The organism is Actinophytocola xanthii (assembly GCF_001921205.1).
GTDB lineage: Bacteria > Actinomycetota > Actinomycetes > Mycobacteriales > Pseudonocardiaceae > Actinophytocola > Actinophytocola xanthii.
The window spans coordinates 1-101,502 of the sequence record NZ_MSIE01000047.1 but is presented as its reverse complement, the minus strand read 5'-3'; the positions used below and the strand labels follow the sequence as shown (position 1 = coordinate 101,502).

Annotated in this window: 89 protein-coding genes, 1 tRNA gene and 1 pseudogene; 44 read left to right on the top strand and 47 right to left on the bottom strand. The window is 72.1% G+C overall.

All coding sequences use genetic code 11. From position 1 onward, the window contains the following. Window positions 1-629 (top strand): annotated as a pseudogene (locus BU204_RS40215) (hypothetical protein); the annotation flags it as partial. Between the two features lie 94 nt (window positions 630-723). Here the strand turns inward: BU204_RS40215 and BU204_RS24795 are convergent. Together BU204_RS24795 and BU204_RS24790 are read right to left on the bottom strand one after the other, a co-directional pair. Beyond that, window positions 724-1,839, bottom strand: coding sequence for a helix-turn-helix domain-containing protein (locus tag BU204_RS24795; protein WP_198942989.1), 1,116 nt, complete (start codon window positions 1,837-1,839; stop codon window positions 724-726). An 85-nt stretch (window positions 1,840-1,924) separates the two neighbouring features. After that, window positions 1,925-2,611, bottom strand: a complete 687-nt coding sequence (locus BU204_RS24790) for a hypothetical protein (RefSeq protein WP_075128145.1) — start codon at window positions 2,609-2,611, stop codon at window positions 1,925-1,927. Between the two features lie 234 nt (window positions 2,612-2,845). On the opposite strand from BU204_RS24790, the gene BU204_RS24785 reads away from it, so the two are divergent. From BU204_RS24785 to BU204_RS41480, 3 genes are read left to right on the top strand one after another with little or no spacing between them, the layout of a single operon-like run. Next, the gene (locus tag BU204_RS24785) at window positions 2,846-3,598 is read left to right on the top strand and encodes a hypothetical protein (RefSeq protein ID WP_075128144.1); all 753 of its coding nucleotides are present in this window, start codon (window positions 2,846-2,848) and stop codon (window positions 3,596-3,598) included. Between the two features lie 32 nt (window positions 3,599-3,630). Further along, window positions 3,631-4,338, top strand: coding sequence for a DUF6529 family protein (locus BU204_RS24780; protein WP_233160571.1), 708 nt, complete (start codon window positions 3,631-3,633; stop codon window positions 4,336-4,338). A 12-nt stretch (window positions 4,339-4,350) separates the two neighbouring features. Then, window positions 4,351-5,163 (top strand): Rieske (2Fe-2S) protein, encoded by an 813-nt coding sequence (locus BU204_RS41480; RefSeq protein ID WP_075128143.1) that lies wholly within the window; start codon window positions 4,351-4,353, stop codon window positions 5,161-5,163. 161 nt (window positions 5,164-5,324) lie between these two features. Here the strand turns inward: BU204_RS41480 and BU204_RS24770 are convergent, their stop codons facing one another. Next, window positions 5,325-6,392: a GDSL-type esterase/lipase family protein gene (locus BU204_RS24770; RefSeq protein ID WP_075128142.1), complete on the bottom strand. Its 1,068-nt coding sequence runs from the start codon at window positions 6,390-6,392 to the stop codon at window positions 5,325-5,327. Window positions 6,393-6,453: 61 nt separating this feature from the next. Here BU204_RS24770 and BU204_RS24765 point away from each other — a divergent pair, with 61 nt between their 5' ends. Beyond that, complete coding sequence (locus tag BU204_RS24765) at window positions 6,454-6,861, top strand: DUF6463 family protein (RefSeq protein WP_143229713.1); 408 nt, start codon at window positions 6,454-6,456, stop codon at window positions 6,859-6,861. Window positions 6,862-6,899: 38 nt separating this feature from the next. Here BU204_RS24765 and BU204_RS24760 read toward each other — a convergent pair whose 3' ends face one another. Next, window positions 6,900-8,303, bottom strand: coding sequence for a S28 family serine protease (locus BU204_RS24760; RefSeq protein ID WP_233160569.1), 1,404 nt, complete (start codon window positions 8,301-8,303; stop codon window positions 6,900-6,902). Between the two features lie 231 nt (window positions 8,304-8,534). Here BU204_RS24760 and BU204_RS24755 point away from each other — a divergent pair, with 231 nt between their 5' ends. Together BU204_RS24755 and BU204_RS24750 are read left to right on the top strand one after the other, a co-directional pair. Then, entirely contained in the window at window positions 8,535-9,359 is an 825-nt protein-coding gene (locus BU204_RS24755) for an aldo/keto reductase (protein WP_075128141.1), read from the top strand. A gap of 63 nt (window positions 9,360-9,422) precedes the next feature. Beyond that, the gene (locus tag BU204_RS24750; protein ID WP_075128140.1) at window positions 9,423-10,403 is read left to right on the top strand and encodes an LLM class flavin-dependent oxidoreductase; all 981 of its coding nucleotides are present in this window, start codon (window positions 9,423-9,425) and stop codon (window positions 10,401-10,403) included. 4 nt (window positions 10,404-10,407) lie between these two features. Here BU204_RS24750 and BU204_RS24745 read toward each other — a convergent pair whose 3' ends face one another. Continuing rightward, entirely contained in the window at window positions 10,408-11,073 is a 666-nt protein-coding gene (locus BU204_RS24745; protein WP_075128154.1) for a uracil-DNA glycosylase, read from the bottom strand. 35 nt (window positions 11,074-11,108) lie between these two features. Here BU204_RS24745 and BU204_RS24740 point away from each other — a divergent pair, with 35 nt between their 5' ends. Then, window positions 11,109-12,575 (top strand): protein adenylyltransferase SelO, encoded by a 1,467-nt coding sequence (locus BU204_RS24740; protein ID WP_075128139.1) that lies wholly within the window; start codon window positions 11,109-11,111, stop codon window positions 12,573-12,575. On the opposite strand, the gene BU204_RS24735 is transcribed toward BU204_RS24740, so the two are convergent. Next, on the bottom strand, window positions 12,551-13,462 hold the full coding sequence (locus tag BU204_RS24735) for a LysR family transcriptional regulator (RefSeq protein WP_075128138.1): 912 nt from the start codon (window positions 13,460-13,462) through the stop codon (window positions 12,551-12,553). The two genes, BU204_RS24740 and BU204_RS24735, sit on opposite strands and share 25 nt — an antisense overlap. 114 nt (window positions 13,463-13,576) lie before the next feature. Here BU204_RS24735 and BU204_RS24730 point away from each other — a divergent pair, with 114 nt between their 5' ends. The 3 genes from BU204_RS24730 to BU204_RS24720 all read left to right on the top strand — a co-directional run bounded on the left by BU204_RS24730 (window position 13,577) and on the right by BU204_RS24720 (window position 15,469). Beyond that, the gene (locus tag BU204_RS24730) at window positions 13,577-14,053 is read left to right on the top strand and encodes a nuclear transport factor 2 family protein (RefSeq protein ID WP_075128137.1); all 477 of its coding nucleotides are present in this window, start codon (window positions 13,577-13,579) and stop codon (window positions 14,051-14,053) included. 17 nt (window positions 14,054-14,070) lie between these two features. Then, complete coding sequence (locus BU204_RS24725; RefSeq protein ID WP_143229712.1) at window positions 14,071-14,637, top strand: hypothetical protein; 567 nt, start codon at window positions 14,071-14,073, stop codon at window positions 14,635-14,637. A 76-nt stretch (window positions 14,638-14,713) separates the two neighbouring features. Then, window positions 14,714-15,469: a ZIP family metal transporter gene (locus BU204_RS24720; RefSeq protein ID WP_075128135.1), complete on the top strand. Its 756-nt coding sequence runs from the start codon at window positions 14,714-14,716 to the stop codon at window positions 15,467-15,469. Between the two features lie 8 nt (window positions 15,470-15,477). On the opposite strand, the gene BU204_RS24715 is transcribed toward BU204_RS24720, so the two are convergent. Further along, a complete protein-coding gene (locus BU204_RS24715) occupies window positions 15,478-16,884 on the bottom strand; it encodes a KamA family radical SAM protein (protein WP_075128134.1) in 1,407 nt (468 codons plus the stop codon). 86 nt (window positions 16,885-16,970) lie between these two features. On the opposite strand from BU204_RS24715, the gene kdd reads away from it, so the two are divergent. The 5 genes from kdd to kal are packed head-to-tail and all read left to right on the top strand — an operon-like array spanning window position 16,971 to window position 22,129. Further along, on the top strand, window positions 16,971-17,999 hold the full coding sequence (kdd, locus tag BU204_RS24710; protein ID WP_075128133.1) for an L-erythro-3,5-diaminohexanoate dehydrogenase: 1,029 nt from the start codon (window positions 16,971-16,973) through the stop codon (window positions 17,997-17,999). Further along, window positions 17,996-19,444 carry an amidohydrolase gene (locus BU204_RS24705; RefSeq protein WP_075128132.1) on the top strand — a complete coding sequence of 483 codons (1,449 nt, stop codon included), beginning with the start codon at window positions 17,996-17,998 and terminating at the stop codon, window positions 19,442-19,444. Before kdd ends, BU204_RS24705 begins: the two co-directional genes overlap by 4 nt. Next, on the top strand, window positions 19,444-21,018 hold the full coding sequence (gene kamD, locus BU204_RS24700) for a lysine 5,6-aminomutase subunit alpha (RefSeq protein ID WP_075128131.1): 1,575 nt from the start codon (window positions 19,444-19,446) through the stop codon (window positions 21,016-21,018). The genes BU204_RS24705 and kamD overlap by 1 nt, the downstream gene beginning before the upstream one ends. After that, window positions 21,015-21,749: a lysine 5,6-aminomutase subunit beta gene (gene kamE, locus BU204_RS24695; protein WP_075128130.1), complete on the top strand. Its 735-nt coding sequence runs from the start codon at window positions 21,015-21,017 to the stop codon at window positions 21,747-21,749. Before kamD ends, kamE begins: the two co-directional genes overlap by 4 nt. After that, complete coding sequence (gene kal / locus BU204_RS24690) at window positions 21,746-22,129, top strand: 3-aminobutyryl-CoA ammonia lyase (protein ID WP_075128129.1); 384 nt, start codon at window positions 21,746-21,748, stop codon at window positions 22,127-22,129. Before kamE ends, kal begins: the two co-directional genes overlap by 4 nt. A gap of 1 nt (window position 22,130) precedes the next feature. On the opposite strand, the gene BU204_RS24685 is transcribed toward kal, so the two are convergent. Then, a complete protein-coding gene (locus BU204_RS24685; protein WP_233160567.1) occupies window positions 22,131-22,592 on the bottom strand; it encodes a MarR family winged helix-turn-helix transcriptional regulator in 462 nt (153 codons plus the stop codon). Window positions 22,593-22,637: 45 nt separating this feature from the next. Here BU204_RS24685 and BU204_RS24680 point away from each other — a divergent pair, with 45 nt between their 5' ends. Together BU204_RS24680 and BU204_RS24675 are read left to right on the top strand one after the other, a co-directional pair. Beyond that, a complete protein-coding gene (locus tag BU204_RS24680) occupies window positions 22,638-23,039 on the top strand; it encodes a DUF5313 family protein (protein ID WP_075128128.1) in 402 nt (133 codons plus the stop codon). Between the two features lie 335 nt (window positions 23,040-23,374). Continuing rightward, on the top strand, window positions 23,375-24,460 hold the full coding sequence (locus BU204_RS24675; protein WP_075128127.1) for a hypothetical protein: 1,086 nt from the start codon (window positions 23,375-23,377) through the stop codon (window positions 24,458-24,460). Here the strand turns inward: BU204_RS24675 and BU204_RS24670 are convergent. The 3 genes from BU204_RS24670 to BU204_RS24660 form a co-directional block, all read right to left on the bottom strand. After that, on the bottom strand, window positions 24,444-25,112 hold the full coding sequence (locus BU204_RS24670; protein WP_143229710.1) for a hypothetical protein: 669 nt from the start codon (window positions 25,110-25,112) through the stop codon (window positions 24,444-24,446). The genes BU204_RS24675 and BU204_RS24670 overlap by 17 nt on opposite strands. A 101-nt stretch (window positions 25,113-25,213) precedes the next feature. Beyond that, complete coding sequence (locus tag BU204_RS24665) at window positions 25,214-26,203, bottom strand: inorganic phosphate transporter (RefSeq protein WP_075128125.1); 990 nt, start codon at window positions 26,201-26,203, stop codon at window positions 25,214-25,216. Window positions 26,204-26,206: 3 nt separating this feature from the next. Continuing rightward, window positions 26,207-26,827 (bottom strand): DUF47 domain-containing protein, encoded by a 621-nt coding sequence (locus tag BU204_RS24660; protein ID WP_075128124.1) that lies wholly within the window; start codon window positions 26,825-26,827, stop codon window positions 26,207-26,209. Between the two features lie 118 nt (window positions 26,828-26,945). Between BU204_RS24660 and lnt the strand changes: the two genes are divergently transcribed. From lnt to BU204_RS24645, 3 genes are read left to right on the top strand one after another with little or no spacing between them, the layout of a single operon-like run. After that, complete coding sequence (gene lnt / locus BU204_RS24655) at window positions 26,946-28,535, top strand: apolipoprotein N-acyltransferase (RefSeq protein WP_233160565.1); 1,590 nt, start codon at window positions 26,946-26,948, stop codon at window positions 28,533-28,535. 49 nt (window positions 28,536-28,584) lie between these two features. Further along, entirely contained in the window at window positions 28,585-29,346 is a 762-nt protein-coding gene (locus BU204_RS24650; protein ID WP_075128123.1) for a polyprenol monophosphomannose synthase, read from the top strand. After that, on the top strand, window positions 29,343-29,705 hold the full coding sequence (locus BU204_RS24645) for a hypothetical protein (protein ID WP_075128122.1): 363 nt from the start codon (window positions 29,343-29,345) through the stop codon (window positions 29,703-29,705). The genes BU204_RS24650 and BU204_RS24645 overlap by 4 nt, the downstream gene beginning before the upstream one ends. A gap of 60 nt (window positions 29,706-29,765) precedes the next feature. On the opposite strand, the gene BU204_RS24640 is transcribed toward BU204_RS24645, so the two are convergent. The 4 genes from BU204_RS24640 to BU204_RS24625 all read right to left on the bottom strand — a co-directional run bounded on the left by BU204_RS24640 (window position 29,766) and on the right by BU204_RS24625 (window position 33,392). Continuing rightward, complete coding sequence (locus tag BU204_RS24640) at window positions 29,766-30,110, bottom strand: RNA polymerase-binding protein RbpA (RefSeq protein ID WP_075128121.1); 345 nt, start codon at window positions 30,108-30,110, stop codon at window positions 29,766-29,768. 242 nt (window positions 30,111-30,352) lie between these two features. Beyond that, window positions 30,353-31,087: a thymidine kinase gene (locus BU204_RS24635; protein WP_075128120.1), complete on the bottom strand. Its 735-nt coding sequence runs from the start codon at window positions 31,085-31,087 to the stop codon at window positions 30,353-30,355. Window positions 31,088-31,111: 24 nt separating this feature from the next. After that, the gene (locus BU204_RS24630) at window positions 31,112-32,539 is read right to left on the bottom strand and encodes an MFS transporter (protein ID WP_075128119.1); all 1,428 of its coding nucleotides are present in this window, start codon (window positions 32,537-32,539) and stop codon (window positions 31,112-31,114) included. Window positions 32,540-32,711: 172 nt separating this feature from the next. After that, window positions 32,712-33,392 (bottom strand): hypothetical protein, encoded by a 681-nt coding sequence (locus BU204_RS24625; protein WP_143229709.1) that lies wholly within the window; start codon window positions 33,390-33,392, stop codon window positions 32,712-32,714. 80 nt (window positions 33,393-33,472) lie between these two features. Between BU204_RS24625 and BU204_RS24620 the strand changes: the two genes are divergently transcribed. Together BU204_RS24620 and BU204_RS24615 are read left to right on the top strand one after the other, a co-directional pair. After that, on the top strand, window positions 33,473-34,069 hold the full coding sequence (locus tag BU204_RS24620) for an RNA polymerase sigma factor (protein ID WP_083661596.1): 597 nt from the start codon (window positions 33,473-33,475) through the stop codon (window positions 34,067-34,069). Further along, complete coding sequence (locus BU204_RS24615) at window positions 34,066-34,806, top strand: hypothetical protein (protein ID WP_083661595.1); 741 nt, start codon at window positions 34,066-34,068, stop codon at window positions 34,804-34,806. The genes BU204_RS24620 and BU204_RS24615 overlap by 4 nt, the downstream gene beginning before the upstream one ends. Window positions 34,807-34,861: 55 nt before the next feature. On the opposite strand, the gene BU204_RS24610 is transcribed toward BU204_RS24615, so the two are convergent. After that, entirely contained in the window at window positions 34,862-35,638 is a 777-nt protein-coding gene (locus BU204_RS24610; RefSeq protein WP_075128117.1) for a glycerophosphodiester phosphodiesterase family protein, read from the bottom strand. Window positions 35,639-35,742: 104 nt separating this feature from the next. Here BU204_RS24610 and BU204_RS24605 point away from each other — a divergent pair, with 104 nt between their 5' ends. The 4 genes from BU204_RS24605 (at window position 35,743) to BU204_RS24590 (ending at window position 38,574) form a co-directional block, all read left to right on the top strand. Then, window positions 35,743-36,096: a hypothetical protein gene (locus tag BU204_RS24605; protein ID WP_075128116.1), complete on the top strand. Its 354-nt coding sequence runs from the start codon at window positions 35,743-35,745 to the stop codon at window positions 36,094-36,096. A gap of 62 nt (window positions 36,097-36,158) precedes the next feature. Further along, a complete protein-coding gene (locus BU204_RS24600; protein WP_075128115.1) occupies window positions 36,159-37,835 on the top strand; it encodes a putative bifunctional diguanylate cyclase/phosphodiesterase in 1,677 nt (558 codons plus the stop codon). Between the two features lie 83 nt (window positions 37,836-37,918). Then, entirely contained in the window at window positions 37,919-38,104 is a 186-nt protein-coding gene (locus BU204_RS24595) for a hypothetical protein (RefSeq protein WP_143229708.1), read from the top strand. Between the two features lie 95 nt (window positions 38,105-38,199). Further along, the gene (locus tag BU204_RS24590) at window positions 38,200-38,574 is read left to right on the top strand and encodes a hypothetical protein (RefSeq protein WP_143229707.1); all 375 of its coding nucleotides are present in this window, start codon (window positions 38,200-38,202) and stop codon (window positions 38,572-38,574) included. 6 nt (window positions 38,575-38,580) lie between these two features. On the opposite strand, the gene BU204_RS24585 is transcribed toward BU204_RS24590, so the two are convergent. Then, a complete protein-coding gene (locus BU204_RS24585) occupies window positions 38,581-38,991 on the bottom strand; it encodes a VOC family protein (RefSeq protein WP_075128112.1) in 411 nt (136 codons plus the stop codon). A 62-nt stretch (window positions 38,992-39,053) separates the two neighbouring features. Here BU204_RS24585 and BU204_RS24580 point away from each other — a divergent pair, with 62 nt between their 5' ends. Beyond that, a complete protein-coding gene (locus tag BU204_RS24580; protein WP_075128111.1) occupies window positions 39,054-40,010 on the top strand; it encodes a helix-turn-helix transcriptional regulator in 957 nt (318 codons plus the stop codon). 26 nt (window positions 40,011-40,036) lie between these two features. On the opposite strand, the gene BU204_RS24575 is transcribed toward BU204_RS24580, so the two are convergent. Further along, window positions 40,037-41,098 carry a questin oxidase family protein gene (locus tag BU204_RS24575; RefSeq protein WP_075128110.1) on the bottom strand — a complete coding sequence of 354 codons (1,062 nt, stop codon included), beginning with the start codon at window positions 41,096-41,098 and terminating at the stop codon, window positions 40,037-40,039. A gap of 107 nt (window positions 41,099-41,205) precedes the next feature. Between BU204_RS24575 and BU204_RS24570 the strand changes: the two genes are divergently transcribed. Continuing rightward, a complete protein-coding gene (locus BU204_RS24570; RefSeq protein WP_075128109.1) occupies window positions 41,206-42,207 on the top strand; it encodes an ArsR/SmtB family transcription factor in 1,002 nt (333 codons plus the stop codon). A 12-nt stretch (window positions 42,208-42,219) separates the two neighbouring features. Here BU204_RS24570 and BU204_RS24565 read toward each other — a convergent pair whose 3' ends face one another. Then, the gene (locus tag BU204_RS24565; protein ID WP_075128108.1) at window positions 42,220-43,980 is read right to left on the bottom strand and encodes an ABC transporter ATP-binding protein; all 1,761 of its coding nucleotides are present in this window, start codon (window positions 43,978-43,980) and stop codon (window positions 42,220-42,222) included. Further along, window positions 43,977-45,713 carry an ABC transporter transmembrane domain-containing protein gene (locus BU204_RS24560; RefSeq protein WP_075128107.1) on the bottom strand — a complete coding sequence of 579 codons (1,737 nt, stop codon included), beginning with the start codon at window positions 45,711-45,713 and terminating at the stop codon, window positions 43,977-43,979. The genes BU204_RS24565 and BU204_RS24560 overlap by 4 nt, the downstream gene beginning before the upstream one ends. Window positions 45,714-45,854: 141 nt before the next feature. Here BU204_RS24560 and BU204_RS24555 point away from each other — a divergent pair, with 141 nt between their 5' ends. After that, window positions 45,855-46,763, top strand: a complete 909-nt coding sequence (locus BU204_RS24555; RefSeq protein WP_083661592.1) for a sucrase ferredoxin — start codon at window positions 45,855-45,857, stop codon at window positions 46,761-46,763. Between the two features lie 12 nt (window positions 46,764-46,775). Here BU204_RS24555 and BU204_RS24550 read toward each other — a convergent pair whose 3' ends face one another. The 4 genes from BU204_RS24550 to BU204_RS24535 form a co-directional block, all read right to left on the bottom strand. After that, window positions 46,776-47,600: an EamA family transporter gene (locus BU204_RS24550; protein ID WP_075128105.1), complete on the bottom strand. Its 825-nt coding sequence runs from the start codon at window positions 47,598-47,600 to the stop codon at window positions 46,776-46,778. A gap of 76 nt (window positions 47,601-47,676) precedes the next feature. After that, window positions 47,677-49,056 (bottom strand): SPFH domain-containing protein, encoded by a 1,380-nt coding sequence (locus tag BU204_RS24545; protein ID WP_075128149.1) that lies wholly within the window; start codon window positions 49,054-49,056, stop codon window positions 47,677-47,679. Window positions 49,057-49,191: 135 nt separating this feature from the next. Beyond that, the gene (locus BU204_RS24540; RefSeq protein WP_075128104.1) at window positions 49,192-49,617 is read right to left on the bottom strand and encodes an NfeD family protein; all 426 of its coding nucleotides are present in this window, start codon (window positions 49,615-49,617) and stop codon (window positions 49,192-49,194) included. 35 nt (window positions 49,618-49,652) lie between these two features. Then, a complete protein-coding gene (locus BU204_RS24535) occupies window positions 49,653-50,474 on the bottom strand; it encodes a DUF3097 domain-containing protein (protein ID WP_075128103.1) in 822 nt (273 codons plus the stop codon). 100 nt (window positions 50,475-50,574) lie between these two features. Between BU204_RS24535 and BU204_RS24530 the strand changes: the two genes are divergently transcribed. Continuing rightward, window positions 50,575-51,687 (top strand): winged helix DNA-binding domain-containing protein, encoded by a 1,113-nt coding sequence (locus tag BU204_RS24530; RefSeq protein WP_075128102.1) that lies wholly within the window; start codon window positions 50,575-50,577, stop codon window positions 51,685-51,687. A gap of 12 nt (window positions 51,688-51,699) precedes the next feature. Here BU204_RS24530 and BU204_RS24525 read toward each other — a convergent pair whose 3' ends face one another. Together BU204_RS24525 and BU204_RS24520 are read right to left on the bottom strand one after the other, a co-directional pair. After that, the gene (locus tag BU204_RS24525; protein ID WP_075128101.1) at window positions 51,700-52,494 is read right to left on the bottom strand and encodes an SCO1664 family protein; all 795 of its coding nucleotides are present in this window, start codon (window positions 52,492-52,494) and stop codon (window positions 51,700-51,702) included. Window position 52,495: 1 nt separating this feature from the next. Further along, complete coding sequence (locus BU204_RS24520) at window positions 52,496-53,068, bottom strand: DUF3090 domain-containing protein (RefSeq protein WP_075128100.1); 573 nt, start codon at window positions 53,066-53,068, stop codon at window positions 52,496-52,498. Window positions 53,069-53,188: 120 nt separating this feature from the next. Here BU204_RS24520 and BU204_RS24515 point away from each other — a divergent pair, with 120 nt between their 5' ends. After that, window positions 53,189-55,123 carry a prolyl oligopeptidase family serine peptidase gene (locus BU204_RS24515; RefSeq protein WP_075128099.1) on the top strand — a complete coding sequence of 645 codons (1,935 nt, stop codon included), beginning with the start codon at window positions 53,189-53,191 and terminating at the stop codon, window positions 55,121-55,123. Beyond that, window positions 55,120-56,031, top strand: coding sequence for a S66 peptidase family protein (locus BU204_RS24510; RefSeq protein ID WP_075128098.1), 912 nt, complete (start codon window positions 55,120-55,122; stop codon window positions 56,029-56,031). Before BU204_RS24515 ends, BU204_RS24510 begins: the two co-directional genes overlap by 4 nt. 343 nt (window positions 56,032-56,374) lie before the next feature. Here BU204_RS24510 and BU204_RS24505 read toward each other — a convergent pair whose 3' ends face one another. The 3 genes from BU204_RS24505 to mptB (BU204_RS24495) form a co-directional block, all read right to left on the bottom strand. Beyond that, window positions 56,375-57,175: an ArsR/SmtB family transcription factor gene (locus tag BU204_RS24505; protein ID WP_075128097.1), complete on the bottom strand. Its 801-nt coding sequence runs from the start codon at window positions 57,173-57,175 to the stop codon at window positions 56,375-56,377. Between the two features lie 78 nt (window positions 57,176-57,253). After that, complete coding sequence (gene mptB / locus BU204_RS24500) at window positions 57,254-58,717, bottom strand: polyprenol phosphomannose-dependent alpha 1,6 mannosyltransferase MptB (RefSeq protein ID WP_143229705.1); 1,464 nt, start codon at window positions 58,715-58,717, stop codon at window positions 57,254-57,256. 28 nt (window positions 58,718-58,745) lie between these two features. Beyond that, window positions 58,746-60,293: a polyprenol phosphomannose-dependent alpha 1,6 mannosyltransferase MptB gene (gene mptB / locus BU204_RS24495; protein WP_075128095.1), complete on the bottom strand. Its 1,548-nt coding sequence runs from the start codon at window positions 60,291-60,293 to the stop codon at window positions 58,746-58,748. Between the two features lie 176 nt (window positions 60,294-60,469). Between mptB (BU204_RS24495) and BU204_RS24490 the strand changes: the two genes are divergently transcribed. Beyond that, window positions 60,470-61,846: an MFS transporter gene (locus BU204_RS24490; RefSeq protein ID WP_075128094.1), complete on the top strand. Its 1,377-nt coding sequence runs from the start codon at window positions 60,470-60,472 to the stop codon at window positions 61,844-61,846. Window positions 61,847-61,864: 18 nt separating this feature from the next. On the opposite strand, the gene BU204_RS24485 is transcribed toward BU204_RS24490, so the two are convergent. Genes BU204_RS24485 through BU204_RS24470 form a run of 4 tightly spaced genes read right to left on the bottom strand, consistent with a single transcriptional unit; the run spans window position 61,865 to window position 67,227 of the window. Beyond that, window positions 61,865-63,499, bottom strand: a complete 1,635-nt coding sequence (locus BU204_RS24485) for a dipeptide ABC transporter ATP-binding protein (RefSeq protein WP_075128093.1) — start codon at window positions 63,497-63,499, stop codon at window positions 61,865-61,867. A gap of 3 nt (window positions 63,500-63,502) precedes the next feature. Next, window positions 63,503-64,408, bottom strand: a complete 906-nt coding sequence (locus tag BU204_RS24480; RefSeq protein WP_408608045.1) for an ABC transporter permease — start codon at window positions 64,406-64,408, stop codon at window positions 63,503-63,505. Further along, window positions 64,402-65,427, bottom strand: a complete 1,026-nt coding sequence (locus BU204_RS24475; protein ID WP_075128091.1) for an ABC transporter permease — start codon at window positions 65,425-65,427, stop codon at window positions 64,402-64,404. The genes BU204_RS24480 and BU204_RS24475 overlap by 7 nt, the downstream gene beginning before the upstream one ends. A gap of 24 nt (window positions 65,428-65,451) precedes the next feature. Beyond that, window positions 65,452-67,227, bottom strand: a complete 1,776-nt coding sequence (locus tag BU204_RS24470) for an ABC transporter substrate-binding protein (RefSeq protein WP_233160563.1) — start codon at window positions 67,225-67,227, stop codon at window positions 65,452-65,454. Window positions 67,228-67,425: 198 nt separating this feature from the next. On the opposite strand from BU204_RS24470, the gene BU204_RS24465 reads away from it, so the two are divergent. Both BU204_RS24465 and BU204_RS24460 read left to right on the top strand, forming a co-directional pair. Continuing rightward, on the top strand, window positions 67,426-68,256 hold the full coding sequence (locus BU204_RS24465) for a M55 family metallopeptidase (RefSeq protein ID WP_143229704.1): 831 nt from the start codon (window positions 67,426-67,428) through the stop codon (window positions 68,254-68,256). Next, on the top strand, window positions 68,249-69,565 hold the full coding sequence (locus tag BU204_RS24460; protein WP_075128089.1) for a M20/M25/M40 family metallo-hydrolase: 1,317 nt from the start codon (window positions 68,249-68,251) through the stop codon (window positions 69,563-69,565). The genes BU204_RS24465 and BU204_RS24460 overlap by 8 nt, the downstream gene beginning before the upstream one ends. 110 nt (window positions 69,566-69,675) lie before the next feature. On the opposite strand, the gene BU204_RS24455 is transcribed toward BU204_RS24460, so the two are convergent. Genes BU204_RS24455 through BU204_RS24445 form a run of 3 tightly spaced genes read right to left on the bottom strand, consistent with a single transcriptional unit; the run spans window position 69,676 to window position 73,202 of the window. After that, window positions 69,676-70,419 (bottom strand): GNAT family N-acetyltransferase, encoded by a 744-nt coding sequence (locus BU204_RS24455; RefSeq protein ID WP_198942988.1) that lies wholly within the window; start codon window positions 70,417-70,419, stop codon window positions 69,676-69,678. Between the two features lie 20 nt (window positions 70,420-70,439). Next, on the bottom strand, window positions 70,440-72,314 hold the full coding sequence (locus BU204_RS24450) for an ABC transporter ATP-binding protein (RefSeq protein ID WP_408608044.1): 1,875 nt from the start codon (window positions 72,312-72,314) through the stop codon (window positions 70,440-70,442). Between the two features lie 39 nt (window positions 72,315-72,353). Further along, entirely contained in the window at window positions 72,354-73,202 is an 849-nt protein-coding gene (locus BU204_RS24445) for an SCO6745 family protein (RefSeq protein ID WP_075128087.1), read from the bottom strand. A gap of 72 nt (window positions 73,203-73,274) precedes the next feature. Here BU204_RS24445 and BU204_RS24440 point away from each other — a divergent pair, with 72 nt between their 5' ends. Continuing rightward, window positions 73,275-76,574, top strand: a complete 3,300-nt coding sequence (locus tag BU204_RS24440) for a GH92 family glycosyl hydrolase (protein ID WP_143229703.1) — start codon at window positions 73,275-73,277, stop codon at window positions 76,572-76,574. Between the two features lie 10 nt (window positions 76,575-76,584). Here the strand turns inward: BU204_RS24440 and BU204_RS24435 are convergent, their stop codons facing one another. The 4 genes from BU204_RS24435 to BU204_RS24420 form a co-directional block, all read right to left on the bottom strand. Beyond that, the gene (locus tag BU204_RS24435) at window positions 76,585-77,133 is read right to left on the bottom strand and encodes a hypothetical protein (RefSeq protein WP_143229702.1); all 549 of its coding nucleotides are present in this window, start codon (window positions 77,131-77,133) and stop codon (window positions 76,585-76,587) included. Window positions 77,134-77,257: 124 nt separating this feature from the next. Further along, window positions 77,258-77,956 (bottom strand): histidine phosphatase family protein, encoded by a 699-nt coding sequence (locus tag BU204_RS24430; protein ID WP_075128085.1) that lies wholly within the window; start codon window positions 77,954-77,956, stop codon window positions 77,258-77,260. Window positions 77,957-77,968: 12 nt separating this feature from the next. Continuing rightward, a complete protein-coding gene (locus BU204_RS24425; protein ID WP_075128084.1) occupies window positions 77,969-78,808 on the bottom strand; it encodes an undecaprenyl-diphosphate phosphatase in 840 nt (279 codons plus the stop codon). Beyond that, window positions 78,809-79,855 carry an LLM class F420-dependent oxidoreductase gene (locus tag BU204_RS24420; protein WP_075128083.1) on the bottom strand — a complete coding sequence of 349 codons (1,047 nt, stop codon included), beginning with the start codon at window positions 79,853-79,855 and terminating at the stop codon, window positions 78,809-78,811. Between the two features lie 100 nt (window positions 79,856-79,955). On the opposite strand from BU204_RS24420, the gene BU204_RS24415 reads away from it, so the two are divergent. Next, complete coding sequence (locus tag BU204_RS24415) at window positions 79,956-80,933, top strand: aldo/keto reductase (RefSeq protein WP_075128082.1); 978 nt, start codon at window positions 79,956-79,958, stop codon at window positions 80,931-80,933. Here the strand turns inward: BU204_RS24415 and BU204_RS24410 are convergent. Further along, a complete protein-coding gene (locus BU204_RS24410; RefSeq protein ID WP_075128081.1) occupies window positions 80,909-83,092 on the bottom strand; it encodes a bifunctional SulP family inorganic anion transporter/carbonic anhydrase in 2,184 nt (727 codons plus the stop codon). The two genes, BU204_RS24415 and BU204_RS24410, sit on opposite strands and share 25 nt — an antisense overlap. Window positions 83,093-83,411: 319 nt before the next feature. Here BU204_RS24410 and BU204_RS24405 point away from each other — a divergent pair, with 319 nt between their 5' ends. The 3 genes from BU204_RS24405 (at window position 83,412) to BU204_RS24395 (ending at window position 85,501) form a co-directional block, all read left to right on the top strand. Beyond that, window positions 83,412-84,137, top strand: coding sequence for a carbonic anhydrase (locus tag BU204_RS24405; RefSeq protein WP_143229701.1), 726 nt, complete (start codon window positions 83,412-83,414; stop codon window positions 84,135-84,137). A gap of 141 nt (window positions 84,138-84,278) precedes the next feature. Next, complete coding sequence (locus BU204_RS24400) at window positions 84,279-85,289, top strand: YncE family protein (protein WP_143229700.1); 1,011 nt, start codon at window positions 84,279-84,281, stop codon at window positions 85,287-85,289. After that, a complete protein-coding gene (locus tag BU204_RS24395; protein ID WP_075128078.1) occupies window positions 85,286-85,501 on the top strand; it encodes a DUF5703 family protein in 216 nt (71 codons plus the stop codon). Before BU204_RS24400 ends, BU204_RS24395 begins: the two co-directional genes overlap by 4 nt. 7 nt (window positions 85,502-85,508) lie before the next feature. Here the strand turns inward: BU204_RS24395 and BU204_RS24390 are convergent, their stop codons facing one another. After that, a complete protein-coding gene (locus BU204_RS24390) occupies window positions 85,509-86,057 on the bottom strand; it encodes a DUF2231 domain-containing protein (protein ID WP_075128077.1) in 549 nt (182 codons plus the stop codon). A gap of 81 nt (window positions 86,058-86,138) precedes the next feature. Then, on the bottom strand, window positions 86,139-87,473 hold the full coding sequence (locus BU204_RS24385) for a M20/M25/M40 family metallo-hydrolase (protein ID WP_075128076.1): 1,335 nt from the start codon (window positions 87,471-87,473) through the stop codon (window positions 86,139-86,141). A gap of 73 nt (window positions 87,474-87,546) precedes the next feature. Between BU204_RS24385 and BU204_RS24380 the strand changes: the two genes are divergently transcribed. After that, a tRNA-Leu gene (locus tag BU204_RS24380) sits at window positions 87,547-87,630 on the top strand. A gap of 496 nt (window positions 87,631-88,126) precedes the next feature. Here the strand turns inward: BU204_RS24380 and BU204_RS39325 are convergent. Further along, window positions 88,127-88,369, bottom strand: coding sequence for a hypothetical protein (locus tag BU204_RS39325; protein WP_143229699.1), 243 nt, complete (start codon window positions 88,367-88,369; stop codon window positions 88,127-88,129). Between the two features lie 159 nt (window positions 88,370-88,528). Between BU204_RS39325 and BU204_RS24375 the strand changes: the two genes are divergently transcribed. Continuing rightward, window positions 88,529-89,497, top strand: a complete 969-nt coding sequence (locus tag BU204_RS24375) for a hypothetical protein (RefSeq protein ID WP_143229698.1) — start codon at window positions 88,529-88,531, stop codon at window positions 89,495-89,497. Window positions 89,498-89,500: 3 nt separating this feature from the next. Here the strand turns inward: BU204_RS24375 and BU204_RS24370 are convergent, their stop codons facing one another. The 3 genes from BU204_RS24370 to BU204_RS24360 are packed head-to-tail and all read right to left on the bottom strand — an operon-like array spanning window position 89,501 to window position 98,927. Further along, a complete protein-coding gene (locus BU204_RS24370; RefSeq protein ID WP_075128074.1) occupies window positions 89,501-92,068 on the bottom strand; it encodes a sensor histidine kinase in 2,568 nt (855 codons plus the stop codon). Continuing rightward, window positions 92,065-95,337: a phospholipase D-like domain-containing protein gene (locus tag BU204_RS24365; RefSeq protein ID WP_143229697.1), complete on the bottom strand. Its 3,273-nt coding sequence runs from the start codon at window positions 95,335-95,337 to the stop codon at window positions 92,065-92,067. Before BU204_RS24365 ends, BU204_RS24370 begins: the two co-directional genes overlap by 4 nt. Further along, window positions 95,334-98,927 carry an AAA domain-containing protein gene (locus BU204_RS24360; protein WP_143229696.1) on the bottom strand — a complete coding sequence of 1,198 codons (3,594 nt, stop codon included), beginning with the start codon at window positions 98,925-98,927 and terminating at the stop codon, window positions 95,334-95,336. The genes BU204_RS24365 and BU204_RS24360 overlap by 4 nt, the downstream gene beginning before the upstream one ends. Window positions 98,928-100,109: 1,182 nt before the next feature. Here BU204_RS24360 and BU204_RS24355 point away from each other — a divergent pair. Next, window positions 100,110-101,237, top strand: a complete 1,128-nt coding sequence (locus BU204_RS24355) for a hypothetical protein (RefSeq protein WP_143229695.1) — start codon at window positions 100,110-100,112, stop codon at window positions 101,235-101,237. Window positions 101,238-101,502: the final 265 nt, after the last annotated feature.

The following is a 101,502-nucleotide window of genomic DNA, read 5'->3' as shown; positions in this document are numbered from 1 at the left end:
CCGTCGCCGCCGCGACGGCGGCCCGCGAGGCCGCGGGTCGTTCCGACCTGGCCAGAGCTCGGGCCGAGGGCGTCGCCGCGGCCGAACGCGAACGCGCCGAGGACGCGCTGCGGCAGGCCGCTGAGGCCCGCGCCCAGGCGGCCGCCGAGCACGCCAGGGTCGAGGCGGCCCGCGCAGAGGCCCTGCGCGAACACCAACGCGCCGACGAGGCCCGCGCCCAGGTGGCGACCGAACAGGCCAGGGCGGCCGCGGCCCAGGACCGAGCCGAGGAGGCTTCCCGTCAGGTCGCGGAGCTGCGTGCCCAGGCCGAGGCGGCCCGGGCCGAGGTGGCGAGCGAGCACGACCGGGCCGAGGACGCCCTCCGTCAGGCAGCCGACTCCCGCACCCGAGCCGACGAGGAGCGGCGCCGTGCCGACGAAGCCGCTGCCGCGATCGCCGAGCTGACCACGACCCTCGCCACCCGCACCGCCGAACGCGACGCCGCTCGGGACAAGGGCTCAGCCCTGGCCGAGGACCTCGCCGAGACAGGCCGGCGAGCCGACCGGCAGGCGGCCGAGATCGCCCAGCTCAGCCGCGGTCTCGCCGACCTGAGCGCCGCACTTCTCCCGCCACGCGCCGAGCCGACGTAGCGGAACTGGCCGGGAGGGGTCGCGACCACGGACATCCGGACCGTCGGCCGAGCGCATCGAGGTCACCTACGCTCGTGCGGTCACGGATCGCCGGCTACTCGTCGAGCCCGCCGCCGCTGCCGTGGATCAGTCGCAGGCGCGGGCGGCTGTCGTGCATTCCGAGCAGGCCGCGCAGCCTCGGCAGACCGATGTGCAGGGTCGCGGCGAGGCGGGGGAGCGGCAGGCCGTGCGCCGCGGCGAGTTCGACGGCGCGTACCAGCAGCTCGGGCTCCTCACCCCGGTAGTCCGCGCGGACGGGCTCGCGGGTGGTCCAGCCCAGCCGGCCGAGGGTGGCCATCATTCGCCGGACCGCCGTGTCGTTGTACACGCCCAGGTCCTTGCCGCGGTACACGAGCGCGGCGACCGACACGCCGTAGCCGTCGGCGACCTCCTTGAGCGCGGGCACCTCCGCCCGCGCCGGCAGCCGGTCCCCGATCTCGGCGGCCGGCATCAGCAGCTCGGCGGCGAACGCGTTGGCCTCGCGCTCGTGGTGGCCGGAGCCCGGCGCGGGGTCGGGGTGCAGCAGCAGGTGGCCGAGCTCGTGAGCGACCGAGAACCGCTGGCGCATCGGGTTTCCCTTGCCGGACAGGGCGATGACCGGACGGCCGTGCGGCGCGGCGGAGAACGCGTCGATGGTCTCGGCGTCCACCGCGGGGATCCTGGTGACGACGATCCCGCGTGCCTCGAGGTTGCGCACCAGGTGCACCACCGGGCCGGTCGGCTGGTGCCAGGCCTTGCGGGTCGTGCGGGCCGCGGCGGCCGGGTCGCCGTGCGGCATGCCCAGCGGCAGACCGACGTCGACCGCGGGCAGCTCGATCACCCGCTCGAGCTGGTCGGTGACCTCCCAGAGCAGCTCCACGTGCGCGAGTGCCTGCTGACGCTGGACCGCCGTCGTCGCGCGCAGTGACCGGAAGTGGGCATGCGCGGTGTCCAGCCGCAGGTGCGGACGCCCCGAGGTGAAGAACCCGACCGGCAGGTCCAGGGCGCGCGCACACCGGCCCAGGGTCTCCGCGCTCGGCCGCGACTGGCCGAGCTCGTACTGCGACACCGCCGCCGCGGTGCGGTCGATCCGGTCGGCGAGCTCGCGCTTGCGCAGGCCCGCCAGCTCGCGGGCCATGGTCAGCCGGGCAGGGTCGAATGCCCGCGCGACGGCGAAGGCATCCGTGCTCACGAACAGGCTCCCTACAGGTACGGCGGAACGGCTGGACACTCCATGGTGGTCCAGTACGGAGAGTGGCACCCGGCGGGTGCGGGGGTCAGTCCGCTGACCCGGATGGTCGTTCCCGCCGCGGCCGCAGCGGCAGCACGGGCTCGGGAACGTCGAAGATCGTCGGGTCCAGTGGCCGGGCCGGCTCGGGCACCGCCACCGGGCCGAAGCGGCCGCTCTCGGCCACCTCGAGCAGGTTGACCAGCCAGTCCCAGTCGAGCCTGTTGTCGTAGAGCTCACCCTGTCCGACCCAGGCGCCGGTGAGACCGGCCTCCTCGTTGCCGGCCCAGCCCAGGAACAGCAGCTGCCGGTCGGCGAGCCAGATGTCGCGGCGGCTGAGCAGCCCGGGGTCGCCGTTGGTCGTCAGCAGATCCCGGCGCAGGTCGCTGGCGTCGCCGATCGAGCCGTGTGGGCCGGTGGGGAACTGCATCTGGTAGACGCCGAACCGCTCGAACTTCAGCAGCACCGACTGGAACGCGGAGTCCACGACCAGCCCGGGGAGCTCGTTGTCCAGCGAGCCGGCCGTGCCGAGCAGGTACTGGTAGCGGTCGGTGCCGAAGCTCGTGTTGTTGCTCCACCCGCCCCGGTGGTTGCCGCGCCGCTGGAGCTGCACCTCGGCCGCGGCCTCGTGCGCGTCCTGCAGCCACCGGCACAGCGAGCTCGCGAAGCCGGCGAGCGGAACGGGCCGGATGAGCTCGGTGAGGCGCTCGAGGTGGACCGAGCTGTTCTCCGCCACCGACGCCTCCCTGAATGCCCTGCACGACTGCCCTGGACAACGGCTATCTACTTGATTCTTGCACCCGATCTCGCGGCAGTGCTTGATTTGTACCGGCGTGTCGGACCTCGGGTCGGGCCGGATCGCTCGGAAATGTGGTTGAACCGATCTCGTTCCCCACCCGTGTATCTGCCGAGCAGGAGATCGGCTCATCTATCTGGTCGCACATGCGGGGACACGGACAGGAGAGGTGTCATGTCAGTTCGAGGGCCGCTGGTCACCGCGGCGGTCGTCGTCGCTGGTCTGGTCGGGTTCATGACGATCAACTCGGTCGGCGGGCTGGTCGTGGCCGGTGACAACACCGACGTCCCGCCCGCCAGCGAGGTCGCCAGCTCGGGTGAGATCGAGACGACCGACCCCGAGACCACCGAACCACCGACGTCGGAACCGCCCGCCTCGGACACGACCGAGTCGCAGCCGACGGAGTCCCCCGAGGACACCGACGGACCCGTCGAGGAGGAACCTCCGGCCGCGCCCCCGTTCCCGGCCGAGGCCGTGTACGCGGGCGAGGTCGACAAGGGGCCGATGACGATCGCCGTCGCGGTCAAGGGCGAGGAGGCCGCGGCCTACCTCTGCGACGGCGCGACCGTGGAGTCCTGGCTGCAGGGCAGCGCGGTCGACGGCCGCCTGGACCTGAAGTCCAAGGACGGCAAGAACCGGGTGGTCGGCTCGCTTCAGGGCAGGAACCTCACCGGAAAGGTCACGGTGGGGGGCCGGGAGCTCCCGTTCACCGCGCCGGTCGCCACGGCCCCGGCCGGCGTGTACCGCGGCGAGGGCGCCGAGGCCACCATCGGCTGGATCATCCTGCCGGACGGCAGCCAGGTCGGGATCGCGAAGAGCCGTGGCGGGTCGGAGCCCGCGCCGCGGCTGGACCCGGCCAAAGGTGCTGTCACGCTGGACGGCCAGCGGATCGAGGCGGACAAGGTCGCCGGGGACACCACGTTCTGAGAGCGACACGAGCGGGAGACAGGAGACGTGTGATGAGCACGCCGTCAGGACCACCACCGGAGTTCGGCCCGGCCGGGCCGATCCCGGACGCGGACGCGACCCAGCCGGTCCCGCAGCACTGGGCCAGACCTCCGGTCAGCCCGCCGCCGACCTGGAGCACCGGCGAGTGGGGGGCCCTGGACATCGAACGGGACCCACCCGAGCGCGGGAACTTCCGCGCGGTCATCTTCGCGTTGGCGGTCGGTTCGCTGGTCGCGGTGGCGATCGGGGTCTACGGCAAGCTGCACGACCCGGCCGACCTGGCGTTCAGCCTGGCCGGGTTCTCCAGCGGCCTGCACGCGAAGGCCTGGCTGGGCTCGATCGCGTTCCTGCTCGCCGTCGTGCAGCTGCTCTCCGCGCTCGCCATGTGGGGCAGGCTGCCCGGCGTGCGCGGCGACGGACGGGGCGTGGGCGTGCTGCACCGCTGGTCGGGCCGGATCGCGGTGCTGGTCTCGCTGCCGGTCGCCGCGCACTGCCTGTACGCGCTCGGGTTCCAGGGTTTCGACACCCGGGTGCTGCTGCACTCGCTGCTCGGCTGCTTCTTCTACGGGATCTTCGTCTGCAAGATGATCGTGCTCACGAAGGACGAGAAGCCCGGCTGGGTGCTCCCGGTCGTCGGCGGCGCCGTGTTCACCGCGCTGACCGGACTGTGGCTGACCTCGTCGGTCTGGTTCTTCACCAAGTTCGGCGTGACTTTCTGAGAGCAGGGATCGATGAACGAGAACACTCCGGTGCTGCCCCGGCGCAGCGCGGTGGCCGGCACCGTCGCGGTCTGCGGCCTGGCCGCGGGGTGCGCCCGCTACGGCGGCCCGACCGCCCCGCCGCCACCCGACGCGGGTGACGGCGGCGGTGGCGGCGAAACCGGGACCGGGTCGGCGCAGGCCCCCTCCGGCGAGGTCCTCGGGGCCGCGGCGGACATCCCGGTCGGCGGCGGGAAGGTCTTCAAGGACCAGGAGATCGTCGTGGTCCAGCCCGTCGAGGGCGAGTTCAAGGGCTTCTCCGCGGTCTGCACCCACCAGGGCTGCCTGGTCAACGCGGTCGCCGACGGCACGATCAACTGCGACTGCCACGGCAGCAAGTTCGCCGTCGCCGACGGCGCCGTGACGGCTGGTCCGGCCCCGGAGCCGTTGGGGGAGCAGCAGGTCAGCGTCACCCCCGACGGACAGATCGTCCTCGGCGAGGCCCCGCCCGCCGAGACAACCGAAGCGCCGGCGCAGGAGGAGACCACCGAGGCACCGCCGCCGGGGCTGGCCTCGACCGGCGACATCCCGGTGGGCGGCGGCAAGATCTTCGCCGACGAGGAGGTCGTGATCACGCAGCCGACCGCCGGCGAGTTCCGGGCGTTCTCCGCCGTGTGCACCCACCAGGGCTGCATGGTCACCAAGATCACCGGCGGCACGATCAACTGCGAGTGCCACGGCAGCAAGTTCGCCGTGGCCGACGGCGGGGTGACCGCCGGTCCCGCCTCCAAGCCACTGCCCGAGCGGACCGTCCGGGTCACCGGCGACCAGATCTCGCTGACTTAGGACGCGTCCTCGCCCCGACCAGGCGAGGACGGGTGCGCCCGCCACGGCCGGACCGCGCAGCCAGCGCGGCACGGCGAGGGCGCGGCTCGTCCTGACCGGGGTGCTCCGGGCCGGCCGCCCCGCCTCCCGCGGCCGGCCCGGTGCGCCCGACGGCGACGGGCTCAGGGGCCGACGCTGGTGGCCGCGTGCAGGTTGCCGTCCTCGCCGGCCAGGCAGGCGGCGGCGCGGTCGTCGGTGGCCAGGAACTCCCCGAGGCAGCGGCCGAACTGGGCGTGGCCGCGGGCGTTGGGGTGGAAGGACTCCTGCAGGGCGTGGGTCGCGCGGTCCTGGTGCCGCAGGTCGTCCCAGCGCACGGCGAGCCGCCGGAACCACTCCCGGTCCGGGTCGCTCCCCTGCGAGCAGGCCTCGCGGCCGGTGCCGGCGCGGGACAGGTCGAGGAACCGGGCGCCGACCTCGTCGGCGGCCTGCCGCACCCCGGCGGTGAGCGCCGGCACCGCGGTCTTCTCCACCCACCGCAGGTCCTCGGACAGGAACGGGCAGCCGGACAGGTCCTGCAGGCCGCGGGCCACCCGCTGGCCGACCGGGGCGGCATAGGACTGGACGACGAGCTGGTAGTCCCGGCGGCCGTAGCCGGCGTCGCGCATCACCTCGCGCACGTCGTGCAGGGCGTCGACCAGCTTGGGCACCATGTTCTCGACCCGGTCCTGCCACTGCCCGCCGACCTGGTCCCGGCACGGGCGCCCGTGCCCGGTCCAGGCCTCGACACAGTCGTTGAGCACGTGGGAGAAGCTGGGGTCGTCGTTGGCGCCGGAGGCGACCACGACCGCGACCACGCGTTCCCGGGCGGCGATGCGGGCCAGCCGAGCGGCCTGGGACGGCTCGGTGTACTGCTCGACCTCGCCCAGCCCCACCTGGCCGGACGGCGCACCCGAGCAGGCGAGGTTGTAGGCCCTGTCGATGCCCAGCAGCTCGGTGTGGTGGATCGAGGCGTGCGGCGAGCGGTGGCACCAGTTGCCGTTCTCGCCGTCGGTGCCTGGCTCGTAGTCGCCGGCGCCCTCACCGGAGATCGTGCTGTCGCCCAGGGCCACGATCACCCGCGGCGCGTCCTGCGGTGGTCCCGGTTGCGGCGTCGGCTCCTCGGCGGGATCGGACGCCACCAGGACGAACCCGGCGCAGAGCAGGACCACCAGCGCGAGCGCGAACCAGCCGCGCCATCCTGACCGTCGCATCGCGCTCAAGTCTAGAGAGTGCGGCGGTACCCCACCGCCACGAGCGGTGGATCATTGGCTGGTGAGCACGGATACTCTCAGTGGCCGGTCCCGCACCCTGACGATCTGGGCCGGCGGGTTGATCGCGGTCGTGTCGGCCATGCACCTGGCCTTCTTCCTCGTCCGCTCGCTGGATTTCGTCCCGGACTGGGTGGGCGGCGAGCTGTGGCGCGTCGTACCGGACGGCGATCCCATGCCGCAGGCGCAGGCGTACTTCTGGCAGCTGCTCGGCAGCTTCGCCGTACCGCTGCTGCTGGTGGGGCTGCTGCTGGTCCGGTTCGCGCGGGCGGGCCGGGCGCTGCCGCCGTTCGTCACCTGGACCGTGGCGGGCTGGACGCTGGTGTGTGCCCTGGTGCTGCTGCCCTCGGGGTTCCCGGTGCTGGTCGTCGCGTCGGTGCTGCTGGTGCTAGGGCGCGCCCGGCGCGGCTGAGGGGCGCCCTCGTCGTGGCGAGGGCGCCCCTCACCGCGTCACAGCGGCCGGCGGATGTCCCGCGGGTCGCGTGCGTCGAGCTCGGCGAGCGCCGCGGAGCGGGCCGTCGAGCCCGTCTCGACACCGGCCCAGCGGCGCAGGGTGGCCGTCGCCCTGGCCCGGTCGGCCGGGTTGAGCAGCTCGATGTCCGCGCCGTGGTTCGCGCCCGGCGCGGTGAAGGTGTAGGAGTCCTTCTCGCTCGGGTGGAACGGCTCGGCACCCCACGGGTCGTTGGAGCCGTAGACGAACAGCATCTGGCTCGCCTCGCGGCTGACCCACCGGTCCACGTCGGCCATCGGCGCCGGGTCGTGCCGGGAGCGCAGCTCCGGGGGCAGGCTCGAGTTGGCCACGTACAGGTTCGGGTAGCGCAGCAGGCCCTGGAGGTACCGGAACCGTGGCTGCGGCCAGCCGAGCTGGGTGGCCGCCTGGTAGTAGTACGGCGCGTAGGGCGTGATGCCCTCGTCGGCGTAGAAGGCGAAGCTCGCCACCCCGTCGATGAACTCGAAGATCTCCTCGGTGGTGGCGTCTACGCCGGGCACGGCGCCGCAGGCGCCCTCGCCCGAGTACTGCCAGAAGGCCCACTCGGTGTCGAGCACGGTCATCTCGAACGCCTTGTCGGTGGAGCCGAAGACGCTGTCGAAGGTGAGCCCGTTGGCGGCGGCGTACTCGTCGTACATGTTCACCAGCTCGGTGCGCCGGCGCAGCGCCTCCGCCTGCAGGGTCTTGAGCGCGGTGCGGCACGCCGGGGTGGACCCGACGCTGTCGAAGAACTCGTCGTAGGCCCGGTCGTCCTTGTTGTCCGCGTCGTTGGGGGCGACGTAGGCGACCACGCCGTCGACGTCGCGGGGGTAGTAGCGGCGGTGGTAGACCGAGGTCATGCCGCCCTTGCTGGCGCCGGTGGAGACCCACTTGCCGGCGTAGACCCGCTCCAGGGCGCCGACGATCCGGTGGTGGTCGGTCGCGGCCTGCCAGATCGTGAGCTTGCCCCAGTTGGCCGGCTGGGGCCGGGACGGGGTGAAGAAGCGCTGCTCGACCGAGATCTGGTTGGCGTCGAGGAGGGCCGTCGGCTCGGAGCGGAAGGCGTAGCCGGGCATGCCGTAGCCGGTGGTGTGCAGGACCATCGGCCGGTCCTCGGCCCGGTGCAGCAGCTGGAACCGTTGCTCGAAGGTGGGCCCGGCCGGGTTGGTGTGGTCGACCGGCTGGCGGTAGGTGAGGAAGAAGAACCGGTACCCGGGGGCGGGGGCCGACTCCTCGGACACGACGGTCACGCCGGGAAGCGCCTCGAGGCGGTCGGCGAGATCGGCCGGGGCGGCGTTCGCGGGGCCGGCCGCGCCGAGCCCGACCATGCCGGCCGCGAGCACCGGCACGACCGCGGCGGCGACCGCCCTTCTTCGGATGGACACGCCACAACTCCTTGGTCTTGGTTGGTCGCTCAGGGTGTCCGGGCGACCTGGCGCGAGTGTTCCCCACGGGAACCGCCGGGGGTAGACCCGAACAAGGGCACTTCGGTGCGCGTCCGACCGGTCACCCAGCGAAAGGGTGGCGTCGCCCTCACCTTGGGGCGCCCGCGCATGACGGGCGGAGCCGGGGGTACTGCGGTTCGGTACGCGCGGCACTCCCACGGAGAGGACAGCATGACGATCCCGAACGTCACCCTCAACAACGGCGTGAGCATGCCCCAGCTGGGCTTCGGCGTGTTCCAGGTGCCGGACGAGGAGACAGCGGCGGCGGTGTCGGAGGCGCTGCGGGCCGGGTACCGCAGCATCGACACGGCCAAGATCTACGGCAACGAAGGCGGCGTGGCGCAGGCCCTGCGGGAGTCCGGCATCCCGCGCGAGGAGCTGTTCGTCACGACCAAGGTCTGGAACGACGACCAGGGCTACGACGAGGCGCTGCGGGCGTTCGACGCGAGCGTCGGCAGGCTGGGCCTGGACTACCTCGACCTGTACCTGATCCACTGGCCGGCGCCGTCGGCCGGGCGGTACGTGGAGACGTGGAAGGCGCTGGAGAAGCTGCTAGCCGACGGCCGGGTCCGGTCGATCGGCGTGTCGAACTTCCAGCCGGCGCACCTGCGGCACCTGTTCGAGGAGACCGGCACGGTCCCCGCGGTCAACCAGATCGAGCTGCACCCGTACCTGCAGCAGGCCGAACTGCGGGCACTGCACGCCGAGCGCGGCATCGCCACCGAGGCGTGGAGCCCGCTGGCCAAGGGCGGGGACCTGCTGGCCGACCCGGTCGTGACGGCGCTGGCCGAACAGCACGGCCGCACGCCGGCGCAGGTCGTGCTGCGCTGGCACCTGCAGCTGGGCAACGTGGTGATCCCGAAGTCGGTGACCCCGGACCGGATCCGGGAGAACCTCGACCTGTTCGACTTCGAACTGACCGCCCAGGACCTGGCGGCGCTGGGCACGCTCGAGCGCGGTCACCGCACCGGTCCGGACCCCGACCGCTTCGGCTGACCCCGCGCCCGGTGCGGCCGGCGGTGGTGGACCGGCCGCCGCCGGCCCTGCCAGGGTGAGCCCATGCCCGCTCCCACCTTCGGTCTGCTGCACGACTTCCGCCGGCCCGAGGGCGGTCCCGGCTCGTCCTACGCGGACTACTACGCCGAGTGCCTCGAGGAGGTCGTGGTCGCCGAGCGGCTGGGGTTCACCGCCGTCTGGCTGTCCGAGCACCACCTCACCCGCGACGGGATGACGCCCTCGCCGCTGGTGCTCGCGGCCGGGGTCGCGACCCGCACCAGCCGGATCGGCATCGGCACCAGCGTGCTGGTGCTGCCGCTGCACCATCCGCTGCGGGTCGCCGAGGACGCCGCGGTGGCCGACCTGCTCTCCAACGGCCGGCTGCTGCTCGGGGTGGGTCAGGGCTACGCCGAGCACGAGTTCGCCGCGTTCGGTGTGGACCGGCGGCGGCGGGCGTCGCTGCTGGAGGAGGCGGTGCCGATCCTGAGCCAGGCGCTGGGCACCGGTCGCGTCACCGCCGCCGGAAGGCACTGGTCCTTCGACGACGTGCCGGTGACCCCGAGCCCGCTCCGAGCGGTGCCGATCTATGTGGGTGAGGTCACCGAGGCCGGTCTGCGCCGGGCGGCGCGCCTCGGCGACGCGGTGATCGTCTACTGCGCGACCCCGGCGGACCTGCGGGCGCGCCGTGCGCTGCTCGACTCGGTTCTCGCCGACTCCGCGCTCCCACCCGTGCCGCTGGTCTGCACGAGCGTCCTGCACGTCGCGCGGGATCCGGACCTCGCGTGGGCGGAGGCGGCGCGGGGGATCGCCTACCTCGAGGGCGAGCTGGCCGGCTACCGCGACCGTTCGAGCGGGCCGGCGCCGAACCGGGCGGACTACCTGGTGGGGACGCCCGAGGAGGTGGCCGACCGACTGGTCGCCCTGCACCGTGACGTCGGGTTCTCCCACTTCGCGCACTGGGCGCGGTTGCCGGGCCTGTCCCACGCGCGGGCCGTCGAGTCGCTGCGGCTGGTGGCCGAGGAGGTGGTGCCGGCGCTGCGGTGAGCCGTCAGGGCTCGGCGAGGGTGCGGGCCCGGTGGAGCACGGCGTCGAGCATGGGCTCGGTGAGCAGGCCCGTGTTGGTGTTCTGCTGGCTGGGGTGGTAGCTCGCCAGCAGCACCAGGCCGCTCTCCAGCCGGTGCTCGGCTCCATGGGCGAAGCGCGGTCTCGGCCGTGCCCCGGCCCAGTGCAGCGCGGTCGTCCAGGCGAACGCCCCGAGGCAGACCAGCACGCGCAGCCGCGGCAGCGCGGCGACCTCCGCGGTCAGGAACGGCAGGCAGGTGTCGCGCTCGGCCGGGGTCGGGCGGTTGCCGGGCGGGGCGCAGCGGACGGCGGAGCCCATCCACGCGCCGAGCAGCCGCAGGCCGTCACCGCGCCGCTCGGAGGTCGGCTGGCTGGCCAGGCCCGCCCGGTGCATCGAGCGCACCAGCCAAGCGGCGGTCGGGTTGCCGGTGAACGCCCGGCCGGTGCGGTTGCCGCCGTGGGCGGCGGTGGCCAGCCCGAGCACGTAGATGCGCGCCGCCGGGTCGCCGAACCCCGGCACGGGTCGGGCCCAGTACGGCTCGCCGGCGAAACGGGCGGGCGGGGTGCGCGCGGCCTCGGCTCGCCAGGCCACCAACCGGGGACACCGTGAGCACTCGGTGACGGCCCGGCCGACCGCCTCGATTCCGGTCACGGGGACCACTCCAGCACATCACGTACCGTTGATGCGTGAGCATCGCACCGCCACCTACCGTCACGCTGAGTCACGACTTCGCCAGCACGCTGCCAGAGTTGGCCCGGCCCTGGCAGGCCGAGGAGCCGCCCGAGCCGCGCCTGCTCGTGCTCAACGAGCCGCTGGCAGCGGACCTCGGCCTGGACGCCGCCTGGCTCCGCGGGCCCGAGGGGCTGGGCCTGCTCGTCGGGACGCACCTCCCCGAGGGGGCGGCCCCGGTCGCGCAGGCCTATGCCGGCCACCAGTTCGGGTACTACTCCCCGCGCCTGGGCGACGGCCGCGCGCTGCTGCTCGGCGAGCTCGACCACCCCGACGGCCACCCCCGCGACCTCCACCTCAAGGGCTCGGGCCGCACCCCGTTCGCCCGCGGCGGCGACGGGCTGGCCGCGGTCGGCCCGATGCTGCGCGAGTACGTGGTGAGCGAGGCGATGCACGCCCTGGGCATCCCCACGACCCGCTCGCTCGCGGTGGTGGCCACGGGGCGCACCGTGCACCGCGACACCCCGCTACCCGGAGCGGTCCTCGCCCGGGTCGCGCGCAGCCACCTGCGGGTCGGCACCTTCCAGTACACCCGCGCCACCGGCGACCTCGACCTGCTGCGCCGGCTCGCCGACCACGCGACAGCCCGCCACCACCCCCAGGCCGTCGAGGCCGAGCACCCCCACCTCGCGCTGTTCGAGGCGGTGGTCGCCGCCCAGGCGTCGCTGGTGGCCCGGTGGATGCTGGTCGGCTTCATCCACGGCGTGATGAACACCGACAACATGACGATCTCGGGGGAGACCATCGACTACGGGCCCTGCGCGTTCATGGACGCGGTCGACCCGCGTACGGTGTTCAGCTCGATCGACCACGGCGGGCGCTACGCCTACGGCAACCAACCGGTGGTGGCCGAGTGGAACCTCGCGCGGTTCGCCGAGGCTCTCCTGCCGCTGTTCGCCGACGACCAGGAGCGCGCGATCGCGCTGGCCGGCGAGGCGCTGGACACCTTCCGCGGGCACTACGACCATGCCTTCGCCGCGGGGATGCGGGCCAAGCTCGGCCTGCCCGAGGACGTCGCGGACGTCGCGACGGCGCCGCTGATCGAGGAGCTGCTCCGCATCCTGAGGGACAACCACGTCGACCACACCTCGTTCTTCCGCCGGCTCGGCGCGGCCGCGCGCGGCAACACCGAGCCGGCGCGGGAGATGGTGCTTGACCTGGCCGCGATCGACGGGTGGCTGGCGCGTTGGCGCACGCTCAACCCGGACGCCGCGGCGATGGACCGGGCGAACCCCGTCTACGTCCCGCGCAACCACCTCGTCGAGGAGGCCCTCGCCGCCGCGACCGACGGCGACCTGGGGCCGCTGGAGCAGCTCCTGGTCGCGGTGTCCGCCCCGTTCGACGAGCGCCCCGGTCTGGAGCGCTACGCCGAACCGGCCCCGGCGGACTTCGGCCGGACCTACCGGACCTTCTGCGGGACCTGAGCACGGGCGAGGTCGCCGGCGGCCGCGCCGAAGGCATGCACCGAAGCGGTGGCATCGGCGGCGAGCCAGGCCAGGCCCCAGCGCACGGGCGGGGCGTCGGGGAGGTGGACGTAGGCGACGTCGGGCCTGGCGTAGTAGCGGCGGGTGCTGGCGCCGACCGGCAGGACACCGTGTCCGGCGCCGACGAGCGTGAGCAGCTCCTGCAGGGTCGAGGCGCAACGGCCGGTGCGGACGGGACGCCCGGACGGGGTGGTGGCCGGAGCGTGGTCGGCGCGTAGGGACTCCGGCAGCGTGTCCGGCAGCCGCAGGACGGTCACCGCGGCGAGGTCCTCCACCGACAGCGCCGAGCGGGCGGCGAGGTCGTGCGCCGCCGGCACGGCCAGGAAGCGGGCCTCGGACACCAGGACCGGTCCGGTCGCGACGTCGGGTTCGTCGACCGGGAACGTGGTCAGGGCGAGGTCGACCTCGCCGGAGCGCAGCCACGGCATCAGGTCGGCGAACTGGACCTCGCGGATCCGCACGTCGCAGTCGGGGTGGCGGGTGTGGAACAGCTCGGCCACGCCGACCAGCAGCTGGCCGCCGGCGGCGCCGGTGAAGCCGACCCGCAGCGTGCCGGTGAACCCCCTGCCGGTCTCGACGGCCCTGGCCAGCGCCGCGTCGACCTGGGCCCAGGCCGGGCGGAGGTCGTCGAGGAGCTGGCGGCCCAGCGCGGAGAGCTCCACCCGGCGGCTGGTGCGGTGGAACAGCGGGGCGCCGACCCGCCGTTCGAGGGCGCGCACGGTCTGGCTGACCCTGGCCGTGGAGACCCGCAGCCGCTCGGCGGTGCGGCCGAAGTGCAGCTCCTCGGCGAGCGCGAGGAACGTTTCCGCCTCGTGCCGCTCAAGCATGCGCACCTCCCCGCGGCGTTAAGTGTGGCTTCACGATCGTGGCACAGATGGCCGTTGATCGCGGTGGCCCGGACGCGCAGATTCGAGGGCGACGACGACGTAAAGGGAGCCCCGATGCACCTCACCGACGACCCGACGCTGCGCGAGCTGCGCGACCGTTCCGAGATCGCCGACGCGCTGTACCGCTTCGCGCTCGGCCAGGACCTCAAGGACCGGGAGCTGTTCGCGTCCGCCTTCGCCGCCGAGGCCGAGCTCGACTTCCGGCCGGCTGCGGCCCGGTGGGGTGGGGAGGTGCCGCTGATGTCCGGCCGCGACACGATCGTCGACACGATCCTGGGCTCGTTCACCGGCCGGGTCGACACGACCCACCAGGTCACCAATCCCCGGGTGAGCGTCGACGGCGACACCGCCCGGATGACGGCCCTGGTGGAGGCCCAACACCTGTTGAGCGCCGACCACGCTACGTTCGCCCTGTTGAAGAACCACTACCAGGTAGCCCTGGTCCGCGAGGAGAGCCACTGGCTGGTCCACCGCATGCGCATCGAGAACGTCTGGTTCACCGGCGACCCCCGCGCCATCTTCACCGGCTGACCCGGGTGGGGGAGCGGGTGGCGGGGTTGGTCCGGCACGTCCGGCTGATGGTTCGGGCACTGGGGCTGGCCGTGCGGCGTCGGCGGGAGGTGCCCGAGGACGGCGCGGCCATCCCCTACGGCGGTCCGCTGCGGCCGATGATGTGGGTGTTCACCGCGCTCACCCCGCTGGAGGTCGTTCTCGTCGAGCTGGCCGTGCCGTGGCCGCCGGTGCGTGTGGTGCTCACCGCGCTCGGGGTGCTGAGCACCCTCTGGTTCCTCGCGCTGATCGCGACGATGTCCACCTACCCGCACTCGGTCGACCCCCGGGTGCTGCGCCTGCGCTACTGCTCGTTCACCGACCTGCGGGTGCCGGTCGCCGAGATCGACGGCGTCCGGACGATCCGGCGCGACCACGACGCGACGAGCTCGGGCAGGGTGGTCGAGGGCACCCTGGTCCTCGACGTGATGAGCTCGACCAACGTCGCGGTCACGCTGCGGGGCGATCACGAGGTCGGTCCGGGGCTGCTCGCCAGGGCGGTGGACTTCTGGGCGGACGATCCCGACCGCGCCGCGCGGCTCATCCGCGCCGAGCTGCGGGGGTAGGTTCGGGCGAGCCGGGCGGGGGTACGTGCAGGGCCGTGACGCACTCGAAGATCACCTGCCCGTGCGGGGTGGCGTGATGCCGCAGGTACTGGTCGCCGGCTTCTGGGGGCTGGTCGCCGGCGCCGCGCTCGTGGCGGGGGCGCTGGTGGGCTACCTGCTGCGGGTGCCGCGCCGGGTCGTCGCGAGCGTGATGGCGTTCGGCAGCGGTGTGCTGCTCTCCGCGGTGTCCTTCGAGCTGATCGCCGAGGCGCACGCGCAGGGCGGGCTGTTGCCCACCGCGCTCGGCGCCGCGTGCGGGGCGGCGGTGTACACGGGGGCGAACGTGCTGCTCGCCCGCCGGGGTGCCCGGCACCGGAAGCGGTCCGGGGACCACCAGCCCTCGGAGTCGGAGCAGGCCGGGTCCGGCACGGCGATCGCCCTCGGCGCGCTGCTCGACGGGGTGCCGGAGTCGATGGTGATCGGGACCAGCCTGCTCGGCGGGGGCGCGGTCAGCGTGGTGACGGTGGCCGCGGTGTTCATCAGCAACGTCCCAGAGGGGTTGTCCAGTGCGGCGGGGATGCGGCAGGCCGGGCGCGGCGCCCGGTACGTGTTCGGGCTCTGGGGTGGGATCGCGGTGGTCAGTGCGCTGGCGGCGATGTTCGGGTACGGGGTGCTCGGCGGCGCCCCGGCCGGGCTGATCGCCGGGATCACCGCGCTCGCCGCCGGCGCGATCCTCGCGATGGTCACCGACACGATGATCCCGGAGGCGTTCGAGGACGCCCACCTGCTGATCGGGCTGATCACGGTGGCGGGGTTCCTGGTGGCCTTCGGCCTCTCCCAGCTCGAGGGCTGAGGCGCCGCTCAGGCCCGGTGGTCGGCCCACCAGCGCTGTCCGGCCTCGGGCAGCGTGGAGATCGGGTCGTAGTACGGGTAGCGGCGTTCCAGCGCGTCGGGGTCGTCGCGCTCGATGCCCGTGCGGTAGTTCTTGGTCCAGTAGGAGATGCCGCGTTCCCGGTCGTACTCGGCGAGCTGGTGGACCCAGCGCTTCCCCACGTAGGGGACGTCGCAGATGATCCTGGGGGTGGCGTAGCCGGGCAGGTAACCCATGATCGCGTGCTGGAGCTGCTGGGCCTCCCAGACCGCCACCCGCCAGTGCTCGGCGTTGGGGATCATGTCGCACAGGTAGAAGTAGTACGGCAGGATGTTCGCCTCGCCCTGCAGCGCGAAGCACAGGTCCAGCAGGTCGTCCGGGGTGGCGTTGACGCCCCGCATCAGCACGCCCTGGTTGCGGACGTCGCGCACACCGACCTCGAGCGCGGTCCGCGCGGCCTCGGCGACCAGCGGGGTCACCGAGTTGGCGTGGTTGACGTGGGTGTGGATGGCGAGGTTGACCCCGCGCCGCGCGGCGGTCCGCGCGACCCGCTCCAGGCCCTCCACGACCTTGGGCTGCAGCCAGTGCTGCGGCAGTCCGGCCAGCGCCTTGGTGGCCAGCCGCACGTCGCGGACCGTCTCGATGTCCAGCAGCCGCATGAGGAACGACTCGAGCTGGTGCCACGGCACGTTCGCCACGTCGCCGCCGGAGACCACCACGTCCCGCACACCCGGGGTCCGCTTCAGGTAGTCGATCATCTGGTCCTGGCGGTCGACCGGCTTGAGCGCGAGCTTGTGCTTGTCGACCTGCGGCGTCGAGTTGCCGACCAGGTCCATCCGGGTGCAGTGCCCGCAGTACTGCGGGCAGGTGGCCAGCAGCTCGGCGAGCACCTTGGTCGGATAGCGGTGGGTGAGCCCCTCGACGACCCACATCTCGGCCTCGTGCAGCGAGTCCCGCGACGAGTGGGGGTGGTTCGGCCAGACCGGGTCGCGGTCGCCGGCCACCGGCAGCATGTAGCGCCGGACCGGATCGGCCAGGAAGGCCTCGGTGAACTCGGCGGGCGCCGCCGTGGCGGCCATCGTGTTGAGCATCTGCGGCGGGATCAGCATCGACATGGTCGCCAGGCGACGCTGGTCCTCGGCCAGGTCGTCGTAGAACGACTCCGCCAGCAGGTCGCCCATCAGCGCGCGGAGCTGGCGGACGTTGCGCACGCAGTGCACCCGCTGCCACTGGGCGTCGCGCCACTGCGCCTCGGTGACCTCCCGCCAGCCGGGGAAGCGCCGCCAGTCGGGCTCGACCAACTCTCGGCGGACGTACTCGTACGGTTGCCGGGAGGTCTCCTCGACCGCAGCGGAGACCGTCGTGGCGGCAGTGGCCACATCGTGCAACGCCGTCATAACTTCTCCTCGCCGCTAGGGTGACCTAAAGATATGCTGCCAGAACCTGATCGAAACGTAAATCCTGCGGAACTGGAGGGCTCAGGGTGTCTTCGTCGTACGGGTTGCACCGGGTGCTGGAACCGGTCGGGGTGCTCCCGCAGCAGGCCTGGCGGCTCCGCACGGACCCCCGCGCGTGGCCCGACGAGGTCGTGCTCGACGTCGCCCGGCTGAACCTCGACGCGGCGTCCTACCGCCAGCTCCGCGAACAACACGGCTCCCCGGAGGCGGTCCGCGAAGCGGTGCTCGAGATCATCGAGACGCGCGGCAAAATGCACAACCCGGTCACCGGCTCGGGCGGCATGCTGCTCGGCACCGTGCGCGAGGTCGGGCCGGAGTCCCCGCTGGGACTGCGCGTCGGGGACCGGGTGGCGACGCTGGTGTCGCTGACGCTGACCCCGCTGCGGATCGAGGACGGGCTCGCCGACTGGACCGGTGAGACCGAGCAGGTGCCCTGCCGCGGCACCGCGGTCCTGTTCGGCCGGTCGATCGCGGCGCGGTTGCCCGACGACCTGCCCGACGAGCTCGCGCTGTCGGTGCTGGACGTGTGCGGCGCACCGGCGCTGACCGACCGCGTGGTGCGCGAGGCGGGCCCGGGCGCGTCGGTGCTGGTCCTGGGCGGCGGCGGCAAGTCGGGCAGCCTCTCGCTGGTCGCCGCGCGCCGCGCCGGCGCCGGCCGGCTGGTGGCCCTCGTCCCCACCGAGGAGGAGGCGGCGAGCGTCCGCGCGGCCGGCCTGGCCGACGAGGTCGTGGTCGCCGACGCGCGGGACCCGGTCGGCGTGCTGGACGCCGTGGGCACGCCGGTCGCCGTGACCGTCGTCTGCGTGGACGTGCCGGGCTGCGAGCACGGCGCGGTGCTGGCGACCGCCGACGGCGGCACGATCGTGTTCTTCTCCATGGCGACCTCGTTCGCCGCGGCGGCGCTGGGCGCGGAGGGGCTCGCCGCCGATGTGCGGATGCTGATCGGGAACGGCTACGTCCCCGGTCATGCCGAGTTCGCCCTTGACCTCGTGCGCACCGAACCGGGTGTGCGTGCCCTGTTCGAGCGCCGCGAGCGGCACACTTCCCCGACATGACCACCCTGTTCACCGGCGGCCGCGTGCACGGCTCGCCGGCGACCGCCCTGGCCGTGGACGACGGCGTGATCACCTGGGTCGGCGTGGAGTTCCCCGGCGCGGCCACCGAGACCGTGGACCTGGCCGGCGCGCTGGTCGCCCCGGCGTTCGTGGACGCCCACGTCCACGCCACGGCCGCCGGCCTGCTGCGGACCGGCCTGGACCTCACCCGCGTCGACTGCCGCGGCGAGCTGCTGGACGCCGTGCGGGACCGGGTGCGCGCGCACCCCGACACACCGCTGTGGGGTCACGGCTGGGACGAGACCCGCTGGCCGGACCCGCGGCCGCCCACCCGCGCCGAGCTCGACGCCGCGGCCGGACAGACCCCGGTCTACCTGTCCCGGATCGACGTGCACTCCGCGCTCGCGACCACCGCCCTGGTCGACCGCGCGCCGGCGGCACGCGCCGCGTCCGGCTGGTCGGCGGGGGGTCCGCTCGCCCGCGACGCCCACCACCACGTCCGCCGCGCGGCCCTGGACGCGATCACCCCCGACCAGCGGCGCGCGGCGCAGCTGGCGTTCCTGGCCCACGCCGCCGCGATGGGCGTGGCGTGCGTGCACGAGTGCGCCGGGCCGGACATCTCCGACGAGGACGACTTCGCCGACCTGCTCGCGCTCCCTGGTCCGCTGCCGCGGGTGGTCGGCTACTGGGGCGCCACCGACAGCGCCCCACCCGGTGCGCACGGGCGGGCCGGCGACCTGTTCGTCGACGGCGCGCTCGGTTCGCGGACCGCGGCGCTCGCCAGTCCCTACACCGACGCCCCCGACACCAGCGGCGCCCGCTACCTGGACGCCGACCGCATCGCCGCCCACGTCGTGGCCTGCACCGAGCGGGGCGTGCAGGCGGGGTTCCACGTGATCGGCGACGCCGCGGTGGCCGAGGTCGTCGCCGGCTTCCGGCTCGCCGAGCGCGCCGTGGGGGAGCGGGCCCTCGCCGCGGCGGCGCACCGCCTGGAGCACCTGGAGATGGTCACCCCGGAGCAGGCCGACGAGCTCGCCCGGTTCGGCGTCGTCGCCTCGGTGCAGCCGCTGTTCGACGCGACCTGGGGTGGCCGGGACGGCATGTACGCCCAGCGGCTCGGGGAGCGCGCCGCGGCGCTGAACCCGTTCGCGATGCTCGCCCGCGCGGGGCTGACGCTCGCGTTCGGGTCCGACGCCCCGGTCACCCCGGTCGACCCGTGGGCGACCGTGCGGGCGGCGGTGCACCACCGGACGCCGGGTTCCGGGCTGGACGAGGCCGCGGCCTTCGCCGCGCACACCGTCGGCGGTTGGGCGGCGGCCGGCGAGACCGGCGGGCTGCTCGAGGTGGGGGCGCCGGCCACGTTCGCGGTGTGGGACGGGGAGACCTGTCTGCGCACCGTCCTTGACGGAACCACGATTCACGAGCGATCCGCGGAGGTAGCGTGATGGCGTTGCTCGGCCTGGACCCCGAGGTCGTCGCGGCGGCGCGGGCGCTGGCCGCCCGCGCCGCCGAGCCCGTGGTGGAGATCGCCAGGGCGCACACGACGGTCGCGGTGGAGCGCGCCACGCTGCGACTGGCCGGCATCACCGGGGCCGACACCGGTCACCGCGCCGGCGACGTTCCCTGGGTGAACCGCGTCGTCGACACGGTCCGCGAGCACTGCGGCCTGGAGCACGGCGTGGTGCTGCCCGCCTTCCACGCCCTGCGTGAGCACGACCTCGCCACGCTCACCGAGCTGGCCGAGGCCACCGCCGCCGGACAGGTCCGGTACACGGTGCCGACCGGGCGCGACGCCCAGCGGGCCGCACGCGCCGGCCGGGTCGCCGTGGCGAAGGGACTGCGCACGATCGACCGCAACCGGGCCCAGCGCGAGAAGCTGGTCGCCCGCCTCGGCGACCCGCCGCGCCGGCCGTGGATCTACCTGATCGTCGCGACCGGTGACATCGACGAGGACGTCGTGCAGGCCGCCAACGCGGCCCGGGCCGGTGCCGACGTGATCGCGGTGATCCGCTCGACGGGACAGTCCCTGCTGGACTACGTGCCCGAGGGCGCCACCCACCACGGCTTCGCCGGCACCTACGCCACCCAGGAGAACTTCCGGATCATGCGGGCGGCCATGGACGAGGTGTCCAGGGAGGTCGGCCGCTATGTGCGGGTCACCAACTACGCCTCGGGCCTGTGCATGCCGGAGATCGCCGTGCTCGGCGGGCTCCAGCGGCTGGACATGATGCTCAACGACTCGATGTACGGAATCCTGTTCCGCGACATCAACCCGATCCGCACCTTCGTCGACCAGCGGTTCTCCCGCCAGGTGCACGCGCGGGCGGGGATCATCATCAACACCGGTGAGGACAACTACCTCACCACCGCCGACGCCGTCGAGGCCGCGCACACCGTGACGGTCTCCCAGCTGCTCAACGAGCACTTCGCGCACGAGGCGGGCCTGCCCGACGAGCTGCTCGGCCTCGGCCACGCCTTCGAGATCAACCCGTCGCTGCCCGAGTCGTTCCGCCTGGAGCTCGCGCACGCCCTGCTGGCTCGTGAGCTGTTCCCGGACGCGCCGCTGAAGTGGATGCCGCCGACCAAGCACATGACCGGCAACGTGTTCGACGGCTACCTGCTCGACGGGTTCTTCAACCTGGCCGGTGTCCTGACCGGCCAGTCGATCCTGCTGGTCGGGATGATGACCGAGGCGGTGGTGACCCCGTTCCTGTCCGACCGGGACCTCGCCCTGCGCAACGTGCGCTACGTGCTGGACGCGGCGGCCGGGCTGCGCGAGGACTTCCGCCCGGCCCCGGACGGGTTCATCGTCAAGCGCGCCCACCAGGTCCTCGGCGAGGCCGTCGACCTGCTCGGCCGGATCGTCCGCGACGGCCTGCTCGACGCGATCGCGGACGGCACCTTCGGCCTGATGAAACGTCCGCCCGACGGCGGCAAGGGGGCCGACGGCGTGGTCGAGAAGGCTCCCGGCTACGTCAACCCCGCCGCCGACCTCCTCGACGAGGGAGCGACCCGGTGACCAATGTCCGTCCGTACGGCGACACCACCGGTGACGGGATGGTGCAGGTGTCGTTCACGCTGCCGGTGCCGCCCGGGCCGCGCGCCGACGGCGCGGCCATGCAGCTGGCCGCGAAGATGGGCCTGGAGCCGGCGATGGTCGTGCACTCCCACGGGATCGGCACCGAGTTCACGTTCTTCGTCGTCTACGGCTCGGCTCGGCACATCGTCGACCTGGACGAGGTCACGGTGGTCGAGCGGGAGTACCCGCTGCTGTCCCCGGCCGAGGTCAACGGCGCGGTGCGCAAGCTGCTGCGGCGCAAGCTCGTGGTGGTCGGCGGCTGCATCGGCACCGACGCGCACACGGTGGGCATCGACGCGATCCTCAACATCAAGGGCTTCGCCGGCGAGAAGGGCCTGGAGTACTACCGGGAGCTGCGGGTGCTCAACCTCGGCGCGCAGGTGACGGTGCCGGAGCTGGTCAAGCGGGCCCGCGCGGAGAAGGCCGACGCGGTGCTGGTCTCCCAGGTGGTCACCCAGCGCGACGCGCACATCCTCAACACCCAGGAGATGTCGGCGGCGTTCCGGGAGGCCATGGGCGAGCGCCGCCCGGTGCTGGTGGCCGGCGGGCCCCGGTTCGACCCGCTGATGGCGGCCGAGTTGGGGGTGGACCGGGTGTTCGGCCGGGGCACCACGCCCGGGGAGGTCGCCAGCTACCTCGTGCACGCGATCAGGGAAGGCAGGGCCGCATGAGTCCGACCGTGGGGTTCTCGGTGACCCACCGCCGCTACGTGCCGTACGCGCACGCCCACTACGGCGGCAACCTCGTCGACGGCGCCTACAGCCTGGCGCTGTTCGGCGACGTCGCGACCGACCTCGCCATCCACACCGACGGCGACGAGAGCCTGCTGGCGGGCTACTCCTCGGTCGAGTTCCTCGCCCCGGTGCAGGCCGGGGACGTCCTCGAGGTCACCGCCACCCTGACCCGCGTCGGCACCCGCTCCCGGGACGTCTCGTTCGAGGCGCGGGTCCTGTGCCGGGCCGCTCCCGAGCGCGGTCCGTCCGCCGCGGACGTGCTCGACCCGCCCATCGTCGCCACCCGCGCCACGGCGACGATCGTCGTGCCCGGCTGACTCAGCGGGTGGCCTCCAGCACGCGGGTGAGTGCGGCATGCAGCGCCTCCAGCTCGCCGAGCTCCATCCCGAGCCGCTCCACGACGCGGTAGGGGATCTTCTCCGCCTCCGCCCGCAGCGCCCGGCCGGCCTCGGTGAGCTCCACCGCGAGCTGCCGTTCGTCGGTCGCGTCCCGGCGCCGGGTGAGGTAGCCGAGCGCCTCGAGCCGCTTGAGCATGGGGGAGAGGGTCGCCGGTTCGTGCCGCAGCGTCTCCGCGAGGTCGCGCACCGAGCGGGGGGAGGACTGCCAGAGGGCCAGCAGCACGAGGTACTGCGGGTGGGTCAGCCCGTGCGGCTCGAGCAGCGGCCGGTAGATCGCGATGACGCTGCGCGAGGCGACCGACAGCGCGAAGCAGACCTGCCGGTCCAGCGCCAGCGGATCCTTGCCGAGGTCGATCGGCGGCCGGGCGGTCTCCTGTGTCACGGGGCTCACCCTATCAGTTAGCGTGCTAAGTGTTAGTGTGCATACATGAGCGCGACGCGACCCAACCCGTTCCAGTGGCTCTGGTACGCCGTCGGCGGCCGCCTCCCCGAGGCCCTGCGCGACTGGGTCCTGGCCGACGTGACGGCACGCAGCTGGGTGTGGCGCCACGTGGCCCGGATGGCCGTGATCGTGGTGCCGCTGGCCGCGCTCTGCCTGCTGGTCCCCGGCCCGCTGGGCCTCCGGCTCGCGATGGCGGGCCTGCTGGTCATCGTCGGCACGTACTTCTCGCTGTCCTACGTCGAGGAGGGCTCGGACATGCGTGCCGTCCGCCACGGCCACGCCCCCGGCACCGCCAAGGCCATCCGCGAGGCTCGCACCGAGCACACCCGCGCCGCCACCCGCGCCCGCTACGAGACCACCTACCGCAACTCCGCCGACGAGAACTAGTCACCCTCGCGTCGGTCACCACTCCCGGTTGCAGGGCGAAAGGGCCATACTGGAGCGTCTCGACGAGGGGGTGGGAGACATGGCGTTCGAGGTGGGACTGCGCCGCACCGCCGTGCTCGTCGCACTCCTCCTCGCGAAGCCGACCGGCGACCCCGACATGGGGAGACACCGGCCTCAGCCGAATCGATCAGGGACGTTCGTCTACACGTGCCCGGTCGTCGGCTGCCCAGAACGGAAGAGCCTCCCGCGAAGACGGCCGGCGGGGCCACGGTGCCCGATACACCAGGACAAGCGAATGCGGCTCGAAGAGTAGGGCGGCGGCGGATGGGGGCGACATGCTGGACGGGATAGCCAGCGCCGGCGCGAAGGCCCTGGGCGGCGCGCGGTTCAGCCTCGTCAACTTCCTGCCGGCGGCGTTGGTGGCGGCCTTCGTCATCTTCCTGTTCGCCTCGGGTGTCTACACCGACGCCGCGCCCAGACCCGGCGAGGCCATCTCCGTCTTCCGCAACGCCGGCTTCGCGGTGCTGGCCGTGTTCGGGGTGTTCGTGCTGGCAATCCTGCTCCGTCCGTTCCAGGCGGCCCTGGTGCATCTGCTCGAGGGCTACTGGGTGGCATGGCCGACGAGGTTGCTGGCCGGGGCGGCGACCGAACGGCATCGCCGCATCCTGCACACGGCGACCGTCATCCGCGGCGCCGAGCTCCGGGCCGAGGATCCTCCGGACACGTCACTGCGGGCGGCGGCGGCGCACCGGCGGGCCGAGCGGGAGATCCGGGTGATCAACGACCGGGCGGTGGGGCGGGTCGAGCGCTATCCGGCTTCCGTGTTCCCCGACAGGGAGGACTTCGGCCCCGACGAGTACGACAACCGCCTGATGCCGACCCTGCTGGGGAACATCCTCCGAGACGGCGAGGACCGGGCAGGCGGCCGGTACGGACTCGACTTCACCGCGATCGCTCCGCGTCTCTACGCGGCTCTGTCGCCGAAGTTCGACGCCGTGATCAGGCAGAGCCTGGATCTCCTGGACGTGATGGCGGCCATGTGCGTCTCGTTCGCGGTGGGTGCGGCGATCTCACTTCCGCTGGTGGGCCGGTGGGACGTGTGGAGCCTCGTGCCGCTGGTTCTCGCGCTGCTGTCGGTGTTCGCGTACCGGGGCGCGATCAGGGTCGCGACCTCCCACGGCCGGTACCTGGCCGCCGCGGTGGACCTGCACCGTTTCGACATGATCGCGGCACTGCACTACGAGCTGCCCGCCGACCCGGAGCGGGAGCGATCGTTCAACGTGCGGCTGTCCGAGTTCCTGAACGGACGAAACACCGCCAGTCGGATGATGCGCGGTGATCCCTACGTGCACCCCACCGACGTCGAACCGCGCGCCGAGGATGGCGCGGCGGACGAGCAGGCGTCTAGCGCGCCCTCGTGAGGACCACCCGCCCCAGCCAACCCTGGATGTTCAGCACGACCAGGTTCGGTTCGTCGCTACTGACCACCTCGTCGATCGCGGGAACGCGCGACGACAGCTCGCCGACAAGGGCCATCGGGTGGCCCAGCACCAGCCGTCCGGCGCGGACCGGCCACTCGGCCGGGAGGCGGACCTCGGTCCATCCGCCGAGGACGGTGAGGTCGATCGTGAGCCGGTCGGCGAGAACACCGCTCGGTTCTTTCGGGAACGTCGCCTTCTCCAGGTCGAGGACCAGATCGCCGAACAGGCACCGCGCGATCAGCTTCTGCGGTGCCGGCCCCGTCACGACGAGCCGGCGCGGCAGGAACAACGAGGTCCGGCGGCGGACGATCGACGCCAACGGGTCCTCGCGCCGCCGCTCGGTCATGGCCACGAGTATGCCGCCCGCGACCAGCGCCAGCGGCGCGATCTCCACCGCCCTACCGAGCGGGAACAGGTCGAGCTGGACCGACAGCCAGAGCAGGCCCGCACCGACCAGGATCAGCGGCCCGAGCACGGGCCGGCTCGGCGTCAGCGCCCGTACCAGCAGGAGGAGCCCGACCGCCGCCAGGAGTACCGGGGCGACCCGCAGCGCCGCGGCGCCGGCCGCGCCGACGGCTGCCAACCCGCCCACGGCCCACGCCGTACCGGCGGCGACAGCCGCGAGACCCACCCCGATGCGCGTCCGGCTCAGTTCCGTTCTCCTTCGTGTCCGCGACCACGCTAGGGGACCGGTCAGAACAGGGAGATCACCCCGTAGGCCAGGGCGGCGACGGTCGCCGCGGCCGGTGCGGTCAGGACCCAGCCGACCGCGATGTCACCGGCCACCGACCACCGCACGGCCGAACGCCGCCGGGTCGCCCCGACGCCCATCACCGCCGAGGTCATCACGTGCGTCGTCGACACCGGCGCGGCGAACACGAACGCGGTCATGTACAGCACCGACGCGGCCGAGATCTCCGCGGCGAAACCGTGCGCCGGGGTGAGGTTGAAGATGCGCCGGCCCAGCGTGCGCATGATCCGCAGGCCGCCCGACCAGGTCCCTGCCGCCAGCGCGGTCGCGCACAGCAGGATCACCCAGAACGGCACCGTGTAGTCCTCCTGGTGCCCGGTGATCACCAGGGCCAGCACTATCACGCCCATGCTCTTCTGCGCGTCCTGCAGACCGTGGCCCAACGCCAGGCTGGACGCGGACACGATCTGCGCCCGCCGCAACCATCGGTGCGCCTGGTGCGCGTTCGCCCGGCGCAGCAGCCACATGAGCCCGATCATCACCAGGTACCCCAGGGTCAGTCCCACCAGTGGTGAGACCACCATCGGGATGGCGACCTTGGTCAGCACCCCGGACCAGTGGACCTGGGTCGCCGACGCCAGGGCGGCGCCGACGAGCCCGCCGATCAGCGCATGCGACGAGGACGAGGGCAACCCGAAGTACCAGGTCGTGATGTTCCACAGGATCGCCCCGACCAGCGCCGCGCCGACGACGGTCAGGCCGCCGCCGCCCTGCGGGGTGGCGATCACGCCGCTGGCCACGGTGACCGCGACCCCGGTGCCGGCGAGCGCGCCGACCAGGTTCATCACCGCCGCGAGGCCAAGCGCGCCGCGCAGCGACAGGGCCCTGGTCGACACCGCGCTGGCGATCGCGTTGGCGGCGTCGTGGAAACCGTTGGTGTAGTCGAAGCCGGTAACCAGCACAACCACGAGCACGAGCGCGAGGAGCTCCACCGCTCAGGACTCTTTCACCGCGATGCTGTGCACCACGTCGGCCACGTGCTCGAAGGCGTCGGCCGCCGACTCGAGCTGGTCGATGATCTCCTTGAGCTTCATCACCGTCAGCGGGTCCAGCTCACCGCCGAACAGGTAGGACAGCAGGCGCCGGTACACCGTGTCCGCCTCGTTCTCCAGCTCGTTGATAGTGATCCAGTACTCGGTCAGCTCGCGCAGCGTCGCCAGCCGCGGCATGGCCTCGGCGGTCAACTTCGCCATCCGGTCGAGCAGGTCCACCTGCGCGCCCACGCCCTCGGGCAGCGCGTCGACGTTGTACAGAGCGGCCAAGTCGACCGCGGCGTCCATGAAGTCGATCACGTCGTCGAGCCGGACCGCGAGCCGGTAGATGTCCTCGCGGTCGAACGGCGTGATGAACGAGCGGTCCAGCTGCTCGACGATCGCGTGCGTCGCCTCGTCGCCGGCGTGCTCCGCCTCGTGCATCCGCCGCGCCAGCTCCTCCCGCGCCTGCGCGGGCGCCGAGACGAACTCCCGCAGCACCGTCACCGCCGAGACGATGTTGGTGCCGGCCACGGCGAACAGCTCGAAGAACCGGGTGTCCCGTGGCTTGAGTCGCAGTCGCATGAGGCCTCTCTCCGCCGAACGTGCCGTGGAGTATGGCCGACGGTTCACCGAGTCGACACCTCCCGTCCACCTTCCACTCGTGACATGGGGTGAACAGGCCAGGCCGTACCCTGACGTGGTGGTCGCACCCGCCGTCTCGCCGACACCGCCGCAGCTGCCCGACGACACGGGTGGGCCGCGCGTGCACCGGCACGTCCTGGTCCCCGTGCTGGCCCGGGTGCTGGTCTCCACCGCCGCCGGCGGGCTGCTGTACCTCTCGGCACCCCCGCGCACGCTCTGGTGGCTCGCCCCGATCGCGTTCGCCGCGCTCGGCTCGGTTGTGTACGGCCGGCGCGCACGTGCCGGGTTCGGCTACTCGCTGTGCTTCGGGCTCGGGTACCTCGTGCCGCTGCTGGCCTGGACCGGCGTGTTCGTCGGCCCGGTCGCCTGGCTCCCGCTGAGCGCGGCCGAGGCGCTGCTCGTCGCGCTGTCCGGGGCCGCGATCGCGGTGGTCTCGACGCTGCCCGCCTGGCCGGTCTGGGCCGCGCTGCTCTGGGTGGCGGGGGAGGCGCTGCGCTCGGTCTTCCCGTTCGGCGGGTTCCCCTGGGGCAACATCGCGTTCACCCAGCCCGAGGGGATCTACCTGCCGCTCGCCGCGGTCGCCGGTACGCCGCTGATCGCGCTGGCCGTCGCGCTGACCGGCTTCGGCGCCGCCGAGGCGGGCCGTCGGCTGGTGCTCGAGCGCCGCCGCTCGCCGCGTGCCCTGCTCGCGCCGGCCCTGGCGGCCGTGCTGCCGATCGCCGCGGCGTTCGCGGCGGTCCCCCTGGTCGGCACCGACGCGAACGACGGCACGGCGGTGGTCGCGATCGTGCAGGGCAACGTCCCCCGGGCCGGCCTGGACTTCAACGCCCAGCGCCGCGCCGTCCTGGACAACCACGTCGAACGCACCCAGCAGCTCGCCGCCGACGTCGCCGCCGGCCGCGCCGAGCAACCCGACCTGGTGATCTGGCCGGAGAACGCCTCCGACATCGACCCCTACCGCAACCCCGACGCCTGGGCCCGCATCGAGGCGGCCGCTCGGGACATCGACGCGCCGATCGCCATCGGGTCGGTGCTGGTCGGCGACGACGACCAGCCGCGCAACACCGTGCTGCTCTGGGACCCCGACCGCGGCCCGATCGACCAGTACACCAAGCGCCAGCTCCAGCCCTTCGGCGAGACCATGCCGTGGCGCTCGTTCTTCCGGCTGTTCACCTCGGCCGTCGACCGCGCCAACAACTTCGTGCCGGGCGACGAGCCGGTCGTGTTCGAGATGGCCAACGCGCGCGTGGGCATCGCGACCTGCTACGAGGTCGCCTTCGACGGGGTGGTGCGGGAGTCGGTGGCCGGCTCCAACCTGCTCGCGGTGCCGACCAACAACGCCACGTTCGGCCACTCCGAGATGACCTACCAGCAGCTCGCGATGGACCGGGTCCGAGCCGTCGAGCACGGCCGTGGCGTCGTGGTGTCGGCCACGAGCGGGGTGAGCGCGTTCGTCCGCCCGGACGGCTCGGTCAGCCAGCAGACCGGCCTGTTCACCGATGCGGCCCTGGTCGAGCGGGTGGCTCTCCGGTCGACGACTACGCTGTCCGATCGACTCGGCTCGAGCCCGGAGTGGGGCATGACGCTCGCGGGGCTCGCGGCACTGGCCACCGCGATACTCGTGCGTCGCCGCGCCCGTCCGAGCTAGCCCGACCACACCGCGGCGCACAGGGCGCCGCCGAGGAGGAGAACGACGCATGGCAGACCAGCTCGAGCCGGTGCTGGTGGTGATCCCGACCTACAACGAACGGGACAACCTGGAACCGATCGTCACCCGGCTGCAGGCGGCACTGCCGAAGGCGCATGTCCTGGTCGTCGACGACGGCAGCCCGGACGGCACCGGTGACCTCGCCGACGAGTTGGCCGCGGCGGACGGCGAGGGGCGGGTGCACGTCCTGCACCGCACCGAGAAGAACGGGCTCGGCGCGGCCTACGTCGCCGGGTTCCACTGGGGCCTGGAGCGGGACTACGCGGTGCTCGTCGAGATGGACGCCGACGGCTCGCACGCCCCCGAGGACCTGCCCCGGATGCTCGACGCGCTCACCGACGCCGACCTGGTCATCGGCTCCCGGTACGTGCCGGGCGGCCGCGTGGTCAACTGGCCGGCGCGGCGCGAGTTCTTCTCCCGGGGCGCCAACCTCTACTCGCGGCTGGCGCTGGGGGCGAAGGTCAAGGACATCACCGCGGGCTTCCGGGCCTACCGCCGCGCCGCCCTGGAGAAGATCCGCATCGACAACGTCGCCTCCCAGGGCTACTGCTTCCAGATCGACCTGGCCTGGCGCACGATCGAGGCCGGCTTCACCGTCGTCGAGGTGCCGATCACGTTCACCGAGCGGGAGCGCGGCCAGTCCAAGATGACCGGCGACGTCATCCGGGAGGCCCTCGTCCGGGTCACCAAGTGGGGCCTGCGCCGGCGCGGCAACCAGGTCCGCTCGCTGTTCGTGGGAAGGCAGCAGTGACCCACTCGGTCGACGCGTCCGACTGGCGCTGGGGCGATGAGCTGGACGCGGTGGCGGCCGCGCCGAACTCCCACCGCGTGATCTTCGAGAACGAGCACGTCCGCGTGCTCGAGGTCACCCTCGAGCCGGGCGCGCACGAGCCGGAGCACACCCACCGCTGGCCGAGCGTGATGTGGGCGGACCAACCGGCCCGCATCCGCTACCGCATCGGCGACGAGGTCACCTTCGAGTCGGCCGACCCGATGCCGGCGCGCGGCGAGCTGACCGGCGACTGGAACAAGCCGGAGGGACCGCACTCGGTCGAGAACATCGACACCGTGCCGCTGCACGCCATCCGGGTGGAGCTCAAGAACGTCTGAGACGCCGAGTGCCACGTCCCCAGCAGGGACGTGGCACTCGGTATCAGCGGTCGGGACCGGTCAGGCGCTGCGGCTCCGGCGAACCTTCAGCTCCTGCAGCCGCTCGTCCAGGAGATCCTCCAGCTCCGGAATGGTCCGGCGCTCGAGCAGCATGTCCCAGTGCGTGCGCGGCGGCTTGACCTTCTTGGCCTCCGGCTCGTTGCCGTCGATCAGCTTGGACACCGTGCCGTGCAGTCGGCACTCCCACATCGGCGGGACCTCGGCGTCGTCGGAGAACGGGACCTCGAACTCGTGGTCCTTCGGGCAGGCGTACCGGATGGTGCGCCGGGGGGCGAGGTCGTGGTTGCGGTCGGTCTCGTAGCTGACCGCGCCGAGTCGGCTCCCACGAAGTACACGGTCGGCCATCGCGACGTCCTTTCGTTCGGCTCCCGCTCCCAGCTGGAGCCAGGGTGGTGCTCACCAAGAGCAACGCCTGAGCGCGTCGAAACGTTCCCACCCGCCGCGACGGGTTGCTCTGGGTGAACGACAGAATCCCTCGAACACAGTTTCGACCGTATAGACGCGTCTTAAACCGTTTTGTGACGGCAACCGCCGAGAATTGCCTGGTGACGTCGCCCACTTGGCCCATCGCGTTGAGCGAGATGGCCTCAGGTCAGTTGCAGCTGCCCGTGCGAGGCCACCGAAGGGCCCAGGTCGCCGAGGCGGAAGTGCCGGCGACACAGCACTTGGTAACGCACAGTAGTAGAACCGAGCGCTGAGGACAGATCACGTTCCGTGTCCGAGGTGTCGGCGACGAGCACGGTGTCCCCGGCCCGGACCACCTCGCCGTCACGCACCCGGGCGTTGAACCGCGCCGGCAGGCCGCACCAGCACAACACGTCCACCTGGACCGGCTCCAGCTCGTCGGCCAGCTCGAACAGCCGCCGCGACCCCGGGAACAGCCGGCTGCGGAAGTCCGTGGCGATCCCAAAGCAGTACACGTCCACCTGGACGTCGTCGGCCAGCTCGGCCAGCTGGTCCACCTGCTCGGGGGTGAGGAACTGCGCCTCGTCGACGATCACGTAGTCGACGCGGGTGCCGCAGGCCCAGCGCTGCCGCACGAGGTCACGCAGGTCGACCCCGGCGTGCACCTCGATCGCGGTCCGGGTGATGCCGATCCGGCTGGTGATCTGCGGCTTGCCGGAGCGGTCCAGGTGCACCAGCAGCAGCCCCCGACGCCCCTGCCTGGCCTGGTTGTGGTCGACCTGCAGCGCGAGCGTGGACTTCCCGCAGTCCATGGGGCCGTAGTAGAAGCGCAGGTGCCCGACCACCGGCACGGCCCGCCGCGACCCGGCGGCGGGCACCGAGGACAGCGCGTCGGTCGGGTCGGCGGCGTTCGGCATGGGCTCCACGAGCAGGCACCCTATCTACAGGACCGCCGGCTCCGGGTTCCCCACCGCACGGATGGCCCGGCGGACCGGCACGAAGAACATCAGCACCAGGCCGACGGCGAAGAACACCACCAGCGAGATGATCGCCGGCCGGTAGGAGCCGGTGGCCCCCGCGACCGCCGCGAACAGCAGCGGGCCCATCCACGACGTGGCCCGCTCACCGATCTCGTAGATCGAGAAGTACTGCGCCTCCTTGCCGGCCGGCACCATCTGGCTGAACAGCGACCGGGACAGCGCGTTCGTCCCGCCCAGCACCAGGCCGATACCGGCCGCGAGCAGGTAGAACTGCACGGCCTGCCCGGCCTGGACGAAGTACGCCGCGCTGATCACGGCCAGCCACACCCCGAGGCTCACCATGATCGTCCGCTTGGCGCCGAGGCGGCGGGCGACCCGGCCGTGCAGGACCCCGCCGAGGAACGCGACGAACTGCACGATGAGGATCGTCGTGATCAGCGTGGTCTGCTCCAGCCCCAGCTCCTCGCTGCCGTACTGGGCCGACACGTTAGCCACCGTCGCGATGCCGTCGGTGTAGATCAGGTAGGTGCCGAGGAACGCCAACGTCAACGGGTAGGACCTGGCCAACCGGAGCGTGTCGCGCAGCTCCCGCAGGCCGCCGCGCAGCACCCCGGCCCCGTGCTCGGCCCCGTGCGGGCGCTGGTGGTCGCGCAGCCGCCGCAACGGGATCAGCGTGAACCCCGCCCACCACAGGCCCGACATCAGGAAGGCGATCTGCGCGGCGTTGCCCTCGGTCAGCCCGAGCGGCTCGTGGGCCAGGTACACCGCGAGCTGCAACGCGAGCGCCACCCCACCGCCCAGGTACCCGAACGCCCAGCCGCGCGTGGACAGCCCGTCACGCTCGTCGGCCGTCGCGATCTCCGGGATGAACGCGTAGTACACCGCGACCGAGGTGCCGTAGCCGATGTTGCCGAGGATGAACAGCACCACGCCCAGCTGCCAGTTCGTGCCGCTGACCAGCGCCATCAACGTCGTCGCGATCGCCCCGCCGAACGCCGAGAACGCCAGCACGCGGCGCTTGTTCTGTGTCCGGTCGGCGATCGCGCTCAGCAGCGGCACGATCAGCACCTGGACCACCGTCGCGGCGGCCAGCAGGTACCCCCACAGCGACCCGGCCTGGATGTGCCAGCCCAGCACGTCGATCTGGCAGTCGACGAGCTTGTTGGTGCTCCCGTCGGCCTTCTCCGGGCACGGCCGCGGCCCGTTGGTCGCGGTGTCCAGCCGCGCCGCCTCCCCGGCGACCGCCGTGAGGTAAAGCGCGCCGAACACGGTGATGACCGAGGTAGGGAAGACCGAGTTGGCCCAGTCGTAGAAGACCCAACCGCGCTGCTCACGGCGTCGGTCCGGGGCACGGCCCGCCGTATCGGCGCCTTCGTCAACGACACTCATCGATCCTCCAACCGGGGTGGCAGCCGGACCCTATCTGGCGGGCACGGGTGCGTGATCGGCACGCACCGCGGTGATGCCGAACAGTGCCCTGTCCACCCGACGGGTGAGGAAACGCTCGATGAATGTCGCGGTCGGTGATGTGGCGGTCGGTGACAGCTGCGGTGCGCGGGCGCTACCCGGCGCGGTTGGCGCGCCGGTGGCGCCGGACGAGCCAACCGGCCAGGGCCAGCGTCGCCAGCCCCGCCCCGACCACCAGCGCCACCGGCAGCGCCGCGGGGTCCTCGCGCTCGGCCGCCTGCTCGGCCGTCTGCTCGGCCGGCTCCTCGCGCCGCGGCTCGACCAGCGCACCGACGGTCTCCACCGGCTCACCCGACGGGGCGGCCACCTGCGCGCCGGGGCGGCTCGGCGGGAAGCTCGGCCGCACCGCACCCCAGGCGTGCTCAGCGCGGGTCGCGAGTTCGCTGGGGGAGATCTCGAACGCACCCGGCACGGTCACGATCGCCACGTCCTCGTCGAAGGCCAGCTCCCCGTGGCGCGTCCCGAACAGCCAGACCCCGTCCCGCGGGAACACCACCTCCGCCGAGTAGTGGCCCGGCGTCGCCGCCCGCGTCGCCGGGAACTCCAGGAACTCGCCCTCGGTCCGCGCGGTCAGCACGACCGGGCCCAGGTCGCCCTGGTACGGGTACGAGCCGTGCTGGAGCACCCAGAACCCCAGGGTGTAGGTCACCCGCGCCTGGACCCGCGCCGGCGTCGGGTCGAGCACGGTCTCCGCCCACCCGCCGGCCTCGGCGGCGGGCGAGAGGAGCAGGCAGGGGAGCAGGGCGGTAGCCACCGCGGTCAGCACACGTCTCATGCCACCGGTACACCGCAAGCCCGCCGGAGGTTCCCGCCAACCGAGGTGGAACCCATCGGGCCCCCGCGGTGTATGAACGGGTGGCCGAGGAGGACAGCACGGACGACCAGACCGCGGAGGACACCCGCGCCCGGGACCACGAGGAGGTGGCCCGGGCCCGCGCAGGTGACCGGGACGCCTACGCGCGCCTGGTCGCCCGGTACGGCGCGCTCGCCCACCGCACCGCCTACCTGCTCGGCGCCGGCGACGAGGCCGAGGACGTGGTTCAGGAGGCGTTCGTGAAGGCCTACCGGGCGCTCGGCTCGTTCCGCGAGGGGGCGGCGTTCCGGCCCTGGCTGCTGCGGATCGTCGCCAACGAGACCAGCAACCTGCACCGGACCTCCCGCCGTCGCCGCACGCTCGAGCTGCGCCTGGCCGAACCCGACGTCGACCCGGTCGAGCCCGAGCACGCCGTACTCACCGCCGCCGCCCGCACCACGCTCCTCGCCGCGGTCAACGCCATGCCGCACCGCGACCGCCAGGTGCTGACCTGCCGCTACTTCCTCGACCTGTCCGAGGCGGAGACCGCGGAGGTGCTCGCCTGGCCCCGCGGCTCGGTCAAGTCCCGCCTGTCCCGGGCCATCGCCAAGCTGCGCCGGGAGCTGCCGGCCGGACTCGCCGGGGAGGTGCTGCCATGACCGACCCCCGCCCCGAGGACGCCCTGCGCGAGCTGGGCGAGCACCTGCACGTGCCGACACCGCCGAGCGGCCCCGCCCTGACCACCGCCGTGCTGTCCCGCCTCGACGACCGCCCCCGGCGCACCCGCCCCGCCCTCGCGGTCCGACTGGTCGCCGCCGCCGTCGCCCTGCTCGCCGCGCTCGGCGTCGCGATGGCCGTCTCGCCCCAGGTCCGCGCCGCCGTGTTCGACCTCCTCCGGGTCGGCGGCGTCGAGCTCAACCAGGGCCCGCCGCCCCCGCTGCGCACCACCGCCCCCGACGCCGCCCTCCCCGGCGAGCGCCCGGTGGCCCTCGACCAGGCCCGCGCCGCGGCCGCGTTCCCCGTCGCCGTGCCGCGCTCGCTCGGCGACCCCGACAGCGTCCTGCTGGCCGGAGGTGACCCGCCCCGCGTCGTCTCGCTGCGCTACACCGGCGCGGGGGAGACCAGGATCGACCAGTTCGACGGCGTCCTCGGCCCCGTGTTCCAGAAGTTCGCCGGCGCCCCCGACGCCGTGCCCAGCGTCGTCGACGGGCATCGCGGCATCTGGGTGCCCCGGCCGCACCTGGTCCTCTACCTCGACCGCGACGGACGACTGGTCGAGGAGGCCGCCCGCCTCGCCGGCACCACGCTCATCTGGGAGGCCGACGGCGTCACCTACCGGATCGAGGGCCCGCTCAGCCACGAGCAGGCCCTCGAGATCGCCGAGTCGCTGCGCTAGGGCACGTCCGCACAGCCCATCGACCGGGACTGTGCGGACGCGCCCTGGCGACGCCTCAGGCCGCCCACAGCCCCCGCGCCCGCAGCACGTCGCGCAGCACCCCGGGCCGGTCGGTCATCAGCCCGTCCACGCCCAGGTCGATCAGCCGGTTCATCTGGTCGGCCTCGTCCACCGTCCACACGTGGACCTCGATCCCGCGCCGGCGCGCCGCCGCCACCAGGCGCTCGTCGGTCACCGCGAGCCGGCCCTGCCGCAACGGCACCTGCGCCACCTTCGCGAAGACGCCGCGACGCAGCACCCACTGCGGAAGCCGTCCCGAGGCCCACAGCCTGGCCACCGCCCGCACCCCCATCGACGTCAGCACGCCCTCCCCGGCGCTGCGCCGCACCCGGGCCAGCCGCGCCTCGGAGAACGACGCCAGGCACACCCGGCGCAGGCTGTTCGTCCGCCGCAGCGTCGCCACCAGCGGCTCGATCGCCGACTCGACCTTCACGTCGATGTTCAGCAGCGCCTTCGGCACCTCCTCCAGCAGCTCCTCCAGGCGTGCCACCGGCTCCCGGCCGCCGATCCTGGCCTGCCGGACCACCGACCAGGGCAGCCGGGCCACCGGACCGCTGGCGTCGGTCGTGCGGTCCAGCAGCGCGTCGTGGTGCACCACGACCACCCCGTCGCTGGTCGTACGGACGTCGGTCTCCAGGTAGTGGTAGCCCTCCTGGACCGCACGCCGGAACGCCGAGAGCGAGTTCTCCATCCCGGTCAGGTCCCCGTAGTGCCAGCCGCGGTGGACGAACGCCCGCGGGTAGGGACCGGCGAAGAAGGCATGATCCTGCACGTGGCCAGTCTGCCTCAGCGGCGTGGCGGACGAGTGCACTCACCGTGGCGAGATAGCGTCGGGAACATGGCATCGCCCCGCCCCCTCCTGCCCGCGACGGCACGATGACCGCACCCGAACGACTCCGGCCGCGCACCGAACCACGGCACTGCGGCTGGTGCGGCCTGCGCCTGCCCGAGGACAGCACCAAGGTGGGCCGGCCCCGGCGGTACTGCAGCCAGTCCTGCCGCCAGCGCGCCTACGAGCGGCGCTCGGCCGTCCAACGCGGCGGCCTGCCCGAGGACGCCGTCGTACTCTCCGCCGCCGAGCTCGCTGACCTGCAAGATCGCCTGTTCCAGCTGCGCTGCGCGGCCGAGGACGTAGTGACCGCCGCAGACGACGGCGCCGCACCGACCGAGCTGAAGGACCTCGCCGCCCAGGTCGTCCGGAACGCCCATGGGCTGGAGCGGCTGCGCTGACGTGAGCGGGTGGGCTAGCCTTCCAGCTCAGTTCACCTCAACCAACAACGGGGCGTTTCGCGATGAGCACCGACGGTATCTCCTCCGAGGAGGTGCTCGACGCAGCCGACGTGGCGCTCGCCGTCACCGACCAGCGAGGGCGCATCGCCTGGGCCAACCGGCTCATGGCCGTGCTGCTCGACCTCACCCCCGACCAGTGCGTCGGGCGCTCGCTGCCGGCGCTGCTGTCGGGCGCGCCGGAGGGGCCCCACCAGGGCGTGGTGATCTCCGATGCCGGCGGGAACGGGCACCGCTGGCTGGAGGTGAGCTGCACCGCACTTCCCGAGGGCCGGCTGTTGTACCGGGCGGCGGACGTGAGCCGCTGGCGCGCCGACGGCGTGGACTCCGTCCAGCGCACCGAATGGGAGGCCGAGCTCGTCCGCCTCGCCGACGAGGACCCGCTGACCGGGCTGCTCAACCGGCGGGCGCTGACCCGCGAACTCGAGCGGCGGCTGGCCCAGGGCGGGCCTGGTGCGTTGCTGCTGCTCGACCTGGACAACTTCAAGGACATCAACGACCTGCGTGGGCACCCCACCGGTGACCGCGTGATGCGTGAGCTGGCGAACGTGCTGCGCGCCCGGCTGGGGGAGGGGCACGCCCTCGGCCGGCTCGGCGGCGACGAGTTCGCCGTCGTGCTGGACGGCATGGGGGAGGGGGCCGCGGTCGAGGTCGCCGACCGGCTGCGCGGCGCCGTCGCGGCACTGCCGGTACCTGGCAGTGTCGGCACCACGCGGATCACGGTCAGCGCCGGCGTCGCCGGCTTCGGTTCCGGCGACAGCTGGCAGGCCGTGCTGGCCAACGCCGACCTGGCGCTCTACGCGTCCAAGGCCGCCGGCCGCAACCGGGCGACGGTCTACGAGCCCGGCCACTACACCGACACCGCGCTGCGGGTCTCCGTGCTCGACCGCATCCGCGACGCCCTGGCCAACGGCGGGCTCGCCCTGCACGCGATGCCCATGGTCAAGCTGGGCACGAACCGCGTCGTCGGGCACGAGCTGCTGCTGCGCCTGGAGGACGGCCGGGAGCCGGCACTGAGCCCGGGGGAGTTCCTGCCGACAGCCGAGCGCAGCGACCTCGTGCTCGAGATCGACCGCTGGGTGATCGGCACCGCGATCGACGCGCTGGTCGCGCACCCGTACCCGGGCCTGCGGTTCAACGTCAACGTCTCCGGGCGGACGCTGGAGGACGAGGACTTCGGCGACTTCGTGGTCCGCCGACTGGCCGCGGCCGGTGTCGCCCCGGGCCGGCTCGGCTTCGAGATCACCGAGACCGCGGCCGTGACCAACCTCACCGCCGCCCGCAACCTGGCCCAGCACCTGCGCACTCGCGGCTGCCGCATCTCGCTGGACGACTTCGGCGCCGGCTTCGGCTCCTTCGTCCACCTCAAACAGCTGCCGATCACCGGAATCAAGATCGACGGTGAGTTCGTCCGCGGGATCGACTACGGCAGCAGGGACACCGTGCTGGTGCACGGCATCGTCGACATCGCCCGTGGCCTGGGCATCTCGGTCGTGGCCGAGTGGGTGGAGCGCGCGACCCAGGTGGAGGCGCTGTCCCGGTTGGGGGTGCGGGTCGCCCAGGGATTCCACCTCGGCAGGCCGGAACCGCTGCGGGAGCTGCTGGCCCGCCCGCACGGGGCCTGGATGCGCCGGCCGCGCGCCCTCAGCGACGTTCCAGCGTCGCTCGAGACGCCTGGGTGACGATGGAAGGGCGGCGGGTCCCGAATCCGCCGCACCCGTTGCCCGACACCCAGCCAGTGGCGGTGGTCGCGATGAGCCGAGCGATGTCCAGGTCCGACAGCAGCGCCGAGATCAGCGGACTACAGGTCTGCATCATGAACACGACCGCGCAGATCGACGCCGCGCTCGATGCGGACGACCGTCGCGCGTTCCGGGTCTGGTGTCTGCGGCGGGCCTCGCTGATCGCGCGCGTGGAACGCGTCCTCGTCGAGGCGGCGACCGCGGCCTGAGCGGTACGGGAACACCTCTCCTTTTTCGTCACGTGACGAAAAAGGAGAGGTGTTCCTGGCCCTCGGGGAGTGGTGTCGGAGGTAGGCTCGGACCGGTGAACGAGCCAACGCGCGCCGTGGTGGCCGACCCGGTCGGCGTGCTGCGCGAGGCGCTCGACGCCGCGTTGCCGCCGCTCCAGCTCCTCGACGACGCGCAGGACAGGGCCGACACCAGGGCCGACACCAGGGCCGACACCAGCGTCCACGACGTCCTGAGCGTCTTCGCGCGGTCTGTCTCGCCGGTCCTGGACGAGCTGGCCGCGCTGGCGGCGGCCGAGCCCGGCGGGCCGGTCGACGCGGCTCTCCGGCAGCTGCGGCGCGCGGTCAACCACCGCGGCGGCGGCACCGTCTCACCGACCTGCCACTGGCAGCTGCGCCGCGCCCGGGCCGCCCTGGACCGTGCGACCCACCTCGTTCGCGAAGTTCGATAATCTACATTATGTCAACTTGTCGTCCCGGACGGCGACGTAGTGCGGGTTGGACATCACCCCCAGGATGTTGCCGAACGGGTCGATGACCGAGGCCGTCACGAACCCGTCACCTCGCGGCGTCCTCGGCTCGTGTGTCCTCGCGCCCATCTCGTGCAGGGTCGCCAGCGCCGCGTCGAGGTCCTCGACGTGCCAGAAGCAGACGACGCCGCCGGGCTGGGTGTCGCGGTGCGGTGCCCAGTCGCGGTCGATGATGCCGAGCTCGTGCTGGTAGTCCCCGATGCGGAACTCGACGTAGGCCGGCGGCCCCTCGAGCGGTCGCACGAAGTACGGCTCGACGCCCAGCAGCGTCGTGTACCAGGCGGTCGCCGCGGCGAGATCGTCGGCGAAGTAGCTGATCGTTGCCATTCCCTTCAACATGGAACCGAGTCTCGCCGTCAAAGTGCTCATCTCATGACCACTTTTTGCGGCAGACTTCGGCCATGCGTGCGGACCGGTTGGTGGCGACCCTCCTGCTCATGCAGGACCGGGGTCGGGTGACGGCGGCCGAGGTGGCGCGGGAACTGGAGGTCTCGGTGGCCACCGCGCGCCGCGACCTCGAGGCGCTCTCCGCCGCGGGCGTCCCCGTGTATCCCCAGCCCGGCCGCGGCGGTGGCTGGTCGCTGGTCGGCGGTGCCCGGACCGACCTCAGCGGCATGACCGCCACCGAGGCGCAGGCGCTGTTCCTGCTGCTCGGCCCGGCCGGTGCGGACACGCCCGAGGCTCAGGCGGCGCTGCGCAAGCTGCTGGCGGCACTCCCCCGCCCCTTCCGGGCCGAGGCCAGGGCCGCGGCGGGCGCCGTCGTCGTCGATCCCGCCGGCTGGGGCGATCCGCTGCCCGAGCGGCCGGAGCTGGTGGCGGCGCTGCGGGACGCGGTCGTGCGCGGGCGGCGTGTGCGCCTGGACTACGCCGGGCGGACGCGGGAGCGGACGAGCCGGCTGATCGACCCGTGGGGCCTGGTGGACAAGGACGGCATCTGGTACCTCGTGGCCGGCACCGCCGAGGGCCGGCGGACCTTCCGGGTGGACCGGATCGCCTCCGCCGAGGTCACCGACGAGGAGGCGGCCCGGCCGGCGGAGCTGGACCTGTCAGCCGAGTGGGACGAGGTCGTCGAGGAGGTCGAGCGGCGCCGGTCGCTGGTCAGCGCGGTGGTCCTGGTGGACGCTCGGCTCGTGCGGGTGCTGCGCGGCCAGTTCGGCCGGCACTGCGTGGTGCTCGCCGAGCGGGACGGACAGGCCCGCGTGCAGGTCGCTGCCCCTACCCCGCTGATGATCGCCCAGCACCTGGCCGGCTGGGGTGCGGGGCTGAGCGTTGTGGAGTCGACGGCGGTGCGGGCGGAGCTGGCGCGCATCGGACGTGAGCTGGTCGGCCACTACTGTGACGACATTGAGTCGACATAGCGCTTTGTCGTCCGCTCGTGGATCGCTCACGGCGACGGGATGAGTCGGGAGGCGAGCAGAGCGGCGGCGAGGACGTCGGGGTCACCGTTGTGCTCGAAGACGTCGAGCACGGTGTCGGCGAACTTGATGACGTGCTCGTCGCCGTGCCGGGCTGCCTGGTCGAGCACCGTGACCGCCGGATCGCCCCCGATCGTCGGTGCCGACAGCGGTTCCGCTCGCGTAGGGGCGTAGGCGGCGGTGATGGCCGCGCTGGCGTGCCAGACCGCGGCGAAGCTGGGCGTCCACATCGGGACGGGCAGCACGGGCAGGATGTGTCGCACGGCGTTGGGGGCGGTCGCGGTGTGCACCAGCAGCACCGGGCTCGCCCGACCGTGGCGGAGATACCCGAGCACGGCGGCCCGGACCAGGTCGGCCAGGCGGTCCGGTACGTCGGCGGCTCTGGCCACCGGCCGCAGGGCGGCCAGCGCCGCCGGCCATCCGGGCAGCTCGGCGAGTCGGTTCAGGCGGTGCGCGATGACACCGCTCTGCTCGGCCAACCGGGGCACGCCGGCCAGCGCGGCTCGCGCGGGTAGGACGCCGGCCGGCGCGGCGATGCCGGGCAGGGCACGCCATCGGGCCGCCCAGAAGGCAAGACCGTGGGCCAGCTCGGCGGCCGCGACGTGGTCCTGATCCACAGCGCGCAGGGCACGAACCGCGTGCCCGACCCGGATCACCCCGTGGGTCGAGCCGGCGACGATGCCGGCCAGCAGCCGGGGCCACCATGTGGTGAGCACCTGCCGCCATGGTCGCTCCGCGACCTGCTGGAGGAAGTAGGCCGTCCAGTCACCGATGCGCCGGGGATCGCCGAGAGCGGCGCGCCAGGTGTCCGCGGTGATCCGCTGGACCCCGTCGGGCAGCTCGGTCAGGCGGTCGAGGTAGCGGTCCAGCCAGCGGTGCACGTCCAGATCAAGGCCGCGGCGCACCATCACCTCGACCGCCATCGGGCCATGGTTGGTCAGGCCGTGGTTGCCTTCCTCGTCCCCGCCGAACTCCGGCCCCTTGCCGTGCAGCCGCTGATACGCCTCGTCGAGAACCGCGTTGAATGTCATCACTCGCCTCACCGGACTGCTCGTCGCCGTGGCACGAGCATGCGCGGAGGACGACCAGGCGGTCCAGGATTAGGGTGGGGCCTAATCTCCTCGCTAACCTTCCCAGGGTGATTCGACTGCGGTTCGGCGTCGAGGACCTCAGCCAGGTTCGGTTCGCCGTCTCCCCGCTCTGGGAGGCCGTGGCCAGCCTGCGGACACTGACCACCGGTTCACCTACCGGCCCACACGCGCCCTGGCTCGCGCAGGTTCGGTGCCGCCGTAGTGACCACGACGACCTGAGCCTGCTCACCGCGGTGGTACGTCCCACCGGCTACCTCCCGGACTTCCTGCTCCCGATCCCGACGCGCCGGGCACCCACCTTCGACACCGGTCTGGAGTCGCTGGCCGCCACCGATCCCCGTCTGGTCGCCACCGAGCTGGCACACCTCGCCCAGCATCCGATCGCCATGCGCGGACCGGGGGTTATCCACCGCCGCTCGGTGCTGGAGGATCTGATCGCCGACCCCCGGTCCGGACTCGCCCGAATCGTCGCCGCCCTCGAGCGCTACTGGCGGGTGAGCATCGCGCCCGACTGGCCGCGCATGCTGGCGCTGCTGCAAGCCGATCTCGCCCACCGCTTGCGGGAACTCGCCGCCGGCGGCGTACGCCAGCTGTTCCGGACCCTGCACCCGGCGGTCAGCTTCGACCGCGACACCCTCAGCGTCGTCAAGTACTACGACGGAACGGCCGACCTGCGTCAACACGGCCTTCTGCTGGTTCCCTGCGTCTTCGCCTGGCCCGACGTCATCGTCCGCACCGCCGACCCGCAACCGGCGGTGAACTACTCACCGCGTGGACTCGGCCGGCTCCAGGAAGCCCGTCCCGCCCCACCCGACTCGGCGCTGGCCGGTGTGCTGGGCGTCAGCCGTGCCGCGATCCTCGCCCAACTCGACCTGCCGATGTCCACCAGTCTCCTGGCCAGCCGGCTCGGCCTGGCCGCCCCCACGGTCAGCGCGCACCTCAAGGCGCTCCGCCGAGCCGGCATCGTGGCCTCCCACCGCGACGGACACTCCGTGCTCTACCACCGCACCTCCCTCGGCGACGAGCTCATCGCGGCTCGGCGGCCGTAGGCGACACCCGGCTCACCCCGCTCCGTGCCAGGAGCGCCAGAGGGCGGCGTAGGCGCCGTCGGCGGCCACGAGCTCGTCGTGGCTGCCCAGCTCGGTGATCCTTCCGGCGGCCATCACCGCGACCCGGTCGGCGTAGTGGGCGGTGTGCAGGCGGTGGGCGATCGCGATCACCGTGCGTCCGGCGAGCACGGCCGCCATCGCGCGCTCGGCGTGCCGGGCGGTGGTGGGGTCGAGCAGGGCCGTGGCCTCGTCGAGCACGACCGTGTGCGGGTCGGCCAGCAGCACCCTGGCGAGTGCGAGCTGCTGGGCCTGGGCCGCGTCGAGCTCGGCGTTGCCCGCGCCGAGCGGCGTGTCCAGGCCCTCGGGCAGGGCCCGTGCCCAGGCGGCGTCGACCGCGTCGAGGGCATCGAGGATCCGTGCGTCGGGCGCGTCGGGCGCGGCGATCGCGAGGTTGTCGCGGAGGGTCCCGATGAACACGTGGTGCTCCTGGGTGACCAGGACGATCCGCCGGCGCAGCTCGTCGGGCGCGAGGTCGGCGACCGGCACCCCGCCGACGGTGACCGAGCCCACGCGGGGTGCGTCGACGCCGGCGAGCAGCCGGCCGAGGGTCGACTTGCCGGCACCGGAGGGACCGACGATCGCCAGCCGCTCCCCTGGCCGCACGGCCAGGTCGACGTCCTCGAGCACGTCGCGGACGGCGTCGCTCCCCTCGCGGCCGGGGTAGGCGTAGCGCACGCTGCGGACCTCGATGCGGTCGTCGCCGGGCGTGCCGCCGGGCGGAGGGTCGCCGCCGGCGTTGCCGACGCCCTTGACCCGCGCCATCGAGGCGGTGCTGCGCTGGATGCTCTCCATCCACATGAGCAGCCGGGCGAGCGGCTCGACGACCTGCAGGGTGTAGAGGCTCGCCGACACCACGACGCCGAGCGTGACCGAGCCGTTGACGTGCAGCAGCCCGCCGACCATCAGCACGAGCCCGAGAGCGAGGACGTAGGAGAAGTCCATCTGCGGGAACAGCACGTTGCGCAGGAACAGGGTGTGTACCCGGGTGCGGTGCGCCTCGCGCACCCGCAGGTCGCCGTCGCGGACCCGGCGCTCGCCCAGGGCGAACGCCTCGACCGTGCGCGCCCCCTCGACGGTGGCGGCGAGGCTCTCGGACATCTCGGAGGTGGCGGCGCCCTCGGCCAGGTAGGCCGTCCGGGCTCGGCGCAGGTACCAGCGCGCCGCCCACCAGAGGCTGGCGATCCCCGCGAGCGCGCACAGCCCGAGCAGCGGGTCGAGCAGGGTGATCGCGACGAGGATGAGCAGGGTCTGCAGCACGCCGACGAACACCTCGGGTGCGGCGTCGCGCAGGGCGCCGCCGATCGTGGCGATGTCGGCGGTGGTCCTGGCCATGAGGTCACCGCTGCCGGCCCGCTCGACGACGGTCGTGGGCAGGGCGAGGGTGCGGTCGACGAACTCCTCGCGCAGCTCGGCCAGGGCCCGTTCGGCGAAGCGGTGGGCGAGATAGCGGGACTGGCGGGTGAGCAGGACGCCGGCCGCGGCGGAGGTGAGGATCCCGACGGCGAGCAGGTCGACGCTGCCGGTGCTCGCCGTCCCGGACTCGACGAGGTTGACGATGCGCCCGATCAGCCAGGGCGGGACGAGGGCCGCGGTGGCGGCGAGACAGGTGGTCAGCAGGACCAGGGCGGTGCCGCGGCGGTCGGTGCGGGCGAGGTCGAGGTAGGCGCGGCGGACCGCGGCGCGGTCGGCGACCGGCAGCCGGGCGGCGGTCACGGGACGAGTTCCTCGCCGCGGTGGGCCAGGGCGCGGTAGCCCGGCTCGGTGGCGAGCAGCTCGGCGTGGGTGCCGGTGGCCGCGACCCGGCCGTCGAGGAGGTAGGCGACCCGGTCGGCGCGGGCGAGCAGCAACGGCGAGGTGGCGACGACGACGGTGGTCCGGTCGCGTCGGTGGGTGCGCAGGCCCGCGGCTGCGGCCGCCTCGGTGTGGGCGTCCACAGCGGAGGTCGGCTCGACGAGGATGAGCACCTCGGGGTCGGCGAGCAGGGCGCGGACCAGCCGGACGCGCTGGCGCTGTCCGCCGGAGAGGTTGCGGCCCTGGGCCTCGACGGGTGAGCCGAGCCCGGCCGGGAGGCCGGTGAGGACGTCCTCGGCGGCCGCGCTGCGGATGGCGTGGGCGATGGCCTCGTCGGTGTGGTCGTGCTCGCTCGCGACGACCTCGCGCAGCGGCCCGGCGAACAGGTGGGCGTCGTTGTCGGCGACGAGGATGCGTCGGCGTACCTCGGCGAGCGGCATGGCGGCCAGCGGCGCCCCGTCCCAGGTGGCGTCGGAGTCGACGAAGCGGCCGAGGCGGTCGACCACGGCGAGTGCGTCGGCGGGTTGGGCGGGGGCGAGCACGAGCAGCTCGCCCGGTCGGACGGTGAGCCCGGAGACGGGGTCGTGCAGTTCGGCCGGCCCCTGCGGGCAGGGCACGGTGCCTCTCTCGGTACCTCTGTCGGTGCCTCTGTCGGTCACGGCCGGGCGCAGCGCGAGGACCCGGACGACCCGGCGGGCGGCGACCAGGCCGCGGTTGATGTCGAGTGCTCCCTCGATGATGAAGAAGACGGGGGTGGCGAGCACGGCGACGTAGCCGTAGACGGCGACCATCTCGCCGACGGTGATCTCCCCCGCCGCGCTCATGCGAGCGGCGAGCCAGGTGACGGCGGCGAGGAAGAGGCTGGGCAGGCCGACGGAGATGCCCTCGACCCAGCTCGCCGTGGCACCGACCCGGTAGCCCTGCTCGCGCAGTGCCGCGGAGTCGCGGCGGTAGCGGTGGGCGAAGCGGTCCTTGCCGCCGATGCCGCACAGGACGCGCAGGCCGGCGACGATGTCGCCGGCGCGGGCGGCGAGCGCACCCTGCTGCTCCCGGTAGGCGGTCTCGGTCTCCCGTACCCGCCGGAGCAGGGAGGCCAGCGACAGCATCAGCGCCGGCACGCCCAGCAGCACGACGAGCGCGAGCACGGGCGAGATGTCGACCAGCAGGACCGCGACCACGGCGTAGGTGATGACGGCGCCGATGCCCGGGCCGGTGCTGGTCATCGTCCGCATGATCCGGTCGAGGTCGGCGGCGCCGATGCTGACCACCTCCCCCGAGCTGGTCCGGCGCGGCAGCTCGGCGCCGACGGCCGCCGCATGACGCACGACCACCTGGACGGTGCGGAAGCCGGCGTCGAGCCGGATGAAGGTCATCGTGCGGTGGCGGAGCACGCCGAGGCCGGCGTTGGCCGCGCCCGCGGCCAGCAGGGCCGCGGTCCAGAGCAGGATGCTGGCCAGGTCGCGCGTGCGCAGCCCGTCGTCGATGGCGCGGGCGAGCAGCAGCGGCTGGACGACCAGGCCCACGAGCCAGGCGCTGGCGAGCAGCGAGCCAAGCAGCACCCGGGCCGGTTGTCTGCGCACCAACCACAGCAGGTAGCGCCCGGGTCCCCGGCTGTCCGGCGTGCCCGGATCGGCGTAGGGGACCGTGAGGCGCACGCCTGTCACCCTAGGTGGTGGACGTGGTCGCGGGTCGACCGATCGAGCGGAGCTGAGGTTCGGCTTGACCGGCTGGGGTATCACTCGAACCGTCGGTGAGCGGGCGCACGGCCAGCCCCGGGGCGTGAGAGTCTGGTGTGGATGGAAGGCATGCGCTGCTCGGCGGTGGCCGAGGGGATAGGTGAGCCGCTGGCGGGCACGGCCGCCACGGCCCAGACCTGGCTGTGTCTCGAGCAGCCCGGCCCGTGGGGCCGGGACGCGCTGGCGGCGAGCCATCTCGACGAGGGCGTGGCGCGCGAGCTGACCCGGCTCTCCGCGGGTACCGGGGTGCGTGTCGTGCTGATCCGCCGGCCGGGCAGCCATCCCGACCGCCACCGCCCAGTCCCCCGCCACGTCTACCTGGCGCACACCGCGCCCGGGCGGACGTGGCTGGAGCGCACGACGGTTCAGGACCCCAAGGAACTGCTCGACCTCGACTTCGTCCAGGCCGGCGCCGGGGTGCCGGGCGGGCTGGGCACGCCGTCGGCCGAGCGGCTGCTGCTGGTGTGCACGAACGGTCGGCGTGACGTGTGCTGTGCGCTGCTGGGCCGGCCGGTCGCGGCGGCGCTGGCGGGCACGCACGGCGAGGCGGTGTGGGAGTGCACCCACATCGGCGGGCACCGCTTCTCCCCCACCGCTGTCCTGCTGCCGACCGGCTACGCCTACGGCCGACTCGACGTTGCCGCCGCGGCCCGCCTGCTCGACGGCGGACCAGGCGTGGTGACCGAGGGCTGCCGGGGCCGGTCCACCTGGCCGCTGCCCGGGCAGGCGGCGGAGCTGGCGGTGCGGGAGCAGGAGCGGGTGAGCGATCCGGACGCGCTGGCGGTGGAGGTCGTTGCGAACCCCGCCGAGGGGTGGCTCACGACGGTCAGCCACGTCGACGGCCGGGTCTGGCAGGTGAACGTGGTGGAGCGGGAGATCGCCCCGCCGCGGGCGGCGAGCTGCACAGCCGGGCTCACCCCCGCCGTGGGGCTGGCGGCGACATCGGTGCGGCTGCGGGTGGCCGCCTGAGCGGGCGCGGGGTCACCGAGTCCGTTCGGCCCGTGCCCCGGCCAACCAGGTGACGGCCGCGCCGGACAGGACGACGAGCACGACGCCCAGTGCGACGGCGGGCGTGAGGCGCTCGTCGAGCACCAGCGCGCCGACCAGCGCGCCCATGGCCGGGTCCACGGCCAGCAGGGTGCCGGTTACCCGCGGAGAGGTCAGCCGGGTCGCGGTGTAGGTGAGGCTGAACGCGAGGGCCACCCCCACCACGCCCGACGCGGCGAGCAGCAGCCAGCCCTCCGCGCCCGGCACCCGGGGCGCGCCCGTGACCGAGAACGGCGCCAGCAGCAGCGCGCCGACGGTGACCGACAGCGCGAGCCCCGAGAAGCCGGTCGAGGCACGGCCGACGACACCGGCGAGCAGGGTGTAGCCGCCGAAGGCCACGGCGGCGCCGAGCCCCCAGGCGAGGCCGGACCCGGTCAGGCCGCCGGTGGGGTCGCTGATCAGCGCGACACCGGTCAGGGCCGCCAGCGGGAACACCACCTGCCACCGGGTCCGCGTGCCGAGGACGGCGACGGCGAACGGGCCGAGGAACTCCAGGGTCACCGCGATCCCGAGCGGCAGGGTGGCGACGGCGTTGTAGAACAGCACGTTCATCCCGGCCATCGCGACGCCGTAGAGCAGGATGCCGGCCCATTCCCGCCGGGGCCGCCCGTGCGGTGCCGGCCGGGTCAGCGCCAGCAGCACCACCGCGGCGACCGCCATCCGCAGCCCGCTCACCCCGACGGTGCCTACCGGGTCGAACAGACCCTTGACCAGCGCGGCCGACAGCTGGATGCACAGCGAGGCACCCAGGATGAGCACCGCGCACGCCGTGGCCCGCCGGGCCGCGACCCGCCGAGGACGATCGCCCGCGGACGGTCCTCCCGTCCTGCCGGGATCAGTACCGCTGCGGCGGCGGCTCGTCGGACAGCTCGGTCGACTCGACCGGCCTGGCCTGCTGCGGGTAGCCCTGCTGCGGCCCCGGTCCCGGCTGGGGGTTCGGTCGCGGTGCCGGCGTGGGCTGTGCCCCGCCGCCACCCTGGTCGGCCGGGGGCTGCTGGATCACCTGGGTCTGCTGCGGAGCCGGCTGCTGAACCGGCGCAACCGGCTGGGCGGGTGCCTGGGGCGGCAGCGGCCGCACCCCGGCGCTCAGCGGAGCGGGCGTCGACGGCTTGCCCACCGACAGCGGGCTGGGCACCTCCTGGCGGGCGACCGCCTCGGCGGCCCGGACGGCCTCGGCCACCTCCGGGTCGGTCGAGGTGTCGAACCAACTGGCGATCTCGTCGTCGTCGGTGTCGGCGCGGTTCGGCGGCTCGTAGGCGGGCGGCTCGTAGCGGAAGACGCCGTCCTCCCCCGGCGCACCCAGGGCCTTGGCGAAGCCCTCGAGCGCCTTGCCGAAGTCGTTGGGCAGCATCCACACCTTGTTCGCGTCGCCCTGCGCCATCTGCGGCAGCGTCTGGAGGTACTGGTAGGCCAGCACCTCCGGCGTCGGCTTGCCGGCCTTGATCGCGTCGAAGACCTTCTCGATGGCCTTGGCCTGGCCCTGAGCCTGGAGGTAGCGGGCAGCGCGTTCACCCTGGGCCCGCAGGATGCGCGACTGGCGCTCACCCTCGGAGGCGAGGATGGCGGCCTGCTTGGCGCCCTCGGCGGAGAGGATCTGGCTCTGCTTCTGGCCCTCCGCGGTCTTGATGGCGGCCTCGCGGGTGCCCTCCGCGGTGAGGATCATCGCGCGCTTCTCCCGGTCGGCGCGCATCTGCTTCTCCATGGAGTCCTGGATGGACAGCGGGGGGTCGATGGCCTTCAGCTCGACCCGGGCGACGCGGATGCCCCACCGGCCGGTGGCCTCGTCCAGGACCCCGCGCAGCTGTCCGTTGATGGAGTCGCGGGAGGTCAGGGTCTCCTCCAGGCTCATCCCACCGACCACGTTGCGCAGGGTGGTCGTGGTGAGCTGCTCGACGCCGACGATGTAGTCGGAGATCTCGTAGACCGCGTCCCGGGGGTTGGTCACCTGGAAGTAGACGACGGTGTCGATGGACACGGTCAGGTTGTCCTGGGTGATCACCGGCTGCGGCGGGAACGAGACGACCTGCTCGCGGCGGTCGATGCGGGCGCGCACCCGGTCGAGGAACGGCACGAGGAAGTTCAGGCCGGGCTCGGCGACCGACCGGAACCGGCCGAGGCGCTCGATCACCGCGGACTGCGCCTGGGGGATCACCAGGATGGACTTGACCACGACCGTGAGGACGAACAGAACCACGACCAGGACGACGATGAGGATGGTCAACGTGCCTCCACTCCGGCTGGGGTTGGCGCTTCCCGGTAGGCGCGCAGGAAGTAGATCACATGGTCACCCCGGGCCTGTTCATGCCGGCATCGCGTCCCACCGGAAGATGGGCGCGTTCACCTGGTTGCATCAGTCGGAGTCCGCCAGCACGACCGCGGTCGCCCCGGCGATCTCGACGACGGTGACCGAGGAGCCCGGCGAGATCGTCTCGCTGGTGACCGTGCGCGCGGTCCAGACGTCACCGTCGAGCCGCACCTGCCCGCCGTGCTCGTCGACCGGCTCCACCACGACCGCCCGGCGCCCGATCAGCGCGTCGACGTTGGTGTGCACCAGCGCCCCGTGCATGCGGCGTTTGAGCCAGGGCCGGGCGAAGGTCACCAGCCCGATCGAGACGAACGCGAACACCAGCGCGGCGATGAGCGTGTTGCCCGACGCCCACTCGGCACCCGCGCCGGCCAGGGCGCCGACGCCCACCATCAGCAGGAAGAAGTCACCGGAGAGGATCTCGGCCGAGATCAGCGCGATTCCCCCGATGAGCCAGAACACTGCGGCCATGGCGTCATGATTTCAGAGTCGAGCCGCCTGGGTCACTACTCTTCACCGGTGGTAACGAAGTCGATAAGCCGTTCCACGGCGCCGATCAGCGGGGTCTCGAGGTCCTTGAAGTTGCGCACGCCGGCGAGCACGCGGCGCCAGCCGTCGGCGGGCTCGCCCCAGCGCAGCGCGCGGCACACGCCCTCCTTCCAGGGGACTCCGCGGGGGACGACCGGCCACTCCCGGATCCCGACCGACCCGGGTTTGACCGCCTGCCACACGTCGACGTAGGGGTGCCCGGTGACCAGGACGTGCGGTTCGCGCAGGGTCTCGACGATCCGGGACTCCTTGCTGCCGGCGACGAGGTGGTCGACCAGCACGCCGAGACGGCGCCCGGGGCCGGTGCCGAACTCGGCGACCATCCCGGGCAGGTCGTCGATCCCGTGCAGCGGTTCGACGACCACGCCCTCGACCCGCAGGTCGTGTCCCCACACCCGCTCGACGAGTTCGGCGTCGTGGATGCCCTCCACCCACAGCCGGCTGTCCCGGGCGGTGCGTGCGGTGTGGCCCTGGACCCGAACCGACCCCGACGCCGACACCGTTGTGGCCGGTGCCGGCCGGGCGACCGGGCGGACCAGCGTCACCGGCTTCCCCTCGAGCAGGAAGCCGGCGGGGGTGAGCGGAAACACCCGGTGCCGCCCGTGCCGGTCCTCGAGCACGACGTTGCCGTGCTCGAAGCGGGTCACCGCGCCGCAGAACCCGCTCGCCGGGTCCTCGACGACGAGCCCGGGCTCCGCGCTCACCTCCGGCACCGCCCGCCGGGCCGGCTTGCGGGACAGGACGTCTCGGCCATAGCGGTCGCTGTGCTGGGAGCTCACGACGGGCGACCTTAGGGCACGTCCGCGCAGCGCGGGCACCCATCGCCCCGGAGTGTCGCCCCCGGGTGCGACGATCCGGGCGAGGAGAGGGAGGAGCGGCATGACCGGTTCCACCGTGCTCGACGTTCGCGCGCTCAACCGCGCGACGCTGGCCCGCCAGCTGCTGACCGAGCGGGTGACGCGCCCAGCGCTCGAGGTCGTCGAGCACCTGGTCGGCATGCAGGCCCAGGCGCCGTTCCCGCCTTACTACGGCCTCTGGACCCGCATCGCGAACTTCGATCCCACCGAGCTGGCCGACGCGCTCCTCGACCGCCGTGCCGTGCGGATCGTGCTGATGCGCGGCACCGTGCACCTGGTGACCGCCGCCGACGTGGGGCTGCTGCGGCCGCTGGTGCAGCCGGTGCTGGACCGGGATCTGCGCAGGAACAGCCAGCACGCGGCCGGGCTCGTCGGCCTGGACCTCGACGCGCTCGCGGGCTGCGCCAGGGAGGCGCTGGCCGCCGGTCCACTCACCGCGGCCGAGTTGGGAGCGGCCCTCGCGCGCAGCTGGCCGGACCGCCCGCCGGGCGCACTCGCCCACGCGGCACGGGGAGCGCTGCCGCTGGTGCAGGTCCCGCCCCGAGCGGTCTGGGGCCGCAGCGGGCGCACCGCCTACCAGCCGGCCGACACCTGGCTGGGCCGGGAGCTGGACGCCGCACCGGACCCGGCGGCGATGGTGGCGCGGTACCTGGCGGCGTTCGGCCCGGCCACGGTCGCCGACCTGCGGACCTGGTCGGGCCTGACCGGGCTGCGGGAGGTGGTCGAGGCCATGGACCTGCTGGCGTTGCGCGACGAGCGGGGGCGGACGCTGTACGACCTGCCGGCAGCGCCCCGCCCCGATCCCGACCTGCCGGTGCCGGTCCGGTTCCTGCCCGAGTTCGACAACGTGCTGCTCTCCCACGCCGACCGCACCCGGATCATCTCCGAGGACCTCCGGCGGCGGCTGTTCGCCAGCCGCAACGGGGTGGTCCCCGGCACGTTCCTCGTGGATGGCTTCGTCCGTGGCGAGTGGCGGATCAGCCGGGAGCGGTCGGCCGCGACGCTCACGATCACCTCCTGGGCGCCGGTCGGCGAGGACGACCGCGCCGCACTCGTCGTCGAAGGCACCCGGCTGCTCGAGTTCGCCGCGCCCGAGGCGGGCTCGCGGGACGTCGTCTGGGTCGGACCGGACTAGAAGCGGACCAGCCTAGAAGGCCGGCCAGGGGATGGCGCGGTAGTCGGCGCCTGGCGTGGGGAACTCGTTGGACCGCTGGAACTGCTCCACCCGCCGGCGCAGCGCGCGGACCTCGGCACGGGTCAGGTGCTCGGCCAACCGCTCGCCGAGGCTTCTGTCCAGCGCGGCCCATAGGGTGTCGAGCATCGCCACGACGTCCTCGGGCAGCGGCTCGCCGACCCAGCCCCACAGGACCGTCCGCAGCTTGTGCTCGGCGTGCAGGCAGATCCCGTGGTCCACGCCGTAGACGTTGCCGTCGGTGCCGTGCAGGACGTGGCCGCCCTTGCGGTCGGCGTTGTTGATCACGACGTCCAGCGCGGCGAGCATGCGGACGCTCGGGTGGTCGGCGTGGACGAGCACGGCGGGGTCGCCGAACCGGTCGTGGGCCCGTAACACCCGCTTCCACCCCACGGGCACCTGATCGGGGGCGAGGACGTCGACCAGGTCGTCGCCCTCCTTGGTGTCGATCCACAGCTGCACCATGCCGGGGCCGAACGGTCCGGGGCGCAGCACGGTCGGCGGGATCAGCGACAGACCGGCCGCCTCCGACACCAGGTACGCGCCGATCTCGCGGCCGGCGAGCGTGCCGTCCGGGAAGTCCCACAGCGACCGCTCGCCGCTGATCGGCTTGTACACGCAGTGGGCCACCGCGTCGCCGCCGGTGATCTCGCAGAACAGGGTGGCGTTGGAGGCGTCGACGAGGCGGCCCTCGATCTCGATGCGACCGCGGGTGAGGAGCTCGGCGACGGCCGGATCGGAAGGCAGCAACTCAGGCCGTCTCGTCCTCGGTGCGCCGGTAGCCGTTCTGCCGGGGGCACACGTGCCCGGCCGGGTCCAGCGGCTCCCCGCACAGTGGGCACGGCTTGCGACCAGCGTTGATCACCCGGTCGGCCCGCTCGGCGAAGGCACGGGCCTCGGCGGGGGTGAGGAACACCCGGACCGCGTCCGGGCCCTCCGGGGTGTCGTCGAGCACGACGGACTCGTCGACGTCACCCTCGGTCACCGCGAGCAGCTCGATCACCACCGCGCGGGTCTCCGAGTCCCAGCCCAGCCCCATCGTGCCGACCCGGAACTCCTCCTCGACCGGCACGACCAGCGGGTCGGCGTCGACCAGCTCCTCGGGTGTCTCGTCGGGCAGATCGGCGCCGAACCGGCGCGCGACCTCCTCCAGCAGCGATCCGATGCGTTCGGCGAGCACGGCCACCTGTTGCTTCTCGAGCGTGACGCTCACCGTCTTGGCGCTCTCCGAAGCCTGCAGGTAGAACGTGCGGTCACCGGGTTGGCCAACCGTGCCGGCGACGAACCGATCAGGTTGGCGGAAGACATGTATAACGCGAGCCATGGCACCTCCGACCCTACGGCAAACAAGCCGCTCGAGCAGGCCTGTTCCCGCCAATGATGTCCGGTCCCTGGCGGGTCGTGGGCGGCGACCCCGCGCTGGACAGCGACTAGGGTTTCTCCCGTGGTGAAGATCGCACCGTTCGGGAGCTGGGAGTCACCGCTGAGCGCGGCCGAGGTCGGTCTCGCGGGCGGAGAGCCGAAGTGGGTCGGCACGCACGCCGGCCGCGTCTGGTGGGTGGCGGGCAGGCCTGCCGAGGGCGGCCGCAACGCCCTGCTCCACGAGGGGGACGGCGCCGAGCCGGTCGAGGTGCTGCCGGCGCCGTGGAACGTCCGCAACCGTATGCACGAGTACGGCAGCCGGCCCTGGACGGTGGTCCCCGGCGCGGCGGGCGAGCTGCTGGTGTTCACCCACTGGGACGACCAGCGCCTCTACGCTGCCCCGGTGGACGGCTCCGGCGCGCCGACGCCGATCACCGCCGAGCCGCAGCGCCACCACGGGGTCCGCTACGGCGACCTCTCCCCCGGCCCGGAGGGCACCGTGCTGTGCGTGCGGGAGACGGTCACCGGGGACCGGCCGACCGACATCCGCCGCGACCTGGTCGCCGTGCCGGTCGACGGCGGCGGCGAGGTGCGGGCGCTGGCCGCGAGCCACCGCTTCATGGCCGGCGCCCGCCTCTCCCCCGACGGCGCCCACCTGGCCTGGATCGGCTGGGACCACCCCCGCATGCCCTGGGACGGCAGCGAGCTGTGCGTCGCGCCGCTCGCGGATCCGACCGCCCACACGGTGCTCGCCGGCGGGCCGGCGGAGAGCGTGTGCCAGGTCGAGTGGGAGTCGCCCGAGACCCTGCTCGCGCTGACCGACCCGGACGGCTGGTGGAACCTGTTCCGCGTCGGCCGCGACGGTGCCGTCCGCAACCTCGCACCCTGCGAGAAGGAGCTCGGCGGCCCGCTCTGGATGCCGGGCATGCGCTGGTTCGCCCCGCTCGGCGAGGGGCGGTTCGCCGTGCTCGCCTCCGGGCGCCTCGCCGTGCTCGACGAGCACGCCGGCACGGTCACCGAGGTGGTCACCGACCTGTCCTGGTGGTCGGCGGACGTGGGCGTGCTGGACGGCGAGGTGGTGGGCGCGGCCGGTTCGGCGGCGCGGGAGGTCGCGGTGGTCCGGCTCGACCCCGCGACCGGCGCCACGACCGAGCTGACCCCGCCGCGGCCCGACCCGCCAGACCCCGCCTACCTGCCGGTTCCCGTCGAGCGGGTGTTCGCCGGGCCGGACGGCCGGTCGGTGCCGGCGCTGGTGTACCCGCCGCGCAACCCCGCCTTCGCCGGGCCGGAGGGCGAGGCGCCGCCGTTCGTGGTGCACGTCCACGGCGGGCCGACCGGACGCGCGCGGCCTGTCCTCGATCTCGAGTTCGCCTACCTCACCAGCCGCGGCATCGGCGTGGTCGCGGTCAACTACGGCGGCTCGACCGGGTACGGGCGAGAGTTCCGCGAGTCGCTGAACGGGCAGTGGGGCGTCGTCGACGTGCACGACTGCGCCGCGGTCGCCACCGCCCTGGCCGACGAGGGGTCGGCGGACCGGTCCCGGCTCGCCATCCGCGGCGGCAGCGCGGGCGGGTGGACCTCGGCCGCCTCCATCACCAGCGTGGACACCTACCGCTGCGCGACGATCATGTACCCGGTGCTGGACATGCTGGCCTTCGTCGGCGAGACCCACGACTTCGAGTCGCGCTACCTCGACGGTCTGGTGGGCACGTTGCCCGAGCACGAGCGGCGCTACGTCGAGCGCTCCCCCATCAACCGCGTCGACCGCCTGGCCGGCCCGGTCCTGCTGTTGCAGGGCCTGGAGGACGAGGTGTGCCCGCCGGCGCAGGCCGACCGGTTCGTCGCCTCCCTGGACGGCACCGGCATCCCCCACGCCTACCTGACCTTCGAGGGCGAGCAGCACGGCTTCCGCAAGGCGGAGACCATCCAGGCTGCGCTGGAGGCCGAGCTGTCGTTCTACGGCCAGGTGTTCGGCTTCACCCCACCCGGAATCCCCCCACTGGAGCTGCGCTCATGAGCCGCACGCGGCCGCGGCGGTTGCGTTCGGGTGACACCGTCGCGGTGGTCGCGCCCGCCGGGCCGGTGTCGCGGAACTACCTGGACACGAGTGTGGCGGTGCTGCACGAGTGGGGGCTGCGGGCCGTCGTCGCCGACCATGTCCTCGACCGGCACCCGGAGCTGCCCTACCTCGCCGGCACGGACGCCGACCGCGCTCGTGACCTGCAGCGCGCGTGGTGCGACCCGGAGGTCGCCGCGGTCGTCTGCGCGCGTGGCGGCTACGGCTCGATGCGGGTCCTCGACCTGCTCGACTGGCCGGAGCTGGCGGCCGCGGGTCCGAAGGTGTTCACCGGCTCGAGCGACATCACCGCGCTGCACGCGGCGATCGGCGAGCACCTGAACCAGGTCACGTTGTTCTCGCCGATCCTGGCCGGCCCGTCCTTCGACGCGGCGGCGCAGAAGCACCTGCGTGCCACGTTGTTCGAGCCGGAGAGCATGTGCGTGCTGACCGGCCCGACCGTCGCGACGGTGAACCACGGCAGCGTGACCGGAACGGTGGTCGGCGGCAACCTCAGCCTGCTGGCCGCCTGCGTGGGCGCCGCGCCGCCACCCCCGGAGGGGGCGATCGTGCTGCTCGAGGACGTCAACGAGGCGCCCTACCAGCTCGACCGGATGGTCACCCAGCTGCTGCGCGCCGGGTGGTTCACCGGCGTGGCCGGTATCGCGCTCGGGTCGTGGACCGGCTGCGGTACCCCCGAGGAGGTGTACGCGGTGCTGGGCGACCTGCTCGGCGGCCTCGGCGTACCCATGGTCTGGGAGCTCGGGTTCGGTCACGTGCCGGCCCAGCTGACCATGCCCCTGGGCGTCGAGGCGACGCTCGACGCGGACGCGGGCACGCTCATCCTGGCCCAGGCGGCCCTGAGTTGACACCCGAACACATCCTGGGCCATTCCTCACATCCATCCGAGTCAAGGCGAGGTGAGGCATGGCTTTCTTCAGGTCGGGACACAGGCAGGACAGCGTACACGCCGAGGAGGTGGTCGCCGAGGCAGAACGTGGCCAGGCTGATCACCGCGATCCAGGGCGACGCCGGCAGCGTCGTGGTCTCGCTCGGGGATCAGCGTGATCGTGGACAAGATCAACGAGACCCAGACGATGATCAGCGGGGTGCTCACCGAGCAGGCGGCCGTGACCCGCGACGTCGTCGGCTCGTAGCCGCTGGTCGGAACGGGTCCCGTGGCGCGGCGCCGTGGGACCCGTGGTCGGTGGCCTACCCGACCAGTGCCGACTCCAGCAGCGTCTTCAGGTCGGCGAGCAGCTCCGGCCAGCCGCCGGTGTGCTCGAGCCGGCCGCTGACCGCCTTGTACATCTCGGTCTCGCCGGCGAACCCGGCGTGGGTCACGGTGAGCCGGACCCGCCCGTCCCCGAGGTCGGCGAGGTCGAAACCGACCCGCGTGCGCGGCTCGCGCCGCAGCTCGTCCAGCCGTTCGGCAGACCAGCCGAACAGTTCGGCGTGCTCGGGCTGGTAGTTGTGCCAGCTGTAGGCGAGCCTGCGGTGCGGGTCGGCCTCGAGCACGACCTGGTCGTGGTCCTGGGCCGGTCCGTCCGGCTCGGCGCGCAGCAGGACCGGGGAGCCCACCCGCCAGTCGGAGACGAGCTCCAGCCCGCCCCAGTACCGGCGGGTGAACTCCGGCTCGGTCAGCGCGCGCCAGAGCCGCTCGGGGGTGGTGCGGATATAGGTGGTGTAGACGAACGTGGTCTCCACGGGCTCCTCCAGGGCTGCCTTCAGGTCGGCCAGCGCGTCGACCCGGTCCCGGTCGTACCGGTGGATCCAGCGTCGGGCGATGCCGTTGATGGGTTCGGCGTTGAGGTAGTGCAACTTCTCCCGCCCCTGCCATGCGGTCGTCACGAGGTTGGCCTCGACGAGGACGGCGAGGTGCTTGCTGACCGACTGGCGCGCCATCTCCAGCCCGGCGCACAGCTCGCGCAGGCTCTGGCCGTTGCGGTCGTTGAGTTTGTCGAGCAGTTGGCGGCGGCTGGGGTCGGCCAGCGCCCGGAACACCTCGTCCATGTCTCACCCCTCAACATGCAGCCGTTTGGCTGCATGATGGAGTTTATGCAGCCAAACGGCTGCACGTCAAGATGTCGATCAGGAGCGCTCGGACAGGCGGAGCGGGTCGGGGCGTACGAGCGACACCGCCGCCAGCACCGACAGGGCGATCGCGGCGATCATCAGTCCCCACACGTAGAGCATGGTCTCGCCCTCGGGCGAGTACGGCGCGGCCATGAACGCGCTGAGCCCCACTGCCACCGCGAGCTGCCGGGGCTTCCACGCCCACGCCGCCGCGATCGCCAGGGCCCACGTCAGGTACCAGGGCAGCATCGTGGGCGAGAGCACCGCGACCGCGAACAGGGCCACGCCCGCCCGGCGTACCGCGGCAACACCGCCTACCCGCGCCGCCCACCACTGCCGGGCGAGCACGACCACCAACAGCACGGTGCCGAGCACCCGCGTGACGGTGACGAACGGGTCGCGGGACAGGTCGAGCAGACCGCCGAAGACCGCGTGCAGCAGCTCCCCCGCCGCGGTCGGCAGCGACAGCCAGTTCACCAGCCGGGACGAGGCGTTCACCATCGTCACCCAGCCCAGGTCCACCCCGGCGGCCAGGGTGACCGCGCCGAACACCACGGCGAACACCGCGACCGCGCCGGCGCACGCCCGCGCGAAGGCCCGCCACCCGGCGGAGGCCAGGTGCCCCGCCCACACCCAGACCAGGAACGGCAGCGCGACCGCCGCGCTGGCCTTCACCGCCACGCCGAGCGTCACCAGCGCGATGCCCGCCACGTGCCGGCGGTCCAGCACCAGCGCCGTTCCCGCGGCCAGGAAACCGACCATCAGCAGGTCGTTGTGTGGACCGCCGAGCAGGTGCACCACAGTGAGCGGCCCGGCGACCAGCAGCCACGCCGCCACCGGCAGGCTGCCGCCGAGGTGGCGCACCAGCCTGGGCAGCGCCCACAGCAGCAGCGCCAGCCCGAGCAGGTTCGTCAGCTTGACCGCCAACACCCCGGCGACGATGTTCGTCCCGGTCACCGCGACGATCCCCTTGACGAGCAGGATGAACAGCGGTCCGTACGGAGCGGGCGTGCTCTGCCAGAACGGGTGCACGTTCTCGATGAACTCGGGCTCGGGCAGCACGGTCGGCCCGACCGTGAACGGGTCGAAGCCCTGCAGCGCGATGGCTCCCTGGGCGAGGTAGGAGTACACGTCCCGGGTGAACAGCGCGACCGGCGCGACCAGCGGCGGTACCGTCCAGCACGCGGCGGCGAGCAGCACCGGACGGGTGCCGGCCCGGCCGGCCAGGACGTGGCGGCCCAGCCGCACCCAGGCCGTCACCAGCAGCACGTAACCGAGGTAGACGACGAGGGCGGCGAGCATCTTCCCGTGGCCGTAACGCATCCACGAGATCGGCCCCTCGGACATCAGCGGGTCGCGCACGGCGCCGGCCGCGGCGCCCAGCCCGCCGACGAGGATCAGGACCGAGCCGACCGTGCCCAGGACGAGGGGCCGCCGCCACGGCCGCTGCCCGCTCCGCCCCACCTGCTCGGTGGCCATCTCGGGGGCCATCTCAGGGGCGGCGGGGTCAGCGCGTAACACCGGGCCCGACCGCGAGAAGTGGTTCCCGGTCGGCGGCGAACAGGTTGAGCGGGTCGTGGCGCAGCAGCGAGACGCCGGCGAGCACCGAGACGCCCGCGGCGCAGGCGATGAACAGCCAGTTGTAGAGCAGGTCGTCGCCGGCGGGGGTGTAGGTCAGCACCAGGAACACGGCCAGGCTCACCTGCACCGCGAGCTGTCGGCGCTTCCAGGGCAGGGCGGCGGCGAGCATGAAGCCCCAGGTGAGGTACCAGGGCAGGGTGGCCGGGGAGAGGATCGCCACCACCAGCAGGGCGATCGCGGCCCGCTTGACCGCGTCGGGTCCGCCGTCCCTGGCCCGCCACCACTGCTTGACCAGGATCACGATCATCAGGATCCCGCCGACCACGCGCAGCGCGTTGACGAAGTAGACCTTGTCCAGGTCGATGACCAGCCCGACCACCGAGTGGATGATCTCCCCCACCCCGGTGGGCAGCGACAGCCAGTTCACGATGGCCGTCGGCGCGTCCAGCGCGGCGATCCAGCCCAGGTTGACCCCGGAGACGAGCGTGGCGACGGCGAACGTGGCCACGAAGATCCCGACCGAGCAGGCGCACGCGCGGGCGAAGTTCCGCCAGCGGGTCGAGTGGAGGTGCCCGGCCCAGACCCACACCAGGAACGGCAGCGCCACCGCACCGGTGGCCTTCACCGCGACGCCGACCGTCACCAGCGCGATGCCGGCGACATGGCGCCGCTCGAGCACGAGCGCCGTTCCCGCGGCCAGGAAACCGACCATGAGGACGTCGTTGTGCGGGCCGCCGATCAGGTGCACCACGGTCATCGGGCCGGCGATCGCCAGCCACATCGCGACCGGCAGCCGCCCGCCGAGGTGACGGACCAGCACCGGCAGAGCCCACATCAGCAGCAGCACGCCGACCACGAGGCCGAGCCGCATCAGCAGCACGCCCAGGATCATGTTCGTGCCGGTGAGCGAGATGACTCCCTTGGCGAGCAGGATGAACAGCGGCCCGTAGGGCGCGGGCGTGCTCTGCCAGAACGAGTCGACGTTGTCCACCACCGGGTCCACGTCGAGGTTGCCCGGCCCGACGGTGAACGGGTCGAACCCGTGCAGCGGCAGGGTTCCGTAGGCGATGTAGAGGTAGGCGTCGCGGCTGAACACCGGCGGCGAGAGCAGCATCGGGACGATCCAGCAGGCCGCCGCCACCAGGACCGGCCTGGTGCCCACCCGCCCGGCCAGCACGTGCCGGCCCAGGCGCACCCAGGCCCAGACGACCAGCAGGAAGCCGGTGTAGAGCACGACGGTCGCCAGCATGCGCCCGTGGCCGTACCGGATCCAGGACATCGCGCCCCGGCCGATCAGCGGGTCCTGCGCGAGGATGGCGCCCGCACCGAGCGCGCTGACCAGGATCAGCAGGCTCCCGACCGTGCCGAGCGCGATCGTGCGTACCGGCAGCGGATGCGTGCGCCGCACACCGGATTCCGCGGAGGTCGCGTCGTCGACGGTGGTCACAGGTGGCGCCCCGGTGGTGGTAGACATGGCGGCTTGAGATTACACAGGAGCGTTGGTCTGTTTGCCGGAGCGGCCCGTTTCGGCTCGACCCGCGGTACCTGCCGGGACACCGGTGGTAGCGATCACCGGGCGGCGCCTCGTCCGGCGCGTGTCGCCTCGGTCCCAGCTGGACAGTCAGGGGCGGGGGAAAATACGGTGCCGCCATGGCGGAGGGCACCGGAACGCAGCGGCCGCCGGCGTCCCCGGCCGTGACCGCGGCGGGTTTCGACCGCTCGCTGATCCTGCCGATGGTGCTCGGCGTGGTGCTGAACCCGGTCAACTCCTCGATGATCGCGGTGGCGCTCGTCCCGATCGGCGTGGCGTTCGGCGCCCCGCCGGCCGAGACCGCCTGGTTGGTGTCCGCCCTGTACCTCGCCACGGCCGTCGGCCAGCCGGTCGCCGGCCGGCTGGTCGACATGGTCGGACCCCGGCCGGTGTACCTGGTCGGCGCCGGGCTGGTCGGCGTGGCCGGGGTGCTCGGCGCGGTGGCGCCCGACCTCGGGGTGCTGATCGCCGCGCGGGTGCTCCTCGGCCTGGGCACCTGCGCCGGCTACCCGGCGGCGATGTCGCTGATCCGCGGGGAGGCGGGGTCGGGGAGCCCGACCGGTGCGCTGACCGTGCTGGCGGTGGCCGGGCAGGTCGTGTCGGTGGTCGGGCCGACCCTCGGCGGGTTGCTGACCGAGCTCGGTGGGTGGCGGACCACGTTCACCGTCAACGTCCCGCTCTCGCTCGCCTGCCTCGCCCTGGGCGTGTGGCGGCTGCCGCGCCGCGAGCGGCGCCCGGCCCGGCTGGACCTGCCCGGGATGGCGTTGTTCGCCGTCGCGCTGACCGCACTGCTGCTGTTCCTGATGGACTGGCGGCACTGGTATCTGGTCCCGGTGACCCTCGCCGCCGGCGCCGCGCTCGCCGTGCGGGAGCTGCGGGTCGACGACCCGTTCATCGACCTGCGGGTGCTGGGCGGCAACGGACCGCTGCTGGTGACGTTCGGGCGGACGCTGCTGACCTTCGCCGTCTCCTACTCGTTCCTCTACGGGTTCACCCAGTGGCTCGAGCACGGCCGGGGGCTCTCGCCCACGGTGGCGGGGCTCGTGCTGCTGCCGCTGTTCCTCACCGCGATCACGGTATCCGCCATCACGGGACGGCGGGTCGAGGTCCGCGGCAAGCTGGTCGTCGGCGGGCTGACCCAGGTCACCGGCTGCGCGCTGCTGTTGTTCGTGGACGGCGCCAGCCCGGTGTGGCTGCTCGTGCTGATCGCCGCGGTCCTCGGCCTTCCGCAGGGGCTCAACGCACTGGGCAACCAGAACGCCATGTACCACCAGGTCGAGGCGGAGCGAATGGGTGCGTCGGCCGGGTTGCTGCGGACCTTCTCCTACCTCGGCGCGATGCTCGCCGCCGCGGCCAACGGCGCGTTCCTCGGCCACGGCGCCGACACCGCCGGCCTGCACGACCTGGCCCTGGTCATGCTCGGCGCGGCGATCCTCTTCCTGGCCGCGTCCGCGCTGGACCGCTCGCTGCGGGGGATCCGCGGGGAGCGGTCCTGATCCGGAGACGGGCGTGCCTTAGTGCTCGGCGGGGGTTCCCAGGGTTGGTAGGGCTGCCAGCAGGGAGCGGGTGTAGTCGTGGGTGGGCGAGCGGAGTACCTCGTCCACCGGGCCCACCTCGACCAGCTCGCCGCGGTACATCACCGCGACGCGGTCGGCGATGTTCCAGGCCAGGCCGAGGTCGTGGGTGATCACCAGCGCGGCGAGCCCCAGGCGGGCACGCAGCCGCAGCAGCAGCGCCAGGATCTCCCCGCGGACCGACGCGTCGAGTGAGGCCACCGGCTCGTCGGCCACCAGCAGTCGTGGTTCCAGGGCCAACGCCCCGGCGATCACCACCCGCTGGCGCTGCCCGCCGGAGAGCTGGTGGGGCAGCAGCGGCATGAACTCCTCCGCCGGCCGCAGCTCCGCCGCCTCCAGCGCCGCGGCCACCCGCGCACGCTCGTCGCCCGGCATCTTGTGGATGCGCAGGCCCTCGGCGACCGACTCGTAGACGCTGTGCCGCGGGTTCAGGGCGCTGGTCGGGTCCTGCAGCACCAGCTGCACCTGCCGGCGGTACGCCCGCAGGCCCCGCGTGCCGGTCGGCAGCGGCGTGCCGTCGAACACCACGCGGCCGGCCGTGGGCCGCTGCAGGCCCAGGACGGTCCGGGCGAGGGTCGTCTTGCCGGACCCGGACTGGCCGACCAGGGCGACGATCTCCCCCGCGTGCACCTCCAGGTCCACCCCCGCCACCGCCGTCGTCACCGACCGGCCTCGGCCGGTGAACGTGACCCGCAGGCCCTCGGTGCGCAGCAGCGGCTCCCCGCTCGGCGGGGGCGGCGGGTCGGGCAGGCCCAGCTCGCTGGAGGTGGCCGGCGCGTACCGGTACTCGGGGTCCCCGACGGTGGGGAACGCCGCGGCCAGCGCGGCGGTGTGCGGGTGCTCGGGCCGGCCGATCACCGCGGCCGACTCCCCCTCCTCCACGAGCCTGCCCTCGTACATCACCGCGAGGCGGCGGCAGGTCGCGGCGAGCACGGCCAGGTCGTGGCTGATCATGATCAGGCCGATGTCCTGCTCGGTGACCAGCCTGCTCAGCAGCGCGAGCACCTGGGCCTGGACGATTACGTCGAGCGCGGTCGTCGGCTCGTCGGCGATCACCAGCCTCGGCTCGCAGGCCAGCGCCATGGCGATCATGACGCGTTGCTTCTGGCCGCCGGAGAGCTCGTGCGGGTACGACTCGCCCTTCTCGGCGGGCAGCTCGACCTGGGCGAGCAGCTCGTCGACCCGGCGGCGCAGGGCCGCGGGTGGGGGCGGGGTGTCGGCGTGCAGCACGATCGGTTCGGCGATCTGGTCGCGGACCCGGCGTACCGGGTTCAGCGCGTGCATGGCGCCCTGGAACACGATCGCCGCGGTCGTCCATCGCACGGCCCGCAGCCGGCCCCACTTCATGGTGTTGACGTCCTCGCCGTCGAGCAGGATCTCACCGCCGATCCGGGCGGAGGCCGGCAGCAGCCGCAGTACCGACATGGCGAGCGTCGACTTGCCGCACCCGGACTCGCCCGCTAGCCCGAGCGTGTCGCCGGGGGCGAGCGAGAGGTTCACCCCGCGCACGGCCTCGATCTCCCGCCCGCGCCCGGTGTAGCGGACGGTCAGGTCCTTGATGTCGAGCAGTGCCACGCCTCAGCCCTCCCGCAGCCGTGGGTTGAGGACGGCTTCCAGCGCCCGCCCGCACATGGTGAACGCCAGCACCACGATCCCGATCGCGATGCCCGGCGGCAGCAGGTACCACCAGGCCCCGGCGATGACCGCGCTGTCCAGCCAGGCCGAGCGCAGCATCGACCCCCAGGAGGGCCGCATCGGATCCGGGTCGCCGAGGCCGAGGAACGACAGCGTCGACTCGGCCACGATGGCCGAGCCGACCGCGAGCGTCGTGTTCACGAACACCAGCGGCAGCACAGCCGGCAGCACGTGCTTGCCGATCACGTGCAGGTGTCCGCCGCCCAGGGCCTTGGACCGCTCGATGTAGGGCCGGGCCTCGATCGTCAGGGTCTGCGCGCGGACCAGCCGGGCCGCCGACGGCCACGAGGTGAGCCCGATGGCCAGGATGATCGTGCCGACCCCGCGCTCGAGCACCGTGGACAGCGCGATCGCCAGCACCAGCGAGGGAAGCACCAGGAAGAAGTCGGTGACCCGCATCAGGCCGGCGGACACCCAACGGCCGTAGTGCGCGGCGAGGATGCCGATGATCGTCCCGATCGCGATCGAGAGCAGCGTGGCGACGAAGCCCACCAGCAGCGAGACCCGCGCTCCCCACAGCGTCAGCAGCAGCACCGAGCGCCCGACGCGGTCGGTGCCCAGCGGGAACTCCCCGCTCGGCGGCTCCATCCGCCCGCCGGTTGCCTTGGTCACGTCCAGGCCCTGCTGGTCGGAGATGTAGGGGGCGAGCACGGCGAGCAGCACGATCAGAACCAGCAGGCCCAGGCCGACCAGGCCCGCCCGCTGGCTCGCGTACTGCTTCCACCCGGCGGCGAACGCGGCACCGCGCCGGCGCCAGGCGAGCGCGCGGGGGCTGGGGGCGGTCACGATGCACGCACCCGCGGGTCGAGGACGCGGTAGAGCACGTCGGCCAGCACGTTCATGAGGATCACCGCTCCGGCCAGGACGACGAACGTGCCCTGCAGCAGCGGCAGGTCACGCACGCGCAGCGCATCGTAGGTGAGCAGGCCCAGGCCCGGCCAGGAGAACACGGTCTCCACGCTGACCGCGCCGGCGATCACGAAGCCCAGGTGCAGGAACACCAGGGTCACCGTGGGCAGCAGCGCGTTGGGCACCGCGTGGCGCCGGCGCACCAGGTCGTCGCGCAGGCCCTTCGCCCGCGCCGTGGTGAGGTAGTCCGCGCCCATCTCCTCCAGCAGCGAGGAGCGCATGACCAGCTGGTACTGCGCGTAGATCACCGCGACGAGGGTGATCGTCGGCAGCACCATGTGGTGGGCGACGTCCAGTGCCTGGGAGAGGAAGTCGGGAGCGGTGTCGGAGTAGACGATCCCGGCCGTCGGGAACAGCCCGCTGGTCGCCGCGAGCAGCAGCATGCCCAGCCAGAACGTCGGCGTCGACCACAGCGCCAGCGCGACTCCGGTGGAGATCCGGTCGAACCTGCTCCCCCGTCGCCAGGCCGAGCGGGTGCCCAGCCACAGCCCCAGCGCCACCGCGATCAGCGTGGCCACGCCGACCAGCAGCAGGGTCGGGCCCAGCCGCTCGAGGATCTTGTCGGTGACCGGCACGTTGAACACGTAGGACTGGCCGAGGTCCCCGTGCAGCAGCCGCCACAGGTAGTCGAGGAACTGCTCGAACAGCGGCTTGTTCAGCCCCAGCCTCTCCTCGGCCTCGGCCATCAGCTCCGGGGAGGCCGGCCGGCCGCGGAACATGGTCTGGATGACGTCCCCGGGCAGCACCCGGAACAGCAGGAACCCCAGGACGACCACCAGCGCCATGCTGACCAGACCGCCACCGATCTTGGTCAGCACGTAGCGGAGGGCGCCGCCACCACGGGTGGGTGGCGGCGCCTCCGCCAGCGCGTCCTCGGTCGGGGTGAGGATGTCCGACACGAATCTCCTACTCGCGTTGCTCTGTTACTCGCGCTCGTCCGCCGTGCGGCGCCGGCCGCGGGCGAACAGCAGGCCGCCGACCAGCAGGACCAGGATCACTCCGCCGACAATGGCCAGCACCACCCCGGTGTTGGAGCTCTCCTCGTCGGCGGCCTCGGAGGTCTCGGCGTCGCTCGCCGAGGCCGTGCCGTCGTCGTTGAACACCGGGACCGGGCCCTCGCCGGCGGGCGTGGCGCCGTAGTAGCCCCAGTAGCCCTGCTGGTTCATGATCACACCGCCCTCGCGGGGCTGGAGCGGGAAGCCCTCGAAGGCGTCCTTGCGGTACGCCTCGAGCGCGTTGTCGTAGCCCAGGATCACCAGCGTGGCCCGGTCGTGGAGCACCTCCTGCATCTGCTTGACGAGGTCGACCCGCTTGCCGCGGTCGAACTCCTGCAGCTGCTGGTTGTAGAGCTCGTCGTACTCCTCGTCGCACAGGAACGAGTCCGGCGTGTTGCCCTTGCCCTCGGCGTTGGGCCGGCTGGCGCAGGTCTGCAGGGACAGCACGTAGTCCGGGTCGGGGTTGGCGTTCCACCCGGAGAAGGCCAGGTCGAACTCGCCCCGGGTGGTGCTCTCGTTGACCTGGTTGTCCGACAGCGGCTGGAGGGTGATGTTGATGCCGATCTCGGCGAGCCATCCCTTGACGAACGGGCCGGCCACCTCGTCGAGGTTGGCCTCGGCGTGGGTCATCAGGCGCAGGTTCAGCGGCTTGCCCTGCTTGTCCAGCCGGACGCCGTTCGGTCCCTTGCGGTAGCCGGCCTCGTCGAGCATGGCGTTGGCCTCGTCCAGGCTGAACTCGCGCTTGAGGTCCTCGGGCGGGCTCCAGGCGAACTCGCCGAAGACCGGCGGGATGTAGCCCTGGGCCTCCTCGGCGTAGCCGCCCCACACCTTGTCGACCAGGGTCTTCGAGTCGATCGCGGTGGCGATGGCCTGCCGGAGCTTGATGTCCTTGAGCGCCGGGTTGCCGTCGCCGATCGGCTTGCCGTCAAACGTCGCCGCGCCTGGGTTGATCAGGATCTCGTTGAAGCGCCGGTTCTGCGCCTTGTTGCGCGCGATGTCCGGGTTGGACTCCAGCGAGTCGAACTGGGTCGGGTTGAGCCGGTTGACCAGGTCGATCTCACCGTTCTGCAGAGCGGTGACCGCGGCGTCGGAGTTGCGGTAGTAGATGAAGTGCAGCTCCTCGACCTTGGGCTTGCCCCGCCAGAAGTTCGGGTTGGCCTTCAGCTTGGTGAACTGGGCCTCCTTGAACTCCTGGATGGTGTAGGGGCCGCTGCCGACCATGGGGAACTGCGGAGCGGCACCGATGTCGGCGACCTTGGACCAGACGTGCTCGGGCACGATCGGGATGTCCAGGGCGAGCATCGTCGCCTGTGGAACCTTGGTCTTGATCACCAGGGTGTGCTCGTCGGTCGCCTCCACCGACTCCCACTGCTTGACGTACGAGCCATTCGCGGTCCGCGCGACCTCGTCGTCGAGCATCTTGTTGAACGTCCACGCGGGATCCTCGGCGGTCAACGGCTCGCCGTCGGACCACTTGAGACCGTCCCGGAGCTTGAACGTCCAGGTGAGCTTGTCCTGCGAGGTCTCCCAGCTCTCGGCCAGGCTCCCGATCGGCGAGTAGTCCTCCTGGTTGTAGACGGTCAGGTAGTCGAAGCCCGTCCGCAGGATGTCGGTACCCGTACGGGTGATGGAGATGAACGGGTTGAGCGAATCGACCTCCTGGGTTACACCCACCCGGAGGATCTTCGTCTGCTGCTCGCTCACGGCATGTGCCTCGGGCGCGCCGGCTGGCACCGCTACGGGTACGGTGACCAGGGCAGTTACCAACAAGGTGATACCGAGCGCGACGCGCCTCGATCTCACTATGATCACCTCTTCCTGATAGTTGGAAGGAAGTAACCACTTGTCGCCCGAGGAAGTCAATCTGTGTCGGCAACGTGTACCAAGCCGTAACGTGTAGCCGTGCGGATCATGATTTCGGCCGACATGGAGGGCGCCACCGGCGTCACCTGGACGGCTGATGTGGAGACGAACAGCCCTCAGTGGGAGCGGTTCCGACCGATGTTCACCGGGGACGTCAACGCCTGCGTGGCGGGCCTGTTCGCCGGCGGCGCCACCGACGTGCTCGTCAACGAGGCCCACTCGGCGCAGCGCAACATCCTGCTCGAGCGGCTCGACCCCAGGGCGCGGCTGCTCACCGGCCGGCACAAGCCGCTGTCGATGATGCAGGGCATCGACTCCGGGGTGGACGGTGTGGTGTTCCTCGGCTACCACGCGGCGGCCGGCCTGGACGGGGTGCTGTCCCACACGTACCTGCCCAACCAGATCACCGGGGTCTGGCTGGACGGGACACGGGCCAGCGAGGGCCGGCTCAACGCGGCGCTGGCCGCCGAGTACGGCGTGCCGGTCCTGCTGGTCACCGGGGACGACCTCACCTGCGCCGACGCCGCGGGGTACGCGCCGTCGGCCTCGGCGGTGGCGGTCAAGCAGTGCGTGAGCCGCTACGCGGCGATCTGCAAGCCGCCCTCGGTGACCGCGACCGAGATCGAGGAGGCGGCCCGCGAGGCCATGGCGCTCGCCGGCGCCACCACGGCCCCCGCGCCGGCCGCCCACCGGATCGAGATCGAGTTCGACGCCGCGCACCTCGCCGCGGCGGCGGCCGTCGTACCGACGGTCGAGCAGGTCGACGTGCGTCGGGTCGGGTTCGACGCGGCGTCGATGACAGCAGCGATGAAGGCATTCAAGGTGGTCACCGCGATCGCGAGCGGTGCCGTGGAAGGAAGCTATGGGTGAGCCCGCGGTCGAGGAGTTGTGCGCGCAGCTGATCAGGTTCGACACCACGAACCTGGGTGGCGGTGAGTCGAAGGGGGAACGGGAGGCGGCGGAGTTCATCGCCGCCCAGCTGTCCGCGGCGGGGCTCTCGCCGACGTTGCTCGAACGCTCACCGCGTCGCAGCAATGTCGTCACCCGGGTCGCCGGCTCCGACCCCATGCTCCCCCCGCTGCTCGTGCACGCGCACATCGACGTGGTGCCGGCCGACCCGCACGAGTGGACTGTCCCGCCGTTCTCCGGTGAGATCCGCGACGGCTTCGTCTGGGGGCGGGGGGCGGTGGACATGAAGGACATGTGCGCCACCCTGCTGACCGTCCTGCACCGCTGGGCCGACGAGGGACGGGGTCCGCGCCGCGACATCGTCCTCGCGTTCGTCGCCGACGAGGAGGACAACGGCGAGTGGGGCGCGCACTGGCTCATCGACGAGCACCGCTCCCTGTTCGACGGGGTGGCCGCGGCCATCGGCGAGTCCGGCGGCTACACCGTCCGCGCGGCCTCGGCCGACGGCGCACCGGTGCGGCTGTACCCGGTGGCCACCGCCGAGCGCGGCACCTCGCACCTGCTGCTGTCCACCAACGGCCGCGCCGGCCACGGCTCACGCCGCAACGACGACAACGCGGTGATCAAGCTCGTGGCCGCGGTGGCGCGCCTGGCCGAGCACCGCTGGCCGGTGCGGCTCACCCCGGCCGTACAGGCGTTCTTCGAGCGGGCCGGCGCCGCTCTCGGCTTCGAGGTCGACCTTTCCGACGACGACGCCGTGGACGCGACCCTGCGCCGCTTCGGCCCGGCCGCGAAGATCGCTGAGAACACCGTGCGTAACAGCACGACACCCACCGTGCTCGCCGCGGGGTACAAGGTGAACGTGATCCCGGGCCTCGCCCAGGCCAGGATCGACACCCGCGTGCTGCCCGGAACCGAGGAGGAACTGCTGGCCGAGGTGGACCGCCTGATCGGCCCCGAGGTCACCCGCGAGTTCCTGGCCCGCCAGCCACCGGTGCAGGCACCGGTCGACTCCCCCTGGTTCACCGCGATGGCCGGCGCGCTCACCGCGGAGGACCCCGAGGGCGTCGTGGTCCCGTTCTGCATGGGCGGCGGCACCGACGCCAAGGCCTTCGCGGCCCTGGGCATCGACTGCTACGGGTTCGCGCCGCTGTGGCTCCCGGAGGATTTCGACCACCGGCTGATGGCCCACGGCGTCGACGAGCGCGTCCCGGTCGAGGGCCTCCGCTTCGGGACGAACGTGCTCGACCGCTTCCTCTCCACCGTGTGACACACACTCGGTCTCTGCTCCGCCTCCACAACAGTTACCTCAGGGGAACGTGACGCAACCCAGCCACAAGCACGTGATCAACCTGACCCACTCACCCAAGGCGACCAACACTAAGAATCCCGGGGAGGCGGACTAGTGCGGTAGTGGTAGCGGGCCGCCGGGGTGAACCCGGCGGCCTCGTACAACGCCAGGGCCGCCGCATTCTCCGCCCGGACCTGCAGCCAGCACCGCGACACCCCGGCCGGTGCCGCGTCGGCCAGCAGGGCCCGGGTGACCGCCGTGCCCAGGCCCCGCCGCCGCGCGGCCGGGTGCACCGCCAGGCAGTAGAGCCCGCCCCACTCCCCCACCAGGGCCAGCCGGGCCACCGCGAGCGCGCCGTGCGGACCGTCCACAGCGGCGTAGCGGGCCGGGCCGCCGGTGAGGATCGCCCGGGCCACCGCACGCGCGTCCGCCCCGCCCCGGCCGTCGACCCGCCACCACAGGTCCATCCAGGACTCGTCGGGTTCGTCGGCGAGCGTGACCGGGACCGGGTGCGCCGGGAGCCTGGCCAGCACCGCCGCGGTCTCGGCGACCTCGAACACCGTCGGTGAGCCGAACTCGTAGCCGCGGGCCGCGAGCCGCGCGTCCAGGTCCGCCGGGCGCGCGGTCGGTCCCACCTGGAAGACCGCGGGCAGGCCGTGCTCGGCGTAGAGCCGCTCCACCGCGGACACCGCGGCGTCCACGTCGGCCGGCTCGGCCAGCGAGGCCACCGAGTTCGCCCGTTGGGTCACCCCGCCGGACACCCGCGCCAGCCAACCGTCCAGGTCGGACTCCGCTAGCGCGGGCCAGCCCCGGCGCATCAGCTCGTCGAACACGCCTCAGTCGAACACGGGCGTCACGCGGTCACCGTGGTGGGTGCCTGGTCGAACTGGGTCCGGTAGAGCTCCTCGTAGCGCCCGCCGGCGGCGAGCAGGTCGGCGTGCGTGCCGCGCTCGACGATCCGGCCGTCCTCGACCACCAGGATCAGGTCCGCCGCCCGCACCGTGGACAACCGGTGCGCGATCACCAGCGCCGTCCGGCCGGACAACGCCTCGGTCAGCGCCGCCTGGACCGCCGCCTCCGAGGTCGAGTCCAGGTGTGCCGTCGCCTCGTCGAGGATCACCACCCTCGGCCGTGCCAGCAGCAGCCGCGCGATCGTCAGCCGCTGCCGCTCGCCACCGGAGAGCCGGTAGCCGCGCTCGCCAACGACCGTGTCCAGCCCGTCCGGCAGCTCGGCGATCAACCCGTCGAGGCGGGCTCGCCGCAGCGCGTCCCACAGGTCAGCCTCGCTCGCCGCCGGGTTGGCCAGCATCAGGTTGGACCGCACCGACTCGTGGAACAGATGCCCGTCCTGGGTCACCAGCCCCAGGGTGTCCCGCATCGAGGAGAACGTCACGTCCCGCACGTCCACCCCGGACAGCCGCACCGCGCCCGTGTCGACGTCGTAGAGCCGGGGCACCAGCGAGGCGATCGTGGACTTCCCCGCCCCCGAGGAGCCGACCAGGGCCACCAGCTGTCCCGGTTCGACCCGGAAGGAGATGTCGTGCAGAACCTGGGTCCCGCCCCGCGCGTCGAGCTTGGCGACCTCCTCGAGCGAGGCCAGCGAGACCTTGTCCGCGGCCGGGTAGGCGAAGCCGACCGCGTCGAACTCCACCGTGACCGGCCCGTCGGGCAGCGACCGGGCGTCCGGCTTCTCCTTGATCAGCGGCTCGAGGTCGAGCACCTCGAACACCCGCTCGAACGACACCAGCGCGCTCATCACCTCGACCCGGGCGCTCGCCAGCGCGGTTAACGGCGCGTACAGCCGGGTGAGCAGGAACGACAGCGCGACGACGGTCCCGGCGTCGAGTTGCCCGCGCAGCGCGAAGACCCCACCCACGCCGTAGACCACCGCCAGGGCCAGCGCGGACACCACGGTCAGTGCGGTGACGAACACCGACTGCACCATCGCCGTGCGCACGCCGATGTCGCGTACCCGCCTGGCCCGGACCGCGAACTCGGTCGACTCGTCCTCGGGGCGGCCGAACAGCTTCACCAGCGTCGCCCCGGGTGCGGAGAAGCGCTCGGTCATCTGCGTGCTCATCACCGAGTTGTGGTTGGCCGCCTCGCGTTCCAGCCGCGCCAGCCGGGTGCCCATGCGCCGTGCCGGCAGCACGAACACCGGCAGCAGCACCAGCGCCAACAGGGTGATCTGCCAGGACATCCCGAACATCACGACCAGCGTCAGGGCCAGCATCACGAGGTTGGAGACCACCCCGGACAGCGTGTCGCTGAACGCCCGCTGGGCACCGATCACGTCGTTGTTCAGCCGGCTGACCAGCGCGCCGGTTCGGGTGCGGGTGAAGAACGCGATCGGCATCCGCTGCACGTGGTCGAACACCGCGGTGCGCAGGTCGAGGATCAGCCCCTCACCGATCCGGGCCGACAGCCACCGGGTCAGCAGGCCGAGCCCGGCCTCGACGAGCGCGATCACGGCGATCAGCACGGCCAGCCGGACCACCACGGACGCCGCCGAGCCGCCGACGATCGCGTCGACGACCTGCCCGGCGAGCACCGGCGTGGCCACCGCCAACACCGCGGTGACCACGCTCAGCAGCATGAACCAGCTCAGCAGCCGACGGTGCGGCCGCGCGAACCGGCCGATCCGACGCACCGTGCGCATCGAGAACGGCCGCCGGTCCTCCGTGGCGTGCATGGCGTGGTACATCGACATCCACGCCGTGGTCTCCATGTCCATGCGGGAAAGGTAGAAGCTGCACCGAGGTCGAGGTCAAGCGGATTGGCGCCGCAACCCGGTCGGGTTGACCTCCGGCAGGATCCCCGAGGACCAGACCGCCTCGACCGACGGTGCCAGCACCTCGACCAGCCGTCGGGCGCCCTCCTCCCCCAGCGCCGCGAGGCAGCCGTTCCAGGACGCGGCGTCCGTGCGGGCCTCGACGTCGTCGAGCAGCGCGCGGCCCACGGAGGTGAGCGCGCCGTCCCCGGTGAGCAGGTCCCGTTCCCGCAGACCCGCTGCCGCCGCCGACCACCACTGCTCCGACCAGCCGCGCACCGTGCGCAGTACCTCGTCGGGGAAGGTGCCGGCGCCGGTCTGCAGCAGCAGCGCCTCCAGACCGGTGACCCCGTTCGCCACCAGGGCGGCTACGTGGCCGTCGCCCCGGTGCTCGCGCAGGGTCGTCGCGAGCTGCCACAGCGCCCCGACCTCGTCGGCGGGCAGCGGCAGCCCGGCGTTGGCGGCGTAGAGCGGGCGACCGGTCGGGTCCGCGGCGGCGAGCACCGGGGCCAGCACGGGGACGACCTCCCCGCAGGCCTGCTCGTCCACCAGCCCGCGCAGCGCCGCGGCGCTCACCTCGAGGCGGGCCGCCAGGCACGCGGCCGGCGTCGTCCTGGTCCAGGCGTCCGGCAGCGCCTTGGCCACCATCGACGGCTCGAACCCGGCGAACGTCGCGAGGACCGGCCCCGGCCCGACGGCGCCCAGCGGCGCGGCCCGGAAGGCGAAGTAGGTCATCCAGAAGCCGCGCAGACCGAGGGTCTTCCCGGTGTCGCGGACGGTGGGGGCGAAGTAGACGACGTCGTGCAACGGCTCGAGCGAGGCCCAGAGGCGGCGCGCAGGGTGCATCGAAGCAGTGTGCCCCGGCAATGGGATCATGCGCCACCGGCGTCGGAATGGTTTCTCGGGGAGTGTCACGGCATGAGCGCACGGGGTTTCCTCTCGTCCTTCGAGAACACCGACCCCCCGCTGACCTGGATCGACACCGTGGACACCGACGGGAACAACACTCCCCGGGCGGTCGGTGCGACCATGAGCACCAAGGAGGGCGGCGGCCCGGCCAAGCCGTACACCGGGCGCCCCGGGATGGGCTTCACCGGGCGCCGCGCCCTGCGCTACCAGGGCGGCCACCACGGTCGCGGTCCCGCCCACGTGGTGAACCGGCTGTTCCTGGTGGACCTGCTGGTCTCCCGGGACACCGTGCTGGAGTACGTGATCCTGCCCGAGCTGCTCGGCGAGGACCTGCGCTACCCCAGCACCTTCGTCGCGGTCGACCTCGCCTTCGACGACGGGTCCTACCTCTCCGGGCTCGGGCTGACCGACCAGCTCGGGTTCCTGCTGACCCCGCGCGGGCAGGGAGAGTCCAAGGCGCTCTCGCCCAACCAGTGGAACCACCGGTCGGTGCGGATCGGCGGCGTGGCCGAGGGCAAGGTCGTCACCAGGATCCTGCTCGCCTACGACAACCCGCACGGTCCGGCCGAGTTCGCCGGCTGGGTCGACGACATCGCCGTCGTGGACCGCCCCCGCGCCGAGCCCCGCCGCCCGGTCGACCACGTGGTCACCACCCGCGGCACGAACTCGCTCAAGGCCTACTCGCGCGGCAACACCTTCCCCGCCACCGCCGTGCCCCACGGGTTCAACTTCTGGACCCCGGTCACCGACGCCGGCGCCCTCGACTGGATCTACACCTACGCGAGGACCAACACCGACCGGAACCTGCCCGCACTCCAGGCGCTCGCGGTCAGCCACCAGCCGAGCCCGTGGATGGGCGACCGGCAGACCTTCCAGGTGCTCCCCTCCGCCGCGGCCCGCCGCCCCTCCGCCTGGCGCCGTCGGCGTGCGCTGACCTTCCGGCACCGCAACGAGATCGCCCGACCGCACCACTACGGCGTGCGGTTCACCAACGGCATCCGGGTCGACGTCGCACCGACCGACCACGCCGCGATCCTGCGGTTCACCTTCCCCGGCGAGGACGCCAACCTGATCTTCGACAACGTCAACCGGCACGGCGGGCTCACCCTCGATCCGGTCGCCGGCACCATATCCGGGTACTCCGACGTCCGCAGTGGACTCTCGGCCGGGGCCAGCAGGATGTTCGTCCACGCGACCTTCGACCGGCCGATCACCGCGTCCGGCCGGCTGTGGCGCGGGCTGTCCCGGCGGGTCACCGGCTACCTGCGGTTCGAGCCCGACCCCGACGGCGAGACCGTGGTGACCATGCGGGTCGCCACCTCGCTGGTCAGCCTCGCCCAGGCCAGGCGCAACCTGTGGCTGGAGATCCCCGACGAGGACACCTTCGAGACCGTCCGCGAACGCGCGGCCGGGCTCTGGGACGAGATCCTCGGGCGGGTCGACGTCGAGGGCGCCAGCGACGACCAGCTCACCACCCTGTACTCCAACCTGTACCGGCTGTTCCTCTACCCCAACCGCGGCCACGAGAACACCGGCACCGCCGAAGCGCCCCAGTACGCCTACGCCAGCCCGTTCCTGCCGCCGGCCAGGAAGAGCACGCCGATCCAGACCGGCGCCGCGCTCGTGCCGGGTCGCCTCTACGTCAACAACGGGTTCTGGGACACCTACCGCACCACCTGGCCGGCCTACGCGCTGCTGGACCCGCGCCGCTGCGCCGAGCTCGTGGACGGCTTCGTCCAGCAGTACCGCGACTCCGGCTGGATCGCCCGCTGGTCCTCCCCCGGCCACGCCGACCTGATGACCGGCACCAGCTCCGACGTCGCCCTGGCCGACGCCTACCTCAAGGGCGTGCCCGGAATCGACCTGCCCGCGGTCTACGAGTCGGCGCTGCGCAACGCCACGGTCGCCCCGCCCAGCCCCGAAGTGGGTCGCAAGGGCCTGGACCGCTCGATCTTCCTCCGCTTCACCCCCTGCTCGACCGAGTCCGGCCTGTCCTGGACGCTGGAGGGCTGCGTCAACGACTTCGCCATCGCCAACCTCGCCGCCGCGGTCGGCGACCGGGACAACCACGGGTACTTCCTCGACCGGGCGCTCAACTACGTCCACTCCTTCCACCCGACGACCGGGTTCTTCCAGGGACGCAAGGACAGCGGGCGCTGGCGTCGCGCGGCCAACGAGTACGACCCGCGTGCCTGGGGCGGGGACTACGTGGAGACCAACGGCTGGAACACGGCGTTCTCGGTCCCCCACGACGGCGCGGGGCTCGCCGCGCTGCTCGGCGGACCCGCCGCGCTCGCCGCGCGCCTCGACGAGTTCTTCGCCACGCCGGAGACCGGTCGGGCGCGCGGGGCCTACTGGCGCCCGATCCACGAGATGGCCGAGGCGCGGGACGTGCGGATGGGCCAGTACGGCCACTCCAACCAGCCCTCGCACCACATCGCCTTCATGTACGCCTACGCCGGGGCGCTCTGGCGCACCCAGGAGAAGGTGCGTGAGGTCCTCTCGCGGCTCTACGCCGGCAGCGAGATCGGGCAGGGCTACCTCGGCGACGAGGACAACGGGGAGATGTCGGCGTGGTGGCTGTTCGGCGCGCTCGGCCTGTACCCGCTGCGGGTCGGCAGCCCCGAGTACGTCATCGGCTCACCGCTGTTCCGTCGGATGTCGGTCCAGCTCGGTGCGGACGCCCGGCTCGTGGTGAACGCGCCCAACAACAGCCCGGAGAACATCTACGTGCAGGGCCTGATGGTCAACGGCGCCCCGTGGGACAAGGCGTGGCTGCCGCACGAGGTGATCGCCCGCGGTGCCGTGCTCGACTTCCACATGGGGCCGACCCCCTCGACCTGGGGCTGCGGCGCCGACGCGGTGCCGCCCTCGCTCACCCCCGCCGGGACCCTGCCCGCCACGATGGTCGACCTCACCGGCCTGGCTGGCGGGGAGCACGGGGGCAGCGAGGGGGTGAACCTGGCCGCGCTGTTCGACGACACCAGCCGCACGCAGGTCACCTTCCCCACCCCGGCGCCCTGGGTCGGCCACCGCGTCGCCGGTGAGGGGGCGACCGTTCGGTACTACACGCTCACCTCGGGCACCGGACACGACGACCCGCGCAGCTGGGTGCTGCGCGGGTCGGTCGACGGGGTCAGCTGGACAGTGCTGGACGAGCGGACCGGGGAGGCGTTCCGGTGGCGCCGGCAGACCCGCGCCTTCGCGGTGGCCAACCCGGGGCGGTTCACCCACTACCGGTTGGACATCACGGAGAACACGGGTGCGCCGACGCTCACCCTCGCTCAGGTCGAACTCCTCGCGCGCTGAACGCGGGACCTCAGCGGCGGCGGGACCGCAGGTACTCGCTCGTCTGCCGGCTCACCGACATGAAGATGATGAGTGCCGGCATGACCGCGAAACCGATCGCGATCGCGATGCCACCCGCCTTGAGGTCCTCGAGGAGATCGATGCCCTCGGACTCCGCCATGGCGAACTGGAGCAGCCAGGTAACGCAGATCGCGAGCTCCAGAGCGGCGCCGGCGATCAGCAGGTTACGGCTCTTGCCGCCCAGGACCTGCACCCCACCCATGATCAGCAGGACGATGCCGATCGTCTGCGCGATCGTGAGGATCAGCGGCAGGGCCTCGAAATCGCCGCCGGACCCGAACAGGCCGACCCACATCAGCAGGGTCGTGATCGTGGTGAGCCCAGCCTGGACGAACGCGAGCACCGCGGCGGTGGTCGCCACCCCCGGGCGCGGGATCGGACCGCTCGAGAACTCCTGCGGCGCCTGCGGCATCGAGCCGTAGCCCGGTGCCTGCGGGAGCCCCCCACTGTCGGGATACTGCCCGCCGGGCTGCTGCTGCCCACCATATGACTGCGTCATGTCGTCCCTTCTTTTCTCGACCTCCAACCGGCGACTCCGGCGGTGCACGAATACTGGCATAGTCGTCGGATGTCGCATGTGGGTTTCACCGACATCGACGTGATCTCGTGACGCACTTTCTCGACTACGCGGTGCTACCCGTCTCGCCGCCGGGCGTGGCGTCGCCCTGGGGGACCTCCGGGCTGGGCTCGGGCGGCACGATGCTCGCCAGCTCGCCCCCGTTGTCGTTCATCCGCAGGACGAACGGACGGGTGTCGGTGTACTGGATCACCGACACCGACGCGGGGTTCACCACGATCCGCTGGAAGCCGTCCAGGTGCTGGCCCAACGCGTCCGCGAGGATCGCCTTCAGCACGTCGCCGTGGCTGCACAGCAGCCAGACCGCCCGCTGTCCGTGCTCGGCCGTGATCCGCGCGTCGTGTTCACGGACCGCCGCGACGGCGCGGTTCTGCATGCCGGCCAGGCCCTCACCGCCCGGGAAGACCGCCGCCGAGGGGTGCTGCTGCACGACCGACCACAGCTTCTCCTTGAACAGCGTCTTCAGCTCACGGCCGGTCCACTCCCCGTAATCCACTTCGGACAGACCGGGTTCGGTGACCGGCACGAGGCCCCTGGCCGCGATCAGCGGCGCGATCGTCTGCTCGCACCGCAGCAGCGGCGAGCAGACCGCCGCGGCCAGCGGCACCGGCTCGAGCCGGGCCACGAGCTGCTCGGCCTGCCGGCGGCCGGTCTCGTCCAGCTCGATGCCGGGCGTGCGCCCGGCGAGCACCCCCGCCCCGTTGGCCGTGGAGCGGGCATGCCTGAGCAGAACGACTGTGGCCACGGCGCCAGTAGATCACACCGCGGGGCCGGCGTCGGGCTCCAGCGCACCGGTCGCGACCAGGATCAGGATCAGGGCGCCCAGGGCGAGCCGGTAGACGACGAACGGCAGGAAGCTGTGCGTGGTGATGTACCGCATCAGCCAGGCGATCACCGCGTAGCCGACGACGAAGGCGACGATCGTCGCGACGATCGTGGGCCCCCAGGCGGGCGCCGCGGTGCCGCCGATGTCGGTCAGCTTGTACAGGCCCGAGGCGAACACCGCCGGCACCGCGAGCAGGAACGCGTACTCCGCGGCCTCCTCGCGCCGGTAGCCGAGCAGCCGGCCCGCCGTGATCGTGCCGCCGGACCGGGACACGCCCGGGATCAGCGCCAGCGCCTGGGCGAACCCGAACCCGATGCCGTGCGGCACCGTGAGGTGGTCCAGGTCGCGCTCACGCCGTCCGAAGTGGTCGGCCAGGCCGAGCAGGATGCCGAACACGATCAGCGTCATGGCGATCAGCCGCAGGTCGCGGAAGGCGTGCTCGATCTGGTCCTGGAACAGCACCCCCAGGATCGCGATCGGCAGCGTGCCGACGATCACCAGCCAGCCCATCCGCGCGTCCGGGTCGTCCCGCCAGGTGGCGGGCCGGCGCAGCGAGCGGAACCAGGCGGCCAGGATGCGGCCGATCTTCTTGCGGAAGTACAGCACCACCGCGGTCTCGGTGCCGATCTGGGTGACCGCCGTGAACGCAGCACCCGGGTCGTCCCAGCCCGCGAAGGCCGCGCTGACTCGTAAGTGCGCGCTGGAGGAGATCGGGAGGAACTCGGTGAGTCCCTGCACGAGTCCGAGAACGAGGGCTTCCAGCCAGCTCAACTACCCAACTCCCGCGAGATCAAGAGCCTCCACCGCGACCCGTAGCGCCGCGATGCCGTGCTCGAGATCTTGCAGTACGGGTGAGACGGTCAGTGTGGTGACCCCCGACTCGGCGAGGGCCTGCATGCCGTCTGCTATACGCTCCTTCGGACCGAGCAGGGCGGTCTGGTCGAGGAAGCCCAGCGGCACCTTCGCGGCCGCCCCCTGGTAGTCCTTGGCCAGGTAGAGGTCCTGGATCTCGGCGGCCTCGGCCTCGTAGCCCATCCGCGACGCCAGGTTGTTGTAGAAGTTCTGCTCGCGGCTGCCCATGCCACCGATGTAGAGCGCGGCGTAGGGGCGGACGGTGTCGGCGGCGGCCCGCCAGTCCTCGCCGACCACGACCGGCACCGTGGGCACCACGTCGAACCCGTCCAGGGACTTGCCGACCTTCTCCCGGCCCTTGCGGATCAGCTCCAGCGACTCCGGACCGAACCGGGGGGAGTAGAAGATCGCCAGCCATCCGTCGGCGATCTCCCCGGTCAGCTCGAGGTTGCGCGGGCCGATCGAGGCGAGGTAGATCGGGATGTTCTCGCGTACCGGGTGGACGATGAGCTTGAGCGGCTTCCCGGGCCCGTCCGGCAGCGGGAGCGTGAAGTGGTCGCCCTCGAACGACACCCGCTCGCGACGCAGGGCACGCCGGACGATCTCGACGTACTCGCGGGTCCTGGCGAGCGGCCGGTCGAACTTGACGCCGTACCAGCCCTCGGACACCTGGGGCCCGGAGACCCCCAGCCCGAGCCGGAACCGGCCGCCGGACAGGGTGTCCAGGGTGGCCGCGGTCATCGCGGTCATCGTCGGTTGCCGGGCCGGGATCTGCAGGATGGCGCTGCCGACGTCCATCCGCTCGGTGTGCGCGGCGACCCACGCCAGCACGGTCGGCACGTCCGAGCCGTAGGCCTCGGCGGCCCAGGCCACCGAGTAGCCCAGCCGGTCCGCCTCCTTGGCCAGCTCGAGGTTGTTGGCGTCGTTGCCGGCGCCCCAGTAGCCGAGGTTCAGTCCCAGTCGCACCCGGCGACCATACCGACGTTGACCGGGCGCCAGTTGTCGGACCTCCGTCGCCCTGGGGGACCTGCCAGCGGGAACAGGGTGGTCCGCTTAGGCTTCCCCGGTGGAGCAACGACACCTCGGGCACAGCGGGCTGCGCGTGTCCAGGATCGGTCTGGGCACGATGAGCTGGGGCCGGGACACCGACGCGGACGAGGCGGCGAGCCAGCTCGTCGCGTTCGCCGACCTGGGTGGCACGCTCGTCGACACGGCCGACGTCTACAACGACGGGGAGAGCGAGCGCATCCTCGGCACGCTGCTCGGCGACCTGGTGCCGCGCCACGACGTCGTCCTCGCCACGAAGGCCGTGGCCAGGCGCGACGAGGGCCCGTTCGGCGGCGGGGCGTCGCGAGGGGCGCTGCTCACCGCGCTCGAGGGGTCGTTGCGCCGGCTCGCCGTGGACCACATCGACCTGTGGCAGCTGCACGCCTGGGACGTCTCGGTCCCCCTCGAGGAGACACTCGCCGTCGTGGACGCCGCGGTGAGCAGCGGAAAGGTCCGCTACGTCGGCGTGTCGAACTACTGCGGGTGGCAGCTGGGCACCGCGGCGGCACTGCAGCGGGCCAAGCCGACCGGAGCGCCGATCGTGAGCGTGCAGATGGAGTACTCGCTGCTCGAGCGGGGCATCGAGCGCGAGGTCGCGCCGGCCGCCGAGCACCACGGCGTCGGCCTGCTGGCCTGGGCGCCGCTCGGCCGCGGGGTGCTCACCGGCAAGTACCGTGCGGCCACCCCGGCCGACTCCCGCGGTGCCTCGCCCCACCTCGGCCCGTACGTGGAGCACCACCGCACCGAGCGCGCCGCCCGGATCGTGCAGGCCGTGGTGACTGCCGCCGACGGGCTCGCCACCTCTCCCCTGTCGGTGGCCCTGGCCTGGGTGCGCGACCGGCGGGGCGTCGCCTCGGCCGTGGTCGGCGCGCGGGACACCGGACAGCTGCTCGGTTCGCTGGTGTCCGAGGAGCTGACCCTGCCCGAGGCGATCCGCGCCGCGTTGGACGACGTCAGCGACGTCGAGCTGGGCTACCCGGAGACGCGGTTGGGATGAGCCGGGTGCCCGGCCCGGCGGAACCGGGCGCTCTCCTGGTCGTACACGTACACCCGGGGTGTCGCGGTGTCGACGTACATCCCGGTCAGGGTCAGCTCGCCCCTGGCGAGCGCCGTGGCGACGGCCGGGTGCTCGCGCAGCCGCTCGAGTTGGGCCAGGACGTTGTGCAGGGCGAGCCGGTCCCACTCGGGCAGCGACACGTCGCCCTCGAGGTCCACCGGAGGGCCGGTGCGGGCCCGGTCCAGGCTCACCGACGCGTGGCGTAGCCAGCCCCCGAGCGCCGCGGACCTGTTCTGCTCGCCACGCACGAGCGCGGTCGTCGCCGTGCACGAGGCGTGCCCGCAGACCACGATCTCCCGGGCGCCCAACCGGCGGACGGCGAGCTCGAGCGCCGCGGCGAGCGACCCGTCGGCGCCCGGGTCGGGCACGAGGTTCCCGAGGTTGCTCACGGCGAGCGGTCTGCCGGGGCCACCCGGGGTGCTCGCGGGTAGCGCGGCGATGTCCACGCAGGTCAGCAACAGCGACGTCGGCTCGCCGACGCGCACGGCGTCGGCGTCGCCGGAGCGGGGTGCCGGCACACCCTCGATCCGGGGGATCTCGGTGCGGCGCTGCCACTCCGACCAGGGGGCGAACCAGTGGGTCGGGCCGCGCCGGGCGTCGGCGCGGTGCACGGTCGGGGTGCCGGCCTTCCCCTGGCCGAACCAGGGGTGGCCGAACTCGTCGACGACGACGGTGCCGCCGGTGCGTTCGTGGGCCCGCTGCCAGTCCGAGAGCGTGTCGAAGGCGGCGTGGTCGAGGTAGTCGACCACGAGCTCGAGCCGTACGTGGGCGCCGGGCGGTACGGCGGCGAGCACCGCCGAGAGCCGCGGGATGGACAGGGCGGCCAGCGCGCCCTCGATGACGATCCGCCACTGCTCGCCGTCCTGTGCGGCGTGGATCCCGGTCCACAGCAGCCGGCGCAGCGTGAGCACCCCGGCCATGGCGATGCCCAGCAGGACCCCGCCGAGCAGGTCCACGCCGAGCACGCCGAGCACGGTCACCAGGTAGACGGGTAGGTCGCCGTGCCGCCGGACCTGTCGGAGATGTCCGACGTGGACCAGCCGCACGCCGACGTAGACCAGCAGGCTGGCCAGCGCGGCGAGCGGGATGTGGGCGAGCACGCCGGCGAACAGGGCGACGAACACCAGGACCCAGAGGCCGTGCAGGATCGCCGAGGCCCGGGTGCGCGCCCCGAAGGCGACGTTGGTCGAGCTCCGCACGATCACCCCGGTGACCGGGAGCCCGCCGAGCGAGCCGGAGACGATGTTGGCCGCACCCTGCCCGATCAGCTCGCGGTCCAGGTTCGCCCGCGGCCCGGTGTGCAGCTTGTCGACCGCCACCGCGGACAGCAGCGACTCGACGCTGGCGACCAGGGCGATGGTGAGCACCGTCAGGGCGAAGGCCCCCCACCCCCCGCTCGGCAGGACCGGCGCGAACGTCACGTCGAGCACGGTGTCCGGGAGCCGGACCCGGTCGATGGGCAGCGTCGCGACGATCGTGACGACCGTTGCCACCAGTACCGCGATCAGCGGGCCCGGCACGCGCCGCACGACGGAGGGCAGCCAGTTCCAGGCGACCAGGATGGCCAGCGTGAGCACGCCGATCGCGGTGGCCGGGCCGTGGGCGTCGATCACCTGGCCGGGAAGCTCGAGGAGGTTGTCGACCGGGGACACCTGCGTGTCGCCGCCGAGTAGGACGTGCAGCTGGGCGAGCACGATCGTGATGCCGATGCCGGCGAGCATCCCGTGCACGACGGCCGGGGAGATGGCCAGCGCCGCCCTGGCGATCCGGCTCAGCCCGAACAGCACCTGCGCCACACCGGCCAGCACGGTGATCGCGCAGGTGGCCGCCCAGCCGAACCTGGTGATGGCCTCTCCGACGATGACGATCAGCCCGGCCGCGGGACCGCTGACCTGCAGTGGCGAGCCGCCGAGCAGGCCGACGACCACCCCGCCGACGATCGCGGCGACGAGCCCGGCGGCGACCGGGGCACCCGAGGCCAGCGCGATGCCGATCGAGAGCGGGACCGCGACCAGGAACACCACCAACGAGGCCGGCAGGTCGTGGCGGAGCACGCTCGCGCACCGGTCGGCCGCGGTCGCCGAGGTGGACTCGATCATGCATCCTCCGGGTGGTGAGCTGTGCGGGAGGTGGTCGAGGCCGGCGGCGTCGAGGGCCCGTGTCGTCAGGAAACCCGACAACCGGCTCACCTGTCCGGTCGTGCTGACCCGCCCGGGATGCGGCAGGACATCGTGACGGGGGTCTGGCCTGGGAATGTCGCGCCGGGTCTGCTCGTTCGGGTGGACCCAAGTTCACCCGCTCGGTGATCACCGTGGTGGCGGGCGCCTCCGGTGACGGCGGGTGACCGCACTGGGCCGTTCGGCTGGCATGCCCGCGTGGGGGTACAGGAGCTCCGGGAAATCCGAGAATGTATACAGTATGGAGCTACGACCGTTTTCGCGCCGCTCGATGCTCGCCCTCGGTACCGCCACCGCCGCCGGCGGGCTGGCCGGGGTGGGAGCACGCACCGCGCTCGCCGAGCCCACCTCCCTCTCCCCCGCCGCGTCCCCGTCCTCGGCCTCGTCCGAGGTCTGGCAGCGCCTGCGTGCCGGCAACGCCCGGTTCGCCGCCGGCCGCCAGCGCTGGCCGCGACAGGACCCGGCACACCGCCGGAGCCTGGTCGAGGGGCAGGACCCCGTCGCGTGCGTGCTCGGCTGCGCGGACTCCCGGGTCCCGGCCGAGCTGCTGTTCGACCAGGGGCTCGGCGACCTGTTCACGGTGCGTGCGGTCGGTGAGGTGCTCGACGACGCCGTCGTGGGCAGCGTCGAGTACGCGGTGGAGCACCTGCACGTGCCGGTCGTCGTCGTGCTCGGCCACTCCCGGTGCGGCGCGGTCGCGGCCGCGATCGACCTGGTGCAGGGACGCAGCGAGGTGACCGGCTCGGTCAGCACCGTGGCCAGGGCGATCGAGGCCACGGTGCGGGCCACCCCGGCCGATCCCGACCCCCAGCGGTTCCTGGCCGCCTGCGTGCGGACCCAGACGGCGAGGGTGGCCGAGGAGCTGCCGCGGCGCTCCCCCGCGATCCGCGCCGCACTCGACGACCACGGTGTCGAGATCGTCGTCGGCGTCTACGACCTGGCCAGCGGCCTCGTCACGAGGTACTGACAGCTGGTGACCGGCCCCCGAACACGACACCCCGGAACGGAGGTTAGCGTCCTCGGCGTTATTGGAGGATGCTGGAGGAACGTCTCGAGGGTGTGACGCACCGTGGTCACGTCCTTCGGACGGTGGACGTGTCGGAGGTCGATGTTGCGTCGCATGATGGCCGCGGTACTGGTGGGCTGCGCCGCGGTGGGTACGGCTTGCTCCTCGGGCGAGCCGAGCGACGAGCTGATGGTGTCGGACAACCCGGTCGCGGCGAGCGCGGCCCGCTCCCCCGCGAGCACAGTGCCGCCAGCCGGCACGGTCAGCGCGCTGCCGGGCGTGCCGACCTCCCTGGTCGTGGACGGGGAGCACCGCGTGCTCGCGGTGGCCGTCGCCGACCCGCCCGCGGTGCTGCTCTACGGGTTCGACGGCGCGTTGTCGAAGGACCCGCGGGTTGTCGAGCTGCCAGGGCCGGCGTCCTCGCTGGCCCTGGCCCGCCCCGGCGGTCCGCTGCTGGCGGCCGTCGACACCGGCGAGCTGGTGCGGGTCGCGCTGCCGGGCGGGGACACCCAGACCGCCGCCGTCGACGGTGAGCCGGTGAGCGCCGCCGCGTTCGGCGACCGGACGTTGGTCGCCATGCGTGACCGCAAGGCCGTCGCGGTGGTCGGCGGGGACCGGGTACAGCGGATGATCAGCGGCGGCCTGCTCAGCGCCGACCAGGTGCTCTCCACCGGCGACGGTGCGGTGGTGCTGGACCGGCTGCGCAACGCCGTGTTCGAGCTCGACGTGCCAGACGGGTCGGTGGGCCAGGCGCTGCGTGCCGGCGAGGGGTCGACGAACGCCGTGACCGACCGCTTCGGCCGGGTGCTGGTGGCCGACACCCGCGGCGGCGCGCTGCTCGCGTTCTCGCTGGACCCTCTGCTCATGCGCCAGCGGTACCCGGTGCCCGGGGCGCCGTACGCGCTGGCCTACGACGCCGAGCGGGACATCGTGTGGGTGACGCTCACCGAGACGAATGAGGTTGTCGGGTTCGACGTGGCAGGCGAGGAGCCGGTGGAGAAGCATCGCTTCCCGACGGTGCGGCAACCGAACGCCGTGGCGGTCGACCCGATCAGCGGGCGCGTGGTGGTCGCGTCCGCAACCGGAAAGGGAATGCAGGTGATTGCGCCATGAGTGCAGACGGGGTGATCGACGGGGACTGGGAGTACCGGCCGTTGCGCCTGCCGCCGGGGGTGTCCCGCCGCGCAGCGGCCACACAGCTGGCCATCCACGCCGAGTTCGCCGGGTGGGAGCTGTCCAACGTCCGGCTGTACTCGGACGGGAGCCGACGGGTGCTGCTCAAACGCCGCCGCACCGTCGGCATCCTGCCCGGCCTGAGTACCTGACCCTGGCTCAGCCGCCGTTGGCGGGCGGCTGGTCCTCGACGAACTCCCAGACGAGCCTGGCACCCGCGTCGCCGACCCGGTAGGTGTGGATCGCGGTCCCGATGGCGACACCGACGGTGACCACGGCCATGACGAGCATCACGACCGAGGTGCCGGTGGCGCGCCTGGTCTCGGTGGTGACGCCCGCGCCGCCGTCGGCGGTGTCCACGGCGTGCGCACGTGCGGCCTTCTCCGCCCGCTGGTGCAGCACCATCAGCACGGTCACGGCGACGAACAGCGGCAGCGCCCACCAGAAGAGCATGTCCCCGAGCCGGCCGTGCTCCTGGATCCCCGGGTTGGTGCCCAGCCGGGACTCGAGGAAGTCGCCGCTGCTGGTCGCGATGGGGGTGAGGACGGTGCCGGCGCCGGCGGCGGCCACCGCGAGCCAGCCGAACCGGCGGCGGACCGCGGGCCAGACAGCGGTCAGGATCGACCCGAGCACCGCGAGTGGCAGTAACACCACCACGAAGTGCACGACGAGGGGGTGTAGCGGTAGTCCGCCGACGAAATCGGGCACTGATGCCTCCGGGATCAGGTTCGGGTGTGCCGGACATTCTGGTCCGGCACGGGTGTCTTACGCCCGGGGGCCCCGAACGGTTCAGCAGCTCCGCAGAAAGCGGTCGAGCACCCGGGCCCCGAACCGAACGGCGTCGACCGGCACCCGCTCGTCGACCCCGTGGAACAGCGCGGTGAAGTCCAGGTCGGCGGGAAGCCGGAGCGGAGCGAACCCGAAGCACCGGATCCCCAGGGTGTGGATCGCCTTCGCGTCGGTGCCCCCCGAGAGCATGTAGGGGATCGTTCGAGCCCCGGGATCCTCCGCCTGCACGGCCGCGGTCATGGCCTCCACCAGGTCCCCGTCGAAGGAGGTCTCGACCGCGGGAAGGTGGCTGATCCACTCGCGCTCGACGTCGGGCCCGAGGATCTCGTCCAGCTCCCGCTCGAAGGCCTCCTCCCGCCCCGGCAGCACCCGACAGTCGACGACGGCCTCGGCCACCGAGGGGATGACGTTCGCCTTGTAGCCGGCGCGAAGCATGGTGGGGTTGGCCGTGTCGCGGAGGGTGGCGCCGACCACCCGGGCGAGAGGCCCCAACTTGCCGACGGCTCCCGGCAGGTCCTCCTCGCCGAACTCGAGCCCCGTGAGCTCGGTGACCGAATCCAGGAAGGCCCGCACCGAGTCGGTGACGACCAGCGGGAACTGGTGGTTGCCCAGCCGGGTGACGGCCTCGGCGAGCTTGGTCACCGCGTTGTCCTCGTGGATCATCGACCCGTGGCCCGCCCGGCCGCGGACGCGCAACCGCATCCACGCGATCCCCTTCTCGGCGACCTCGATCGTGTAGGCCCGCACCCCCTCGGCGAGGGTGACGGAGAAGCCCCCCACCTCCCCCACGGCCTCGGTGACCCCGTCAAAGAGGTCGGGCCGGTGGTTCACCAACCACTGCGCCCCCAGAGCTCCCCCCGCCTCCTCGTCGGCGAGAAAGGCGAACACGATGTCGCGGGGAGGCACGACCCCGTCCCGCTTGAACCGCCGAGCCACGGCGAGGGTCATCCCCACCATGTCCTTCATGTCGACGGCGCCGCGGCCCCAGATGTACCCGTCCTGCACAGCTCCCGAGAACGGGTGCACAGACCATTCGGTGGCGTCGGCGGGCACCACGTCCAGGTGCCCGTGCACCAGCAACGCCCCCCGCCCCCGGTCAGCCCCCGCCAACCGCACGAACACGTTCCCCCGCCCAGCCGCCCCCGACTCGACGTAGGTGGGCTCGTACCCCACCTCCCGCAACTTGCCGGCAACGAACTCAGCCGCCTCCCGCTCCCCGACCGTGGTGTCCGGTTCGCCCGTGTTGGTGGTGTCGATCCTGATCAGCTCACTGGTGAGCTGCACGGCCTCGTCCTCGAGAAGGGAGGTGGTGGTGGCGTTCGTCTGCTCGGTCACGGGGCCTTCCTACCACCAGTAGGCCCGGTTGGGCCGCCCGAAACGGATCAGCTACGCTATCCCCCATCACCTGGTCCGAGTGGCGGAATGGCAGACGCGCTAGCTTGAGGTGCTAGTGCCCGACAAGGGCGTGGGGGTTCAAGTCCCCCCTCGGACACATCACTACCCCATGAACGATCTTCACGTTCCCGTCGGGGTTCAGGCGCTCATCGATCGACATCTTAGCGCATGTGCGCTGGAAGGCCCGTGTCGGCGTGCCTCGCCGAGTACGGCCGGATGGAACTCATCCGCCGAAGACCCGGCGGGTGAATAGTGTGCAACTCCGTCCTCGGACACGTGGGGGTTCAAGTCCCTGGGACACCCCCGATCTCACATATATGGAGTATTCAGGGAGTTACTGACCGTACCGGCTGTGTTGCGCAAGGTAGTGGCTGTCGGTTTGCGGGATGTGCTCCGATCCATCGCCGGTGATGGCGGAGCTTTGCTTCGGCCTCCACAAGTCGCATCCAGATGCTCTCGCCTGCGTCTTCCGCCACCAGATCCGAGTCGGCTAGGTACCCGCAGTGGATACGCGGACGTCCTTAAGCGCGATCCCCTTTGACAACACCGGTGCTCGGCGTCCGTGTGTTCGGTCGACGGCGGTGCGTCGGGGGTCAGCTGCGGACAAGGCGGTCCAGTGACCACAGGACGGTCAGGCCGAACAGCATCGCGACCGCGAGTGCGGGGTGCGCGACCGCCAGCCAGACGGCGCCGCCGGCGAGGAGGAGCAGCACCAGCGTGCGTAGGTCGAGTCCTACCGTTGCCGGTGGTTCGGCCGGCTGCTGCGTCTCGGCGGGCCGGTGTTCGCAGCTGCTGGGGCACCGTCGGCGGGGGTGAGAAGAGAGGAACCAGCTCATGACACTCAGTGAACCGGTTCTGAATGACCGGCCATATACACTGCGCGCTGACATCTCGGTGTCACGGTCGAGCGGCGGGGGGCGTCCGGGCAGGAATTGGTCAGGCGAATGTCAACGGTTCCTGTCATACTCTCGCGTTCGGGCTAGTACCGTGCTTCCGTGCCGAATTTCATGGCTGACTCTGAGGTCACTGTTCGTCTTCTCGGCGAAGTGCTGGTCAACGGCGATGCCCTCCCCGACCTGTTGGCGAATCTCCTGATCGCGCTGTCGCTCGCACCGGACCGCAGGTTGCCCGTCTACAGGCTGGCGGAGGTCTGGCCCGACGGTCAGCGGCCGACCGACATCGCCGTGCACAAGGCGATGAGCCGGCTTCGTGACTACGTGCCGCTGCCGGCGCAGCGGAATCGGTACTACCGCATCGAACTCGACGACGGGTCGGTGGACGCTGATGTGTTCGTGGCCGGCGTGAAGGCGTTGCCGAACACCGCGGATCCGGCGAAAATGAACGAACTCCTGGAATTGTGGGACGGTGACCCTCGCCAGCATTACCCCGTTACCAGGAAGTACTGGTATCGGGTCTATCAGGCCCGGGCCGAACTGCTGAAGAAATTAGCCCACCTGTCACCGCCTGACCTGCGCTCACTGTCCGCGCTGGCGACCTTCTTGAACCACTTTCCCTCCACCGAGATCCCGGCGGGGCTGTGGTTCGCCGCGAGCGAGTCGGGGCGGACGCCGGGGCGAAAGCGGGTGTTGATCGTCGAGGACCAGATCGGTGATGACTTCGCGAGCATGCTCGCCCCACGCTACGACTATGTCATCCTGCGGTCGCTCGCGGACTGGCACAAGTTCGTCGTCGACGAGCCCTTGGACTTCGATGTCGCACTCGTCGATCTTCATCTCACGTCGAGCAGCACGGACATGGAAGGCATCGTGGTGCTCGAGTACCTGCGCGATAACACTCCCATCCCGACGCTGTTGATCTCGGGAGCTCCGTTGCCTGGGGACACCGAGGCGACGAGGCGGCAGTACAAGCTGTCCGGCGTTTTCCTCAAAGGCCCGGACAACTCGTTGCCGACGCTGCCGGACTCGGTGGAGCGAGCAATCCGTGAGGGGCGTCCCCGCGACTGATCATCAGTCCTCGGGCCGCACCGGCTCCTGCGGCGGATCCGAAGGCGTGTGCAGTGGCAGTCGGATCCGGAAGTGCGCACCGCCCAGTTCCTCGGAGCGACCGAGGTAGTCGAACGTCCCGCCGCTGCTGGTCACATGTCCGCGCGTGAAGTCGATCCCCCGGCTCACCTCGCCTTCCCGGGCGGGTACGAGCTCACCGGCGGAGAAGCTCTTGGCGACGCGCGGGGGCAGACCCGGTCCGGCGTCCTCGATGTCGATGACGACGTAAGCGATCGCCGTTCCCGGCAGCTCCCCTTCAGACCGATGCAGGTGCAACACGATCGCTCGCTTGGGCGCATCGACAGAAGCTTGCGCCTGGAGGGCGTTCATCATGAGGTTCTCGAGAGCCAGCCGGACCAGGATCTTTCTGGCAAACAGGACCAGCGGCTCGCCGGATGCGTCCACACGCACCGCGATCTCTCCCGGGTTCTGCCACTCGAAGTACCGCTTGAGCTCTCTCGCCAGCTCGTTGACGTCGAACGACTCCGGGTCGAGTATCGCGCTCGTCATCTTGCGCAACAGGCTCTGGCAGCGTTGTTCGAGCACGGCGACGCCCGTGCCGGCGTCCGTCAACTGGGCGGCGATGTTCGCAAGCAGCCCTCTCGCGTCTTCCTCGGACGCCGGCCTGGTCGCCATGGCCGCGAGCGATCCCAGCCGAGACCTCAGTGCGAAGAGCTCGTTCTTGATCGAATGCAGAGTCGAGGTCAACATGTCGTCGCGCAGCCGCAGATCGACCTGCGTCATGACCAGGCGATGCCGTTGCCGGACGCGGTCGAGTGCCTCCACGACTCGGCCGTGGACATCGTCATTCAGAACACTAACCAACCCCGGGGTGCGAAACGAGTACCGGTCCTGGTTCCGCCGGAGGAGGCCGGCCGAGACGGCACGTTCCAGCAGCACCCCGACATCCGACAGAACCGAGCGTGCCGGTTCTACCTGGTCATCGTCGAAGAAGTCGACCAGCCATTCATCGATTTCGGCCTTCCCGAACCAGGTGTCGGAGTTGTCTTCATAGATCCACACGGCGACGAGTGTGACCACCGTGATCTCGGGGTCTTCCCGCAGCGCGTCGTGTACGCGTTCGCGGAAGGCGGCTTGGACCGTGGGGTCATGACGCCATGCGGCGAGATCGTCGACGGTCAGCTCGGTGGGGCGAGCGACGGCATGGGGCAGGAGACCGTCGAACGCCGCGCTGACGGCGGGTGGGTAGCCCGCGGTGTCGTAGCAGATCGCGTCCACTACGCCCATGCGTGCCTGCACACCCAACAAATCGAGCAGCCACGCCACGTCGTCGCGGAGCTCGTGGTTGCTGCCCTCGTTCAGGCGACCACCGTGCTCCGGAAAGACATACCGCATCGGCAGCTGCGGGTATACCGCGCGCAACAGGTTGATCCGCCGGCTCGCGACAGACATCGGCTGGCCGCCTGGTGTCGGCGCGAGCAGCCGGAACAGGACGTCGGCGGTCAGCCGGGCAACTCCCGACGGCGGCGGGGCGGTGACGTGGAACGAGGTCAGGTCGAGCCATGCGGTCGCCGCCTCACGCGCGCCCGGTGAGCCGCCGTTGGCGCTCGTCCATACCGCGAGCGAGTCCGGGACCCCGAGCCGGACGAGCCGGCGGTCGTGAACGCCGTACAGGACGGTGCGGAACCCGTCACCATCGGCGGCGACCGCGTGCCGGGTGCCTTCGACGCCGAGCACGGTGTCCAACGCCTCCGCGAACGACTGGACCACGGCCGCGTCCATCGGGCCGGCCAGCAGCGCGCCAAGGGCGTGGAGCAGCTGCCAGCCCGCGGTGTCGGAGCCCGCCGGTCGCCAACGGTCGATGAACTCGGGCGGCGGCTCGGCGGCGCCGTCCGTGTACCAGGCGAGCACCTCGGCCACGGTACGTCCTCGCCACGGCCAGCGTTCCTGTCCAGGTGGCACCCCAATGGGCCCGCCGAACGCCTCTGCGTCCGGTCCAACGTCGATCATTCCGGCGGCCGTCGGGAACTCACGCACGGCCAGGCACGCTCGAACGGCTTCGGCCCAGGCGGGGTGTGTCTTCGCGCCCCGCTCGACGAGCTGGCGCTCGAGCTCCTCGGCGAGCTCTTGCTCCGCCTGCTCGATCCCCTCCTCCCACTCGTCGAGCTCCCTGGCAACGCGAGCGGGATGGAGTTCGGCCTCGAGCGTCAGCCTCGACCGTTCCACGAGCCTCGCGTGTCTCGCTCGCCTGCCGCGCGCCAGCAACTCGTCGTGGCGGCGGTCCAGCTCGCGAAGCGCCGTGGTGCGAGCCTCGTCGAGCCGGGCGCGCAGCTCGTCAGTCAGTTCCCCGGCCGGCACGATAGCGGACACTGCCCCGAACTCACCGGCATCGATCAACACCCGCACGGAGTCGTTCCTGGTGGCGGGTGGCGCGCCGAGATCGATGGCGACGGCATCCGCCAGCTCGGCGTTCGACGGCGTGCGCGACGGATCCGCCAGCAGAGCGACTGCGGACGGGTACCTCCAACGATCTCGCCATTCCGCGAAGATCTCGTGGATGAAGTCGGTCACGGCTCCCCCCAACGGGCCACGGGCTCCAATGTCTTCAGCGCGCTCCGGATCAGGTACCGCTCCGGTTCCTCGGTCTCGTCAGTCGCCGACACGAGCGATGGCCACAGGCCGGCCAGCTCCCGCGCGACCGGCCGCGCGTCGTCGACCCAGTTCGAGTCGGGTGCGTTGGTCTGCGCCGCGCTCAGCTCCCGAACGAGCCGAGCGGCCGTCAGGACGGCGGCCAGCCGCTGTTCGTAGCTGCGCCGCCGCCGACTGTGCAGGCTGCCGCCGCGAGGCAGCGCCTCACGGGTCGCCTGGTCGATCAGCCCGCTCGCGCCCCGTCCGCCGTGCACATCGAGCCACGAGCGCAGCGCGGCACCGTCGTGCGCCTCGGCGATGGCGCCCATCCCGCCGAAGACTCCGTCCGGATGGAAGAGGCGGCCGTGGATCTTCTGGCCGTTGTCGAAGTCGAACGTCGTGCGTGCCGCGTGCAGCAGTGCCGTCGTGAGCTGCTGCCAGGCTGCGGCGAGCTCGTCGTCGAGCCGTGAATTGTCGTCGGCCTCGAGGATGTGGCGCAACGGGACCGGCTTGTGGTAGGTGTCCCAGTACCGCGACGCGGCCGCCGCCAAACCGTCCCACGGCGACTGCACCCCCTCGAGCAGTTCGAGCGCGTCGTTGAGCTTGCCGACCGCCAACTGGTCCATGTCGTCGGTCCCGAGCAGCAGATCTGTCACCCCAACGGCCACGATGGCCGACTTCTCCTTGTCCTGCAGACCATCGACGACCGCCGCGTACACGGCGTGCGGGCTCCACCGGGTGCGGTGCGCCGCAGCCATCGTCGCCAGGACGGGCCGCGGCGACCACCCCGTGTCCGGCAGCACCTGGCGCAGCACCGCTGCGGCCGGGAACAGTCCGGCTCGCCACTGGTCCAACACCAGCCACTGGAGCCATCGCTGCGTCGCCGCCAGCTCCCGCAGATCGTGCCGGCAGACCAGGGCCGCCGCGGCGAGTCGGAGCACCGTCCGGCCCGGCCGGACGTGCTCGAGCTCGTCGAGGAGTGCGATCGGATCGGCAGACCCGGCCACCGCGTCCCTGACCCGCCGCGCCTGGTCCGGGCCGTCCGCCGCGGCGAAGTCGTTGAGCAGCCGTTGGGCGCCGGATGCCGGAACGTGGCGCGACGGACCGGTTTCGGCCGGGTCGCCCTCCCCCGGCCCGTCGTCGGCCGGCGTGCCCGCGCTGTTCGCGATGATCTGATGAACGAGGGCGGCGAGTTCGGCCCCGACGATCCGGACGCCGAGCTCCGAGCCGAATGGGTACCGCGACCGAACGGTGGAGCTCGCGCCCAGCGACAGCAGGTCGAAGCTGGTGACCACGGTCTCGTCGTCGCCAGCCATGACGGGGGCCGACGTCGAGATCCGCTCGATCCGCACGCGGTTGGGGAAAGCCCGGCTCAACTCGTGCAGTGGCCCGGCCGGATCGTTCTCGGCGGAGCGCCGGTGCGTCAGGCTGATCCGGGCGCCGGCCTCGGCCTGGTTGCGCAGCGTCGCGACGAACCGCGGCGTGATCACCTGTGCGCTGACCCGGACCGAGCTGACGGTGATCCGCTGCCGGGGCTCGCGCAGCAGCCGCGACAGCGCCTCCCGATGGGCGCCGTCTTCCAGGATCTCGGCCCAGACACGGTGCCGGGCTGCCAGGCGTTCGCGGAACGACGCCGCGACACCGACCCACGCCTCCCCCCACGCCAGGACGGCACTGTCGGCCACCTCGTCGCCCTGCCGGTCGAGGGGTGGGTCGGGGAACGAGACAAGCTCGGCCGCGCCGCTGTCGTCGGCCTGCTGTGTGAACTCGCTGTGGCGCACGTACAGCGCCTGGCCGAGGCGATACTCGGGCATGGCGCGGGCGACCCAGCGCAGCAGTGACTCGATCGGTTCGCACGCCATACCGCCGTCGGGTGCGGTGAGCTCGACACCCAACTGGCGCCGGTCCCGCTGCGGGTCGAGTAGCGGCGCGCCGGTGATGATCGCTCGACGATCGTCCGCGATGGCCAGGCGGGCGTTCATCCGTGCCGGCCGGGGTGTCCACACCATGCGCAGGTTCGTGGCGTCGCGTCCGGCGGCGCCCCGCAGGTCCATCAACGCCGTCCGTACCCAGCTGTCGAGCTGGTCGTCGCGGCGGGAGCCCCACACAATGGCTACCTGCCGGCCGTCCTTCAGTGCCGCGCGCAGCGGTTCGATCAGCGGCAACAGGCCGTCGCGCTGGATCTGCGGACTGACCAGGACGATTTGCTGGCGGGCGCTCTCGATGAGCGCGAGTACCGCCGCCAGCTGCTCGTCACGCCCACCGACCAGACGAGCGTCGACCTCCGAGCGGACCCGTTGCTGGAGGAGTCCGTACACCTGCCGTGCTTCGCTCGACAGCTCCCGGTGGTAGGCGGTGCGCGTGCCGGCGGGTGCGGTCACGGCCCTGGCCGCGCGCTTCTCCAGGCGCTCGAGCTGCACCTCAAGCGACCGCGGATCCTCGTACCGCCTGGTTGCCCGCCCTCGCAGGTACCGCGCGAACGTAGAGTCCGAGTACTCCTCCAGCAGCCGGGTAATGCGCCGGCCCGCCTCGGTGCGTCGGTCCGCAGGGAGGGTGGTGCCGCTCACGGACACTAGGATTCCCTCCGTGTCAGGGTCGACCCCGACGCGGATCTCCACCGGCAGCCAGCGTTGCTCAATGGCCGTCTGGACCCCGACCGGGAGGCGGTGCACCGACACCACCTGCCGCTGACGAGTCGGTGGCGCGGACAGGTCCGTCGTGGTTTGCGACTCCTCCTCGTCGAGCACGGCGGCGAGCTGGGCGCCGGTGACCTGTTCCGCCCAGCCGCCGTTTACGTCGATCGGAACGACGAACCTGTTGTCGCGCACGTGTTTGCGACCACGGCGAACGGACAGCACATGGCCGGTGAGCTTTTCGACCATGATCATCCGCTGCTCGTCGACGCGCTCGGCACCGTGGAGCTCGGACAGGTCGTCGGCCAGCACGGCCTGTCGCACCTGCGCGCTCGGCTGCAGGGTGCCGCGGGAGAAGTCCAGCAGCAGATATCCGCGGTGCCACAGGTCGGAAATGAGGTCGAGGGTCAGTCGTTCACCGAGGCCGAGCAGGGAGCTCAGCTCGGCCACGGCGTCGAACCCCGCGACCACCGCGCGCAGGGTCGACTCCTCCATCGGCGAGAGCCCAGATCCGTATGAGAACTCGGCTCGGACGGGAATGACGTCGCAGGGCACGTAGACCGTCGTGGGCTCGCTCATCCGGCGCTCATCCGGCTCGCTGGGATCACGACGCCGAACTCCTCGAAAGCGAGACCGAGCCGCCGCCAGGTCGGCGACCCGCTGTTCACCAGGTGCGGCAGGTCACCGACGATCACCAGGAGGTCCCTCGCCCGGGAGAGCATCACATTGACCAGCTGCGCCTGGGTGAGGTGGCCGATGCTGAGCCACGGCTTGTCCGCGTCGCCCCGGACGGTGTCACGGACCATCGACACGATCACGACATCGGCCTGTCGGCCCTGGAACGCGTGCAATGTCGACACGTACGGCTCCACGTCCCGGTCCTCCGTCAGCAGTCTGGCCTGCTGCCGGTAGGGCGTCAGCACGGCGAGCGGCTGCCGATCGCTCGCGCTGGGCAGCGATGACGGTCTCGGGCGCAGCTTCGACACCAGCGACTTCACGAGCTCCGCCTCGGTCTGGTTCTGCCAGTACGGCTCGTCGCCCTCCTTCTGCAGCTCACTGGTGTCCAGCCAGACAAGCGCGTGGTCGTGCAACCAGTCCGGCGCGGTCGGCCACGCTGGTGTCTCCGCCCGCCCGGTGGTGAGCAGACCAGGCCCGAGCGGCTGGTCCTCGTTCTCGTCAGCCGGGTAGAAGACCCGGCTGACGACCTCGCAGATCGGTTCCCGCATCCGGAACTGCGTGCTCAACGTCCGAGTCGCCCGGTGCGCGCTGGTGTCGTTGTGATCCACGGTGTCGTCGAACAACGCACCGAACAGGTCGAAGAACTTCTTGTACGAGTCGAGCACCTGGTCGTCCAGTGCGAGTTCGGTGTTATCGTGCCGTGCGCTCTCGGTGAGGAAGTCCTCCACCTCGCGCCTGCGGTGTGCGGGAAGCTGGTGGTGGTCGCCGATCAGGGTCCACCGCAGGCCGCGGACCAGTGGGATGGCCAGTTCGGTGGGCCAGGCTTTGGCCGCCTCCTCGATGACGACCCAGTCGTAGGTGGCCGACGAACCGGCACGGGCCACCGCCTCGGGGGTGGCGGCCGCACAGGTGGCGAACACGACGTTGGCGCCGCGCCGCAGCCGGTCGGCGAGTTCGGGTTCGCACGAGTCGACGACCCGCCGCCAGTGGCCGAGAACCTCCCGTGCCCTCGGGTCGCGCCGGCCGACCAGTTCGGCGTCGGCATGCCGTCGCAAAGCGTCGGCTCGTCGCCCGGTGAGCTCGACGAGCCCGAACGGGCGCAGCGCGGTGTCCACCCGGTCGGCCCCGGCGGCCGATGACACACGCAGCGCGATGACCTCGGAGTTGTCGCGAGGCCGGCCGTTCCCGTCCACGGCGTTGGTCTCCCGGAGTACTGACCGAGCGAGGTTGTCGAGCGCGAAGTTGGACTGTGCCGACACGAGCACTCGGCCGGTCTCGCGCCGAAGGTAGGCCGCGATCGCGTGTGCGGCGACGGTCGTCTTGCCGGTTCCCGGTGGGCCCTGCAGAGCGAAGAACGGCTGTATCGCCAGCATGTCAACGACAGCCGCACGCCCGTCCCCCATGAGGTCCCCTGGCGCCTTCGCCCACGGCTCGCGTCGCCCTTCGATGGTCAGCGGCTTGCGCAGCTGGCTCGCCAGCACCCGGTTGTCCAGGAGCTCCTGGCGGGCGGCCTCCTGTCGCATCAGCACCCGCTGGCTGCCCCGGTCCGAAGCCGGGCAGAGCCACCCCTGAGCGGGCAGCCGGTTGGCGCCGCCCGGCACCCGCACCGTGATCGCGTCGCCGCTCTTCCGGTCGTGGTAGTACGCACGCAACCCCTCCGGACGGCTGGGCTCACCGTTGTCGTCACCGCGTACATCGATGCCCTGTTCGTCCTCGTCGTCTTCGGTGAGTCCCGCGAAGAAGTCCGCGAACAGCGGTCGGCGCGACTCGCTCTCGGCGTACAGCGTCGCCAACGCGGACCGGTAGCCGCGTGCGGAGTCGCGGTCCTGATCGAACCGCACCACGGCGCGCTCACCGTCGACGTCGAGGAGTTCGTAGGCGTACTGCCGCGCCCGCAGCTCGACCCACTGAAACTCGACCAGCCAGTCGAAGGCCTGCTCCTGATGCCGCACCTCGCCGCTCACGACCGTGCTGGACCCGACCGCCTGGATCAACGACGACCAGGCTGGCCTGCCCTTCCGCCGTGCCGTGAACTCCGCGCGGGCCATGTCGGTCGGCACCGCCTCGACGGCGGGCACCGGCCGTTCGCGGCCCCCGCGGCGCAACGCCCTCATCGAGGTCCGTCCTCGCTCGGACTCGAGGCCGACGACATACCTGATCAGGAGGACCTCGTCCACTGCCGCGCCTTGTCCGCCGTAGGCGGACTGCTCCCGCCACGGGCGGCAGTACCATAGGACTCGCTCACCGAGCAGCACCTGCCGTGCCTCGCTTTTCGACTTGCTGTCCCCGCTGTAGCGGATGGCGCTCTCGGCCCCGTCCTCGGAGTGGACCAACTTCGCGCGCCGCAGATCCCGCTCGATGAAGTCGGCCAGCTGCTCGCGCCCCTCAGAGGTCGTCGGATCCGCACTGATCCATCCCCATCGCAGTGCCGTGTCGAGAAACTCCGAGGGCTGGAAAGCTACCAGGTAGGGAAGTTCGACGCTCGTGGACCACAGCTCGGTCATCGCCTCGTAGTGCTTGCTGATCCGGGACACGACCTCCGCGGCGCGCGGACGGTGGCGGCACGCGGGCTCCGTCATCTCATGCAGCAGCTCGGTCAGGTGAGACGGCAGGGTCGTGTCGATTCGGATCCGCTGTCGACGTTCCTCCTGCATCTGTGTCAACCAGGCTCGCCGTTCGTTCGGCCGGTCGACGTCGTCCGGCAGCTCGGGCAGTGATCCGAGAAACCACTCGGACACAAGCATGCCCAGACTGAATACATCGGATCGTTCGTCTTCGATGGGCGCTCCTTCCTCGTCGGGGTAAAGGAAGGCCAGCCGCTCCGGTGGCACGTACCGGGCCGCCCGCGCACCCTGGTCAAGAAACAGTTGGCGCGCCTGTGCTCCACGGTCGGCGTCGATGGTGGGTGAGCGCAGCAGATCGGACACCAGCCGGCTCATCTCGAACCGGGAAAGGCGCAGCCGTGGCAGCTCACCCGCCTGTGACGTGTCGACATCGATGGTGCCCGGCCAGAGATTTCGGTGCACGACCCCCATGCCGTGCAGAACGCTCAGCGCGTCGGCGAGGAGTGATAGTTGGTGAACCGCTTCGGCGGGATGCTCGTGCATGAACGGAATGACGTTCGAAGCGTCCACGAGGCGCTCGTTGAAGCCCTCGGTGAGGACGAACGCGAATCCGGGACGGCCACCCACGCCCTCCACGAACCCGCCTTTGACGACCGCCGGCAACGCTGGGTGCCGGGTCGAGGCGGCGCGAAGAAGGATACGCACCTCCTGGTCCCACAGCCGACCACCCAGTTCCGAGACGTCCCAGTATGTCTGCAGCGTGACCGGCTTGGTCGTCGAGTCCATCAGGTCGTACCGGAACAGGGTGTCGCGAATCAGTTCTACGCCGTCGACCGCGGCACCACCGGGCACCGCGTATCTACCATAGGGAGCCGCTGGCCCACAGAACAATTCGCCGACCAGTCGATCCATCTCGCCCTTTGACACCGCTGCTCCCCTCACCGGCCACACAACGACGGGAATCTTGCCATCGACAGACGATGCGCACAAAGCGCCCCAGGACCAGGACCGGATGTTGAGGTCTGCGCCGTTCTCGGCTCCGGGGCGAAGTTATGGAGCTTCGTCGCGTGCGCATGCTCGTCTGGCGTCGCGCCGCGGGATTAACCTCCTGACTTCGGTGGAATCGAACCTGGTGATTGTCATTTGGTGGAGCAGCCAACGATGCCCAGCTGCTGGCGGGCCGGGCTCTCCCACTCCGCGATCTGTCGTTCGGTACTGAACTCACAGATTGAGCACACGAGGGGTGAATAGTGTGCAGAATCCTCCTCGGACACGTGGGGGTTTTAAGTCCCTAGCAACACCCCTTTCTGCGTCGGCTTGCGCTGTACACCCACGCTGGCCAGCGATGTGGCCCCGTCCTCGGACAATAGGCCTCGACCTAGTCTGCCGATGATCCAGCTGTCCATGCTGCTCGTGACGCAGCTGTGTGGGCTGCTCGAACAGCCGCTGCCGCGGCGGCGTGGTCACTGTCAGTCAAGTCTGGTGGGCAGCCAGAAGCGGGCGTGTGAGGCAACCACACACACGCTATCTGGACAGAAAACACCCTCACCGACCACTCGGACTGACATCTCGCGCCGACCTGCCCAGCCCGGCCAGCCCGACCAACGCACCGCCACCGACAAGACCGACGGCAACACAGGCACCGATGAGCCACCCCACCCCGAGCTGACCGGCCACAGCGAGCAGGACTACCCCGGCCACGGGCGACAGCCACGGCCGCCACAGCAAGGCCGCCGACGCACGCCTGCCCCACGACCGGAGCCACGCAACCACCCATCTCACCAGCCGCCCCATCAGCCATCCCATCGACGTGAACGATCGACAGTCCTACCATGTTGGAGTTCACCGAAGTGGGAGGTGACTGGGGTGCGCTCTCGCTCGGCCGGTCCAGTGCTGGCGCTGCTCGCCGTGACCTTGGTACCACGACTCAGCTACACCGGAGGCAGTCCCCGCATGCCCGGCCGCAGGCCGAATCGGCAGTCCGCGCCGTGCACGACGAGGAACTGCGACGGCCGGCTCCGGAAGCTCGCCAACGGTCAGTACCACTGCAGTTCCTGTGACCTCCTCGTCGACCGGCTACCACCGCGAACCCCGAAGAAGAACCGGTGAATGGCAGCGCCATCGATGGCGGACGCCGCACTGACCGCAGGCGGCCGGGTAGGCAGGTACTTCAGCATCGTCACGATGGTCCCGACGCTCTTCCTGGTGCTCTGGACCTATCTGCTGGTCAAGAGCGACGCCTGGCGAGCGGAGCCGAACCTGGCGGCACTCGGCGTCCGGCTCGCTGACTGGTCGATCCCGCAGGCCGCCTGGCTGCTGCTGAGCACGTTCGTCCTCGCACTGTTCCTGCATCCCCTGCAGTTCGCGACTGTGCAACTGCTAGAGGGTTACTGGGGCACCTCTGCCGTCGCGCTCGGTGCCATGCGGCTGGGCGTCGCGCGCCACCGCGGCCGGGCGCAACGCATCAGGGACCGCCTCGACGCATTGGACAAGACCATCGAGGAGAGCTTCACGGGCCACCGGACGTATTCCGATGACCTGGACGACGACGTTCTGGAGGAGAAGCGCGACCGATTTCTCGACGAGCGCGACGCGAACCACGTCATCCCGCTCGTGATCGCCAGAGACGCGTTGCGACATCGGGCGGAACGCTTCCCGGACGGCCGCCGCATCCTGCCGACCCGACTGGGCAACACACTGCGGCGCTACGAGGACCGGGCCGGCAGCCAGTACGGGCTGGACGCGATGACCACTGCCCCACACTTCCTCCTGGTCGTGCCGGAAGCGCACGTGGCGTACGTCCGGGACACCCGGCAACTCCTGGACACGACCGTCCGGCTCTGTTTCGTCTCGCTCCTGGCAACCGTGCTCACGGTCGCCGCGCTGGCGACCGACGGCTGGTGGTTGCTGATCGCCCTGGTGCCCTACGGTCTCGCCTATCTGGCCTATCGCGCCGCGATCGCCGCGGCGGACGAGTACGGCACCGCCGTCGCGACGGTCATCGACGTCGATCGCTTCACGCTATACGAACGGCTCGGCCTTCGCCGGCCTCGGGACACGCACGAGGAGCGGGAGACCAACGCCCAACTGATGTCGCTCCTGCACTGGGAGCACATCGAGGCCCTCCACTACACGCCTGCCGCGGACGAGAAACCTCCCCCGCGCGGACTTTACCGGCTCACGCGGCGGCTTCGGCCCTCCGTCGACGCGCCTCTTCGTCAGCGGCGCAGTCGGTAGCGGTCATCGCAGGACGGGTCGCGGCGTGTCACGGGGTTGCCGCAGCGTGGGCGCGACGGCCGGTTCGGTACAGGTCGCGGAGCAGTTCGATCTGGGCGCCGTGGTGATGATCTCTCGGTTCATGTGCAGCACCAGGGTGGCGAGGGTGTCCTCGTCGGCCGGGGCGTTGGCTCGGACGCCCCGGCGCCAGTGTTCACTACCATTGGTGAACTCGCTACGGCTAAGACAGTGTCTCGTATGGCTCTTCTGAGTGATGGTGCATGAT

Bases quoted from the DNA above. Each gene is read 5' to 3' on its own strand.
- BU204_RS24605 (WP_075128116.1), top strand. From the start codon at position 35,743: ATGACCGCACCCGAACGACTCCGGCCGCGCACCGAACCACGGCACTGC.
- BU204_RS24540 (WP_075128104.1), bottom strand. From the start codon at position 49,617: ATGGCCGCAGTGTTCTGGCTCATCGGGGGAATCGCGCTGATCTCGGCC.
- BU204_RS24650 (WP_075128123.1), top strand. From the start codon at position 28,585: ATGGCAGACCAGCTCGAGCCGGTGCTGGTGGTGATCCCGACCTACAAC.
- BU204_RS24715 (WP_075128134.1), bottom strand. From the start codon at position 16,884: ATGACGGCGTTGCACGATGTGGCCACTGCCGCCACGACGGTCTCCGCT.
- BU204_RS24680 (WP_075128128.1), top strand. From the start codon at position 22,638: ATGAGCGCGACGCGACCCAACCCGTTCCAGTGGCTCTGGTACGCCGTC.
- kal (WP_075128129.1), top strand. From the start codon at position 21,746: ATGAGTCCGACCGTGGGGTTCTCGGTGACCCACCGCCGCTACGTGCCG.
- BU204_RS24450 (WP_408608044.1), bottom strand. From the start codon at position 72,314: ATGGAGACCACGGCGTGGATGTCGATGTACCACGCCATGCACGCCACG.
- BU204_RS24735 (WP_075128138.1), bottom strand. From the start codon at position 13,462: ATGCTTGAGCGGCACGAGGCGGAAACGTTCCTCGCGCTCGCCGAGGAG.
- BU204_RS24705 (WP_075128132.1), top strand. From the start codon at position 17,996: ATGACCACCCTGTTCACCGGCGGCCGCGTGCACGGCTCGCCGGCGACC.
- BU204_RS24555 (WP_083661592.1), top strand. From the start codon at position 45,855: ATGGAAGGCATGCGCTGCTCGGCGGTGGCCGAGGGGATAGGTGAGCCG.
- BU204_RS24410 (WP_075128081.1), bottom strand. From the start codon at position 83,092: ATGATCGAGTCCACCTCGGCGACCGCGGCCGACCGGTGCGCGAGCGTG.
- BU204_RS24490 (WP_075128094.1), top strand. From the start codon at position 60,470: ATGGCGGAGGGCACCGGAACGCAGCGGCCGCCGGCGTCCCCGGCCGTG.
- BU204_RS24575 (WP_075128110.1), bottom strand. From the start codon at position 41,098: ATGACATTCAACGCGGTTCTCGACGAGGCGTATCAGCGGCTGCACGGC.
- BU204_RS24785 (WP_075128144.1), top strand. From the start codon at position 2,846: ATGTCAGTTCGAGGGCCGCTGGTCACCGCGGCGGTCGTCGTCGCTGGT.
- BU204_RS24405 (WP_143229701.1), top strand. From the start codon at position 83,412: ATGGAGCTACGACCGTTTTCGCGCCGCTCGATGCTCGCCCTCGGTACC.
- BU204_RS24365 (WP_143229697.1), bottom strand. From the start codon at position 95,337: ATGAGCGAGCCCACGACGGTCTACGTGCCCTGCGACGTCATTCCCGTC.
- BU204_RS24625 (WP_143229709.1), bottom strand. From the start codon at position 33,392: ATGAGACGTGTGCTGACCGCGGTGGCTACCGCCCTGCTCCCCTGCCTG.
- BU204_RS24445 (WP_075128087.1), bottom strand. From the start codon at position 73,202: ATGCACCCTGCGCGCCGCCTCTGGGCCTCGCTCGAGCCGTTGCACGAC.
- BU204_RS24755 (WP_075128141.1), top strand. From the start codon at position 8,535: ATGACGATCCCGAACGTCACCCTCAACAACGGCGTGAGCATGCCCCAG.
- BU204_RS24395 (WP_075128078.1), top strand. From the start codon at position 85,286: ATGAGTGCAGACGGGGTGATCGACGGGGACTGGGAGTACCGGCCGTTG.
- BU204_RS24435 (WP_143229702.1), bottom strand. From the start codon at position 77,133: ATGACGCAGTCATATGGTGGGCAGCAGCAGCCCGGCGGGCAGTATCCC.
- BU204_RS24595 (WP_143229708.1), top strand. From the start codon at position 37,919: ATGTCCAGGTCCGACAGCAGCGCCGAGATCAGCGGACTACAGGTCTGC.
- BU204_RS24640 (WP_075128121.1), bottom strand. From the start codon at position 30,110: ATGGCCGACCGTGTACTTCGTGGGAGCCGACTCGGCGCGGTCAGCTAC.
- BU204_RS24505 (WP_075128097.1), bottom strand. From the start codon at position 57,175: ATGGACGAGGTGTTCCGGGCGCTGGCCGACCCCAGCCGCCGCCAACTG.
- BU204_RS24520 (WP_075128100.1), bottom strand. From the start codon at position 53,068: ATGGCTCGCGTTATACATGTCTTCCGCCAACCTGATCGGTTCGTCGCC.
- BU204_RS24510 (WP_075128098.1), top strand. From the start codon at position 55,120: ATGAGCCGCACGCGGCCGCGGCGGTTGCGTTCGGGTGACACCGTCGCG.
- BU204_RS24675 (WP_075128127.1), top strand. From the start codon at position 23,375: ATGCTGGACGGGATAGCCAGCGCCGGCGCGAAGGCCCTGGGCGGCGCG.
- BU204_RS41480 (WP_075128143.1), top strand. From the start codon at position 4,351: ATGAACGAGAACACTCCGGTGCTGCCCCGGCGCAGCGCGGTGGCCGGC.
- BU204_RS24400 (WP_143229700.1), top strand. From the start codon at position 84,279: ATGTTGCGTCGCATGATGGCCGCGGTACTGGTGGGCTGCGCCGCGGTG.
- BU204_RS24780 (WP_233160571.1), top strand. From the start codon at position 3,631: ATGAGCACGCCGTCAGGACCACCACCGGAGTTCGGCCCGGCCGGGCCG.
- BU204_RS24355 (WP_143229695.1), top strand. From the start codon at position 100,110: ATGGCAGCGCCATCGATGGCGGACGCCGCACTGACCGCAGGCGGCCGG.
- BU204_RS24600 (WP_075128115.1), top strand. From the start codon at position 36,159: ATGAGCACCGACGGTATCTCCTCCGAGGAGGTGCTCGACGCAGCCGAC.
- BU204_RS24750 (WP_075128140.1), top strand. From the start codon at position 9,423: ATGCCCGCTCCCACCTTCGGTCTGCTGCACGACTTCCGCCGGCCCGAG.
- BU204_RS24585 (WP_075128112.1), bottom strand. From the start codon at position 38,991: ATGTTGAAGGGAATGGCAACGATCAGCTACTTCGCCGACGATCTCGCC.
- BU204_RS24440 (WP_143229703.1), top strand. From the start codon at position 73,275: ATGAGCGCACGGGGTTTCCTCTCGTCCTTCGAGAACACCGACCCCCCG.
- BU204_RS24770 (WP_075128142.1), bottom strand. From the start codon at position 6,392: ATGCGACGGTCAGGATGGCGCGGCTGGTTCGCGCTCGCGCTGGTGGTC.
- BU204_RS24635 (WP_075128120.1), bottom strand. From the start codon at position 31,087: ATGCCGAACGCCGCCGACCCGACCGACGCGCTGTCCTCGGTGCCCGCC.
- BU204_RS24580 (WP_075128111.1), top strand. From the start codon at position 39,054: ATGCGTGCGGACCGGTTGGTGGCGACCCTCCTGCTCATGCAGGACCGG.
- mptB (WP_075128095.1), bottom strand. From the start codon at position 60,293: ATGTCTACCACCACCGGGGCGCCACCTGTGACCACCGTCGACGACGCG.
- mptB (WP_143229705.1), bottom strand. From the start codon at position 58,717: ATGGCCACCGAGCAGGTGGGGCGGAGCGGGCAGCGGCCGTGGCGGCGG.
- BU204_RS24460 (WP_075128089.1), top strand. From the start codon at position 68,249: ATGGGTGAGCCCGCGGTCGAGGAGTTGTGCGCGCAGCTGATCAGGTTC.
- BU204_RS24630 (WP_075128119.1), bottom strand. From the start codon at position 32,539: ATGAGTGTCGTTGACGAAGGCGCCGATACGGCGGGCCGTGCCCCGGAC.
- BU204_RS24730 (WP_075128137.1), top strand. From the start codon at position 13,577: ATGCACCTCACCGACGACCCGACGCTGCGCGAGCTGCGCGACCGTTCC.
- BU204_RS39325 (WP_143229699.1), bottom strand. From the start codon at position 88,369: ATGAGCTGGTTCCTCTCTTCTCACCCCCGCCGACGGTGCCCCAGCAGC.
- BU204_RS24720 (WP_075128135.1), top strand. From the start codon at position 14,714: ATGCCGCAGGTACTGGTCGCCGGCTTCTGGGGGCTGGTCGCCGGCGCC.
- kamD (WP_075128131.1), top strand. From the start codon at position 19,444: ATGGCGTTGCTCGGCCTGGACCCCGAGGTCGTCGCGGCGGCGCGGGCG.
- BU204_RS24615 (WP_083661595.1), top strand. From the start codon at position 34,066: ATGACCGACCCCCGCCCCGAGGACGCCCTGCGCGAGCTGGGCGAGCAC.
- BU204_RS24660 (WP_075128124.1), bottom strand. From the start codon at position 26,827: ATGCGACTGCGACTCAAGCCACGGGACACCCGGTTCTTCGAGCTGTTC.
- BU204_RS24530 (WP_075128102.1), top strand. From the start codon at position 50,575: ATGACCGGTTCCACCGTGCTCGACGTTCGCGCGCTCAACCGCGCGACG.